General features: G+C 70.4%; 111 protein-coding genes, 2 tRNA genes, 1 other RNA gene and 2 pseudogenes (2 of these 116 only partly in view). 76 read left to right on the top strand and 40 right to left on the bottom strand.

What is annotated here, in order from left to right:
* Positions 1 to 2,255: the 3' portion of a BTAD domain-containing putative transcriptional regulator gene (locus tag ACMCNK_RS20375; RefSeq protein WP_412737987.1), read on the top strand. Its footprint begins 121 nt before the window's first position; the window shows 2,255 of its 2,376 coding nt (coding positions 122-2,376); the start codon falls outside the window, past its left edge; it ends in the stop codon at positions 2,253 to 2,255.
* Here the strand turns inward: ACMCNK_RS20375 and ACMCNK_RS20370 are convergent.
* Together ACMCNK_RS20370 and ACMCNK_RS20365 are read right to left on the bottom strand one after the other, a co-directional pair.
* A complete protein-coding gene (locus ACMCNK_RS20370; protein ID WP_412737986.1) occupies positions 2,236 to 3,303 on the bottom strand; it encodes an NBR1-Ig-like domain-containing protein in 1,068 nt (355 codons plus the stop codon). The genes ACMCNK_RS20375 and ACMCNK_RS20370 overlap by 20 nt on opposite strands.
* A 178-nt stretch (positions 3,304 to 3,481) precedes the next feature.
* Positions 3,482 to 5,074, bottom strand: coding sequence for a diguanylate cyclase (locus ACMCNK_RS20365; protein ID WP_412737985.1), 1,593 nt, complete (start codon positions 5,072 to 5,074; stop codon positions 3,482 to 3,484).
* A gap of 296 nt (positions 5,075 to 5,370) precedes the next feature.
* Between ACMCNK_RS20365 and ACMCNK_RS20360 the strand changes: the two genes are divergently transcribed.
* The 3 genes from ACMCNK_RS20360 (at position 5,371) to ACMCNK_RS20350 (ending at position 8,646) form a co-directional block, all read left to right on the top strand.
* Positions 5,371 to 6,006, top strand: coding sequence for a maleylpyruvate isomerase family mycothiol-dependent enzyme (locus ACMCNK_RS20360; protein WP_412737984.1), 636 nt, complete (start codon positions 5,371 to 5,373; stop codon positions 6,004 to 6,006).
* A 134-nt stretch (positions 6,007 to 6,140) separates the two neighbouring features.
* A complete protein-coding gene (locus ACMCNK_RS20355; RefSeq protein WP_412737983.1) occupies positions 6,141 to 7,718 on the top strand; it encodes a diguanylate cyclase in 1,578 nt (525 codons plus the stop codon).
* Between the two features lie 88 nt (positions 7,719 to 7,806).
* Entirely contained in the window at positions 7,807 to 8,646 is an 840-nt protein-coding gene (locus tag ACMCNK_RS20350) for a phosphoribosylaminoimidazolesuccinocarboxamide synthase (RefSeq protein WP_412737982.1), read from the top strand.
* Here the strand turns inward: ACMCNK_RS20350 and ACMCNK_RS20345 are convergent.
* Genes ACMCNK_RS20345 through ACMCNK_RS20335 form a run of 3 tightly spaced genes read right to left on the bottom strand, consistent with a single transcriptional unit; the run spans position 8,624 to position 10,418 of the window.
* Positions 8,624 to 9,925 (bottom strand): FxsB family cyclophane-forming radical SAM/SPASM peptide maturase, encoded by a 1,302-nt coding sequence (locus tag ACMCNK_RS20345; protein WP_412737981.1) that lies wholly within the window; start codon positions 9,923 to 9,925, stop codon positions 8,624 to 8,626. The two genes, ACMCNK_RS20350 and ACMCNK_RS20345, sit on opposite strands and share 23 nt — an antisense overlap.
* Positions 9,926 to 9,927: 2 nt before the next feature.
* Entirely contained in the window at positions 9,928 to 10,134 is a 207-nt protein-coding gene (locus tag ACMCNK_RS20340; RefSeq protein WP_412737980.1) for a hypothetical protein, read from the bottom strand.
* Positions 10,131 to 10,418: a hypothetical protein gene (locus ACMCNK_RS20335; protein WP_412737979.1), complete on the bottom strand. Its 288-nt coding sequence runs from the start codon at positions 10,416 to 10,418 to the stop codon at positions 10,131 to 10,133. The genes ACMCNK_RS20340 and ACMCNK_RS20335 overlap by 4 nt, the downstream gene beginning before the upstream one ends.
* 242 nt (positions 10,419 to 10,660) lie before the next feature.
* On the opposite strand from ACMCNK_RS20335, the gene ACMCNK_RS20330 reads away from it, so the two are divergent.
* A complete protein-coding gene (locus ACMCNK_RS20330; protein WP_412737978.1) occupies positions 10,661 to 11,548 on the top strand; it encodes a helix-turn-helix domain-containing protein in 888 nt (295 codons plus the stop codon).
* A 32-nt stretch (positions 11,549 to 11,580) separates the two neighbouring features.
* Here ACMCNK_RS20330 and ACMCNK_RS20325 read toward each other — a convergent pair whose 3' ends face one another.
* Positions 11,581 to 11,817 carry a DUF397 domain-containing protein gene (locus ACMCNK_RS20325; RefSeq protein ID WP_412737977.1) on the bottom strand — a complete coding sequence of 79 codons (237 nt, stop codon included), beginning with the start codon at positions 11,815 to 11,817 and terminating at the stop codon, positions 11,581 to 11,583.
* Positions 11,818 to 12,081: 264 nt separating this feature from the next.
* Between ACMCNK_RS20325 and ACMCNK_RS20320 the strand changes: the two genes are divergently transcribed.
* Complete coding sequence (locus ACMCNK_RS20320; protein ID WP_412737976.1) at positions 12,082 to 12,342, top strand: hypothetical protein; 261 nt, start codon at positions 12,082 to 12,084, stop codon at positions 12,340 to 12,342.
* Between the two features lie 55 nt (positions 12,343 to 12,397).
* A complete protein-coding gene (locus ACMCNK_RS20315) occupies positions 12,398 to 12,694 on the top strand; it encodes a hypothetical protein (RefSeq protein ID WP_412737975.1) in 297 nt (98 codons plus the stop codon).
* Between the two features lie 74 nt (positions 12,695 to 12,768).
* On the opposite strand, the gene ACMCNK_RS20310 is transcribed toward ACMCNK_RS20315, so the two are convergent.
* Both ACMCNK_RS20310 and ACMCNK_RS20305 read right to left on the bottom strand, forming a co-directional pair.
* Positions 12,769 to 13,545 carry an SAM-dependent methyltransferase gene (locus tag ACMCNK_RS20310; RefSeq protein ID WP_412740930.1) on the bottom strand — a complete coding sequence of 259 codons (777 nt, stop codon included), beginning with the start codon at positions 13,543 to 13,545 and terminating at the stop codon, positions 12,769 to 12,771.
* A gap of 279 nt (positions 13,546 to 13,824) precedes the next feature.
* A complete protein-coding gene (locus ACMCNK_RS20305) occupies positions 13,825 to 15,426 on the bottom strand; it encodes a diguanylate cyclase (protein WP_412737974.1) in 1,602 nt (533 codons plus the stop codon).
* A 183-nt stretch (positions 15,427 to 15,609) separates the two neighbouring features.
* Here ACMCNK_RS20305 and ACMCNK_RS20300 point away from each other — a divergent pair, with 183 nt between their 5' ends.
* Complete coding sequence (locus ACMCNK_RS20300) at positions 15,610 to 16,281, top strand: TetR/AcrR family transcriptional regulator (protein WP_412737973.1); 672 nt, start codon at positions 15,610 to 15,612, stop codon at positions 16,279 to 16,281.
* Between the two features lie 104 nt (positions 16,282 to 16,385).
* Complete coding sequence (locus tag ACMCNK_RS20295; RefSeq protein WP_412737972.1) at positions 16,386 to 17,813, top strand: MFS transporter; 1,428 nt, start codon at positions 16,386 to 16,388, stop codon at positions 17,811 to 17,813.
* A gap of 93 nt (positions 17,814 to 17,906) precedes the next feature.
* Here the strand turns inward: ACMCNK_RS20295 and ACMCNK_RS20290 are convergent, their stop codons facing one another.
* Complete coding sequence (locus tag ACMCNK_RS20290; RefSeq protein WP_412737971.1) at positions 17,907 to 19,361, bottom strand: cellulose binding domain-containing protein; 1,455 nt, start codon at positions 19,359 to 19,361, stop codon at positions 17,907 to 17,909.
* Positions 19,362 to 19,642: 281 nt separating this feature from the next.
* On the opposite strand from ACMCNK_RS20290, the gene ACMCNK_RS20285 reads away from it, so the two are divergent.
* Complete coding sequence (locus ACMCNK_RS20285; protein ID WP_412737970.1) at positions 19,643 to 20,401, top strand: dienelactone hydrolase family protein; 759 nt, start codon at positions 19,643 to 19,645, stop codon at positions 20,399 to 20,401.
* Between the two features lie 10 nt (positions 20,402 to 20,411).
* On the opposite strand, the gene ACMCNK_RS20280 is transcribed toward ACMCNK_RS20285, so the two are convergent.
* Positions 20,412 to 20,849 (bottom strand): VOC family protein, encoded by a 438-nt coding sequence (locus ACMCNK_RS20280; protein ID WP_412737969.1) that lies wholly within the window; start codon positions 20,847 to 20,849, stop codon positions 20,412 to 20,414.
* A gap of 32 nt (positions 20,850 to 20,881) precedes the next feature.
* Positions 20,882 to 22,558, bottom strand: coding sequence for a non-hydrolyzing UDP-N-acetylglucosamine 2-epimerase (gene wecB, locus ACMCNK_RS20275; RefSeq protein WP_412737968.1), 1,677 nt, complete (start codon positions 22,556 to 22,558; stop codon positions 20,882 to 20,884).
* 370 nt (positions 22,559 to 22,928) lie between these two features.
* On the opposite strand from wecB, the gene ACMCNK_RS20270 reads away from it, so the two are divergent.
* Positions 22,929 to 23,504 (top strand): hypothetical protein, encoded by a 576-nt coding sequence (locus ACMCNK_RS20270; RefSeq protein WP_412737967.1) that lies wholly within the window; start codon positions 22,929 to 22,931, stop codon positions 23,502 to 23,504.
* A gap of 53 nt (positions 23,505 to 23,557) precedes the next feature.
* On the top strand, positions 23,558 to 24,202 hold the full coding sequence (gene nfi, locus ACMCNK_RS20265) for a deoxyribonuclease V (protein WP_412740929.1): 645 nt from the start codon (positions 23,558 to 23,560) through the stop codon (positions 24,200 to 24,202).
* Between the two features lie 20 nt (positions 24,203 to 24,222).
* Here nfi and ACMCNK_RS20260 read toward each other — a convergent pair whose 3' ends face one another.
* The 8 genes from ACMCNK_RS20260 to ACMCNK_RS20225 all read right to left on the bottom strand — a co-directional run bounded on the left by ACMCNK_RS20260 (position 24,223) and on the right by ACMCNK_RS20225 (position 33,715).
* On the bottom strand, positions 24,223 to 24,735 hold the full coding sequence (locus ACMCNK_RS20260) for a hypothetical protein (protein ID WP_412737966.1): 513 nt from the start codon (positions 24,733 to 24,735) through the stop codon (positions 24,223 to 24,225).
* 93 nt (positions 24,736 to 24,828) lie between these two features.
* On the bottom strand, positions 24,829 to 25,455 hold the full coding sequence (locus ACMCNK_RS20255) for a GTP-binding protein (RefSeq protein ID WP_412737965.1): 627 nt from the start codon (positions 25,453 to 25,455) through the stop codon (positions 24,829 to 24,831).
* Positions 25,436 to 25,906, bottom strand: coding sequence for a DUF742 domain-containing protein (locus ACMCNK_RS20250; RefSeq protein ID WP_412737964.1), 471 nt, complete (start codon positions 25,904 to 25,906; stop codon positions 25,436 to 25,438). The genes ACMCNK_RS20255 and ACMCNK_RS20250 overlap by 20 nt, the downstream gene beginning before the upstream one ends.
* Positions 25,903 to 26,373 carry a roadblock/LC7 domain-containing protein gene (locus ACMCNK_RS20245; protein ID WP_412737963.1) on the bottom strand — a complete coding sequence of 157 codons (471 nt, stop codon included), beginning with the start codon at positions 26,371 to 26,373 and terminating at the stop codon, positions 25,903 to 25,905. Before ACMCNK_RS20245 ends, ACMCNK_RS20250 begins: the two co-directional genes overlap by 4 nt.
* Positions 26,370 to 29,276: a nitrate- and nitrite sensing domain-containing protein gene (locus ACMCNK_RS20240; protein ID WP_412737962.1), complete on the bottom strand. Its 2,907-nt coding sequence runs from the start codon at positions 29,274 to 29,276 to the stop codon at positions 26,370 to 26,372. The genes ACMCNK_RS20245 and ACMCNK_RS20240 overlap by 4 nt, the downstream gene beginning before the upstream one ends.
* Complete coding sequence (locus ACMCNK_RS20235; RefSeq protein ID WP_412737961.1) at positions 29,263 to 30,327, bottom strand: hypothetical protein; 1,065 nt, start codon at positions 30,325 to 30,327, stop codon at positions 29,263 to 29,265. The genes ACMCNK_RS20240 and ACMCNK_RS20235 overlap by 14 nt, the downstream gene beginning before the upstream one ends.
* Positions 30,328 to 30,940: 613 nt before the next feature.
* On the bottom strand, positions 30,941 to 32,611 hold the full coding sequence (locus tag ACMCNK_RS20230; protein WP_412737960.1) for a DUF885 domain-containing protein: 1,671 nt from the start codon (positions 32,609 to 32,611) through the stop codon (positions 30,941 to 30,943).
* Positions 32,612 to 32,650: 39 nt separating this feature from the next.
* A complete protein-coding gene (locus ACMCNK_RS20225) occupies positions 32,651 to 33,715 on the bottom strand; it encodes a PHP domain-containing protein (protein WP_412737959.1) in 1,065 nt (354 codons plus the stop codon).
* Positions 33,716 to 33,770: 55 nt separating this feature from the next.
* Here ACMCNK_RS20225 and mtnA point away from each other — a divergent pair, with 55 nt between their 5' ends.
* Complete coding sequence (gene mtnA, locus ACMCNK_RS20220; RefSeq protein ID WP_412737958.1) at positions 33,771 to 34,811, top strand: S-methyl-5-thioribose-1-phosphate isomerase; 1,041 nt, start codon at positions 33,771 to 33,773, stop codon at positions 34,809 to 34,811.
* 15 nt (positions 34,812 to 34,826) lie between these two features.
* Here the strand turns inward: mtnA and ACMCNK_RS20215 are convergent, their stop codons facing one another.
* Both ACMCNK_RS20215 and ACMCNK_RS20210 read right to left on the bottom strand, forming a co-directional pair.
* Positions 34,827 to 35,399 carry a DinB family protein gene (locus tag ACMCNK_RS20215; RefSeq protein WP_412737957.1) on the bottom strand — a complete coding sequence of 191 codons (573 nt, stop codon included), beginning with the start codon at positions 35,397 to 35,399 and terminating at the stop codon, positions 34,827 to 34,829.
* 67 nt (positions 35,400 to 35,466) lie between these two features.
* On the bottom strand, positions 35,467 to 36,453 hold the full coding sequence (locus ACMCNK_RS20210; protein WP_412737956.1) for a prephenate dehydrogenase: 987 nt from the start codon (positions 36,451 to 36,453) through the stop codon (positions 35,467 to 35,469).
* Positions 36,454 to 36,606: 153 nt separating this feature from the next.
* On the opposite strand from ACMCNK_RS20210, the gene ACMCNK_RS20205 reads away from it, so the two are divergent.
* Positions 36,607 to 37,755, top strand: a complete 1,149-nt coding sequence (locus ACMCNK_RS20205; protein ID WP_412737955.1) for a PQQ-binding-like beta-propeller repeat protein — start codon at positions 36,607 to 36,609, stop codon at positions 37,753 to 37,755.
* Positions 37,756 to 37,810: 55 nt separating this feature from the next.
* On the opposite strand, the gene ACMCNK_RS20200 is transcribed toward ACMCNK_RS20205, so the two are convergent.
* Positions 37,811 to 38,578, bottom strand: a complete 768-nt coding sequence (locus ACMCNK_RS20200; protein WP_412737954.1) for a M23 family metallopeptidase — start codon at positions 38,576 to 38,578, stop codon at positions 37,811 to 37,813.
* Positions 38,579 to 38,665: 87 nt separating this feature from the next.
* Between ACMCNK_RS20200 and ACMCNK_RS20195 the strand changes: the two genes are divergently transcribed.
* From ACMCNK_RS20195 to ACMCNK_RS20180, 4 genes are all read left to right on the top strand, one after another.
* The gene (locus ACMCNK_RS20195) at positions 38,666 to 39,037 is read left to right on the top strand and encodes a hypothetical protein (RefSeq protein WP_412737953.1); all 372 of its coding nucleotides are present in this window, start codon (positions 38,666 to 38,668) and stop codon (positions 39,035 to 39,037) included.
* A gap of 64 nt (positions 39,038 to 39,101) precedes the next feature.
* Positions 39,102 to 39,305 carry a hypothetical protein gene (locus tag ACMCNK_RS20190; RefSeq protein ID WP_412737952.1) on the top strand — a complete coding sequence of 68 codons (204 nt, stop codon included), beginning with the start codon at positions 39,102 to 39,104 and terminating at the stop codon, positions 39,303 to 39,305.
* An 89-nt stretch (positions 39,306 to 39,394) separates the two neighbouring features.
* Complete coding sequence (locus tag ACMCNK_RS20185; RefSeq protein ID WP_412737951.1) at positions 39,395 to 39,913, top strand: tRNA adenosine deaminase-associated protein; 519 nt, start codon at positions 39,395 to 39,397, stop codon at positions 39,911 to 39,913.
* Positions 39,910 to 40,365 carry a nucleoside deaminase gene (locus ACMCNK_RS20180; RefSeq protein ID WP_412737950.1) on the top strand — a complete coding sequence of 152 codons (456 nt, stop codon included), beginning with the start codon at positions 39,910 to 39,912 and terminating at the stop codon, positions 40,363 to 40,365. Before ACMCNK_RS20185 ends, ACMCNK_RS20180 begins: the two co-directional genes overlap by 4 nt.
* A gap of 17 nt (positions 40,366 to 40,382) precedes the next feature.
* On the opposite strand, the gene deoD is transcribed toward ACMCNK_RS20180, so the two are convergent.
* Positions 40,383 to 41,099 carry a purine-nucleoside phosphorylase gene (gene deoD, locus ACMCNK_RS20175; RefSeq protein WP_412737949.1) on the bottom strand — a complete coding sequence of 239 codons (717 nt, stop codon included), beginning with the start codon at positions 41,097 to 41,099 and terminating at the stop codon, positions 40,383 to 40,385.
* A gap of 121 nt (positions 41,100 to 41,220) precedes the next feature.
* On the opposite strand from deoD, the gene ACMCNK_RS20170 reads away from it, so the two are divergent.
* The 6 genes from ACMCNK_RS20170 (at position 41,221) to ACMCNK_RS20145 (ending at position 46,532) form a co-directional block, all read left to right on the top strand.
* A tRNA-Ser gene (locus ACMCNK_RS20170) sits at positions 41,221 to 41,310 on the top strand.
* A 539-nt stretch (positions 41,311 to 41,849) separates the two neighbouring features.
* Positions 41,850 to 42,164, top strand: coding sequence for a putative quinol monooxygenase (locus ACMCNK_RS20165; RefSeq protein WP_412737948.1), 315 nt, complete (start codon positions 41,850 to 41,852; stop codon positions 42,162 to 42,164).
* Positions 42,165 to 42,329: 165 nt separating this feature from the next.
* Entirely contained in the window at positions 42,330 to 44,696 is a 2,367-nt protein-coding gene (locus tag ACMCNK_RS20160) for a hypothetical protein (protein WP_412737947.1), read from the top strand.
* 450 nt (positions 44,697 to 45,146) lie between these two features.
* A complete protein-coding gene (locus ACMCNK_RS20155; protein WP_412737946.1) occupies positions 45,147 to 45,356 on the top strand; it encodes a hypothetical protein in 210 nt (69 codons plus the stop codon).
* Between the two features lie 236 nt (positions 45,357 to 45,592).
* Positions 45,593 to 45,922 carry an STAS domain-containing protein gene (locus tag ACMCNK_RS20150; protein ID WP_412737945.1) on the top strand — a complete coding sequence of 110 codons (330 nt, stop codon included), beginning with the start codon at positions 45,593 to 45,595 and terminating at the stop codon, positions 45,920 to 45,922.
* A 409-nt stretch (positions 45,923 to 46,331) separates the two neighbouring features.
* Positions 46,332 to 46,532 carry a hypothetical protein gene (locus ACMCNK_RS20145; protein ID WP_412737944.1) on the top strand — a complete coding sequence of 67 codons (201 nt, stop codon included), beginning with the start codon at positions 46,332 to 46,334 and terminating at the stop codon, positions 46,530 to 46,532.
* A gap of 96 nt (positions 46,533 to 46,628) precedes the next feature.
* Here ACMCNK_RS20145 and ACMCNK_RS20140 read toward each other — a convergent pair whose 3' ends face one another.
* The gene (locus tag ACMCNK_RS20140; RefSeq protein WP_412737943.1) at positions 46,629 to 47,558 is read right to left on the bottom strand and encodes an endonuclease/exonuclease/phosphatase family protein; all 930 of its coding nucleotides are present in this window, start codon (positions 47,556 to 47,558) and stop codon (positions 46,629 to 46,631) included.
* 198 nt (positions 47,559 to 47,756) lie between these two features.
* Positions 47,757 to 47,841: transfer RNA gene (locus ACMCNK_RS20135), tRNA-Ser, on the bottom strand.
* An 80-nt stretch (positions 47,842 to 47,921) separates the two neighbouring features.
* Here ACMCNK_RS20135 and ffs point away from each other — a divergent pair.
* The 11 genes from ffs (at position 47,922) to ACMCNK_RS20080 (ending at position 59,753) form a co-directional block, all read left to right on the top strand.
* Positions 47,922 to 48,018: signal recognition particle sRNA small type (ffs, locus tag ACMCNK_RS20130), an RNA gene on the top strand.
* Positions 48,019 to 48,135: 117 nt separating this feature from the next.
* The gene (locus ACMCNK_RS20125; protein ID WP_412737942.1) at positions 48,136 to 50,958 is read left to right on the top strand and encodes a DNA polymerase III subunit gamma and tau; all 2,823 of its coding nucleotides are present in this window, start codon (positions 48,136 to 48,138) and stop codon (positions 50,956 to 50,958) included.
* Positions 50,959 to 51,075: 117 nt separating this feature from the next.
* A complete protein-coding gene (locus tag ACMCNK_RS20120) occupies positions 51,076 to 51,477 on the top strand; it encodes a DUF2752 domain-containing protein (protein ID WP_412737941.1) in 402 nt (133 codons plus the stop codon).
* 37 nt (positions 51,478 to 51,514) lie between these two features.
* Entirely contained in the window at positions 51,515 to 52,288 is a 774-nt protein-coding gene (locus tag ACMCNK_RS20115; RefSeq protein ID WP_412737940.1) for an RDD family protein, read from the top strand.
* A gap of 97 nt (positions 52,289 to 52,385) precedes the next feature.
* Positions 52,386 to 52,694 carry a YbaB/EbfC family nucleoid-associated protein gene (locus ACMCNK_RS20110; RefSeq protein WP_412740928.1) on the top strand — a complete coding sequence of 103 codons (309 nt, stop codon included), beginning with the start codon at positions 52,386 to 52,388 and terminating at the stop codon, positions 52,692 to 52,694.
* Between the two features lie 4 nt (positions 52,695 to 52,698).
* Positions 52,699 to 53,292 carry a recombination mediator RecR gene (gene recR / locus ACMCNK_RS20105; protein WP_412737939.1) on the top strand — a complete coding sequence of 198 codons (594 nt, stop codon included), beginning with the start codon at positions 52,699 to 52,701 and terminating at the stop codon, positions 53,290 to 53,292.
* A gap of 356 nt (positions 53,293 to 53,648) precedes the next feature.
* Positions 53,649 to 54,644, top strand: a complete 996-nt coding sequence (locus tag ACMCNK_RS20100; RefSeq protein WP_412737938.1) for an ABC transporter permease — start codon at positions 53,649 to 53,651, stop codon at positions 54,642 to 54,644.
* A gap of 126 nt (positions 54,645 to 54,770) precedes the next feature.
* Positions 54,771 to 56,507 carry an ABC transporter substrate-binding protein gene (locus tag ACMCNK_RS20095; protein ID WP_412737937.1) on the top strand — a complete coding sequence of 579 codons (1,737 nt, stop codon included), beginning with the start codon at positions 54,771 to 54,773 and terminating at the stop codon, positions 56,505 to 56,507.
* Positions 56,508 to 56,626: 119 nt separating this feature from the next.
* A complete protein-coding gene (locus ACMCNK_RS20090) occupies positions 56,627 to 57,628 on the top strand; it encodes an ABC transporter permease (protein ID WP_412737936.1) in 1,002 nt (333 codons plus the stop codon).
* Between the two features lie 14 nt (positions 57,629 to 57,642).
* On the top strand, positions 57,643 to 58,698 hold the full coding sequence (locus tag ACMCNK_RS20085) for an ABC transporter ATP-binding protein (protein ID WP_412737935.1): 1,056 nt from the start codon (positions 57,643 to 57,645) through the stop codon (positions 58,696 to 58,698).
* Between the two features lie 17 nt (positions 58,699 to 58,715).
* Complete coding sequence (locus tag ACMCNK_RS20080; RefSeq protein ID WP_412737934.1) at positions 58,716 to 59,753, top strand: ABC transporter ATP-binding protein; 1,038 nt, start codon at positions 58,716 to 58,718, stop codon at positions 59,751 to 59,753.
* Between the two features lie 64 nt (positions 59,754 to 59,817).
* On the opposite strand, the gene ACMCNK_RS20075 is transcribed toward ACMCNK_RS20080, so the two are convergent.
* From ACMCNK_RS20075 to ACMCNK_RS20060, 4 genes are all read right to left on the bottom strand, one after another.
* Positions 59,818 to 60,135: a hypothetical protein gene (locus tag ACMCNK_RS20075; protein ID WP_412737933.1), complete on the bottom strand. Its 318-nt coding sequence runs from the start codon at positions 60,133 to 60,135 to the stop codon at positions 59,818 to 59,820.
* Positions 60,135 to 60,806 (bottom strand): HNH endonuclease family protein, encoded by a 672-nt coding sequence (locus ACMCNK_RS20070; protein ID WP_412737932.1) that lies wholly within the window; start codon positions 60,804 to 60,806, stop codon positions 60,135 to 60,137. Before ACMCNK_RS20070 ends, ACMCNK_RS20075 begins: the two co-directional genes overlap by 1 nt.
* Positions 60,807 to 60,975: 169 nt before the next feature.
* Complete coding sequence (gene leuA / locus ACMCNK_RS20065) at positions 60,976 to 62,715, bottom strand: 2-isopropylmalate synthase (protein WP_412737931.1); 1,740 nt, start codon at positions 62,713 to 62,715, stop codon at positions 60,976 to 60,978.
* Between the two features lie 216 nt (positions 62,716 to 62,931).
* The gene (locus tag ACMCNK_RS20060) at positions 62,932 to 63,696 is read right to left on the bottom strand and encodes a hypothetical protein (RefSeq protein WP_412737930.1); all 765 of its coding nucleotides are present in this window, start codon (positions 63,694 to 63,696) and stop codon (positions 62,932 to 62,934) included.
* A 235-nt stretch (positions 63,697 to 63,931) separates the two neighbouring features.
* On the opposite strand from ACMCNK_RS20060, the gene ACMCNK_RS20055 reads away from it, so the two are divergent.
* Together ACMCNK_RS20055 and ACMCNK_RS20050 are read left to right on the top strand one after the other, a co-directional pair.
* Positions 63,932 to 65,197: an aspartate kinase gene (locus ACMCNK_RS20055; RefSeq protein ID WP_412737929.1), complete on the top strand. Its 1,266-nt coding sequence runs from the start codon at positions 63,932 to 63,934 to the stop codon at positions 65,195 to 65,197.
* Between the two features lie 24 nt (positions 65,198 to 65,221).
* Positions 65,222 to 66,283 carry an aspartate-semialdehyde dehydrogenase gene (locus tag ACMCNK_RS20050; protein WP_412740927.1) on the top strand — a complete coding sequence of 354 codons (1,062 nt, stop codon included), beginning with the start codon at positions 65,222 to 65,224 and terminating at the stop codon, positions 66,281 to 66,283.
* Between the two features lie 142 nt (positions 66,284 to 66,425).
* Here the strand turns inward: ACMCNK_RS20050 and ACMCNK_RS20045 are convergent, their stop codons facing one another.
* The gene (locus tag ACMCNK_RS20045) at positions 66,426 to 66,722 is read right to left on the bottom strand and encodes a hypothetical protein (protein ID WP_412737928.1); all 297 of its coding nucleotides are present in this window, start codon (positions 66,720 to 66,722) and stop codon (positions 66,426 to 66,428) included.
* A gap of 152 nt (positions 66,723 to 66,874) precedes the next feature.
* On the opposite strand from ACMCNK_RS20045, the gene pyrE reads away from it, so the two are divergent.
* Positions 66,875 to 67,402: an orotate phosphoribosyltransferase gene (pyrE, locus tag ACMCNK_RS20040; RefSeq protein WP_412737927.1), complete on the top strand. Its 528-nt coding sequence runs from the start codon at positions 66,875 to 66,877 to the stop codon at positions 67,400 to 67,402.
* Positions 67,403 to 67,439: 37 nt separating this feature from the next.
* On the opposite strand, the gene ACMCNK_RS20035 is transcribed toward pyrE, so the two are convergent.
* A complete protein-coding gene (locus ACMCNK_RS20035; protein ID WP_412737926.1) occupies positions 67,440 to 67,784 on the bottom strand; it encodes an STAS domain-containing protein in 345 nt (114 codons plus the stop codon).
* A gap of 219 nt (positions 67,785 to 68,003) precedes the next feature.
* Between ACMCNK_RS20035 and ACMCNK_RS20030 the strand changes: the two genes are divergently transcribed.
* The 3 genes from ACMCNK_RS20030 (at position 68,004) to ACMCNK_RS20020 (ending at position 71,532) form a co-directional block, all read left to right on the top strand.
* Complete coding sequence (locus ACMCNK_RS20030; protein ID WP_412737925.1) at positions 68,004 to 68,786, top strand: PH domain-containing protein; 783 nt, start codon at positions 68,004 to 68,006, stop codon at positions 68,784 to 68,786.
* A 97-nt stretch (positions 68,787 to 68,883) separates the two neighbouring features.
* Complete coding sequence (locus tag ACMCNK_RS20025; RefSeq protein ID WP_412737924.1) at positions 68,884 to 70,503, top strand: methyl-accepting chemotaxis protein; 1,620 nt, start codon at positions 68,884 to 68,886, stop codon at positions 70,501 to 70,503.
* Positions 70,504 to 70,560: 57 nt separating this feature from the next.
* Positions 70,561 to 71,532: an AraC family transcriptional regulator gene (locus ACMCNK_RS20020; RefSeq protein WP_412737923.1), complete on the top strand. Its 972-nt coding sequence runs from the start codon at positions 70,561 to 70,563 to the stop codon at positions 71,530 to 71,532.
* 17 nt (positions 71,533 to 71,549) lie between these two features.
* On the opposite strand, the gene ACMCNK_RS20015 is transcribed toward ACMCNK_RS20020, so the two are convergent.
* Positions 71,550 to 73,151: a diguanylate cyclase gene (locus tag ACMCNK_RS20015; RefSeq protein WP_412737922.1), complete on the bottom strand. Its 1,602-nt coding sequence runs from the start codon at positions 73,149 to 73,151 to the stop codon at positions 71,550 to 71,552.
* Between the two features lie 514 nt (positions 73,152 to 73,665).
* Between ACMCNK_RS20015 and ACMCNK_RS20010 the strand changes: the two genes are divergently transcribed.
* The 22 genes from ACMCNK_RS20010 to fabI all read left to right on the top strand — a co-directional run bounded on the left by ACMCNK_RS20010 (position 73,666) and on the right by fabI (position 92,415).
* Positions 73,666 to 75,093 carry a hypothetical protein gene (locus ACMCNK_RS20010; protein ID WP_412737921.1) on the top strand — a complete coding sequence of 476 codons (1,428 nt, stop codon included), beginning with the start codon at positions 73,666 to 73,668 and terminating at the stop codon, positions 75,091 to 75,093.
* A 40-nt stretch (positions 75,094 to 75,133) separates the two neighbouring features.
* The gene (locus ACMCNK_RS20005; RefSeq protein ID WP_412737920.1) at positions 75,134 to 75,949 is read left to right on the top strand and encodes an AfsA-related hotdog domain-containing protein; all 816 of its coding nucleotides are present in this window, start codon (positions 75,134 to 75,136) and stop codon (positions 75,947 to 75,949) included.
* Positions 75,949 to 76,773, top strand: coding sequence for a carboxymuconolactone decarboxylase family protein (locus ACMCNK_RS20000; RefSeq protein ID WP_412737919.1), 825 nt, complete (start codon positions 75,949 to 75,951; stop codon positions 76,771 to 76,773). Before ACMCNK_RS20005 ends, ACMCNK_RS20000 begins: the two co-directional genes overlap by 1 nt.
* A 5-nt stretch (positions 76,774 to 76,778) precedes the next feature.
* Positions 76,779 to 77,498: an HAD family hydrolase gene (locus ACMCNK_RS19995; protein WP_412737918.1), complete on the top strand. Its 720-nt coding sequence runs from the start codon at positions 76,779 to 76,781 to the stop codon at positions 77,496 to 77,498.
* Positions 77,495 to 78,496, top strand: coding sequence for a zinc-dependent alcohol dehydrogenase family protein (locus ACMCNK_RS19990; protein WP_412737917.1), 1,002 nt, complete (start codon positions 77,495 to 77,497; stop codon positions 78,494 to 78,496). Before ACMCNK_RS19995 ends, ACMCNK_RS19990 begins: the two co-directional genes overlap by 4 nt.
* Before the next feature lie 414 nt (positions 78,497 to 78,910).
* Positions 78,911 to 79,756 (top strand): helix-turn-helix transcriptional regulator, encoded by an 846-nt coding sequence (locus ACMCNK_RS19985; protein ID WP_412737916.1) that lies wholly within the window; start codon positions 78,911 to 78,913, stop codon positions 79,754 to 79,756.
* Positions 79,757 to 79,909: 153 nt separating this feature from the next.
* Entirely contained in the window at positions 79,910 to 80,863 is a 954-nt protein-coding gene (locus tag ACMCNK_RS19980; protein ID WP_412737915.1) for a phosphotriesterase, read from the top strand.
* A complete protein-coding gene (locus tag ACMCNK_RS19975; protein WP_412737914.1) occupies positions 80,860 to 81,201 on the top strand; it encodes a cupin domain-containing protein in 342 nt (113 codons plus the stop codon). The genes ACMCNK_RS19980 and ACMCNK_RS19975 overlap by 4 nt, the downstream gene beginning before the upstream one ends.
* Positions 81,198 to 82,025 carry an SDR family NAD(P)-dependent oxidoreductase gene (locus tag ACMCNK_RS19970; protein WP_412737913.1) on the top strand — a complete coding sequence of 276 codons (828 nt, stop codon included), beginning with the start codon at positions 81,198 to 81,200 and terminating at the stop codon, positions 82,023 to 82,025. Before ACMCNK_RS19975 ends, ACMCNK_RS19970 begins: the two co-directional genes overlap by 4 nt.
* Before the next feature lie 210 nt (positions 82,026 to 82,235).
* Positions 82,236 to 83,753, top strand: a complete 1,518-nt coding sequence (locus tag ACMCNK_RS19965; protein ID WP_412737912.1) for an FAD-dependent monooxygenase — start codon at positions 82,236 to 82,238, stop codon at positions 83,751 to 83,753.
* A complete protein-coding gene (locus ACMCNK_RS19960; RefSeq protein WP_412737911.1) occupies positions 83,750 to 84,751 on the top strand; it encodes an aldo/keto reductase in 1,002 nt (333 codons plus the stop codon). Before ACMCNK_RS19965 ends, ACMCNK_RS19960 begins: the two co-directional genes overlap by 4 nt.
* A 3-nt stretch (positions 84,752 to 84,754) precedes the next feature.
* Positions 84,755 to 85,336: a histidine phosphatase family protein gene (locus tag ACMCNK_RS19955; protein WP_412737910.1), complete on the top strand. Its 582-nt coding sequence runs from the start codon at positions 84,755 to 84,757 to the stop codon at positions 85,334 to 85,336.
* 4 nt (positions 85,337 to 85,340) lie between these two features.
* Positions 85,341 to 85,715 carry a 3-hydroxyacyl-ACP dehydratase FabZ family protein gene (locus tag ACMCNK_RS19950; RefSeq protein WP_412737909.1) on the top strand — a complete coding sequence of 125 codons (375 nt, stop codon included), beginning with the start codon at positions 85,341 to 85,343 and terminating at the stop codon, positions 85,713 to 85,715.
* Positions 85,712 to 86,215 (top strand): beta-hydroxyacyl-ACP dehydratase, encoded by a 504-nt coding sequence (locus ACMCNK_RS19945; RefSeq protein WP_412737908.1) that lies wholly within the window; start codon positions 85,712 to 85,714, stop codon positions 86,213 to 86,215. Before ACMCNK_RS19950 ends, ACMCNK_RS19945 begins: the two co-directional genes overlap by 4 nt.
* Positions 86,216 to 86,307: 92 nt before the next feature.
* The gene (locus tag ACMCNK_RS19940) at positions 86,308 to 86,787 is read left to right on the top strand and encodes a nuclear transport factor 2 family protein (RefSeq protein WP_412737907.1); all 480 of its coding nucleotides are present in this window, start codon (positions 86,308 to 86,310) and stop codon (positions 86,785 to 86,787) included.
* Positions 86,784 to 87,755, top strand: a complete 972-nt coding sequence (locus tag ACMCNK_RS19935; RefSeq protein ID WP_412737906.1) for an AfsA-related hotdog domain-containing protein — start codon at positions 86,784 to 86,786, stop codon at positions 87,753 to 87,755. Before ACMCNK_RS19940 ends, ACMCNK_RS19935 begins: the two co-directional genes overlap by 4 nt.
* Complete coding sequence (locus ACMCNK_RS19930; RefSeq protein WP_412737905.1) at positions 87,752 to 88,399, top strand: HAD family hydrolase; 648 nt, start codon at positions 87,752 to 87,754, stop codon at positions 88,397 to 88,399. The genes ACMCNK_RS19935 and ACMCNK_RS19930 overlap by 4 nt, the downstream gene beginning before the upstream one ends.
* Positions 88,396 to 89,394: a beta-ketoacyl-ACP synthase III gene (locus ACMCNK_RS19925; protein WP_412737904.1), complete on the top strand. Its 999-nt coding sequence runs from the start codon at positions 88,396 to 88,398 to the stop codon at positions 89,392 to 89,394. The genes ACMCNK_RS19930 and ACMCNK_RS19925 overlap by 4 nt, the downstream gene beginning before the upstream one ends.
* Positions 89,395 to 89,426: 32 nt before the next feature.
* Positions 89,427 to 89,681: an acyl carrier protein gene (locus ACMCNK_RS19920; RefSeq protein WP_412737903.1), complete on the top strand. Its 255-nt coding sequence runs from the start codon at positions 89,427 to 89,429 to the stop codon at positions 89,679 to 89,681.
* On the top strand, positions 89,681 to 90,907 hold the full coding sequence (locus ACMCNK_RS19915) for a beta-ketoacyl-[acyl-carrier-protein] synthase family protein (RefSeq protein WP_412737902.1): 1,227 nt from the start codon (positions 89,681 to 89,683) through the stop codon (positions 90,905 to 90,907). The genes ACMCNK_RS19920 and ACMCNK_RS19915 overlap by 1 nt, the downstream gene beginning before the upstream one ends.
* A 27-nt stretch (positions 90,908 to 90,934) precedes the next feature.
* Positions 90,935 to 91,639 carry a 3-oxoacyl-ACP reductase FabG gene (fabG, locus tag ACMCNK_RS19910; RefSeq protein WP_412737901.1) on the top strand — a complete coding sequence of 235 codons (705 nt, stop codon included), beginning with the start codon at positions 90,935 to 90,937 and terminating at the stop codon, positions 91,637 to 91,639.
* A gap of 2 nt (positions 91,640 to 91,641) precedes the next feature.
* Positions 91,642 to 92,415, top strand: a complete 774-nt coding sequence (gene fabI / locus ACMCNK_RS19905; RefSeq protein WP_412740926.1) for an enoyl-ACP reductase FabI — start codon at positions 91,642 to 91,644, stop codon at positions 92,413 to 92,415.
* On the opposite strand, the gene ACMCNK_RS19900 is transcribed toward fabI, so the two are convergent.
* Positions 92,353 to 92,976, bottom strand: a complete 624-nt coding sequence (locus ACMCNK_RS19900) for a TetR/AcrR family transcriptional regulator (protein ID WP_412737900.1) — start codon at positions 92,974 to 92,976, stop codon at positions 92,353 to 92,355. The genes fabI and ACMCNK_RS19900 overlap by 63 nt on opposite strands.
* A gap of 120 nt (positions 92,977 to 93,096) precedes the next feature.
* Here ACMCNK_RS19900 and ACMCNK_RS19895 point away from each other — a divergent pair, with 120 nt between their 5' ends.
* Together ACMCNK_RS19895 and ACMCNK_RS19890 are read left to right on the top strand one after the other, a co-directional pair.
* The gene (locus ACMCNK_RS19895) at positions 93,097 to 94,299 is read left to right on the top strand and encodes an MFS transporter (protein ID WP_412737899.1); all 1,203 of its coding nucleotides are present in this window, start codon (positions 93,097 to 93,099) and stop codon (positions 94,297 to 94,299) included.
* Positions 94,296 to 94,670, top strand: a complete 375-nt coding sequence (locus ACMCNK_RS19890; protein WP_412737898.1) for a nuclear transport factor 2 family protein — start codon at positions 94,296 to 94,298, stop codon at positions 94,668 to 94,670. Before ACMCNK_RS19895 ends, ACMCNK_RS19890 begins: the two co-directional genes overlap by 4 nt.
* Before the next feature lie 55 nt (positions 94,671 to 94,725).
* Here the strand turns inward: ACMCNK_RS19890 and ACMCNK_RS19885 are convergent, their stop codons facing one another.
* Together ACMCNK_RS19885 and ACMCNK_RS19880 are read right to left on the bottom strand one after the other, a co-directional pair.
* Positions 94,726 to 95,718: a hypothetical protein gene (locus tag ACMCNK_RS19885; RefSeq protein WP_412737897.1), complete on the bottom strand. Its 993-nt coding sequence runs from the start codon at positions 95,716 to 95,718 to the stop codon at positions 94,726 to 94,728.
* Positions 95,715 to 96,380 carry an RNA polymerase sigma factor gene (locus ACMCNK_RS19880; protein WP_412737896.1) on the bottom strand — a complete coding sequence of 222 codons (666 nt, stop codon included), beginning with the start codon at positions 96,378 to 96,380 and terminating at the stop codon, positions 95,715 to 95,717. Before ACMCNK_RS19880 ends, ACMCNK_RS19885 begins: the two co-directional genes overlap by 4 nt.
* A gap of 202 nt (positions 96,381 to 96,582) precedes the next feature.
* Between ACMCNK_RS19880 and ACMCNK_RS19875 the strand changes: the two genes are divergently transcribed.
* From ACMCNK_RS19875 to ACMCNK_RS19865, 3 genes are all read left to right on the top strand, one after another.
* Positions 96,583 to 98,565 carry a protein kinase domain-containing protein gene (locus tag ACMCNK_RS19875; RefSeq protein WP_412737895.1) on the top strand — a complete coding sequence of 661 codons (1,983 nt, stop codon included), beginning with the start codon at positions 96,583 to 96,585 and terminating at the stop codon, positions 98,563 to 98,565.
* Between the two features lie 131 nt (positions 98,566 to 98,696).
* Positions 98,697 to 99,266, top strand: coding sequence for a hypothetical protein (locus tag ACMCNK_RS19870; RefSeq protein ID WP_412737894.1), 570 nt, complete (start codon positions 98,697 to 98,699; stop codon positions 99,264 to 99,266).
* 148 nt (positions 99,267 to 99,414) lie between these two features.
* Positions 99,415 to 99,918, top strand: coding sequence for an NUDIX domain-containing protein (locus tag ACMCNK_RS19865; protein WP_412737893.1), 504 nt, complete (start codon positions 99,415 to 99,417; stop codon positions 99,916 to 99,918).
* Positions 99,919 to 100,024: 106 nt separating this feature from the next.
* On the opposite strand, the gene ACMCNK_RS19860 is transcribed toward ACMCNK_RS19865, so the two are convergent.
* Genes ACMCNK_RS19860 through ACMCNK_RS19850 form a run of 3 tightly spaced genes read right to left on the bottom strand, consistent with a single transcriptional unit; the run spans position 100,025 to position 103,116 of the window.
* Positions 100,025 to 100,951 carry an IS3 family transposase gene (locus ACMCNK_RS19860; RefSeq protein WP_412737892.1) on the bottom strand — a complete coding sequence of 309 codons (927 nt, stop codon included), beginning with the start codon at positions 100,949 to 100,951 and terminating at the stop codon, positions 100,025 to 100,027.
* Positions 100,948 to 101,259 carry a transposase gene (locus ACMCNK_RS19855; protein ID WP_412737891.1) on the bottom strand — a complete coding sequence of 104 codons (312 nt, stop codon included), beginning with the start codon at positions 101,257 to 101,259 and terminating at the stop codon, positions 100,948 to 100,950. Before ACMCNK_RS19855 ends, ACMCNK_RS19860 begins: the two co-directional genes overlap by 4 nt.
* 33 nt (positions 101,260 to 101,292) lie before the next feature.
* On the bottom strand, positions 101,293 to 103,116 hold the full coding sequence (locus ACMCNK_RS19850) for a calcium-binding protein (protein WP_412737890.1): 1,824 nt from the start codon (positions 103,114 to 103,116) through the stop codon (positions 101,293 to 101,295).
* A gap of 288 nt (positions 103,117 to 103,404) precedes the next feature.
* On the opposite strand from ACMCNK_RS19850, the gene ACMCNK_RS19845 reads away from it, so the two are divergent.
* From ACMCNK_RS19845 to ACMCNK_RS19830, 4 genes and pseudogenes are all read left to right on the top strand, one after another.
* Positions 103,405 to 104,328, top strand: coding sequence for a transposase family protein (locus ACMCNK_RS19845; RefSeq protein WP_412737889.1), 924 nt, complete (start codon positions 103,405 to 103,407; stop codon positions 104,326 to 104,328).
* 518 nt (positions 104,329 to 104,846) lie between these two features.
* A pseudogene (locus ACMCNK_RS19840) lies at positions 104,847 to 105,134 on the top strand (transposase family protein); the annotation flags it as partial.
* 53 nt (positions 105,135 to 105,187) lie between these two features.
* A pseudogene (locus ACMCNK_RS19835) lies at positions 105,188 to 105,571 on the top strand (ISAs1 family transposase); the annotation flags it as partial.
* On the top strand, positions 105,547 to 106,014 hold the full coding sequence (locus ACMCNK_RS19830) for a transposase (RefSeq protein WP_412737888.1): 468 nt from the start codon (positions 105,547 to 105,549) through the stop codon (positions 106,012 to 106,014). The pseudogene ACMCNK_RS19835 and the gene ACMCNK_RS19830, both read left to right, overlap by 25 nt.
* Here the strand turns inward: ACMCNK_RS19830 and ACMCNK_RS19825 are convergent.
* Positions 106,011 to 106,898, bottom strand: a complete 888-nt coding sequence (locus ACMCNK_RS19825; protein ID WP_412737887.1) for an FkbM family methyltransferase — start codon at positions 106,896 to 106,898, stop codon at positions 106,011 to 106,013. The genes ACMCNK_RS19830 and ACMCNK_RS19825 overlap by 4 nt on opposite strands.
* Before the next feature lie 254 nt (positions 106,899 to 107,152).
* Here ACMCNK_RS19825 and ACMCNK_RS19820 point away from each other — a divergent pair, with 254 nt between their 5' ends.
* The 4 genes from ACMCNK_RS19820 to ACMCNK_RS19805 are packed head-to-tail and all read left to right on the top strand — an operon-like array spanning position 107,153 to position 111,136.
* The gene (locus ACMCNK_RS19820; protein WP_412737886.1) at positions 107,153 to 108,388 is read left to right on the top strand and encodes an arylsulfotransferase family protein; all 1,236 of its coding nucleotides are present in this window, start codon (positions 107,153 to 107,155) and stop codon (positions 108,386 to 108,388) included.
* Between the two features lie 32 nt (positions 108,389 to 108,420).
* A complete protein-coding gene (locus ACMCNK_RS19815) occupies positions 108,421 to 109,545 on the top strand; it encodes a glycosyltransferase (RefSeq protein ID WP_412737885.1) in 1,125 nt (374 codons plus the stop codon).
* A gap of 35 nt (positions 109,546 to 109,580) precedes the next feature.
* Positions 109,581 to 110,234, top strand: a complete 654-nt coding sequence (locus tag ACMCNK_RS19810) for a hypothetical protein (protein WP_412737884.1) — start codon at positions 109,581 to 109,583, stop codon at positions 110,232 to 110,234.
* Complete coding sequence (locus ACMCNK_RS19805; protein WP_412737883.1) at positions 110,228 to 111,136, top strand: glycosyltransferase family 2 protein; 909 nt, start codon at positions 110,228 to 110,230, stop codon at positions 111,134 to 111,136. Before ACMCNK_RS19810 ends, ACMCNK_RS19805 begins: the two co-directional genes overlap by 7 nt.
* 24 nt (positions 111,137 to 111,160) lie before the next feature.
* Here ACMCNK_RS19805 and ACMCNK_RS19800 read toward each other — a convergent pair whose 3' ends face one another.
* Positions 111,161 to 111,959: the 3' portion of an alpha/beta fold hydrolase gene (locus tag ACMCNK_RS19800; protein ID WP_412737882.1), read on the bottom strand. Its footprint extends 254 nt past the window's final position; the window shows 799 of its 1,053 coding nt (coding positions 255-1,053); the start codon falls outside the window, past its right edge — the gene reads right to left on this strand; the stop codon is at positions 111,161 to 111,163.

The raw sequence follows: 111,959 nt of genomic DNA, 5'->3' as shown, positions 1-111,959 counted from the left end.
CCGCACGCTCGGGCGACCCGGACGCCACCACCGTGCTCACGTACGCGGACGCCGGTGACTGGGAGAGCGCGGCCGCGGCCGCCGGCCGGGTCGCGTCGAGGTCGGGGCCGCTGACCCCGGCCGAAGCCTGGCCCACGGTGATGGTGCTCTACCTGCAGGGCGACGTGGCGGCCGCCGAGGCGGTGCTCGCCCGTGCCGGTGTGGACGGTGCGATCGCCCACCCGGCGACGGCGGACGGTGCGACCGCCGACCTGGCGACGGTGGACGGTGCGCCCGCCGACCTGGTGGGCTCTATGACCGCCGACCTGGCGACGGCGGACGGTCTGACCGGCGCGACGGCCGCCGACGGTGCGTTCGCCGACCGGGCGGCGGCGGACGATGAGGGCGCCGATTCGGCGAAGGTGGCCGTTCACGACGCGGCCGGCGCGGACGCCGACCGGGCGCTGCTCGCCGCGTGGGAGGCGAGTATCGCGTGGGCCCAGGGCAACGCCGCCGACTGCCGCCGCGCCGCCACGCGGGCATTCCGGCTGGCCCATGCCGCGGGCGATCCGCGCGCCCTGGCGGCGGCCCATACCGTGCGCGCCCTGCTTGCCGCGGCCGTGGACGACCGGCGCGCCAAGGACCGGCACGGCGCTCTCGCTCTCGCCGCGGCGGAGCGCTCGGGCGACCGTACGTTGCAGCTGCGGGTACGGGTGAACCGCGCCTCCCAGCGTCTGGAGGAGGGCGACCTCGCCGGTGCGCGGCGGGAACTCGACGCCGCCGCAGCCCTGGTGGCGCGCCCCGGTCCCGCACCTCACCCGGCGATAGCGGGCCTGGCGCTGCACAATCACGCCGACCTGGACCTGCGGGCCGGGCGGCTGACCGTCGCACGGGACGGGTTCCGGGCGGCTGCCGCGCGGTTGCAGCGGGCCGGGGCGGCCACCGTGGCATACCCCCTCACCGGGCTCGGGCAGATTCACGAATTGCGCGGCGACCTGCACCAGGCCAGGGCGGCGTACGAGGAAGCGGCGCTGGTGGCCGACGGGGGTGGCCTCGCCACCGCCCTCGGCCCGGCGCTGTGCGGCCTCGCCCGGGTCCTCGGCGCGATCGGCGACCCGGTGGCAGGACATGCCGCGGCTCGCGCACTCGCGGTCGCGACCGGGCCGACCCGGGCGGAGGCGTACGCCGCGGCGGGCTGGGCAGCCGCGGCCACGGACGAGGCAGCCGCGCAGGTCCACGCGGACAACGCGATCATGTTCGCCCGGACGGCGCGTAACCCGGCGGCGCTGGCGGACGCGCTCGAACTGGCCGCCACGATCGCGGCGCCCGGCGGGGCCGAGCCGCTGCTGGCCGATGCGGCCCGCGTGTACGCCGACATCGGCGACGTGGTGGGCGCGGCCCGGGTGGCGCTCGCGCAGGCCCGTGCCGGGCTGGGCCGCCGGCCGGCTGCCGACCGGGTCCTCGCGGAGCACCGGCTGCGGATGCTCGGGGCGGACCCGTTCGCGGGGACTCGTTCGCTGGCCCGGTCCGCGGGTACGGACCCGGTGTGCGTACGGATGCTCGGGTCGTTCGCGGTAGTGCGGTCCGGGGAAGAGGTTCCCGCGACGGTGTGGCAGAGCCGTAAGGCGCGGGATCTGCTCAAACTCATCGTCGCGCGACGGGGCCGGCCGTCCAGCCGGGAGGCGCTGGGCGAGGCGTTGTGGCCGGGCGCGGACAACGTCGCCAACCGGTTGTCGATCGCGCTGTCGGTGCTGCGGACCGTCCTCGACCCGGATCGGACCGTCTCGCCCGGTCATTACGTGGTCGCCAGCCCGGCCGGGGTCGCGTACGACCCGCGGACGTTGTGTGTCGATGTGGACGTGTTTCTTCAGCTTGCGGCGGCGGGGCTGGGGGGCGCGGCGGATGCCGAGGCGCGGCTGCTGCTGGCCGCGGCGGCCGCGGCGTACACCGGGGATGTGCTGGACGACGAGCCGGATCTCGCCGTGGCCGGGCCGCTGCGCGAGGAGGCGCGGGCGGCGTACCTTGCCGTGATGCGCACGCTGGGTGCGTTGTGCGCCCGGGCCGGTGACACCGACGGCGCGGTGCGGGCCTGGTTGCGGGTGCTGGAGCGGGATCCGTACGAAGAGGACACTGCCATGCGGATGGTCGAGGCGCTGGTCGCGGGCGGGCGCCACGGCGAAGCGGCCCGGCACCACCGCCGCTACGCCGAGCGGATGCGTGAGCTCGGGGTCGTGCCCCGCGACTTCCCGGTCGGCCCTACTCAGGGTCGATGTTGACCAGGAAGAACACCGGCCGCCGGCTGGGGAAGAACATCCGCCCGCTGGCGTCCACCATCTTCCACCCCACCCAGCACACGCCCGGCTTCCTCGGTGCCTTCACGTGGACGCTGATGTGGACCTGCTCGCCCGGCAGCGTGTCACCGATCGGCACGCGCTGCGGGTAGCGGCATTCGGTGCCGTCGTCCTTGCCGGGCGGGTCCTTGGGGACCAGGTAGCGACCGTGCCATCCGACCGTGCCGGTGTTGGCGATCGCCCACACCTTGGTGAACTCCTGGTTCACCTTGTAGTGGTCCCCGTCCTGGACGGTGATGTCGCCGACGAACTTGCTCGCGTCGCCGGGAATCAGGGGCTTCGACGGGTCGGCGGACACCGGAACGGTCGGCGTCGTCGCGGACGTGCCGGCCGAGTCACCCGCGGCCACCGCGGGCGGATTGTGCCCGGAGCCCACCACCTGGACCAGAGCCACCGCGCTCAGCACCACCAGGACCGTGGCGGCGGCCCACAGGATCGAGCGACGATCCTGGCTGAGACCACCCGCGCGTGGCGACCGTGTGGCTGCCGGTCTTCCCGCGGTCGGCCCGGTCGGGGCCGGCTCCTTTTCGGCCGGAGCCAGAACGGCCGGTTTCGCTGCGGCCGGTGACGAGGCGACGTCCATTGTGGTCGTAGGTGCAGGCTCGCCCGCCTCGACTGCCGGTGGATCGACGGCGCCGGCGGGCGAGTCGCTGGAGCCAGGGACATCCGTGGTCGTCGACCGGGAGGGGTCCGGCGGGGTGCCGGTGGCACGTTGTGCACGTTCCCATCGGCCGCGCCACTCCGTTTCGTTGCCGCCGCACGCCCGGACGAACTCTCGGGTCGTCTCCCACGACGGGAAACGGTGCCCCGCGGCGGCCTCGTGCAACGTGGTGTGGGAGATGCGGCCGGAGCGCCCGGCCATCACCCGGAACGACGGTCGTCCGGCGCGGTCGCGCAGGTCCCGTAGTTGCTCGGCGAGCGGTCCGACCTGGCCCACACCGTCCGCCGCAACTGGGCTGACCTCGCGATTCATCCGTCTTTCCCCCAGCCAGACGCGTGCGGACAGTTGTCCGAACGCGTCAGAGGCTACCGAACGACACCCCGGGATTCGCATCGTGGTCGCGCCAATCCACCGGGGCGCAGGTGCGTCACGGCATCGAAGGTGGTCCACCCGCCGAACCGCTCACTCCCGCCGCGGGGCGCCGTCGCGGCTACGCGGCGAGGCGGTCGCGGCCGGCGCGTTTGGCCGCGTAGAGCTGGCTGTCGGCGGCGGCGAACAGTTCGTCGCTCGTCATGCCGGGCAGCAGCGGGGCGAGACCCATGCTGACCGTGACCCGCAGCCCCAGCGCGATCTTGTGCCAGTCGTGGTCCCTGATCCCGGTGCGCATCCGGGCGGCGATCCGGGTGGCGGTCGCCATGTCGGTCGCCAGGAACACCCCGAACTCGTCGCCGCCGAAGCGGGCGGGCAGGTCGGACGCGCGGCACTCGCTGCGCAGGGTGTGTCCGATCTCGCGGAGGACGGCATCGCCGATGGCGTGCGAGAACGTGTCGTTGATCTGCTTGAAGTTGTCCACATCGACCAACAGCAGGCACAGCGGGTCGTTGACCGTACGCGCATCCGCGGTCAGCGTCGCCATGCGCCGGTCGAATCCGCGCCGGTTCGCCAGCCGGGTCAGCGGATCGGTCTGCGCCGCGGTGTCCGCGGTCTTGTGGTCGGCTTCGAGCTGCACCCGCCGGCGGGCCTGGCGCAGCATCGCGACTCGGTCCAGCCGCAGCCGCCAGAGCTGCTCGGCGTGTGCCCGTACCGCGGCGAGCAGGTGCCGGGTGGCCATGCTCGGCTCGGACTCCGCGGCGACCAGGGCCAGCTCGAACTGGAAGATCAGGCGGTGCCGGGCCGCGCCCGCGAGTGCGCACAACTGCTCGGCCGCGATCAGCTCCCGGGCCGCCTTGTCGTACTTGCCCATGCTGCTCAACGCCAGCCCGTACGCGAGGTGGGCCAGCCGGGCATCGAAGTGCCGCCCGTCGGCGTGCAGGTCCGGGATCACCGACACGGCCAGTTCGCGGGCTTCCGCGGCGGCCCCGGTCTTGGCCAGGCCGCAGGCCAGCAACGCACCCAGCATCGCCTGGTCGGAGCCGAGCTGCGAGTCGGGGTCGGCGTCCGGGTCCAGCCACGGCCGGGTCAGCGCGATCACGTCGCGGAACCGGACCTCGGCCTCCTCGCGGCGGCCCACATGGTCCAGGCGCAGGCCCCACTCCAGCAGCGCCTCGGCGCGTTGCAGGTCGCGGATGACCCGCCGCATGTGGTCCGTGATCTCCGAGCGCGGCTCGGCGGTGGTGGCCTGGTCGGCCAGCTCGTACAGTTCGGCCCAGCGGGACGCCTCCGCGACCGACGACATGGCGGCGAAGTACCAGGCGTCGCGCGGGCAGCTCTCCAGCGTGGTCATGGCGGCGGCGAGCTGGTGCAGGCCCTCTTCCAGGCGGCCCATGCGGGACAGCACGTCCGCCATGTCGGCGCTGGCCTTCGCCCGGCCGACCCGGGAGACGGCGCGGCGCAGCAGGTCCCACGACATGGCCTCGGCCTCGGCGTAGCGGCCCAGCTCGGTCAGCGCGTACGAGTGGGACTGGACCACCGCGCGGGCGGTCTCCCAGTCACCGAAGAGCTCCGCGATCCACAGGTACGCGCCGGCGCGTTCGAGGACTTCCTCGTAGTGGCCCTCGCCGTACAGCCGGCGCAGGATGCTGCCCAGGTCTCGCAGCGTCCCGACCTGCTCGATGCGTACGGGAAGCGCAGAGTTCGACTCCATGCCTCCTCCTTCGCCCGGCGTTGGGAGCGCTGTCATCACGTGTTTACACCTCGGCCGGGGCCGGGGTCGCATTAGCCGATTGGGGCGCAATGACGCCTTCGACACGTCGAATGAGGCCCGACCGACGGCCTCGTGACCCCGGTCGGCGCGTCCGTGGCCCAGGTGCGCAACGGCGCGCCGTGACCAGGCATTTCCCGGGTCGGCCGGACCGTCCTGGATAGCATCGGCGGCGAACTCGATCGCGATGATGCCCACCGGCCGCGCGGGCACCTACCGCGGCGCGGAGGGAGCGGGCGATGGACACCTGGCAGATGATCCGGGCGGAGCGGCAGTCCCTGGTCGACGCTCTGGCCGGCCTGCCGGTTCCGGCGTGGGAGCAGCCGTCGTTGTGCGCCGGGTGGACCGTACGCGACGTCGTGGCGCATGTGATCGCCACGGCCTCGATGACGCCGCCGCGCTTCTTCGCGAAGATGATCGGCAGCGGCTTCCGGTTCGACGCGATGGTGGCCAAGGAGATCGCCGCGGTGATCTCGGGCCGGTCCGACGCGGAACTCGTCGACATGCTGAGTACCCGCGTCGATGCGCGCACCGCGCCGCCCGGCCCGGCGCTCTCGTGGCTGGGCGAGACGATCGTGCACGGCGAGGACGTGTTCCGTGCCCTCGGCGGCTACCGCGAACACCCGGCGCCGCACCTGATCGCGGTCGCCGACTTCTACCGGGGCAGTGATCTGCTGATCGGCGCCAAGAGCCGGATCGCCGGGGTCACCCTCACCGCCAGTGACGCGCAGTGGCGGTACGGCAGCGGACCGGAGGTCACCGGGCCGCTGGTCGCTCTGGTCATGGCAATGACCGGACGTACGGTCGCGCTCGACGATCTCGCCGGGGACGGCGTCGCCGTGCTGCGGGAACGGACCGCCACGCACCCGCGGTAGCGTGACCAAGGACACGTTTAAGCCCCGCCACTGTGCGCGTGACTGCCTAAGTACGTACCCCATGGCAGCCGACTGGACAGGCGTCATGGATACGTAGCGTCAAGTCCCGAGCACTGATCGTGAATGAGGTGGGCATGGAGTCGAGCTCTGCGCTGCCCGTCCCGGTCTCACACGCGGGACCGCTGGTCGCCATGGGCAACTTCACCCACATGCTGTACGCGCAGGGCCGCTACGACGAGGCGCTCGATCGTGCCGAGCAGGACGAGTGGGTCGCCGCGGCGCTCGGCGACCGCGACACCGCCCGCGTCATTCTGCAGACCCGCGTGTACGTGCTCACCGAGCTCGGCAGGTACGCCGAGGCCGAAACGCTGGGGCGGGAACTGCTGCGCCGGGCCGTCTCCCGCGCCGCCCGGGCGAAGGCCAGCGCCGACCTCGCCGACGTCCTGGTGCGGATGGGCCGCCTCGAAGAGGGCCTGCACCTGATCGCCTGGGCCATGGCCGCCCTGGAGGCCTGCCCGCGCGACTGGCGGTACTTCTCCTCCATGTCCTCGGTCGCCGAGCCGGCCCGCTGGGCCGAGCTGTACGAGCTGGCCGAGCAGGCGTCCGTCGCCGACCGGCGGTTGCTCGACACCGACCGCAACCGCCGCGTCATCCTGGACACCCAGCGCGCCGAGTCGCTGCTGGAGTGGGGCCTGCGGCTGGAACACGTGGGCCGCCTGGAGGAAGCCGGCGTCCGGTACCGAGACGTGATCGCGCTGACCCGGCCGTGGGATGCGCCCGATGCCGAGGCCGAGCTGTCCGACCAGGCCATGGTCCATGCGTTGCTGGCTTGCGCCCTGGCCAAGACGGGCGCGTTCGACGAGGCCCGGGGCAAGGCGGTGCAGGCGATCGAGGCGTTGCACGCCACCGGCCGCCGCTTCGATGCCCGGCTCGCCCACCTGGCGTACGGGCTGGCGTTGCGCAGCACCGGCGAGTACGCCGAGGCCGCCCGCGAGCTGACCGCCGCCGAGCAGTTGTGCGCGCTGGCCGGTGCCCCGCGGCACCGCCTGATCTTCCAGTTCGAGCTGGGCCTGGTTGCGGCGGAAGCCTCGCCCAGCCCCGCCACCGCGAATCTGGTCTCGGCGCTGCGCGCCCACGCCGAGCAGCTCTGGCGGCTGCGTCTGGACCGGGTGGCGATGCTGCGCCAGGCCCGCCGCCGGGTGCAGCTCGAAGCCGACCACGCCTCCGCGGACGCCGCGGCGCAGACCGACCCGCTCACCGGGCTGGCGAACCGGCGCGGATTCGACCGGTGGATGGAGGAGGTCAGCACCGAGCAGGGCGCCGAGCAGATGTGCCTGCTGCTGGTCGACCTGGACAACTTCAAGCAGGTCAACGACGGGTTCTCGCACGCGGTCGGCGATACCGTGCTGCGCGAGGTCGGGCACATCCTGCGTACGGAGTGCCGCGCCTGCGACCTGCCCGCCCGTTTCGGCGGCGACGAGTTCGGGGTCTTCCTGGCGACCGACATGGCGACCGCCACCCGGATCGCCGCCCGGATGCGGACCGTGATCCGCGAGTTCGACTGGCACAAGGTGGCGCTGGGCCTGCGGGTCACGGTCAGCATGGGCCTGGCTTCGCTGCTGCCCGGCATGACCGGCGACGAGTTGTTCGCCGCCGCCGACGGCCAGCTCTACGCCGCCAAACGCGCCGGGCGCGACCGCCTCGCCGCGTAGCGCACCGCCGAACCCCTGACGCCCGCTCTGGCCTTCGTCGCAGGTCGGATACCGTGTGCGCAGGCGGACGCGCGGCGGAGGGAAGCACGTGGAGCTACTGCACTCGGGCAAGGTCAGGGACGTGTACGCCGACGGTGACGACCTGCTGCTCGTCGCGTCGGACCGGGTCTCGATCTACGACGTCGTGCTGCCCACGCCGATCCCCGACAAGGGCAAGATCCTCACCCAGCTCTCGCTGTGGTGGTTCGAGCAGCTCGCCGACGTCGCCCCGCACCACATCGTCTCCGCGACGGACGTCCCGGCGCAGTGGGCCGGGCGGGCGGTGCGCTGCGAGCGGCTGAAGATGGTCATGGTCGAGTGCATCGCGCGCGGCTACCTCGCAGGTTCCGGCCTCAAAGCGTACGAGAAGGACAGCGCGATCTGCGGCGTCGCGCTGCCGCCCGGCCTGTTCGAGGGCTCCCGGCTGGCCGAGCCGATCTTCACGCCCACGACGAAGGTGGCGCCCGGCGAGGGGCACGACGAGTTCATCACGTACGCCGACGTGGAGTCGCAGGTCGGCGCGGACGTCGCCGCGGAGCTGCGGCGGATCACGCTGGAGGTGTACCGGCGCGGGTCGGCGATCGCCGCGGAACGGGGCATCCTCATCGCGGACACGAAGATCGAGCTGGGCTTCTCCCGCGACGGGACGCTGACGCTCGGCGACGAGCTGCTCACGCCGGACTCCTCGCGGTTCTGGGCTGCCGCCGAGTGGCAGCCCGGCAGCGCACCGCGCTACCTGGACAAGCAGTTCCTGCGCGACTGGTCGGCGGGCCTGACCGGGTGGGATCGCACCGCTCCGGGCCCGGAGATCCCCGACGAGGTGGTCGAGGCGACCCGCAACCGCTACATCGAGGTCTACGAGCGACTCACCGGCGACCGCTGGCACTGACCCGCCCGTCCGTGCCGGTCCCGTCCACATCGGCGGTCCCGTCCACATCGGACGGTTTCCGGAGGCGGGCCAGGTCGGCCGCCAGCCGGGTCCGTACGTGGGTGATCAGCCGGGTCAGATCCGCGCAGTACACGGACGGGTTGTGGAAGCCCTCGACTGCCCGGTACCGGTGTGCGTAGTGGCCCGCCCCGCACACCGGGTGCAGCGGGCACCGGCGGCACGCGTCACCCAACGCGGCCGCCCCGATCTGGCGCGCGACGACGCCCGGATGCTCCAGCGCCGCATCGAACGTGTCGCCCAGCACGGACAGCCCGGTCGAGGCCGCGCCCTCGTACGCCGATTTCAGTGAGTCGACCTGCTCGATCGCGCCGTCGGACTCGACCACGGCCACCGTCACCGGGCTGAGCCCGATCTGGTCCGACCGGCTGCCCGCCCCCAGGAGCAGGCCGATGAGCTGGTCGAACAGGCGCACGGACGGCTCGCGGCGACCGTCGTCGTACCACCGGTCGAAGACGGCGACGAGCCAGTCGCCGTACGGCGCCGGACCCGCGCCCGGTGGGTGGGCGGGCGGGTGCGCCCAGTTCGCGTGCGGCAGCAGGAAGTCGATCGCGGGCGGTTCGTGCCGCAGCAACGCCTCGTACGTCCCGACCGGGTCGGTCGCCGGGTCGATCGTGCACAGCAGACCCGCGTACGCGGCGCGGTGGCGTGGCTCGCGGAGCAGCGCGAGCGCTCGCGCGGCCGCCGTGTGGCTGCCCGTACCGTTGCGGTGCCTGCGGTGCCGGTCGTGGTCGGCCGCGGTGCCGTCGATGCTGACCCCGATCCGGATCCCGTGCCCGGCCAGCGCGCGCACGGCGCTCTCGTCGAGCAGCACCCCGTTGGTCTGCAGGCCGATCCGTGCCGTGCAGTGGCCGGGCAGCCGGGCCCGCAGGTCGTCGACCAGGGTGAGGAGGTCGCGCGGCCCGGCCAGCAGCGGCTCGCCGCCATGCAGTGACACCGAGATCCTCGGCAGCCGGTGGCGCCGGACATGGTCCGCGATCCGTGCGACGGTCGCGCGCCGGACCGCGGCGGGCATCACCGCGGGCCGGCCACGCCAGCTCTGATCGGCCAGCTCGTAGACGTAGCAGTAGTCGCAGGCGAGATTGCAGCGCTGGTGCACCTTGAGCACGAAGTCGCGCAACGGCACCGGCCGCCACCCACCGGCCCGCAGCGCGCCGACGTCGAGCAGCTGATGCGGCCAGCGCGGCGGTGCGGGGCTGCCCGGCACAGGCGTGGCGGACACGGTCACCGGGCGGGCGCTTGGTCGTGCGGACCGGCCGGTGCGGGCCGGAGTGCTGGCGGCGCGGCCGGATCGGCGCAGGTGACGCAGGCGAGCGGGTCGCCGCAGCCCGGGCACCGGGTGTCGGCGCGGCGCAGGTGCCACCCCAGCGCGACGCCGCCCAGCAGGCTGATCAGCCCGGCGACGGCGGCGACCACGATGGCTCCGATCATGCGTACGGCCGGCGAAGTGCCAGGCCTGCGGGGGAGCGCCGGTCCAGCGCCGGGTCCTCCTCGGCCCGGGGCGACACGTACGGCGCAGTGAAGGTGTCCACACCGGTGCCGGGCCGGCTGGTCGGGCGGTAGGTGACCGTGACGGCGTACCGCGACGCCGCCTCGATGATCCCGGCTCGCCAGCCGTCCCGGTAGACCCAGACCGGGTCGGCCTTGTGGTAGCTGTCCGCCGGGGCCACGTCGGCCGGGTCGCGTTCCGGCGGCGCGATGGTCGGGGTGGACATCGAGATGCCTCCTCGTCGGACCGAAACGGCGAAACATTCAACACGTTGCGTCAGCGAGCGGATACACGGCTGTCAGATATCATGCTCGGGATCACATGCGTTCGCAAGGCACTCTGCACGTGCATCAGGCATGTGCTTCGGGGCGTACGAACAGGTCGTTCGGTTTCATGCGACCGCGATCACACCTTTAGGATGCGGAGGGACTGCGATCGGGCAGCCCGGGATCGGTGACGAGGAGTCAGGTGAGCGCAGGTCGGGAGGAGGCGCCGCAGAGCGGGCCCACCGTGCTGCGCATCCTGCTGGGCGCGCAGCTGCGGCGCCTGCGCGAAGGCCGGGGCATCAGCCGCGAGGACGCCGGGTACGAGATCCGCGCTTCGGGTTCCAAGATCAGCCGGATGGAGCTCGGCCGCGTCAGCTTCAAGGAGCGCGACGTCGCCGACCTGCTCACGATGTACGGGGTCACGGACACCAAGGAGCGCGACGCGCTGCTCGGCCTGGCCCGGCAGGCGAACAACCCGGGTTGGTGGCACCACTACAGCGACGTCCTGCCGAACTGGTTCCAGGCCTACCTCGGTCTCGAGGCGGCGGCTTCGCTGATCCGGACGTACGAGATCCAGTTCGTCCCCGGTCTGCTGCAGACCCCCGAGTATGCCCGCGCGGTCATCCTGCTCGGGCACGCGGGCGCGTCGACCGCGGAGATCGACCGCCGGGTGGCGTTGCGCAACCAGCGCCAGCAGATCCTCACCCGGTCCAATCCGCCGCAACTGTGGGCGGTGATCGACGAGGCGGTGCTGCGCCGGCCGATCGGTGGGGTCGAGGTGATGCGCCGGCAGATCGAGGCGCTCATCGAGGCGTCCAAACTGTCCAGTGTGCGGCTGCAGATCCTGCCGTTCCACGCGGGCGGGCACGCCGCCGCGGGTGGCCCGTTCGCGATCCTGCGTTTCCCGGAGCCGGAGCTACCGGACGTGGTCTACGTCGAGCAGCTCACCAGCGGGATCTACCTGGACAAGCGCGACGACGTCGACCACTACGCCATGGCCATGGAGCGGGTCTGTATAGACGCGGAACCGCCCGGCCACACCCCGGAGATCCTCGGCAAGCTGCTGCACGAGGTCGGCCGGATCGGGTAGGCCGGGCGGCTCGAGACGCGGTGTCGGCCCGCTCAGGCGAGCAGGTTGTCGAAGTCGCCGTCGCGGACGCCGAGGATGAACGCCTCGATCTCGGCCGCGGTGTAGATCAGTGCCGGGCCGTGCGGGTCGCGGGAGTTGCGGACCGCGACGCCGCCGTCGGGCAGTGCGGCGCACTCGACGCAGTTGCCGCTCGGGTTGCTGCGCCCGCTCTTCTGCCACGTCACGCCGTTCAGCTGTCCCGCGGGCATGCCGTTGACGATGCGCTTCATTCAAAGCTCCCTAGGTCTGTCTCCGATCGGCGGTCGACCGGCCGTCGTGCCATCCCGCACGCTTGCCGACCATCCTGCCGTGCAAATGCACGTGCATCTGGCCTTGCGTCAGAACAGGATTGTGAGCATGATAACGCACGTACGACAACGAGGGGATGTCACTTACGGTGACATCTTCGAGTGACGGGCCGGTCGCGGACATCGACGCCTGCGACCTTCACGCGAGGCTCCCTGGCGGGGGCGTCCCAGCGGAGGAGTGCTGCCATGTCGATACCCAACATCGGCCCCGAGCTCCCCGACCCCGGCGGCCATGAGGCCGCTGAGACGCAGCGGAGGGGAAACGCTTCGCTCATCTACCGCGTCGAGCCGGCCACGGACGAGGTCCGAGCCGCATCGACGCGGGCCAGCGTGGTGACTCACCGGTTCGGCGGGGTGCGCTATGCCCTCTGCCGCCCGGGCGGCCGCCGCGCGCCGGCGGCGGGCAGGGTGGCCCCGGCCGACGGCGGTGAGTCCGACGAGGGCTGACGAGCCGGTCCGATGTGTCCGGCGCCGGCGTTTCGGGATCGCGCCGGCGCGGACGATGCGGACACGTTCAGCCCCGATCATCCGGGGCGGGCGGCTGCAGGCCACGGTGCCATCGTGGCCGGTGCACGTCTTCGCCGAGACGGACTACTGCTACGGGCAGGGGCCGCTGACCCTCAAGGTGGATCGGGTCGAGTGGGCCAAGCCGGTGCCCCACGACGGGGACACCTGGCTTGAGGTCGAGGGGGTCGTCATCGACCCGGCGGGCCGGGAGGGCGCGCGCCGGCAGGTGCTGGTGCGCGCCCTGCGACTGCCGGCGCCGCCCGCCCGCAAGCGGCCACGGCTGCGGCCATGAGGCCCCGGTCGGGCAGTCCGGTCCCCCCGTACCAGGCTGCCCGACCGGCACGTGGGCGGCCGCGGCAGGCCGTGTCAGGGTTTGCGGGCCACTCCGGCCCAGTAGTACGCCGCCTCGGGGCGCTCGACGGGGGAGTCCGGGCGCCACGCGGACACCGGCACCACGCCGGGCTCCAGCAGCTCCCAGTCGCCGAAGAAGCGCTGCACCTCGTCGCGCGTACGGGCGACCAGCGTCATGCCCGCCCCGGTCGCCGCGTCCACGGCGCGGCTCACCTCACCGGGGTTGAAGTCCGCCGTCGGGTGGGTGATCGCCAGGCAACTGCCCGAGGGCAGTGCGTCGCGCAGCTCGGCGACCTTGCCCCACGGGTCATCGGCGTCCGCGAGCAGCATGAGGATCGCGATCAGCGTGAGGCCGACCGGCTGCGTCAGGTCCAGAGTGTCAGCCAGCAGATGGTCGCCGAGGATCGCCCCCGGGTCGCGGATGTCGGCCGAGATGTACTCACTGCGGCCCTCGGCGGAGCTGATCATGAGTGCGCGGGCATGCACCAGCACGATCGGATCATTGTCCACATACACCACCCGGGTCTCCGGGGCGATCTCCTGAGCGATCTCGTGCAGGTTGGGCCGGGTCGGGATGCCGGTGCCGATGTCCAGGAACTGCCGGATGCCCTCCTTCGCGACCAGGTCGCGGGCGGCGCGGTGGACGAATTTGCGGTTTTCCCCGGCCATGTACCGCAGATCCGGGATCGCCTGGATCATGGCCTCGCCGACCGCGCGGTCGACCGCGAAGTTGTCCTTGCCGCCGAGCCAGTAGTCGTAGATGCGAGCCGAGTGGGGCACGTTGATATTCACCCCCGGAGGTGCGACCTCAGTCCCCGCGGGAACGTCTCTGCCCTGCTGCACGCCCGCCTCCTGATCCCGGCCGGGCCCGCCCGGCCGGTGCCGGCGGGCCTGCCCGAAGGGGTGATCTCATCGCGACGATCTCTGTCCATGACGTGGCCGCACGCTCCCGACGCCGGGAGCCATCGGCCACTGTGGTCAGACTAGCGGGCTTCGCGGACGAAATTCAGCCCCGTCGCTCGATCGACTATCCCCCGAGACCGGGGCGAGACGGACCATCCGGGTACGGAGTCAGGCGGCGCTGCGGTCGCGGTACGAGCGGGTACGCCCCTCCCGCGCCATGCCCGACACGACACGGTCGCGCCCGCCACGCTTGGCGACGTACAGGTTGCGGTCCGCCGTGGACAGCATGGAGGACTGGTTGAGGTCCGGCACCTCGTGCGCACCGGCCACGCCGATGCTCACGGTCACGGGCAGCTCACCGGTGATGTTCCACCAGCTGTACGCGCGGATGACCATCCGGATGCGGTCGAGCTGCTCCGTGGCGGCCGGGACCGGAGTCTTCGGCAGCACCAGCAGGAACTCCTCGCCGCCCAGCCGGGCGACGAACCCGTCCGGTACGGCGGCGGCCAGTTCCGTCTCCAGCAGCTTCGCGACCTGGACGAGTACCTGGTCGCCGACGTCGTGGGAGAGCTGGTCGTTGATCCGCTTGAAATGGTCGAGGTCGACGATGGCCACGGTCAGGTCCGCGTCGGCGGTGATCAGGGCGGGCATCTCTTCGTCGATGTAGCGGCGGTTGCGCAGGCCGGTCAGCGGGTCGCGGCGGGCCTGCTCGCGGAAGCGTTCGGCCTCCTCGCGCGCCTCGGCGGTCTCGAACATGGCCTGCCGGGTCTGGGCCTGCGCCTCCCGCTGGCGGGAGCGGAGCCGTTCGTGCGCGGCGTAGAACATCTTGTGCATCGCGAACGCCTCGGCGAACTGGCCGCGCGCGGCGCACAGCTCGGCCTGTTCCTGATGGACGCGGACCATCACCTCGTGCAGCTCCCGCTCGACGCAGAGCGCGCGGGACTCGTCGAGGCTCGCCTGGGCCCGGTCCATGGCACCCGCGCCGCGCTGCGCCCGGGCCATGGTGAGCAGGTATTCGGCAAGGTCGTCGGCGTCCTCGAGGAGACCCGTGTTGTGCCGGGCGATGCAGACCCGCATCGTTTCCTCGGCGTCGGCGTATTCGCCGTTCTCGATCTGGATCGCGCCGATCGTGTCCAACGTCGCGGGGTCCAGTTCGAAGTCGTGCCGGTCGGCGTGGTCCTTCAGCCGCTGGACGACCTCCTGGGCGCGCGGGAAGTCGCCGACGAAGAACTCGGTGTAGGCCCAGTTGTTGAGGACGCTGGTCAGCACCTCCCACTGGCGCAGGTCCCGGGCCAGTTCCTCGGCCTGGTGGTAGCGCGGCCGGGCCGCGTCCATCGCGCCGTTGATGCCCAGCGCGTCGGCCAGCTTGGCGCGGTGCCACACCTGCATGTGCGCGGTGGCGGTGTCGTCGAGCAGTTCGACCGAGCTCAGCGAATGTTCCAGGCACTTGGCGAAGTCGCCGAGCAGCCGGTGGATGTTCGCCCAGATCAGGTGGGTGCGGGCCTGCAGCCGGCGGTCGTCGTGGGCCATCGCCCACTCGTAGCTGTCGTAGATCTGCCGCGCGGCACCGGCGACGTCGCCGGTGCGCATGAGCATGTTCGTACGGCACAGGCGGGCACGCGCGACGAGAGTGTCGTCGCCCAGCTCGGCGGCCTGGCGTTCGAGGTCCGTGGAAAGGGCGAGGTCGGCCTCGGCGTTCCAGAGGATGCAGTCCTCGATCGCCAGCAGCGCAGCCGACAGCTGCTCGGCACAGATTGCGCTGCCCTTCACCGGCCACCTCCTTCCGTCCACCCGTTTCATCGGCCCGCGGTGGCCCGGCTGAAGGCAATCCGGATGACCTTTACCGGTACGGGCCGCGGGCACGTTCCGCAATCGTGCGCTATCCCTGCGTGACTTTCCGCGTGGGCCGGGCGTGATCCCCGTCTCCCCGGATGTACGCCGTACAGTGGGCGGATGGCCAACCGACGTACGGGGACCCGGCCTCGTCTGAGCCGGGACGCGATCGTGGCGAGTGCCGTGTCCCTGGCTGACACGGAGGGCCTCGACGCGGTGACGATCCGTCGGCTCGCCCAGGAGCACGGCGTCACGCCGATGGCCATGTACTGGCATTTCAACGACAAGGACGCGCTGCTCGACGGCATCGCCGAGTATCTGATCGATGCGGTGAAACTGCCGGAGCCGGGCGCCGGCACCTGGGACGAGCAGCTGCGTCAGGTCCTGGAGGCGTTCCTGGCCGCGATCCGGCCGCATCCCGGGGTGGCCGGCCTCTCGCTACGGCGGATCTTCGCGGCGGAGTCGGGCCTGGCCCTCGCGGAGCACGCGTTGTCGCTGCTGGAGGCGGGCGGGTTCGCCCCGGCCCGGGCCGCCCAGGTGGGGCGGTATCTGCTCTGTGCGGTGATCACCCTGGTCACGTCGGACCCGAATCCGCAGTGCGGGGCCGACGTCGAGGCCCGCGAGGAGATCCTGCGGCACAAGCGGGCGGCGCTCGAAGTGCTGTCCCCCACGCGGTATCCCCGTGTCGTGGCCGCGGCGCCGTCGCTGGTCGGCTGCGACGACCCGGACGAATACTTCGCTCTCAACATCGATCTGCTGGTCCAGGGCACCCGCGGCGTTCCGCGGAGCTGACCAGGTACACCTCACGTTTCGGCAGGGACTTGACTCTCCTGTACGTCGTACATATACGGTGTACACGTACGCCGCATAGGGCGGCGGTGCTGACGGAGGTAGACGTGAGACGCAGTCCATGGTCGGCGCTGGTGGTGCTGGCGCTGGCCCAGTTCATGGTGGTGCTCGACGTGACGATCGTGAACGTCGCACTGCCCGACATCCAGCAGGACCTCGGATTCTCACCGTCGGGGCTGCAGTGGGTCATCAGCGCGTACACGCTGATCTTCGGGGGTTTCCTGCTGCTCGGTGGCCGCGCCGCCGACCTGCTCGGCCGGCGGCGGGTGTTCGTCGCGGGCCTGCTGCTGTTCGGTGTCACGTCGCTCGTGGCAGGCCTGGCCGCCACGCCCGAACAACTCATCGTCATGCGCGCCGTGCAGGGCCTCGGGGGTGCCCTGCTGTCGCCGGCGGCGTTCGCCATCCTCACCGTGACGTTCGCCCACGGCCGGGACCGCAACATCGCGATGGGCATCTGGGGTGGCCTCGCCGGCCTCGGCGGAACCCTCGGCGTGATCGCGGGCGGCCTGCTCGTCGACCAGTTCAGCTGGCGGTGGGTCTTCCTGGTGAACGTCCCGATCGCGATCGCGCTGGCCGCGCTGGCGCCGGTGTTCGTCGCCGAGTCCCGCGTGCGCCCGGCGGGCCGCCGTACGTTCGACCTGGCCGGCGCCGTGCTCGGCACCGGCGGGCTGCTCGCGGTCGTGCTCGGGGTCATCCGGGCCGAGCCGCTGGGCTGGGGCTCCGCCGAGGTGATCGCGCTGCTGGGCGGCGGGCTCGCGCTGCTGGCGCTGTTCCTGCGCGTCGAGGCCCGATCCGCCGCGCCGCTCGTGCCGCTGCACCTGTTCCGCTCCCGCGGCCTGCGTACGTCGGTCCTGGCCCTGGCTCTGAACGGCGCCGGATTCCTGGCGATGTTCTTCCTGACGGCGATCTTCCTGCAGCAGGTCCGCGGCCTGACCGCGCTGGAGACCGGGCTGGCGTTCCTGCCCATGGGCATCGCCGCCATCGTCAGCGCCGTGGTTGCTTCCCAGCTGGTCACCCGTTTCGGCACCAAGCCGGTGCAGTTCGGCGGCACCGTGCTCAGCGTCGTCGGCCTGCTGCTGCTGAGCCGTGCGGACGCCACCGGGTCGTATGTCACGCAGTTGCTGCCCGGCCTGGTCCTGTTCGGGATCGGCATCATCGCGACCGGCACCCCGGCGATGATCGCGGCGGTCGCCGGCGTCCGCCCGGACGAGGCAGGCGCGGCCTCCGGCGTGGTCAACTCGGGCTACCAGGTCGGCGGCGCGATCGGGCTGGCGGTCATCACCACGCTGGCCACCTCGCACGTCGAGGGACTGCTGGCCGCCGGGACGAACCCGCAGGACGCGCTGGTCTCGGGCTTCGAACGAGGGCTGCTCGGCGCGGCACTGTTCGCGGCGGTGAACATCCTGACCGCCCTGGGCGCGCCACGCGTGCGGCCGACCGCGGACCAGATCGCCGAGGCGGCCGTCGCCGCCTGAACAAGGTCCGGCGAAGGGGCAGAAGACACGGCGCGGCGCCGGGAAGGGGGCATTCCCGGCGCCGCGCGTGGGGTGAAGCGTTTGTTGCGGATCTCAGCCGGTGAAGCCGGCGAAGATCTTGCTGAACTCGTTCGGGCTCTGCGCCACGTTGGTGCACTGGAACAGCGCGCCGTTGCAGGCGTTGCGGTCGCGGTTGAGCTCCCAGAAGGAGACGAACCCGACGTGGTTGGCGTTCGCGAACGCGACCACGTCGCGGGCGTCGCTCTGGGTGAAGGTGCCCTGGTCGTCGTTCTTGCCGAGCATCGGGGTGACGCCGACCATCTTGAACGCCGCCGCGTCGCTGTTGCCGTAGATCGACTTGATCTGGTCCTTCGTGGACTTCACGGCCTGGATCGCCAGGTCGCCGTAGTCCTGCCCGGCGCGGCCGTAGTCCATCGCCATGATGTTGACCAGGTCGACGTCGACGCCCGCGTTCTTGGCCGACTTCACCACGTTGAGGCCGTCCGCGGTGAGGCCCTCCGGCAGCACCGGCAGGGTGAGCGAGATCTTCAGGCCCGGGTTAGCCTTCTGCAGTGCGGCCAGCGCGGTCGAGCGACGGTCGATCGTGGTCTTGTCGGCGACCGCGGCGCCCTCGATGTCCATGTCGATGAACTTCAGGTTGTACGCCGAGACGACCGCCTGGTACTCGGCCTGCAGCGCCTTGACGTCCGTGCACGCCTGGGCGAGCTCGATGCCGGTCGCACCACCGAAGGAGACCTTCACGTCGCCGCCGGCCTTGCGCACCGCGTCGATCTGGTCACCGAACTGCTTGGTCCGCGGGTCGAAGGCGTTGAACCAGCTCGCCTTACACCCGACGCTGGTCACGAACGCCAGCGAGAACGACTTCACGTTGCCGGCGCCGAGCGCTGCCAGGCTGTTGTTGTTGAGCAGGCCCATGTCCACGTACGGGGCGACCTTCACGTTACCGCCTCCACCCTGGGCCGGGGGCGGCGTGGTGGCGGGCGGGGCCGTGGTGGCCGGCGGCTTCGTGGCCGTCGGTGCCGTGGTGGTCGGCGCGGCCGTGGTCGGCTTGGGTGCCGGCGTGGTGGTGGTCGGCTTCGGGGCCGGAGCGGTCGTCTGCGTGCCGCCGCCGCCCGAGCACGCGGAGCCGTTGATGGTGCAGCCGGTCGGCGCGCCGCTGCCCGCGACGACGAACCCGAACTCCACCGTCCCGCCGGCCGGGATCGTGGCGTTGTAGGCCTTGTTCGTGGCCGTCGAGGAGGCGCCCGAGGTGGTGATCGCGGTGTCCCAGAACGTGCCGAGCTTGGCCGACGACGGCAGTGCGAAGTTGAGCTGCCAGCCCGTCACGGCCGCCGAGCCGGCGTTCTTGATCGTGTAGCGGGCCTGGTAGCCCGTACCCCAATCCGAGTCGGTCTTGAAGGTGGCGGTCAGCTTGCCGGCTGTCGGGGTGGCCGGGTTGGTGGCCGCGACCGCCGCGCCGACGCCACCGCCGACGGCCAGCAGGGCCGCTCCGACGTAGATGGTCAGACGTAGCCGGTTGCGGGGCATCGAAGACTCCTATCGCGGGTGGTGGTGACAGGCGTCGATTCTGGTCCCCGGCGGTATTGGTAAGGATTGTGTGCAGCTTAAGTTTGACTCAAAGTCCGCAGCGTGACGGCGGGTGCGCGGGTTGTTGCGAGCCGTTCTCGTGTTCCCTGTGCGTTGTCCACGCCGGACCGGGGTGATCGATGGCCCGCGGGCGCCGCTCGCACGTCATGTCCGGCATGTCTCACCTGCCGGGTGTACGTTTCGCCATGATCAGTTGAATTCGCCCGGCAGGGGGGCCGCAGATGCGCAAGGTCATGGTGGAGATCGCCACCGAGGACGGGGCCGCCGACGCCTACCTCGCGCGCCCGGACGGTATCGGGCCGTGGCCGGGCGTGCTCATCTACCAGGACGCGTTCGGGCTGCGCCCCCGGCTCTTCGAGATGGCCGACCGGATCGCCGCGCGGGGTTACGTGGTCCTCGCACCGAACCTGCTCTACCGCGCCGGGCGCGCGCCGCTGTTCGACCTGTCGGGGCTGTCCGACCCAGAGCAGCGCGGCCGGATCTTCGAGCAGGTCAAGCCGTTGATCATGAAACTGGACGACGAGACCATCACCCGCGACACCCGGGCGTACCTCGACTTCCTCGGCGTGCAGGAGGGCGTTGCGCCGGGCCGGGTGGCGATTGTCGGGTACTGCATGGGCGGCACCAACGCGGTCCGCGCGGCGTCGGCGTTCCCCGATCGCATCGGTGCGCTCGCCAGCTTCCACGGTGGGCGGCTGGCCACCGACGCGCCGGACAGCCCGCACCGGCTCGCCGGGCGGATCAGGGCCGAGGCGTACTTCGCGCACGCCGACCAGGACCCGTCGATGAACGCGGAGCAGATCGAGGCGCTGGAACGGGCGCTCGACGCCGCGGGGGTGCGCTACCGATCCGAGATCTACCCCGGGGCGCAGCACGGGTTCACCATGGCCGACACGGCCGCCTACCAGGCAGAAGGCGAGCGCCGGCACTGGGAGAACCTGTTCGCACTGCTCGACCGGGCACCAATCGGCCCGCGATGATCACCCACGCTCAGGACACGCAGAACTCGTTGCCCTCGGGGTCGGCCATGGTGATCCAGGAATGCGGGCCCTGCCGGCCCCGGTGCAGGAACGTGGCGCCCCGCGCCAGCAGCCGCTCGTGCTCGGCCTCGGACTGCTCCGGGCCCACCCGCACGTCGAGGTGGACGCGGTTCTTCACCGACTTGGACTCCGGAACGCGCTGAAACAGCACCCGCCGCGGGCGGCCGCCGGGCGGTGCCTCGGGATGCAGGATCGCCGCGCCGTCACGCCACACCAGCACCCCCTTGTGCGTGGTGGTGTCGGCCTCGGTGGCGAAGCCCTTGGCGACGATGTCCTTGATGAAGGCCTCGTCGGACGGCTCCACCTGCCAGCCCAGCGTCTCGGCCCACCAGTCGGCCAGCGGGTGCGGGTCGGCGCAGTCGATGACCACCTGAAAGTCGTATGCCATGCCCCGCACGCTAACCGGGGCCACCGACAGTTTCAGCGCGGTTCGCCGTCCAGCAGTCCGGGGAAGTACCGGTTCAGCCCGACGACGTCGAACACCTGGCGTACCTCGGTGACCTGGCCGTCCGCCAGCGTCAGGAACTCGGCGAAGCGGACCGTGCCGAACATGGTCGCGCAGTCGTAGACGTGGGTGGCCGCGGCGCCCGTGCACACCCGGGAGACGACCGTGACCTCGGTGGCGAAGACGGCGATCCAATGCAGCGTCTGCACCAGTTCCTCGTCGTCCACGGGCAGGTCGAGATTCCACTCGACCTCCACGTCCGGGGCGAGCAGCCGGCGCATCGCGTGCCGGTCGCCGTCGATCCACGACTGTGCGTAGCCGCGGGCGACGTCCTCCTCCGCGTGCCCGCAAGCCACGGCGGCCACCTGAGGGATGGGTGCCGCCGGGCGACCCGCCGGATGAGATTCGAGCCATCGGGGGCGGACCGGCGCCGGACCGTGGCCGAGCGTCGACGGCCGGGCCTCCGGTGCGGGCTCGGAGGCCGTGGGGAGGCCCAGCAGGGCGGCGGTGGCCTCGGCGGTGCGGCGGGCGGCCAGCCCATCACCGTACGGGTTGCCGACGGTGGCCATCGAGTCCCGGCGTACCCGGCTGTCGAGCAGGCGGGAAGCCTCCATGACGATCCGGCCGGTGTCCGTGCCGACCAGCCGGGCACACCCCGCTTCCAACGACTCGACCCGCTCCGTGGCATCGCGCAGCACGAGCGCGGGCACGCCGAACGACGGCGCCTGTTCCAGGATGCTTCCCGAGTCGGTCAGCACCAGGTACGCCTCGGCGAGCAGGCGGGACCGGTCCGCGTACGACAGCGGACGGGTGACGGTGATCCGTTCGACGCCGTGCAGCGCCGCGTCGACCTGGGCCCGTACGGTCGGGTCAGGGTCGCTGGGCAGCACGACCTCGATGTCGGGGCAGCGGGCGGCCAGGATCCGCACCGCGGCGAGGACCCGGTCCAGTGCGTGCCCCCGCGATTCGTGGCGGTGGACGCTCACGAAGACGAGACGTCGGTCGCCCGACGCGGCTCGGGCCGCCGCCAGCTCCGGATTCTCGAACGGCCGCTCCTGGCCGGCGACCGCGAGCGCCGCGTCCACCGCGGTGTTTCCGGTGACCAGTACGTTGCCGGGGGCGATGTTCTCGTCCAGCAGGTTCATCGCGGCCAGTGGCGTCGGCGCGAGGTGCAGTTCGGCGAGTTGCGCGATGAGGCGGCGGTCCGCTTCCTCGGGGAACAGCGCGTCGAGGTCGGCGGCGCGCAGCCCGGCCTGCAGGTGCACGACCGGGATGCGCCGCTGCGCCGCGGCCAACGCCCCGGCCAGGCTGGTGGTGGTCGCGCCCTGCACGATGACGGCGGCCGGGCGGCGATCGGCCCACAGGTCGTCGAGCTGCCGCACCAGCCGGGTGAGCGGCTCGGTCCACAGCCCGTCGGGCTGCCGGACCGGCTCGGGTTCCGGCGCGGCCTGGATCTCGGGGCCGACGGGCAGGCTGACGTCCACCCCGAGGCCGAAGGCGCCTAGAGTCTGCGCGACCGTCGGGGGGTGGTGACCCGCGGCGACCAGGACCGGGGTCAGGAGCCCGGCGTCGCGCACGGCGGTGGCCACCGGGGCGAGCCGGACGGCCTCGGTCTGGGTGCCGCCGACGAGATGCACCTCAGGCAGCGACATCGTGCCCTCTTTCCGGGGCGGCGGGGGAGAGATTCAGGCGGCCTGCCCGAGGGCCCCGCTGCCCATCACGGTTCGTGACGGCCCTCGACGGGGCCAAGCTGCGGTCATTGATGTACGGACCGTAGGCTGCTACTCAGCGTCAAACAAGTGTGGTTACCCGACTGCTGGCACGGACGCGCCATTCGGCCCATCCCAGACCCCTCAGGCGCGACGGTACGCCAGGAATCGGGTAAGCCGGACCTTTCTCTCTGTCATTACTCGGGGCATCAACGTGACGATCCGTAGTCCCCGCCGCCCAAAAATGTCGGACTGATCATGAGTGCGTAGCGTGGTATGTCCCGGACTGCGCGGGGTGGGTACGCTCTGCCCCGTGCTAGGGGGACGAATGGACAAGCGGCTGCAGGGCTCGGCGGGTCAGGCCGGCGGCGGATTCCGGCTGCCGGGCGGCCGGCGGTCCTGGCTGATCGGCGGCGGCACCGCGGTCGTCCTAGTCGCCGGCGTGCTGACCTGGGTGATGTGGCCCGACGAGCGGCCCGCGCCGCGCCCCCGGGAGTACACCGGAGCCACCGCCTGTCTGCTGGCTCCCGCGGGCGGGATCGCGGACAAGCAGGCCGCGCCGGTGTGGGCAGGCATGCAACAGGCTTCGCTCGCCACTCACGGCAAGGTGCAGTACCTGTCGGTCGACGGGCCGCAGACCGGCGAGAACGCGGCCACATACCTGGCGACCCTGATCAGCGGCAAGTGCGATGTGGTGCTCACGGTGGGCAAGGCGCCGAATGCCGCGGTGGACGCCTCTGCCAAGGCCAATCAGAACGTCCAATTTGTTCTGATCGGATCGGGCAGAACCCAACCCAACGTGTCCGTCATCGCCGACCCGCAGTCCGCACAGATCACCGAACGCGTACGCGCCACGGTCGCCGACGCCCTGGTGGCGGACGCCGACTGACCAAGGAGGGCTGGTCAGCTGTGAACGAAGGCGGCCTCGTTGTTCCTGCGCCGATGACGATTGCTGAAGCGCAGCAGGTTCAGCATGACCTCCGGCTGCGGGTGGATCTGACGACCAGGCTGACGGCGCCGGCGGGGACCGTCGCCGGAGTCGATGTCTCGTACGAATCCGGCACGCGTCGAGTGGCAGCGGCTGCCGTGCTGCTCTCCCTGCCCGACCTTGAGGTGGTGGAGTCCGCGCTCGCCTTTGGTGAGGTGAATTTCCCTTACGTCCCAGGACTCCTGGCGTTCCGTGAGATCCCCTTCATCCTGGACGCCCTTGGGCGATTGACGAGGCGGCCCGACGTGTTGATCTGCGACGGGTACGGAGTCGCGCATCCGATGAGGTTCGGGCTGGCCTGCCATGTGGGGGTATTGACGGATATTCCTACGTTCGGGGTTGCAAAGACTGCCTTCACGTCGACATTTGCTGACCCGGATGACCCCAGGGGTTCCTGGTCACCTCTGGTCGACGACGGCGAAACGGTGGGCCGTGCCCTGCGTACCCAGACCGCGGTGAAACCCGTATTCGTGTCCGTCGGGCATCGGATCGGCCTCGACGAGGCATCCGAACTGACGCTCGGTCTCGCTCCGAAGTATCGGATTCCCGAGGTGATTCGGCAGGCCGATCATCTCTCCCGCCAAGCGCTGCGAAAGTAGGTGTCCGCCCAGTCGCGCCGTCAGTCGAGCGGTGAATCGCGCAGCAGAGTGGGATTGTCCCGGATCAGGGCGGCGAGACGCTTCGCGGCCTGTTCGGTCTCTTCCGGCTTCACCTTCAGCGGGACAGGCTCCGGCATCGGCTGCGGTGCCGGCTCAGCCCTGGGGGTCCCGTACTCCTGGGGTGTGGCGGCGGCCCAGCCGCCGTCCGGCCGGGATCCGGGCGCCGGCTCGTCGATCGGCTCACCGACCGCGATGTCGAAGTCGGGTGACGCCGCCTCGGCGGCCCGGGTGGCCACAGTGTGATCCGCGCTGACCTGGACGACCCCGTCCTCGACCGCGAAGTGCAGCAGCACCGGGTCGCCGGCGCCCTCCACGCCCACGGTCACCGCGAGTGCCGGATTGCGGCCCACGACCGCGGCGATCGCCTCGACCAGCTCCGTCACCGCGGGCGGAGTCGCCTCCCCCGCGGCGCGGCGGCGCAGCTCATCGCGGCGCGCCAGCTTGTCCAGCGCGTCGTCCAGTCCGCCCCGCATGCCCCTGTCCTCCCGTCAGGTTGTCGCCTTGTACAACTCTGCACGCTCAACCACCGCGGTGGAACCCGGTCGGGCCGAACGTCCGGCGCAACCTTACGTCGACTTCATTTTCAGGGCTCGATCGAGGGCACGATCAAGCACCACGAGAAGGGCATCCCGGACGGAGCCGCGGAAGCGTGCATCGAAGGACAGAACGGGAACTTCTTCCGGTACGGCGAGCGCCCAGCGCACCTCGTCGAGGCTGTAGCTGAGCTGTCCGTTGAACGTGTTGACCCCGACCACGAACGGCATCCCGGCCCGCTCGAAGTAGTCCACCGCCGGGTAGCAGTCGTCGATCCGGTTCGTGTCGACCACGACGAGCGCGCCCAGGGCGCCGCGGATCAGGTCGTCCCACATGAACGCGAAGCGCGACTGGCCGGGCGTGCCGAACAGGTACAGCTTCAGCGTGTCGTCGATCGTCACGCACCCGAAGTCCATGGCGACCGTGGTGCTGGTCTTCGCGGTCTCCGGGTTCGGGTTGTCGACGCCGACCGACTCCATGGTCATCTCGGCCTCGGTGCGCAGCGGCGCGATCTCGGAGATGGCGCCCACGGTCGTCGTTTTGCCGACGCCGAAGCCGCCGGCAATGACGATCTTGACGGGTACGGGCGCGGCGCCCGGCTTGCGCCCGCTCGGCACGCTGGCGGTACCGACGACGCGGTCAGAGGGCTCGAAGTCCACGGATCACTCGCATGATGGTTTCGGGGTTGGGGAACTCGTCGTCGAGCACGTGGACGTCCAGGTAGCCGGCCGCGTGCAGGTCGCTGACAAGGATGCGGGTCACGCCCAGGTGCAGCCGCAGCCGCGCGGAGATCTCCGCGACGGACAGCGACTCCTGGCAGAGGCCGACGATGGCCCGCTGCTCGGGGGAGAGCCGTTCGGGCACCACTCCGGGGCGGAGGGTGACCTGCGTTTCCATCCCGATGGCGGGGTCGGCTGCGGACACCCGCCCCGAAGTGATGACGAACGGCCGCAATGCGGTCGTCTGCTCACCCGGTGGGGTGGCCGGGGCCGGGGCCGGTGCGAAGTACTCGTCCGCCGGCCGCTGGTGTGGGGCGCCCGACTGCAGGAACGGCCGAACCCCGGTTGCCACGCGGGGTACCGGGTCGTCGGAGCCGGGCGCGGTCGTCATTGCTGGACGGCGTTCTTCAATTCGGCGATGAGACGGGGGCTGAGCGCACCGCCGGCGCGGGTGGCGAACAGCGTCATCTCGTACGCGAGGGTGCCGAGGTTCGCGCTGCGGTCGGCGACGACACCGAGCACCGAACCCGCGCTGATGGCGGTGACGAGCAGGTACCCGTCGGCCATGTCGATGATGACCCGGTTCAGGCTGCCCAGCGCGTACCAGCTGGCGGCGCCGCCGGCGAGGCTGGTCAGGCCGGAGACGACCGCGGCGAGCCGTTCCGCGTTCGGCCGGTCCTTGATGTTCGACATGGCCATGAGCAGGCCGTCCGAGGAGACGGCGATGGCTTCGCGGACCCCCGCGGTCCCGGAGGTGAAGGAGTCCAGCAGCCAGTTGAACGTCTTCGCCTCGGCGCTCAGGTGCGCGTGCGCGAAGTCGCGTCCGTTGCCGGTATCCGTGGAGTAGGGGGAAGTCATCGCGGTTGTCCCTCGTGTTGTGGCTGGGTTGCATTCAGTGCGGATGAGACGCCGTGCTCGAACTGTTCGATCAGAGCCCGGGCAGCCTCGGGGTCGAGAGGCTGGACCGGTGACGCCGTTGGGGTCTGGTTCCGCGGGCCGGTGTCCGGCAGCGAGGCACCGGGCACGCGCCGGGCGAGCGGCGGATGGCCGGTCGAGGCGGGCGCCGGGGGCGGCGGATCGGCCTGCGGCATCGGCCGGCTGAACGTCGGCGCGGCGACGTCGCTCTGGGGGGCGGGCCCGCCGAACGTCGGCGGGATGTCGGCCTGCGGCGTGGGCCGGCTCAGCGGCGGTGCGGCGACGTCGGCCTCGATCGCGTCCCACTGGGCGCGGGACACGCCGGCCTCGAACGCCGCGAACGCATCCCGGGCTGCAAGCGCATCGTCCGAGGTGGGCGGCGCGCTGCGGGGCGCGGGTCCGGTTTCGGTCGGCATGTGCGTGCCGGGGACCCGGCGGCGCAGCGGAGCGGATCCGCCGGCGCGCGGGTGGTCCGGGATCGGGTCCGGGCTCGGCGGTGCGGCACTCGGGGCGGGTGCCTGCGGCGGTCCGGCCAGCGCGTACGGCGACGGGCCGCCGAAGCCGGACGACGACGGACCCGCCAGGGCCTGCGGCGCCGGCAGTTCCGGCTGGCGCTGCATCGGCAGCACCATCTCCGTCTGGGCGGGCTGGACGAGCCGGCCCTCCAGCTCGGGCAGCGTGGCGGGATGGCGACCCGCGATCGGGACACCCATGTCGTACGAGCGCCGCGGCTGCACGTCGGGCACGGGCTCAGCGTCGTACACGGTGTCGTCGGCGTACGGACTGGCCTCGATTGCGGCCGGCCCGGCCATGACGGCGAACGCGTTCCAGGTCAGCGACGCCTCGAGGGTCTGTGTGGCCCGGTCCAGCACCTTCGGGTCGAAGGGCTGGGTGCTGCCCGGCGCGTGCCGGGCGGAGGCACCTGCGATCAGCGGCGACAGCTCCGTGGTCTGATGGCCGACCGACGCGTGGATCGGGGCGGCCGGAACCGCCTCCGCGTGCGCGATCAGGTGCTCGGGCTGCAGGTCCAGCCACGCCGTGACACCGCCGTTGGGCGTCTCGGTGAGGGTCACCTCGATGCCGTGCCGACGGGCGAGTCGGCCGACCACGAACAGGCCGAGCACCTCGGTGGGGGCGAGGTCGAGACGTTCGCGGCGGGTCAGCCGCGCGTTCTCCTCGGTCATGCGCTCCGGGGACAGACCCAGGCCGTGGTCGATGATGGCCAGCCGCGCGCCGCCGCGCAGTTCGGTCGCGGTGGCGGTGACCCGCGTGTGCGGCGGTGAGAAGGACGTCGAGTTCTCCATCAGCTCGGCCAGCATCAGGGTCAGGTCGGCCACGAGCGACGGCACGACCACGATCTCCTCGGGCACTTCGAGGTCGACGCGGGTGTAGTCCTCGATCTCACCGAGGGCCAGCCGGACGACGTCGGACAGGGCCAGCGGGGCCATGTGTTCGTCGGCGCCGGCGCCACCGGACAGCACGACCAGCGAGCTCGCGTTCCGGCGCAGACGGCTGGACAGGTGGTCGAGCCGGTACAGCTCGCGCAGGCGCTCGCTGTCGGCTTCGCGCCGCTCCAGGCTGTCGATCAGCGCGAGCTGGCGGCCCACCAGGTTCTGCGTACGGCGGCCGACGTGGCCGAACATCTGCGCCACGTTGCGGCGGCCGACCGCCTGCCGTTCGACCAGCCGCGCCGCGGTGGTCTGCACCCGGTCGAACGCGCGGGCCAGGTCGCCGATCTCGTCGCGGCCCGCCACGTCCACCTCGTCGAGATGGATGGACCGGACGTGGTCGGTGTCGTCGTCGGCGACGCGGAGCAGTTCGGCCTCGGCCTCGCGGGCGACCCGCTCGGCCGATGCGGTCAGGTGGCTCAGCGGCCGGGCAACCGCGCGGGCCATGAGGATGCTCAGGCCCACCACCAGCACCAGCATGATCAGCGAGCCGCCACCGACGGAGTACGCGGTCCGGATCGCGTCCTGACGCGTACTGGTCACCGCGGTGGTCACGTCGGCCGCGATCCGCTTCTCCAGGAAGCCACCGACGACGGCGATGGAGCGCAGCGACGGGAACAGGCTCTTGATGTTGAGTGACTTGGCCGCGGTGAGCGGGTCCGTGGTGCCGTACTGGAAGAACACCGGGCCCAGGCGGGTGACGAATGCTTCACGGGCGCCGATGTACAGCTTGTACTGCGCGGGCGTGAAGTACGGCTGGGAGCCCGCGAAGACCTGCTGCAGCTGGACGAACGCCACGGCGAACTTGCCGAGCGCCGGCTGCTGCTGGGTGATCACCGCCGCGGTCAGGTAGCCGGCGATCTGGCTGATCAGTTCGTCCGTACGCAGCGCCTGGTCCAGCGCGAAGACCTGGCGGCCGGTCGCCGTGGTCAGGTCCGCCTTCTGCGTCAGCGCGAGCTGCTGGAAGACCGCCTGGATGACGGTCGTGTACTCGGAGACGATCACGTCCGGCTGGATCGCCCGGTTGCGGACGTTGAGCCGGGTGTTGTCGAGCTTCGACAGGTTCGCGATGGCGCGCCGCAGCCCGGGCGAGAGCGTCCGGCCCAGGCGGTGCAGCTGCTGCACCCGGTCCTTCGCCTTGGCGGTCTGCACGGACAGCTCGGGCAGCGGGACGAGCCCGAAGAAGTAGCCCACCGACAGCAGGCGCTCCTCCTGCAGCTCCTGCACGGCGGTGCCGACGTCCGTGGCGAGGGCGACCACGTCGGCGGTCTGCTGCGCGTCGCCGGCCACGTTGATGCGGTCCGCGATGATGGGCACGCTGAGCCCGACGACGCCGAGCAGCGGTACGAGGATGAGCAGGGCCAGCTTGCCCCGCATACGCAGGCTACCGAAGAACACCGGACCGCTCCCGCTGCGTCGGGGCGTCGCCATAGGCCGGCGCCTGGTTCAGGTAGCTGTAGCCCTGCTCCGGTGCGGAACGGCCCGCGCCGCGTGCGGTGTCCGTACCGATCGGGGCGGGGGTGCCGGCGCGCCGGCCGCGGCGGCCGGTGAGCTGGAAGACGCTGGCCACGAGGGTGAGCAGCAGCAGTGCGCCGCCGGCGGTCAGGATGCCGGCGTTGCGCAGGTCGGCGGCGTCGAGCCGGTCGTCCAGCAGGTTGGTGGTCTCCCGGGCGACGACCCCGGAGAGGCCGGACAGGGAGCTCTGCAGTTGCGCCTGCGCGGTCGCCATCGTGGCCGGGTTCGGCGCCCCGCCGGGGTTCGCGCCGCGGGTCAGGGCCTCGACTCCGCGCCGGAACTGGTCGAGCGTGGTCACCAGGTTGCCGCTGAGTGTCTTGCTGTTGGTGTTGTCGACCGCGGCCTGCAGGTTGTCCGTGAGGTTGTCGACGGCGGCGTTGACGAACTCCACCGACGCCCCGAACTGCGGGCTGAGCAGCGCCTTACGGGCGGGGTCGGCCGCGGCGACGAGCAGCGCCAGGTCGCCCATGCGGCTCACCTGCACGACCGTGTTGGGCAGGTCGAGCGCGAGGGCGTGCTGCAGGTGCGACACGTCGTTGTCCGGGTCGCGCAGCAGGCCGGACTCGTTCTGTACGGCCGTGTACAGCGCCAGGGCGAGGTCGCTGACCTCGACGTGGGCCTGGTAGATCGCTTCGGCGTCGCCCTTGACGGTCTTGAACTTGCCGATCTTGTCGCGCAGGGCCGTCCAGCGTTCCCGGGTGCCGAGCTCTGCGCCGAGGCGCGCGTCCACCGCGGAGACGTTGGTCACGGCGGTGGTCAGGGAGCCGGGCGGGGCCGCCACGCCCTGCAGGGCGGACGACTCGGCCTCGGCGAGGCCGCTGACCAGTGGTGCCAGGGCGGCCAGGTACTCGACACCCTGGCGTTCCCGCTGGGTGTTGTCCCGCCGGTCCTGGTTGTCGTTCCAGACCCACGCGAACAGGCAGCCCGCAGGCACCAGTATCAAAACCGTCAAAACAGCCGCCACGACGGATCGCATGTGGGAGGGCCGGTGATTCACCGTGACTGACATTGCCTTCGTCCTTCGCCAAGCTGACGCCGGCGACCGTGTGATGGCTACTTTCCGTAGCCGTACGGGCGCACCGATCCGGGTGAATCTATCCGAGAAACAATCATGAGGCCCCTTTCCAAGGGTCAGAGTTGAGTCGTCTGATCGGGGGATACGCCGCGGGCACCGGGTGCCTGTAGCGGACCACCGGCACGGCCGAAGGGTGTGAAGGTGCTGGATACGGGCGGGGTGTGCCAGCACGGGACAGAGCTGGGAGAAATACGTCCGACAATGCGCAGGGATTCCAATGTGGAGTAGAGTATTTCGGTCGTCCATAGTTACCGTTAGGTAGCCCGGCCGATACGCTCAGTAGCGAGATTGCCCTGCGTGTGCGGATGATTACCGGATTCCCCCTCGCGTTCTCCCGAATTGTGGGACGAACGGTGAGACGGGACCCGTGGACGAACCCGCGTCGACCGGCCGGGGTGGCCCCACGGCCCGGAAGACGGGACAGGCCCGGCCCGGGACGCGTGTCCGAGCCGGGCCCGTCAGGAAGACCCCGTCAGATCCGGGCGAGCGCCCGGCGGAACGGGTCCAGACCCAGCGAGCCGAGATTCAGCGCATCCCGGTGGAAGGCACGCAGGTCGAAATCGGCGCCCTTGCGGGCCTTCGCCTCGTCCCGGGCCTGCATCCAGATCCGCTCGCCCACCTTGTACGACGGCGCCTGCCCGGGCCAGCCCAGGTAACGCTTCCACTCGAAGCGGAGCACCTCGTCCTCCATCCGGCAGTGCGCGCGCAGGAACTCCCAGCCCAGCTCCGGCGTCCAGCGCTCGCCGGGGTGGAAGCCGAACGGGTTGTCCCGCGGGATCTCCAGCTCCAGGTGCATGCCGATGTCCACGATGACCCGGGTGGCGCGCAACGCCTGGCCGTCCAGCATGCCGAGCCGGTCGCCCGGGTCGGCGAGATACCCCAGTTCGTCCATCAGGCGCTCCGCGTACAGGGCCCAGCCCTCGCCGTGGCCGGAACACCAGCACAGCAGGCGCCGCCACCGGTTGAGCAGCTCGGCGCGTACCTGTGTCTGGGCGACCTGCAGGTGATGTCCGGGCACGCCCTCGTGGTAGACCGTCGTCACCTCACGCCAGGTGGAGAACTCCGTCATGCCCTCCGGCACGGCCCACCACATCCGGCCCGGGCGGCTGAAGTCCTCGCTCGGCCCGGTGTAGTAGATGGCCCCGTCGCTGGTCGGGGCGAGGCAGCACTCGATGCGCCGGACCTGCTCCGGGATGTCGAAATGGGTGCCGTGCAGCTCGGAGATCGCCTTGTCCGCCAGTGCCTGCATCCAGTCGCGGAACGCTTCCTTGCCCGGGATGCGGCGCGCCGGGTCGGCGTCGAGCTTCGTGACGGCGTCGTCGATGCTCGCCCCGGGGCCGGCGATCTCCGCCGACACCGCCCGCATCTCCTGCTCCAGCCGGTGCAGTTCCTCGAAACCCCAGGCGTACGTCTCGTGCTGGTCCACCTTGGCGCCGAGGAAGTACTGCGACGCCCGCTCGTACCGCTCCTGGCCGGCGGCCTCGCGGTCCCGCCCGTGCGACGCCAGATCCCGGCGTAGGAACTCGGCGAAGCCCGCGGTCGCCGCGGTCGCCGCCGCCGCGTTGCGCTGCAGCTCGGCATCCAGCGCGCCGGTCGCGGACAACCGGCCCGCCAGGCCGTGGAAGAAGTCGTCGCGGTCCGGGTCGGTCCACGTGTCGATCTGGTCGGCCACCGCGAGCATCTGGGCGCGCGCGCTGACGTTGCCCCTGGCGACCTCCTCCAGCAGGGTGCGCTGATACTGCTCCACCGCACCGGGCACCTCGCCCAGGCGGGCCGCGATGTTGGCGACCGCCTCCTCGCCCTCGGTCGGCATGAGGTCGAAGACCTGGCGGATGCTGTGGATGCCGCTCGAGATGACGCTCAGGTCGCTGGTGGTGTCGCCGGCGTCGTACCGGGTCAGATCGAGCCCGAGGCGCTCCTGCATGGCCTCCTTCGCGACCGCCTCCGCCTCGGACGCGGGCGCGAGTGGCTCCAGCTCGGCGAGCGTGCGCCGGGTGAGGTCGGCGACCGCCGCATACCCGTCGGGGGAGAAGTCGTCGAGGCGGTCGTCCTGGCCGGCGATGCCGGCCCAGGTCGAGCCGATCGGGTTGAGCGGCGCCCATGCGGCGACGTAACGGTTGGCGAGGTCATCAATCTGTCCCACGCCGCCGACCCTACGGGACGGTAGCGACCGAGCGCCTCCTCAATCGCCGCCGTGTCCCGCTGTCCAGGCGAGCAACGTTTCCGCGGGCCACGTGTTGACCACCCGGTCGGTGGGCACCGCGCACAGGGCCGCCCGTTCGCATCCGACATGCAGCCAGTCGAGCTGGCCGGGCGCGTGCGCGTCCGTGTCGATCGTGAACAGGCAACCCGCTTCCACCGCCACCCGCAGCATCCGCTTCGGCGGATCGAGCCGGTCCGGCCGTGAATTGATCTCCACGGCCTTGCCGTGCTCGACGCACGCGGACAACACCTTGTCGAGGTCGAAGTCGCTGGGCGGGCGGGTCCGCCCCGCCCGGTGACCCCGGTCGCCCGCACCGGCCGCGGCCACCTTGCGGCCGGTCATGTGCCCGAGTACGTCCAGATGCGGGTTCGCGATCGCGGTGAGCATCCGATGCGTCATCCGCGACGCGTCGTCACGCAGGCCGCTGTGCACCGAGCCGACCACGACGTCGAGCCGGGCCAGCAACTCGACCTCCTGATCGAGGGAGCCGTCCGCCAGGATGTCGACCTCGATTCCGGTCAGGATCCGGAAACCGTCCGGCAGCGCCTCGTTGAGCGCGGCCACGTGGTCGAGCTGACGGCGCAGCCGCTGCGGGGTCAGGCCGCGGGCCACGGTGAGGCGGGGCGAGTGATCCGTGAGCACCATGTACTCGTGTCCCAGTTCGACCGCCGCCAGCGCCATCTCCTCGATCGGGGAGCCGCCGTCGGACCAGTCGGAATGGACGTGACAGTCGCCCCGCAGCGCCGCACGCAGTGCCGCCGCCGCGTCCGGCAGGTCGGTGCCCTCGGTCGCGGTCAGCCGGCGCAGGTAGACCGGCTCCTCGCCGGACAGCGACTCGGCGACGCAGCGTGCGGTCACGTCGCCGACCCCGGACAGCTCGGAGAGCGTGCCGGCCTCCACCCGGGCCTGCACCTCGTCACCGGACAGCGCGGCGACGGTTGTGGCCGCGGACCGGAACGCGCGCACCCGGTACGTGGCCTCGTTGGCCCGTTCCAGCAGGAACGCGATCCGGCGCAGATCGGCAACGGGATCGCGGGCGCTCATTCGACCCACGCTAGTGCACGCGGGGCGTACCGGGCGGCCCGCTAGCGTTGCCGCCATGCGAACGATCGACTGGGTTACCGACCCCGACCGGCCGGGGCGCGAGGGCCGGATCGAACTCATCGACCAGACGGCGCTGCCGGGCGAGCTGCGGGTGCTGCGGATCGCCGCGGTGACCGACCTCGTCGCGGCCATCCGGTCGCTGGCGGTGCGCGGGGCGCCCGCACTGGGGGTGGCCGGGGCGTTCGGGGTCGCGCTGGCCGCGCGGCAGTTCGCGGACGACCCGGCCGGGCTGGCGGCGGCCGTTCACGAGATCGAGACCGCTCGCCCCACCGCGGTCAACCTGGCCCGCGGCACCCGGCGGGCCGCGGAGCTGCTGTCCTCCGGCCCGGACGCGGTGCTGCGCGAGGCGTACGCCGTACGGGACGAGGAGATCGCGTCGTCCGAGGCGATGGCGCTGCGCGGCGCGGACCTGATCAGCGAACTGTGCGGACCGCGCCCGCGCCTGCTGACCCACTGCAACACCGGCGGCCTCTGCACGGTCACCGTCGGCACGGCGCTGGGGGTGATCGGCGAGCTGCACCGGCGCGGGGCGCTGGCCGGGGTGATCGCCAGCGAGACCCGCCCGCTGCTGCAGGGGGCGCGGCTCACCGCGTGGGAACTGACGCAGTGGGGCGTCGACTTCCGTGTCGCGGTCGACTCGGCGGGCCCGTTCCTCATGGCGCGTGGCGAGGTCCAGGCGGTGATCCTGGGCGCGGACCGGATCTGCGCGAACGGCGACGTCATCAACAAGATCGGGACGTACGCCCACGCGCTCGGCGCGCACCGGGCCGGATTGCCGTTCGTCGTCGTGGCACCGGAGTCCACGGTGGATCTGGACACCCTCGACGGCGCCGCGGTGGAGATCGAGGACCGGGGCGCAGCCGAGGTGACCGCACTGTCCTCGCCCGTGAATCCGGCCGCCTCCGTGAATCCGGCCGCCTCCGTGGGCCCGGCTGCCGCGGTGAACCCGGCCTTCGACGTCACACCGCACGACCTGGTCACCGCGATCGTCACGGAGCGGCGAGTGATCCGCCTGGACCGCGGCGAGAAGCCGTAGGCCACGGACGCATGATCAGGAGGGCGGCTGCCAGGGCTTGAGCCACTTCGTCTCGGGCCAGCCCTCGGCCGCCGCCATCAACGGGTACGCGGTGGCGCCGTCGACGCTCTCCCGCACGATGTCGGCGTGCCCGGCGTGCCGCGCAGTCTCCTGGATCAGGTGCAGCAGCACCCACCGCATGGTGAACGTGTCGAGATCCTTGCGGTTCCACGGCACCGAGCGGTCGACCGGCACGGAGTAGTCGAGGTCCCCGATCTCCCGCACGGTCTGCTCGGTGTGCGCGGCGGCCCGGTCGTAACGGGCGAACACGTCGTCGATCGTCTCGCCGTCGGCGAGCTGAAAATCCGCCGCATACTGCTGGAAGTCCATCGGGCGCGGCTCCTTGCGCATCGTGGCGAGCCAGCCCTCCTCGGTGGAGGCGCAATGCTTGACGAGGCCGCCCACGGTCAGCGTGCTCGCGCTGGGGGCGGCACGCAGCTGCTCGTCCGTGAGGCCGAACGCGGTGAGTTTCAGGACGTAGCGCATCTGGGCGAGATACGCGAGCAGGCCCTCCTGCTCCGTGGTGATCGGACCGACCTGACCGGGCATGTCACGACTCCTTCGGCTCGGCGCCGCGGTCGACTCCGGGTCGACCCGTTGTTCGGCGCGGTCCAGCCTAGGTGCGACCCCCGACAGTTTCCGGCCGTACGGCGTGCACCACCCGGCGCCCGTCGTCCACCCCGGTCACCCAGCCCCCGGCGCGGCCGAGATCCAGCAGCGCGTCGACCTGCCAGGGCAGCTCGACCGCCGTACCGGCGGCCGCCGGCCAGGCCGCGCGGGCGGCGCTGGACGGGGCGAGCAGCGGGCGCAGCGCGCCGGTGGGGTCCGGCCCGTCGAGGGCCGCCCGCAGGTCGGTCAGGGTCTTGAGGACGCCGTCGAGCGCGGGACCGACAGCGGCGGCGTTGCCCCCGCACATGGCCGCGATGAGTTCCGGCCGGGTCGCCGCCACGCGGGTGCCGTCCCGGAACGAGCCGGCGGCCAGCGCCGCGGCGAGCGGATCGTCCGCGACCGCGGTGGTGAGCGCCGCGGCCAGCAGGTGTGGCACGTGGCTGGCGGCGGCGACCGCCCGGTCGTGCTCCGCGGCGGTGGCCGGCACCGCACGGGCGCCCAGGCTCGTGACGAGCCGGGCCATGGCGAGCCAGCCGGGCAGCGCGGTCTCCTGCGGTTCGAGGCAGAGCACCCAGGCGCAGCCCGCGAACAGGCCCGGGTCGGCGGCGGCGAAGCCGGAGGTCTCCTTGCCGGCCATGGGATGTCCGCCGACGTAGGCCGGGACGCGCAGGTGCTGCCGGACCAGCTCTCGGACCGGTCCCTTGACCGAGGTCACGTCCGTGACCATGCCGTCGAACCCGGCCAGCTCAGCCAGGACGCCGGGCAGGGCGGGCAACGGCACCGCGAGCACGATCAGCTCGGCCTGCCCGACCACGTCCCGCAGCCGGCCCGCCACCTGCCAGCGCGCCTGCTGCGGAGCCCGTGCCGCGGCGGTACGCGCCGTGCCGCGGGTGGCCGGGTCGGCGTCGAAGCCGAGCACGCGGTGCCCGGCGGCGGCCAGCGCCTGCGCCAGCGACCCGCCGATGAGCCCGAGCCCGATCACCGCGACGTCCACGCGGGTGACTCTCCCACATCGGCGGATGGGTAGGCCGTACGGCCAGGGGCGCATCCACCGAAATCAGTGCCGGATTAATCCGTTTCGTCACTACCTAACCCCGATCCATCCAATCGTACATATAGGCGAGAATCATCCGGTTACGGTGTGTGGGTGACTTACAGGGACAAATTTCTCAGACGGCTGGCCGCGGTCGCGGCGGTCGGCGCAGTCCTCGCGGTCGCGGGGACCCCGGCCGAGGCGATCTCCTCCGATTCCGATCCCGTACCCAGCTTCAACGGGACGGTGTGGGCTCTGGCCTACTCGGGCAACACGCTCTACGTCGGCGGGGACTTCACCGCCGCGGTGGTCAGGGGCAAGACGATCACCCGTAACCGCCTCGCCGCGGTGAACGCCTCCACCGGCGCGCTCCTGTCGTGGGCGCCGGCCGCCAACGGCCGGGTCAAGGCCATCGCGGTGAGCGGGTCCAGCGTCTACGTCGCCGGCAACTTCAGCACGATCAGCGGGCAGAAGCGGGACAGCCTCGCCCGGATCGACGGCTCCAGTGGCGCGGTGTCGTCCACGTTCAAACACAGCATCAGCGGATCCCCGTACGCGGCCGCGGCCGCCAACGGCCGGCTCTACCTGGGCGGCACGTTCAGTGCGGTCGACGGGCAGTCGCGCGGGCGGCTCGCCGCGTTCAACCTGACCACCGGCGCCCTCGACGCCGGATGGCGGCCCAACGTCGACGACCAGGTCGAGGCGATCACCGCGGCGGGCACCCGGGTCTATGTGGGCGGCCGGTTCCACCGGGTCAACGGCGCCACCGGGTACGACCGGCTGGTCGCGCTCGACCCGACCAGCGCGAGCATCGTGACCGGGTTCAGGCCGCACCCGCCGGTCATCACGTACGGGATCGCGGTCAGCTCGACCGGAGTCTTCACCGCACACGGCGGGCAGGGCGGGACGGTGAACGCGTACACCACCAGCGGCGCGAAACGCTGGACCGCCACGTTCGACGGCGACGGGCAGGCCGTCGTGCTCCTGGGCGGCGCGGTCTACGTCGGCGGCCACTTCGACCACGCCTGCCGGACCTCGCGCACCGGGCCCCAGGGAACGTGTCTGGACGGCTCGATGGACCGGATCAAGCTGGCCGCGCTGTCCCCGTCCGACGGTCACCTGCTGGCCTGGACCGCGAACGCCAACGGCATCGAAGGGGTGCTCACCATGGCGGGCAGCGCCGGCCTCGGCGCGCTCGCCGCCGGCGGCGCCTTCACCACGATCAACGGGGCCAACCAGAAGCGCCTCGCGCAGTTCGGCTGACCTGAGCTTTCCTGGCGGGGCCGCATCCCCGGGCGAGGATGCGGCCCCCTACACGTCAGGCCGAGCAGTGGTGCTTCTTGTTCCAGGCCGTGACAGCGGCGACCGGGCTCTTCTGGCCCTTCTTGCGCCACGAGGTGAGGTACGTGGCAGGCCACACCACCCCGCGCCGGACCTTCCAGTCGCCCTTGCCGGCGCACGGCGGCGAGATGCCGTAGTGCAGGTGGCAGACCCCGCTGGAATTGCCCGTCTTGCCGACCTTGCCGAGCTGCTGGCCCGCCTTGACGCGCACCCCCGCGCGGATGCCCGGCAGCACCGAGCTCAGGTGCGAGCCGTAGTAGCGCACGCCGTCGTCGCCGCGGATCGACACGAACAGGCCGCCGTTGTACGGGCCGTCGGGGGAGCCCTTCACGTACCGGTCCTTGAGGCTGATCTCCAGCACGACGCCGCTGGTCGTGGCGACGACCGGCTTGCCGCAGGCCGCGAAGATGTCCGTCGCCGGGTACTTCGCATGGGTCGGGTGGAACGCCACGTTCGACGCGGAGACCGGGAAGACGTACTTGGCCTTCGCCGCCGTGGTGACCTTCGCCGTCGTGGTGGCAGCCGGCTTCGGGGTCGCCGAGGGGGTCGGCGCCGGGCTCGTCGACGGCACCGGATTCGTGGTGACGTCCGCGACGGGGCTCGGCTCAGCCGCCGTCGCGGTGGCCACGGTCGTCGGCTCGACGGCGGCCGGGGCCGCGACGGCCGACCCTCCGACTCCTCCGCCGGAGCCGCATGCGGCGAGTGACAACACGGTGACCAGGGCAAACGTACGGCGTACAAGCATCGCGACATGGTGCCAGACGATCTCTCGCGCCGCTGACCCGTGACTGCTGGCTAGGCTGGTGGAAGTGCCGGAGTGGAGGAGGTGATCATGGCCGAACGGCAGGGCCCCTGGCCCGTACCGGCGGCGCAGTCGCATCCCTCAGGGCTGTTTCCGGGGCTGCCGCCACGGCCGGTCTACCGCGAGCCGCATCCCGTCGCCGCCGGGCCGGTGCTGGCCGGGATCGGCGCGACCGTGCTCTGGTTCGTACTGTTCGGCAGCCTCAGCCGTGACCTGCTCACCTACGCCTGGTGGACCGTGCTCGCCGCGGTCTCGGCCTGGGCCGTCGCCGCCGCGCTCACCGTGCTCGGTGACCGGGGCGTGGCCGTGGGCGTCGCCGTGACCAGCGGGTTCGGACTGTCCATCGCATCGATCTTCGTCGCCGCACGGTGGATCACCACGGGCGACTGGCCGATGTGGTGAGCCTGGCACCGGCGAGCGGCCATCTGACCGGACGTGCACCCACTGTGGCTCTGCGTACTCTCCCTTGACGAACGTCGCCCCGGTCGGCAACCTCGGCTTCATGGCCCACGTACCGCAGCGGCTCGACCCTGATCGTCGCCGTCGCCGGCTCGAACTGTTGGCCGCTCTCGCCGACGCCAAGACGGCACGTGAGAGCGCCCGGCCGGAGCGTCTGCGGGGGGCGCGACTGCGCGACCTGATCGCAGTCCGACGCCGCCTCCCGAACTGAGTTGTTCACCATTCGGGGCGTGGCGCCGTTGCCACGCCGCCGTTGCCGCTACCGTCAGGCGCTGAAGACGAAGTCGCGTGGGGGGAAACGTGTCGACTTTTGCTGCCGCCGTCGCCCGGGGCAAGAACGGTTGGATGGCGTCGGAGCTGGAACTGTCCGGCCTCGCCGACATCGACGAGGTGGCGGACCGCCTGCGTGACGTCGAACCCGACGCCCCGCTGGCGCTGCTGTTCGTCGAGGCCGACGACGAGTATCTGGTGATTCTGCGCCTGGACGAGGGGGAGGATCTGCGGGTGTTCGGGTCCGACTCGGCCTTTGCCGAGGAGTCCCGGATCGGGGCGCTGCTGCTCGGCGACATCGAGGCTCCGGCGTTGGAGATCGACGAGCTGGCCGCGCCCGCCCCGAGCGACGACGACGCCGAGAAGCCCGCGGTCGATCCCGACGCGGATCCGGTGGGCGACGCCGAGCTCTTCTCCGACCTGGGCATCAGCGCGCACAACCTGCTGTCGCTGTGCGGCCTGGAGGGCATGCTGCCCGCTGACGTGACCGCCGAGATCTGCCAGCGGCTGGGCTGCGGCGACGAGGTCGAGGAACTCCGCGAGGCGTGAGTCTTGCTCCTCGTCCGGAGCACGCGGCGTGGATGAGCCGTGCTCTTGAGGTGGCGGCCGCGTCCGGGGCGGACGTACCCGTCGGCGCCGTGGTCTACGACGCCGACGGGCGGGAGCTGGCCGCCGCGGGCAACGAACGTGAGGCGACCGGCGACCCCACCGCGCACGCCGAGATCCTCGCGCTGCGCCGGGCGGCGGCCCGGGGCGGCGAATGGCGCCTGGACGGCTGCACGCTGGTCGTCACGCTGGAGCCCTGCACGATGTGCGCCGGCGCGCTCGTGCTGGCCCGGGTGTCCACCCTGGTCTTCGGCGCCTGGGAGCCGAAGACGGGCGCGGTGGGCTCGCTCTGGGACGTCGTGCGCGACCGCCGCCTCAACCACCGCCCCGACGTGTACGCCGGGGTGCTGGAGCAGGAGTGCGGCGCGTTGATGCGCGACTTCTTCCGGCCCTGAGCCCGTCCGGTCGCGGGTCAGGCGGCCCCGGCGATCGCGGTGTCCAGTCCGATCTGCACCATGTCGGCGAAGCCCTGCTCGCGCTCCGCGGTGGTCATCCGCTCCTCGCGCGTGATGTGGTCGCTGACCGTCAGGATGGTGAGCGCGCGGGCGCCGTACCGGGCTGCGGTGGTGTAGATCGCCGCGGACTCCATCTCCACGGCGAGGACGCCGTACAACGCGAGCTTGTCGTACAGGTCCGGGCGGTCGGAATAGAACGCGTCCGCCGCCATGATCGGGCCCACCCGCAGCGGCACGCCGCGACCCTCGGCCACCTCCGCGGCCGTACGCAGCAACCCGAAGTCGGCGACCGGGGCGTAGTCGACCAGCCCGTCGAACCGGACCCGGTTCATGTTCGAGTCCGTGGCCGACCCGATCGCGGCGACGACGTCACCGAGCTTCAGGCTGTCGACGATCGCTCCGCAGGACCCGATCCGAATCACGGAGCGCACCCCGTACTCGGTGATCAGCTCGTGGGTGTAGATCGACGCCGACGGCATCCCCATGCCGGTGCCCTGGACCGACACGGGCACCCCCCGCCACGTCCCGGTGAAGCCCAGCATCCCGCGGACCTGCGTGTAGCAGACCGGGTCCTTCAGGTACGTCTCGGCGATCCACTTCGCCCGCATCGGATCCCCGGGGAGCAGGACCCGCTCAACGATGTCGCCCGGCTGCGCGCCGATGTGCACACTCATGCCCTTGATCCTGCCAGGCGGCGGCGCGGCCGCTGGGGCTGGCCACCGGAACTGCCGAGGTCACGGCGCACCGGGGCGACCCGGCGGCGCAGTGGGCGGGGGGTCGGGTAACCTACTTCGCGGTGGTGTGTCCGAGCGGCCTAAGGAGCACGCCTCGAAAGCGTGTGAGGGTGCAAGCCCTCCAAGGGTTCAAATCCCTTCACCACCGCCACTGAACAGGTGAAACGCCCGGCATGCTGCCGGGCGTTTCACCGTCTCAAGATCAATCGTCTCAGTTTCCGTCTCAGTTCATCGCCGTACGGGCGCACCGGCCGCGCCGTCGTCGTCCCCCTCCGGGTCGTCCGACGGCGCCCACAGCAGCCCGTGGACGCGCCGGGCAACCTTACGAGCGTAGGGTCGACTGATTCCGGCAAGCCAGATCGTCAACGACCCGTCACCGTGTGAACTGAGTGCCTCCGTCATGGCAACCGCAGCCGCCAGACAGGCGGACGCCCGTCTCAGTTGTCGTCTCGTTCGTCCTCGTTCAGAGGAGTTCGGGGGCACCCGTCTGGCGCCTTCCGCCGCAGGTCATGAACGGACATAGACTGTGCCGTACGGGGGGTGGCAGACCTCGAAAGCGTGTGAGGGTGCAAGCCCTCCAAGGGTTCAAATCCCTTCACCACCGCCATCAGCAGGGCCGACGCCCGGTGACTCCCCGTGAGTTGCCGGGCGTCTCTGCGTTCGGTGCCGGTCTGGGAGGGGTGCTGTGTGGTGAGCGGCGGATTCGGTCTCGTCGTGCGGTTCGGGCTGCGCGATCCGGAGGCTGCGGCGGGCTTCGATGCGCTGGTGGCGCGCACCCTCCCGGAGATCGAACGGCACGAGCCAGGCACCCTGGCGTACATCGTGCATTCCGTGCCGGGCGAGCCCCTGGCTCGGGTCTTCTACGAGCTGTACGCCGACCGCGCCGCCTTTGACGCTCACGAGCAGCAGCCACACGTGACCCACTTCCTGACGGAACGTGAGCAGTTTCTGAGCGACGTGGAGGTCACCTTCCTACAGGCCGTGACCGGCAAAGGCGGGCTTTAGGGCTCCTGACGCTCGATGTGAAACAACTCACAACACGATACGTGTTGAGCACGATTTGACTCTCAGTCACCTCGGCACTGTCTTTTCGGCCGAGGTCCGGCGCGTAGGCGACTCGTACGGTTGCACCCGATTCGCACCCCACCCGCAATCGTGACCGGAGCCTCGATGCAGTCGTTCCATCCCTCCCGCGCACGCCGCGCCGCGGCCATGATCGCCGCCGCGGCGGCCGTGCCGACCGCCCTGACCGCGATGGCCCACCCCGCCGTCGCCGCGGACGGTGACGCCCCGGCCTACACCCTGGCCTCGACCGTGAGCCCGGCCCCGCTGCGCGCCGAGGAGTGCGCCGCCGACCCCGCCTGTGTGCTGGCCCCGGCCCCGCGCGGCGGCGTCGCCGACGACTATGCCGCGCTGAAGCAGGCCGTCGACACCGCCGCTACGCGCGTGCGGGCGGCCGTCGTGGCCGCCGACGGTACGGTCGTCACCCCGCCGACCACGTCGACCGTGCTGCTCGCCCCCGGCACCTACCGCCTCACCAACGGCCTGAAGTTGCCCCCGAACGTGAACCTGCGCGGCGCCGGCATCGCCACCACCAGCCTGGTCCTGGACCCGACGGTGAACTGGAAGAACTTCAACTACGGCTTCCTGGTGCGGCACAACGACAAGAAGGAGGCCGGCAGCGCGAACCTGGTCTCCGACCTGACCGTGAACGGCAACTGCCGTACCGGCGCGGGTGCCCCGGTGCCCGCCGACCTGCCGGGCCGTCCGGGCGAGGCCTGCGACTTCCGCGCGACGACCAGCGACAACACCGGCGGCGGGATCTCGGTCGGCGACCGCTGGACCGTACGCCAGGTGCGCTTCACCAACTTCGAGTACTTCAAGCTGTGGATCAACGGCATGAACGGCGTACGCATCGTCGACAACCGGTTCGACAACTGGGGCGGTGCGGAGTCCGACGGCGAGGACAACATCGGTGGTGGCGGCCGCAACGACGACACCGTCATCGAACGCAACCAGTTCGATGCGACGATCCGCGGCAACAGCTTCGACTTCACCAACGCGATCCGCACCACGGTGCGCGACAACATCGTGCACACCCGCCCCGCGGTGGCGGCGGCCCGCCACGAGCGCGAGTACGGAAACATGTACTTCGAGGGCGTCCAGGCCCCGACCGCGACCGGCAACACCCTCGAAGGTGCGCACATCTCGCTCACCTCGAACGCCAACTACGCGCACAGCGGGTCGAACAAGGACATCACCAACCCGCGCGACGCAGTGATCACCGGCAACCGCATCCTCGACTCCGCGAGCATCGGCGTGCTGGTCCGCTACGACGACTACAACGACGCCGACACCACCGCCGGGACGTTCGGCGGCTGGAACGACGCGAGCACCGACCCGGCCGACCACGTCGTGCGGGTCGGCGGCAACAACGTGATCCGGGACAACGTCATCGAGCGGCCCGCCCTGTCCGGCGTCATCGTCTTCGGCATGGCGCGGGACAAGGACGCCGCGGACACCATCGTCGGCAACCGCATCGTGAACGCCGGCTTCGGCGGCGCCACCACGTACAACACCGGCGGCGGCTGGTTCGACACCGCGGGCATCGGCCTCGGCGTCGGCCGCGGCGACTCCGTGTACGGCAACACGATCGTCGACGACCAGGCCCGCCCCACCACGTGGTACGGCGTCCAGCTCGGCGCCCGCAAGACCACGACCGCCCCGACCGACACGGTGCTCACCGGCCCGGCCGGCGCCGGCAACGACATCAGCGGCATCATCGCGGCGCCGGTCCGCAACGGCACCATCGCGCCCGAGGCTCCCGGCAACGCCGTGGCCGGCCCGAACGGCCTGACCTGGGACGAGTCGTACGCGACCGGGAACCCGATCGCCGGCTACCGCGTGTATCGGGACGGGGCGCAGGTCGCGGACCTGCCCGTGGGCAGCGAGACGATTCCGGGCAACCTTCTCGACGCCGACGCGGCGAGCCTCGAATCGGCCGCGGCCGGCACCGCCGGTTGGACCGTGGGCACCGCGTGCAAGGTGACCCGTACGGATGCTGCCGGTGCCGTGGGCGGGGCCTCGCTCGCGCTGACCGCCACGGGCAGCGGGCAGATCAGCACGTACAGCCGCAAGCTGGCGGCCACGGCCGGGACGACGTACACGTCGGTCGCGTCCTTCCAGGGCGGCAGCGGCACCACCGGGCGCAGGGTCCGGGCGGGGCTGGCGTTCATCGACGGCACGGGCAAGATCAGTCGCCTGGCCAGCGCGAACACGGCCACGGTGGACTCGACGACCGGCTGGATGACCAGCTCGTACTCGGCCGTCGCGCCGGCCGGGACGGTGTCGGTTCAGTCGTTCCTGATGGTCGAGAACGCGGTGGCCGGCGAGGTACACCTGCTCGACCGCCTCGGCCTGGTCACGGGTACGGCCACCGAGCAGTGGACGGACCCGGCGGGCACGGCCGGTCAGTACCAGCTCGTCGCGTACCGCGCCGACGGCGGCGAGAACTCGGCGGTCGTCACGATCCCCTGATCGCGCGCCTGACGGGTCCATCCTGACGGGACGGACTCAAGAACGCCTCACGCCCGGCTCCGGAGACAGGTAGTTTCTCCGGAGCCGGGCGTCGGCGTTGGGGGAGTCCCAGCAGATTCGTCGTTGATCACGCTCTGTGCGAATTCTTCCCCGCCCGGGCGGGGCCCCGCCGGGGCAGGCGGGCCTCCCATGGCCGTCCAATCATGATCAAAATTGCTGATCACATGCGGTGCGGACGACGGCACCGTTGCGGCGCCCGAGAGTCGATCTCCGCCACCTGCTCCGATTACAGAGAGTGCATGATGAGTGAACTGCCCTCACATACCGCTCACGCGCAAGGCGTACCGGCCAAAACCACCGGATCGGACAACCCAGCTCCAGCCTGGCAGCGAGCAATTTTCACAAATTTGCCTGGTCACAGCCGTCGATGTCTCCCCTAGGGTTGACCAGGTGAGAGTTGAGCAGCACTGGTGGAATGGCGACAGCCGGCTTGCGCGCCGGGATGTCTACGTCCGCACCGACGGCGAGCTCTGGGAGGTCGAAGCCCAGATGGGTGGCCCCACCGGAAAGTCGAAGGTGCAGCAGTGTCCAGGACGGGCCTCGGCCTTGATCCTGGCCGACGCGTGGCGTGGTCCACGCTGGAAGTGGCGCCAGCTTTAAGGGCGCCCATCATCCGGCTGCGCCGCACGTGCGCCAACCTCCGGCACAGCCGTACGTCATCGGGCCGGACCCCAAGCGGGGTCCGGCCCGATTGCATTGTCCCAGCGGACCGCGTTCGCTCGTGCCACACGTCGCCCGCACGGGGAACGGACCGGCTGTGCGCCGATGGAATCCCGATCGGGCCTAGCCTCGGAGCTCAGAGAACCGGGACGAAAGTGACTTTCATGCAGGCCACAGTGACTGATCATCGTTCTGACGTCGCCGTGCTCCGCCTGACCGGCGAGCTCGACGCCGACACCGCCCCCACCCTGCGCGCCAAGCTCGCTGAGCTGCTCGAGCGGCCGGTTCCCCGGATCGTCGTGGACCTCACCGACCTCAAGTTCTGCGATTCGATCGGCCTCAGCGCCTTCATCATCAGCAAGGAGGTGATCGCGGCGCGCGGCGGCTGGATGAGTTTCGCCGGGGCTAATCCGTTCCTGGTCCGGCTCATGGAGACCGTGGGCCTGAGCCGGTACTTCGCGATGTTTCCCGAGGTCGAGGACGCCATCGCGGCCGGTCAGCTCTAGCGCGCTGCCACCCGGCGAGCTCGTCAATCTGGAACCTTCCAGGTTCTGGACGAATGCCCCCTGACGGAGAAATCCGTACCGGTCGCTCCGAGGTGGTCGGTGGGTTTCGCTGGCGAACCAAGGGGAGAGCAATGATGCGTACGACGTAACGGCTGGCCGCGGCAGCTGCGGTCGTGGCGGCCACCGCCGCGGTGACCGTCGGTACGACCGCCACGGCCGCTCAGGGCGCAACGGTGCACGGCTGCCCGTCCGGCTGGGCCTGCGTCTAACTTCACGCCGATCAAGTCGGTCGCGCTCGTACCGTCGCTTTAGGCCGCGCCGCCGCGGGGTCGGGCCTGCGCGGGTGTGACCACCTCAGCCTTGCCGCAATCGCGCTCCGGTCCGGCGCATGATCCGTATGGTGGCTGTCATGGACGAGCCGCGGCGTGGACGGGTTGCGGTGCGGCGGGTGGGCGGAGACATGGCGCTGCTCATCGGCTTCGCGATCACGGTTCTCGGCGTCAGCGCCAACGATCTTCCTGCCCGGAGCTACTTCCTGGCCGGGTTCCTCGTCCTGCTGGGCATCGGGCTGCGGCTGGAGGCGGCGATCATCGAGCGCTCCAGCAGGTGAGGCGGCACCGAACCGAGGCACGACGCGCTGAGGGCCGGTCCCGACGGACCGGCCCTCAGCATGTGGCCCGCTCAACGAGCGGAGCGAGCGCGTACCTCAGGAGTTGGCGCGGACGGTGACCGTACCGATGACGATGTTGTGGTCCGAGCAGGCCTTGCCGCACTTGCTGGAAATGGCCAGCGAGTCGCCCTCGTAGCTGCCCTGAATACGGTTCTCCCGGGCGAAGATCAGGTCGATCTTCTTGGACTGGCCGCACAGCCCGTCGGTGTTGTCCGCCGTGCTGCCCTCGCCGTAGCCGGGGCAGCGGCCGTCGGTGTCGTCGAGCTCCCGGTAGGCGCCGGTGTTCTGGTCGTTGTTCGCGACGTTCAGGCTGGGCGCGTACCAGTCGTTGAGCCGCCCGTAGTTCGGCTGGGAGTTGAAGTCACCGGCGATCAGTACGGTGTCGCCGTCGGCCTCGAACGACTCCAGCCGCTGGCGCACCTCGGCCAGTTCCGTCTCGTTGATCTTCTTGCCGTTGATCACGTCGTTGGACGGCGTGATGTGGGTCGTGCAGAACCGGACCCGCGGGCCCTTCTCCAGGGTGGCGCAGAGCAGCTTGCGCGCCTCGGGCTTGCCGTCCGAGGACAGCGTGTAGCGGCCCGCCGGGCCGAGCGGGGCCTTGCTGAAGATGGCGAGCCCGAACGCTTCGCCCCCGCAGCCGTCCGAGCGGTGCGGTTCGAAGCGGGAGAAATTCTCGACGTCCTGCGGCCAGCCGGAGTTGCGCAGGTTGGCCTGCACCGCCTTGTACTGGCTCCAGCAGAGCTCGTTGAGGGCGGCGAAGTTCGCGCTGCGGTTGCGGATCGAATCCCCGATGACGTCGATCAGGCCGTCGGTGGCCGAACCCCGGTGGATCTTCCAGCCGGCCACGTTCCACGTCCACGCCGTGTAGGTCGCCGTTGCCGCCGCGTCGGCGGGCGCGGCGACGACCACCGCGGCCGATGCCAGCAGCAGCCCGAGCGCCCCGGCCACGATTGTTTTGATCCGCATGAATCCTCCCCGTTGGATGAGCGGAGGACATTCAACCATGATCAACGATGGCTCGGGGGCGTGGCCTGAGGTCCCCGGTAGCGATCCGCCCTGCCAGGGAGGTTTGCGAGCCCTCAACGGAGACGGAAAGTGAGACGGAAACGCTGAAGGCCGGTCCCGACGGGAACCGGCCTTGTGGCGTTTGGCCTGCTCAGAGAGCGGAGGATACGAGATTCGAACTCGTGAGGGTGTTAACCCAACACGCTTTCCAAGCGTGCGCCCTAGGCCTCTAGGCGAATCCTCCGTCGCACAGGATACAGAACCGGGCGGGCGCGCCGACGCCACCACCCTGGGTACCACCCCGAAGCGTTGGGTACGCTGGTGGACAGCCCCTCGTGCGGCGTGCATCTCGTGAACCTCCCCAGGGCCGGAAGGCAGCAAGGATAAGCGGGCTCTGACGGGTGCACGGGGGGTCTTTTCGTCTCCTGCGCCCCTCGCCCACGCCCGGCGGCGCGCGCCTCGGTCACCCCTGCGGGACGGCGTTTGGTGTTGTCACACCCTCGGCGGACAATGGCGCGGTCGAGAGGAGGCGGCAGGAGTGGCACTCGCGCTCTACCGCAAGTACCGGCCCCGCACCTTCGCCGAGGTCATCGGGCAGGAGCACGTCACCGAGCCGCTGTCGCAGGCGCTGCGCAGCGGCCGGTTGCACCATGCGTACCTGTTCTCCGGGCCGCGCGGGTGCGGCAAGACCTCCAGCGCGCGCATCCTCGCCCGCTCGCTGAACTGCGAGCAGGGCCCCACCCCGGAGCCGTGCGGCGTCTGTGCGTCCTGCCGGTCGCTGGCGAACGACGGCGCCGGCTCGATCGACGTGATCGAGATCGACGCGGCCAGCCACGGCGGTGTCGACGACGCCCGCGAGCTGCGGGAAAAGGCGTTCTTCGCCCCCGCCAGCAGCCGGTTCAAGATCTACGTGATCGACGAGGCGCACATGGTCTCGTCGGCCGGGTTCAACGCGCTGCTCAAGCTGGTCGAGGAGCCACCCGACTACGTCAAGTTCATCTTCGCCACCACCGAGCCGGAGAAGGTGCTCGGCACGATCCGCTCGCGGACCCACCACTACCCGTTCCGGCTGATCCCGCCGGCCGTGCTCCGGCCGTATCTGGCGCAGCTCTGCGAGGCCGAGGGTATCCAGGTGGAGCCGGCGGTCTTTCCGCTCGTCGTGCGCGCGGGCGGCGGCAGCGCGCGGGACACCCTGTCCGTGCTCGACCAGCTCATCGCGGGCGCCGGGCCGCAGGGCGTCACGTACGCGCGGGCGGTCGCTCTGCTGGGCGTCACGGACGGCGCTCTCATCGACGAGATGTGTGACGCGCTGGCGGCTGGGGACGGCGCCGCGGCGTATGCGACGATCGACCGGGTCGCCGAGGCCGGTCACGACCCGCGGCGCTTCGCCTCCGACCTGCTGGAACGCCTGCGCGACCTCATCGTGCTCCAGCAGGTGCCCGACGCGGTGTCCAAGGGCCTGATCGACGGCCCGGCCGACCAGCTCGAAGCGATGGGCGGGCAGGCCGGCAGGCTGGGCCCGGCGACGCTGTCGCGCTGCGCGGACATCGTGCACAACGGGCTCGTCGAGATGCGCGGCACCACCGCGCCACGGCTGCTGCTGGAGCTGGTCACGGCCCGGATGCTGCTGCCGGGCGCCGACGACTCGACCGGTGCCCTGCTGCAGCGGCTCGAGCGCATGGAACGCCGCATCACCCTGGGTGGCGATGCCGACCCCGTCCCGCCGACCGTGCGATCCGTCGCCGCGGCGCTGGACGATCGCCCTGCCGACGCGGCGCCGGATGATCGCCCTGGCGGCTCAGCACGCGATGACCGCCCCGCCGCGTCGACGCCGGTGGGGCCACCTGCCGCCGAGACGGGCGCGGGTTCCGGGCTGTCGGCCGCGCGGGCGGCCGCGGCAGCCGCGGGGCGCCGAGCCGGCGTGGCCCCGGGCAAGACCCCCCAGGTAGCCCGCGCAGCGGCCGACGCGCAGCTGGCCCCGGCCGAGGCGCCCCCGCCGGCCAGTCAGGCCGAGGAAACCGGCCACTCCGAAACGACCGGGCGATCCGAGACGACCGGCCAGCCTGTGCCGGGTGGCCAGCCCGTGCCGAGCGAGGAGCCAGTGGCGAGCGAGGAGCCAGTGGCGGCCGGTGGACCTGCGGCGCCGGGGTGGGCCGGGACCGACGGACCCGCAAACGGCGCTGCGGATTCGGCCGGAACGCCGGGACCGGAGCGTGCGGTGGGCGAGGTTGCCACGGCTCCCGTGGCGGACGGTCCGTCGGAGCCGTCCGCTGTGGTGGCGGACGCCGCAGCGACATCCGGGCTGCTCTCCGTGGAAGCGGTCCGTGAGGCGTGGCCCGAGATCATGACGATGGTCGGGCGGAAGAGCAAGAAGATCGCCGCGCTGGCCCAGGGGGCCAACGTTCGCGACCTCGACGGCCGGACGGTCGTGCTGACGTTCCGGTTTCCCGCCCACGCAAAGATGGTGGCCGCCGACCCGACGCTGATCTCCGACGCCTTGCACGAATCGCTCGGCGGGCAGTGGCAGGTCCGGTGCGACGTGGCCGGCGAGGCGGGTGGTGCCGCACTGGGCTCGGTGCCCGGTGCGTCCCGGCGCCCCGTGCCGAGCCAGGGGGGCGCCCGGCCGTCATCGCCCGAAGGCAGCCGGCCGCAGCAGGGCGGGGCCACCGACACGGGCGGTAAGCCGGATTCGGCACCCGCCCGGCGGCGCGAGTCGTCGCCCCGCCCGGCGCCGAGCGACGACGGCGACGACTGGCCGGAGCCGGCCCGACCAGGCGGGTCCGCGGCGCCGCCCGCGCCGCCGCCGAGCGCGGCCGAAGACCCCGGGGCCAGCAGACCCACGGGTCCTGGACCCGACGCGAGTGGCGGTCAGAACGCCGAGACCGCCGCGCCCGGCAAACCTGGCACGAGCGGTCTCCCGTCCGGCAAACCTGGCACGAGCGGGCCTCTGCCCGGCAAGCCTGGCGCGGGCGCCACTCCGTCCGGTGGACCTGGCGCGGGTCTTCCGCACGGCGGTGACCCGGCCGCGCCGCCGAAGAGCCGCGCCCCCGGCCGCACCCCCTCCGGTGGGCTCGCCGCCGCGCGGGCCGCCGCCGCGAACGCGGCGAAGTCCGGTGGCGCCCGTGTGGCGGCCGCCGCGGCGACCGGGACCTGGTCGGACGGGTCCCCCGCGGAGGAGCCGCCGTACGACCCTGAGTACGACGGCCCGGTCCGCGGCGCCCCGGCGTACGAGGGGTTCGACCCGGGCGACGAGCCGCTGGACGACGTGATCGACGAGAAGACGGCGCGGGAGAGCAGCGAGCAGCAGGCCATGCGGCTTCTGCAGGAGGCGTTCGGCGCGGAGAAGATCGGCGAGGTCTGACCGGGTAGTCCACGTCCGGGTTACGGTATGTCCGATCAGCGTGGTTATTCCACCAGGTGTGCCCTGGCTCGTGAGGGGCCACCACCGGCGACCGTCCGACCCGACATCCGGAGCGACGTGCGGCGTACCTTCTCGGTCCCCGAGCGGATCGGCGGTTTCGGGCTTGCCGTGGCCGCGGCCGCTCTGGCGTGGCCCGCCCTGAACGGGCACACCGGTGCGACGCTGCCGTGTCCACTGCGGGCCCTGACCGGCATCCCCTGCCCGGCGTGCGGGCTGACCACGGCGGCGGTGGTTCTGGTCCGCGGTGATGTCGGCGCGGCGCTCGCCGCCAATCCGGCGATCATGGCGCTCGCCGCCGCGGCGGTCGCCGTCGTCCCGTTGGTGTCGCTGCGGGCGCTCGGGGTGCTGCCGCCGCCCCGCCCCTGGGCCGCAGGGCGCCGACGCCGCCTGGGCGCGCTGGTCGGCGCGCTCTCCGTCGTGAGCTGGTTGTTCCAACTGCACCGCCTCGGTGTGGGCTGAGTCGCGCCGGCAGGGCGCGCGTCAGGAAGAGGAGCGCATGTCGTATCCGCCGCAGGACCCGTACCAGGAACAGCCGGAGGATCCATACGGCCGGCCCGGCCAGAATCCGTACGGCCAGCCGGGCCAGCCGCCTCCCGCCCAGCCCGGGTACGGCCAACCTGGATACGGCCAACCTGAGTACGGCCAGCCGGGGTACGGCCAGCCCGGGTACGGCCAGCCGGGACACGGCCAGCCCGGCTACGGCCAACCCGGGTATGGCCAGCCGGGGCACGGCCAGCCACCCGGCCCGACGCCATACGGCCAGCCCGGCCAGACGCCATACGGCCAGTCCCCGTACGGCCAGCCCGGATACGGCCAGCAGCCGGGGTACGGACAACCCGGGTACGACAGTCCCTCGGCCTCCGCGTACGCGAGCTGGCTGCAGCGTGTCGGGGCGTACATCATCGACGCCCTGGTGCAGCTCCCGTTCTCGATCCTCGGCATCGTGTTCGGCCAGAGCACCGACGCGAACGGGTTCCCGCACTACAACGCGATGTACTTCGTGTTCGCACTGCTCGGCCTCGCGGTCTTCGGCTACAACCGCTGGTACCTGCAGGGCACCACCGGTCAGAGCTGGGGCAAGAAGGCTCTCGGTCTGCGTCTGCTGGGTGAGTTCACCGGTCAGCCGATCGGCGGTGGCATGGCGTTCGTGCGCGATCTGGCGCACATCCTGGACGCGCTCCCGTGCTACGTCGGCTTCCTGTGGCCGATCTGGGATGCCAAGAAGCAGACGTTCGCCGACAAGGTCGTCAAGACGTTGGTGATCCGCTGACCTGCCGCAGGTGATCCGATGCTGTCGCCCACTACGCTGAGCGGGCGAAATCCGACGAGTCGAGGAGCCGACCGTGCGTCCTGGTGGACAGCCGAACATGCAGCAGATCATGAAGCAGGCCCAGAAGATGCAGCAGCAGGTCGCGCAGGCGCAGGCCGAGCTGGCGGCGGCCGAGCTGACGGGCAGCGCGGGCGGTGGCTTGGTGACCGTGACGGTGACCGGGCTGGGCGAGTTCAAGGCGGTCAAGATCGACCCCAAGGCGGTCGACCCGGACGACATCGAGACGCTGGAGGACCTGATCCTCGCGGCCCTGCACAACGCGGCCGAGGCGCAGCGCGAGCTGACCGAGAAGAAGATGGGTCCGGCCACGGGCGGCCTGGGCGGCCTCGGCCTGCCGGGGTTCTGATTCCGTGTACGAGGGCGCCATCCAGGACCTGATCGACGAGCTGGGGCGGCTGCCGGGCGTGGGCCCGAAGAGCGCCCAGCGCATCGCCTTCCACATCCTGTCCGCCGATCCGGCCGACGTGAACCGGCTGGCCACCGCGCTGCGCAAGGTCAAGGAGCTGGTCCGGTTCTGTACGACCTGCTTCAACGTGGCCGAGTCGGAGCAGTGCCGGGTGTGCCGCGACCCGCGGCGTACCAATGAGGTGCTGTGCGTGGTCGAGGAGCCCAAGGACGTGGTGGCGATCGAGCGTACGGGCGAGTTCCGGGGGCGCTACCACGTGCTGGGCGGGGCGATCAATCCGTTGGAGGGGATCGGTCCGGACAATCTGCGCATTCGGGAGCTGCTGGTGCGGCTGGGCACGGGCGAGGTCAAGGAGCTGATCCTGGCGACCGACCCGAACACCGAGGGGGAGGCCACGGCGACGTACCTGGCGCTGATGGTCAAGCCGATGGGCATCGCGGTGACGCGGCTCGCCAGCGGTCTCCCGGTGGGTGGTGACCTTGAGTACGCGGACGAGATCACGCTCGGTCGCGCGTTCGAGGGTCGCCGCGCAGTCTGAGATTCCTCCCCGTTACGTCCATTTCGCTTCCTACCAGGCCTTCTCCGCGATACCGTCCGTTTGGAGCGCGTGGAGGTCACAATGGCGTCACGGTGGAGACACGGAACACACCGTGTGGACCATGCAGCCTTGACCCCGGCCAAGCTGTAGGTGAATGTTCCTAGCGATGGCGGCACACCCGCCGTCGAGTGCCTTCGAGTTCCGGCCGGACCTGGTCCGGGAGTCGAGGGTCGGCACTCGAGGCTTGCGATAACCGATCGGTTGCCGGGCGCTGCGGGAGCCATCGCATCCGATCGGCGACGTAGCCGGCGGGGGCTGTGGTCCGGGCATCGGCGGCCGGGGAAGGACCGGCGTAGATGTCGATCGGCCCAGAAGCGACCACCGAGCAGTTAATGCCCTCGGATGGCGCTGCGCGGGAGCCTGGCGAGAAGGCCATCGCGGGCCGTTCCCTGAAGCAGATCGCCTGGCGCCGGCTCAAGAAGGACAAGGTCGCGATGGCCGGCGGCGTCGTGGTCGTCTTCCTGACCTTCATCGCGGTGATCGCGCCGCTGCTGACCCGGTGGTTCGGCCACCCGATCGACGAGTTCCACATCGACAAGATCGACCCGACGTTCGGTACGCCGATCGGCGGTTGGGGCGGCGTCAGCAAGGACTTCCTTCTGGGCGTGGAGCCCACGTCGGGTCGCGACGTGTTCAGCCGAGTCGTGTACGGCGCGCAGACCTCCCTGTCGGTGGCCTTCCTCTCCGCCTTCTTCTCGACGCTGCTGGGCGTACTGTTCGGCCTGTCCGCGGGTTACCTCGGCGGCTGGGTCGATTCCGCGATCAGCCGGGTGATGGACTTCCTGCTCGCGTTCCCCCAGCTGCTGTTCGCGATCGCGCTGGTCTCGGTGCTGCCGGACACGATGTTCGGCCTGGGCGACCGCTGGTCGCGGGTCGGCATCCTGGTGCTGGTCATCGGCTTCTTCGGCTGGCCGTACATCGGCCGCATCGTCCGCGGGCAGACGCTGTCGCTGCGTGAACGCGAGTTCGTCGAGGCGTCCAAGAGTCTCGGGGCCCGTTCGCCGCGGATCCTGTTCCGCGAGCTGCTGCCCAACCTGGCGGCGCCGATCCTCGTCTACACGACGCTGATCATCCCCACGAACATCCTCACCGAGGCGGCGTTGAGCTTCCTCGGCGTCGGTATCCCGCCGCCGTGGCCCTCCTGGGGCGGCATGCTGTCGGACGCGATCGCGACGTATCAGTCCGACCCGATGTACATGATCGTTCCGGGCGTGATGATCTTCCTTACCGTGCTGGCCTTCAACCTCTTCGGTGATGGCCTGCGCGATGCGCTCGACCCGAAGGCCCGGTGACACCGCCGGCCCGGTGACCACCGGGCCGACGGGCATCGCACGATCCGCGGCGCCCGCAAGGTTCCGCTGTTCAAGGAGGTAGGAGAACAGGTGGCTAGTAAGGCGAGGGTGGTGGCGGTAGCAGGCGTGGCCGTCGCTGTGGGTCTCACCACCGCCGCGTGCGGTGGCGGGTCCAGCAGCAAGAGCGGCAACACCAACACCACCGGCAAGGGCACATACAATGCGGCCACGACCTCGGTCGTGAACCCCAGCACCGCAAAGGGCGGCACGCTCGAACTCTGGAGCGCGCAGGACGCCGACTCGTGGGACCCGGTCCGTGGTTACTACGCGTTCGTGTGGGACCTCAACCGTCTCTACACCCGCAAGCTCGTGGACTACGCGGGCGCGGTCGGCAAGGACGGCCTGAAGCTCCAGCCCGACCTCGCCACGGCGGAGCCGGAGATCAGCGCGGACAAGAAGACCTACACGTTCAAGCTCAAGTCGGGCATCAAGTTCGACGACGGCACGCCGATCACCTCCAAGGACATCAAGTACGGTGTCGAGCGCGTCTTCGCGCAGGACGTCGTCCCCGGTGGCCCGGTGTACCTGATCGACCTGCTGGACCCGAAGCACGAGTACAAGGGCCCGTACAAGGACACCGACCCGAACAAGCTGGGCCTGAAGGCCGTCGAGACTCCCGATGACTCGACGATCGTCTTCCACCTGGCCAAGCAGTTCGCGGACTTCCCGTACCTGCTGGCCATGCCGGGCTCCGGCCCGGTGCCGCAGAAGCGGGACACCGGCGCGCAGTACGGCAAGAAGCCGGCCGCCTCCGGGCCGTACATGTTCCAGTCGTACGAACCGGGCAAGAGCGTCAAGTGGGTCCGCAACCCCAACTGGGACCCGTCGACCGACACGATCCGCAAGGCGCTGCCGGACGCGATCAACCTGACGATCACGACCAACGCCGATGACCTGGACAGCCGTCTGATCGCCGGCACCGCGGACATCGACGTCGGCCAGACCGGTGTGCAGGCCGCGGCCCGCGCGAAGATCCTGCAGGACCCGAACCTGCGGGCGAACGCGGACACCCCGATCACCGGCTTCATCCGGTACGCCGCGATGTCGCAGAAGGTCGCGCCGTTCGACAACGTCGAGTGCCGCAAGGCGGTCATGTACGCGTCCGACCCGACCGCGCTGCAGGCTGCTCGTGGTGGCCCGGTGGCCGGCGGCGACATCGGCACGAACATGCTGCCTCCGAACATCGGTGGCTCGGACCCGTCGTACGACCCGTACGGCCGGGCGCAGGGCAAGCCGCAGGTGGACAAGGCGAAGGCCGCCCTCCAGGCGTGTGGCAAGCCGACCGGGTTCGACACCACGATCGCGGTCCGCAACAACAAGCCGGCCGAGATCAAGACCGCTGAGGCGCTGCAGGCGTCGCTCAAGGTGGTCGGCATCAACGCCAAGATCGACCAGTACGACGGTGCCCAGATCGCGTCCGTGGTCGGCTCGCCCGACAACGTGCACAAGAAGGGCTACGGCATCATGATCGCCGGCTGGGGTGCCGACTGGCCCTCCGGCACGGGTTACCTGCAGGCGCTCGTCGACGGCCGGTTCATCCTGCCGAACGGCAACTTCAACCTGCCGGAGATCAACGACCCGACGATCAACGGTCTGTTCGACCAGGCCGCCGCAGAGACCGACCTGACCAAGGCGTACGGGCTGTACAGCCAGATCAACACCAAGGTCATGGAAGGCGCGTACTACCTGCCGTTCGTCTTCGACAAGGCGCTGAACTACCGCAACCCGCGCCTGACGAACGTCTACGTCCACGACGCCTTCGGCATGGTGGACTTCCAGGCGCTCGGCGTCAGCGGCAAGTAGGCAACATCCCCGCCCGCACGCACGTGCCGGGAAGAACGAAGGGCAGGTGAAGGCCGCCCGCGGTGGGCGGGCGTCGGTCCCACAAGGATCGGCGCCCGCTCACTGTTCGGCCGAACGTCGTGTTGGCATACATCATTCGGCGCGTGATCAACGCAATCCTCACGTTGCTCGTGGTCACGCTGGTGACCTTCGGAATCTTCTTCATGGTTCCGAAGATCACGGGAAGCGATCCGGCACTTCTCTACATCGGCAAGACCGCCGACAAGGTCTCCGTGGAGGGCATCCGGACCAAGCTCGGCCTGGGCGACCCGGTGATCGTGCAGTACGGGAAGTTCCTCAAGGGACTCGTTGCGGGCCGCGACTACGCAAACGGCCCGGACGTCACGCACTGCCCGGCACCCTGCATGGGCTACTCGTTCAAGACCGACCAGGAAGTCACCCCGCTGTTGCTCAGCGACCTGCCGGTCACCATCTCGCTGGCCATCGGCGCCGCCGTCATCTGGCTGATCATGGGCGTCGGTGCCGGGGTCATCTCGGCCTTGCGAAAAGGCAGCCTGCTGGACAGAGCGGTGATGTCGACCGCGCTGGCAGGCGTCTCGATGCCGATCTACTTCACGGCGCTGCTCTCCTCGGCGATCTTCGTGTACTGGCTGGAGTGGCTACCCAACCCCTCCTACACACCGTTCACGGAGAATCCGGCGCAGTGGGCGGCCGGACTGATCCTGCCGTGGGTCACCCTGGCGTTCCTGTTCGCCGCCACGTACGCCCGGCTCACCCGCGCGAACATGCTGGAGACCCTGGGCGAGGACTACATCCGTACCGCCCGGGCGAAGGGCCTGCGGGAGCGCTCGGTGATCAGTAAGCACGCGCTGCGCTCCGGCCTCACCCCGATCATCACGATCTTCGGTCTGGACCTGGGTGCGCTGCTCGGCGGCGCCATCCTCACCGAGACCGCGTTCAACCTGCACGGCATCGGCCTGCAGGCGCTCGCTGCGATCAAGGGCAACGACCTGCCGATCATCATCGGCGTCACGCTGATCGCCGCGTTCTTCATCGTCACCATCAACCTCATCGTGGACCTGCTCTACGGCGTCATCGACCCGCGCGTGCGGCTGGGCTGAGAGAGAGGGACCACATGTCGAACTACTCGTTGCCCGGTGCCGCCGGCCCGGCTCGCCCGTACCTCGAGGTCAAGGACCTGACGGTCCGCTTCGAGACCGACGACGGCATCGTGCAGGCCGTGTCGGAGTCGTCGTTCTCCGTGGAACGCGGTAGGACGCTCGGCATCGTCGGCGAGTCCGGCTCCGGTAAGAGCGTCACCTCGCTGGCGATCCTCGGCCTGCACCGCACCCGCAGCAACGCCAAGGTCGCCGGTGAGATCTGGTTGGACAACCAGGAGCTCGTCACCGCTACCGACGAGCAGGTGCGTGGCCTGCGCGGCGGCAAGATGTCGATGATCTTCCAGGACCCGCTGAGCGCGATGCACCCGTACTTCACGGTCGGGTCGCAGATCGTCGAGGCGTACCGGGTGCACCACCCCAAGGCCAGCAAGAAGGAGGCGCGTACCCGCGCCATCGACATGCTGGCCCGGGTCGGCATCCCGCAGCCCGAACGGCGCTTCAACGACTACGCGCACCAGTTCTCCGGCGGTATGCGCCAGCGCGCGATGATCGCGATGGCGCTGGTCAACGACCCGTCGCTGCTGATCGCGGACGAGCCGACCACCGCGCTGGACGTGACCGTGCAGGCGCAGATCCTCGACCTCATCCGGGACCTGCAGGCGGAGTTCGGTTCCGCGGTCATCATGATCACCCACGACCTCGGCGTCGTGGCCGAGCTCGCCGACGACGTCATCGTCATGTACGGCGGGAAGATCATCGAGCGCGGCGCGGCCCACGCCGTCTTCGAGCAGCCGCAGCACCCGTACACGTGGGGTTTGCTGGGGTCGATGCCCCGTCTCGACCGTGATCTGCGGGAGCGGCTGAACCCGGTCAAGGGCACGCCGCCGAGCCTGATCAACCTGCCCTCGGGGTGCGCGTTCCACCCGCGCTGCCCGTATGCCGGGCTGAACGGCGACCGGTCGTTCACCGAGGTGCCGGTGCTGCGCGGCGGTCACCACGCGGCCGCGTGCCACCTGTCGCCGGAGCAACGCTGGGAGATCTTCCAGCGCGACGTGGCACCCAACCTGTGAGCGGGAGTGACAAGACGATGAGCGAGAACCTGCTCGAAGTGACGGGCCTGCAGAAGCACTTCCCGATCACGAAGGGTCTCTTCAAGCGCCAGGTGGGCGCGGTGCGCGCGGTCGACGGCATCGACCTGGCCGTCCGCGCCGGCGAGACGCTGGGCGTGGTCGGCGAGTCCGGGTGCGGCAAGTCCACGGCGGGCCGGCTGTTCACCCGGATCCTGGAGCCGACCGGCGGCAAGATCATCTTCGAGGGCAAGGACATCACGCACCTGTCCACGATGGCGATGCGCCCGCACCGCCGGGACGTTCAGATGATCTTCCAGGACCCGTACTCGTCGCTGAACCCGCGGCACACGGTCGGGTCGATCATCTCGGCCCCGCTGCAGATCCAGAAGATCCCCACCCCGCAGGGCACCAAGAAGGCCGTGCAGGAGCTGCTCGAACTCGTCGGACTCAACCCGGAGCACTACAACCGGTACCCGCACGAGTTCTCCGGCGGCCAGCGCCAGCGCATCGGCATCGCCCGCGCGCTCGCGCTGCGGCCCAAGCTCATCGTCGCGGACGAGCCCGTCTCCGCCCTGGACGTGTCGATCCAGGCGCAGGTCGTCAACCTGCTCGACGACCTGCAGAGCGAGTTCGACCTCACGTACGTCTTCATCGCGCACGACCTGTCCGTGGTGCGGCACATCTCCGACCGCGTCGCGGTCATGTACCTGGGCAAGGTCGTGGAGATCGCCGAGCGCGACTCCCTGTACGCGAGCCCGCGGCACCCGTACACCGTCGCCCTGATGTCGGCCGTGCCGGTGCCCGACCCGGCCCGCCGCGACCGCGCCCAGCGCAACCGTGTGCTGCTGACCGGCGACGTGCCGAGCCCGATCAACCCGCCGTCCGGCTGCCGGTTCCGTACCCGCTGCTGGAAGGCACAGGAGATCTGCGCGACCGAGGAGCCGCCGCTGGTGCCTCGTGCGGGTGACCCGGCGTCGCACCAGACGGCGTGCCACTTCCCGGTGGTCGAGGGCGAGGCGGTGCAGGGCCGCAGCCCGGCGGGCGCCTCCGCCTGACGAACGCCGAGCCCGCCTCCCGCGCACGTGGGGGGCGGGCTCGCGCATGTCGGGCGGGAGTCGCTCAGCCCTCGGGCCGGTGGAGCAGGCCGAGCGCGATCGCGTGCACCGCATCGAGGTCCGCCGGGTCGCTCAGTCGCGTCCGGCCGCCGGTGATCACGTACCACTCGTCGGCGTCCTTGTACTGCACGTGCAGGGTGACCTCGCTGCCGGACAGTTCGGTGCGCAGCGTCAGCTCGCCGGTGACGACGCCGACCTCGTCGGTCATCACGCCACCGGGCCCGGCGGTGAAGTCGGCGGTCCGGCTGGCCGGGACGGTGCCCGGGGCCGGGGTTGCCGGCCCAGCCGCGGTGGCGGGGGCCGGTTCGGAGGTGTCAGACATCAGCAGGTCTCCAGCATGTCGGCGAGGGCGGCCTTCTCGGCCGAGGTGACGGTCAGCTTCCAGTGAGTCTTCACCGCTACCCAATCCTGCGCGTACTCGCACCAGTGTTCCCGGGCCGGGGGTTTCCAGGTCGACGGGTCCTGGTCGCCCTTGGCGCGGTTGGAGCCCTGCGACACCGCGACCAGCTGAGGGTCGTCCAGGTCGTTGGCGAACTGCTCTCGCTGCGGCGTGGTCCATGCGGACGCGCCGGACCGCCACGCGTTGGCCAACGGTACGACGTGGTCGATGTCGACCAGCGTGGGCGAGTCGATCGCCTTGCCGTCGTACACACTGGTCCAGGCGCCGCCCACGACGTTGCACCCGGACATCTTGACCTTGGAGCCGTCCCGCTTGAGCACGGAATCGCGGACGTCGCAGTTCGCACCGGTCCGCTGCCAGTGCGGGAACTTGGCCCGGCTGTAGCCGCGCATCGAGCCCGGCGCGGCCACGGCCAGCCCGGCGAGCTGCTGCGTCGCGGCTTTGGCCGTACCCGTGGCGTGGGTGTTCGGCGCGGTACCGCCGGCGGGTGAACCGCCGGAGGTGCCGGTGCAGCCGCCCGCCGCGGCGAGCACGAGCGCGAGGGCGGCGGCGCCGCGGACAAAGATTCGGGGGGTCGTGACCGGGGTAGACACACCGCCATCGTATGAGCGCTACGCCCGCATGGCCGGACCTGTCACCCGCCGTCCGGATCGTCCGGCGCGTCGCCCGAACGGGACCTTGACGCGTCCCCGGAACCCCGTCCGGCAACGATCCCCGGCGGACGGTCCAGCCGATGTTCCCGGCTGGACGTCCGGTGTGTGCTCAGCGGACCCGATTGACCGCGCTGGTCAGGGCCTTGATCGAGGCGGTGACGATGTTCGCGTCGAGGCCGACGCCCCACACCGTCGTGTCGCCGACCTCGCACTCGACGTACGCGGCGGCCTGGGCATCGCCGCCGGACGACAGCGCGTGCTCGTGGTAATCCAGGACGCGTACCTGCACGTCGAGCGGCTTGAGCGCCTGCACGTACGCATCGATCGGGCCGTTGCCGACGCCCAGCAGTGCCCGGCGCACGCCGCGGTGCACGACCTCCGCGTCGACCTCGACCTTGCCGTCCACGCTGGACGTCGAGTAGCGCTGCAACCCGATCACGCCGAACTGCTGATGGTCGACCAGGTACTCGGCCGCGAAGATGTCCCACATCTGCTGCGGCGAGACCTCGCCGCCCTCGGCGTCGGTGACCTGCTGGATGACCCCGGAGAACTCGATCTGCAGGCGCCGCGGCAGGTCGAGCTTGTGCTCCTCCTTCATGATGTACGCCACGCCGCCCTTGCCGGACTGCGAGTTCACCCGGATGACCGCCTCGTACGTGCGGCCCACGTCCTTCGGGTCGATCGGCAGGTACGGCACGCCCCACTCGAACGCGTCCACGTCCTTGCCCGCCTCGGCGGCGTCGGCCTGCAGCGCGACGAAGCCCTTCTTGATGGCGTCCTGGTGCGAACCGGAGAACGATGTGTAGACCAGATCCCCCACGTACGGGTGGCGCTCGTGCACGGGGAGCTGGTTGCAGTACTCGACGGCCCGCTTGATCTCGTCGATGTCCGAGAAGTCGATCATCGGGTCGATGCCCTGGGCGAACATGTTCAGCCCCAGCGTCACCAGGTCCACGTTGCCGGTGCGCTCGCCGTTGCCGAACAGGCAGCCCTCGATCCGGTCCGCGCCGGCCAGCAGGCCCAGCTCGGCGGCGGCCACGCCGGTACCCCGGTCGTTGTGCGGGTGCAGGCTGAGCACCAGGCTGTCGCGCCGGGGCAGGTGGCGGTGCATCCACTCGATCGAGTCGGCGTACACGTTGGGGGTGGCCATCTCGACCGTGGCCGGCAGGTTGATGATCAGCGGCCGGGCCGGGGTGGGGTCGATGACGTCGATGACCTTCGAGCAGACCTCCAGCGCGTAGTCGAGCTCCGTGCCGGTGTACGACTCGGGGGAGTACTCGTAGAAGATCTGCGTGTCCGGGGTGTAGATCTCCGCGTACTTCTGGCACAGCCGCGCGCCGCTCGTCGCGATGTCCGTGATCCCGTCCTTGTCCAGGCCGAACACCACGCGCCGCTGCAGAATCGACGTCGAGTTGTAGAAGTGCACGATGGCCCGCTTGGCGCCGCGCAGCGCGTCGAACGTACGGTCGATCAGGTGCTCGCGGCACTGGACCAGGACCTGGATGGTCACGTCGTCCGGGATCAGGTCCTGCTCGATGAGCTGGCGGACGAAGTCGTAGTCGGTCTGGCTGGCGGCCGGGAAGCCGACCTCGATCTCCTTGTAGCCCATCTGCACCAGCAGCTGGAACATGCGCCGCTTGCGCTCGGGTGACATCGGGTCGATCAGGGCCTGGTTGCCGTCGCGCAGGTCGACCGCGCACCAGCGGGGCGCCGCCTCGATCCGCCGGCCGGGCCAACGCCGGTCGGGCAGGTCGATCGCGAACTGATTCAGGTACGGCCGGTAGCGGTGGACCGGCATCGCGCTCGGGCGTTGCCGAGCGATCGGATCATCGGACACGTCGGAAGACATGGGTGGTGTGCTCCTCAGGTCAGCGGGTGCGGTCAGGTGAGGGTGGTGCGTGCCACGGACCGACCGGCGCGCGTCAACTCCGCGACGAGGTGCCGGCCAGGGATGGGGCCTCGTCGCGGCAGCGAAGAAGGAGCGCGTACCACATGTCGCAGATGACCCTACGTGATCAATTCGGTCATCGCTAACTCTACGCCCGGATCGTGGGACCTCCGGGCGTCACTCGGCGGGGGACGCCACGTCGGAGGGGAGCATGCTCGGCGGCGGCGGGGGCGCGGCCATTCCCATCGGGTCGCCCGCGCTGACCGGACCGGGCAGGTCGACCCGCGGCGGTGGGGGCGCCACCGAGCTCGCCAGGCTGATCTGGCCGTAGTCCAGGCGGGCGGCCGTGAGCTGCCCGTCGTCGGCGTAGCAGTAGATGCCCACGTCGAACGTGGCGCTCAGCGACGCCGAGATGGTGTCGACCGCGTAGCACCGGCCCCGGGCGCCCGGCAACGGCTGGGCCGGGGTCACCGACAGTGCGGCCCGCCGGTCCGTGAAGACGCTCAGCCACTGCCGGAAGGCTCGTTGCACCTTCGGGTCGTACGGGCCGGGGATCGGGTCGCCCGGGTTCGCCACCCGTACGCAGGAGGCGACCACCGGCTGGGTCGGTGACGGCAGCGAGCACTGGTACACCCCGGCGGCGGTCTGCACGATCGACACGTCCGCGGTGCCGCCGAGCGCACCGCCGGGGATGTCGACCCGCCAACTGCCGTCACCCGCCACGGTGACCGTGACGTTGCGAGGGTCCTGGCCGGGCGCGGTGTACCGGTACACCGCGGTGTACCGGCGGTCCTGCGCCAGGGCGGCGCGCGCCGCGAGGTCGGCTCGCGCGGCACCGGGGTCGGTGGCCGGGGCCGCGGACGACGGGATGCTGGCCGGAGGCGTCGCCGGGGCCGCATCGCCGCAGGCAGAGGCCCCGGTGGCGAGCAGGGCGGCGGTCAACGCGGACAAACCGTATCGAACAACGGGGGCGGGACGCACCGCGACATTCTCGCCCCTGTGTGCCGTAACCCCGGCCGTACGGGCGGAACCGGCCCCGGCGTGTCGTACCGACGGCCGGATTCTGGGATCGCCTGTCGAAGCGTGGGACGGCCGCGGCTAGGCTGGTCCGGACCTGATTGGCGCCGCCGTCCCCCGGCGGCGCCGGCACATAGGCCGCTGGAGGGAGTCGTTCGCCGTGGCGCTGGTGGTGCAGAAGTACGGCGGTTCCTCCGTCGGGGACGCCGAGCGCATCAAGCGCGTGGCCGAGCGGATCGTGGACGCCCGCAAGGCCGGCCACGACGTGGTCGTCGTCGTGTCCGCCATGGGTGACACCACGGACAACCTGCTCGACCTCGCGAACCAGATCAGCCCTCTGCCCCCCGGCCGGGAACTGGACATGCTGCTCACCGCGGGTGAGCGCATCTCGATGGCCCTGCTCGCGATGGCGATCCACAACCTGGGGTACGAGGCCCGTTCGTACACGGGCTCGCAGGCCGGGGTGCTGACCACCTCGGTGCACGGCCGGGCCCGGATCATCGACGTCACCCCGGGGCGGCTGCGGACCGCGCTGGACGAGGGCGCGATCGCGATCGTCGCCGGCTTCCAGGGCGTCAGCCAGGACACCAAGGACATCACCACGCTCGGCCGGGGCGGCTCGGACACCACCGCGGTGGCGCTCGCCGCGGCGCTGCACGCGGACGTCTGCGAGATCTACACCGACGTGGACGGCGTCTTCACCGCCGACCCGCGCATTGTCCCGAACGCCCGGCACATCAACAAGATCACCTACGAGGAGATGCTGGAGCTCGCCGCGGGCGGGGCGAAGGTCCTGATGTTGCGGTGCGTCGAGTACGCCCGCCGGTTCGGGGTGCCGATCCACGTACGCTCGTCCTACTCCAGCAAGCCAGGCACGTTGGTCACCGGATCGATGGAGGATCCTTCCGTGGAACAGGCGCTCATCACCGGTGTGGCACACGACCGCAGCGAAGCGAAGATCACGATCGTCGGGGTGCCCGACGAGCCGGGCGCGGCGGGCCGCATCTTCAACACCGTGGCCAACGCGGAGATCAACATCGACATGATCGTGCAGAACGTGTCGACCGAGGGCACCGGCCGTACGGATATCTCCTTCACGCTGCCCAAGGCGGACGGCCCGGGCGCGATGGCCGCGCTGAACAAGATCCAGGATCAGATCAAGTTCAAGAGCCTGCTCTTCGACGACCACGTGGGCAAGGTGTCACTGATCGGCGCGGGCATGCGCTCGCACCCGGGTGTCGCCGCCACGTTCTTCGCGTGCATCGGCGAGGCCGGGGTGAACATCGAGATGATCTCTACCTCCGAGATCCGGGTCTCCGTCGTCTGCCGCGACACCGACCTCGACACCGCGGTGCGTGCCGTCCACGAGCAGTTCGAGCTGGGCGGCGACGAGCAGGCGGTGGTCTACGCCGGCACCGGCCGGTAAGCCCGTCATGGCAATGGTGCGCTGATCGTGGCGGCGCCCACTCTCGCGGTCGTCGGAGCCACCGGCTCCGTCGGCACGGTCATGCTCGAACTGCTCAGCTCGCGCCGCAACGTCTGGGGCGAGATCCGGCTCATCGCGTCCGCGGGTTCCGCCGGAAAGCAGCTCTCCTGCCGGGGCGAGACCCTGGTCGTGCAGGAGCTGAGCGCGGAGGCGTTCGACGGGGTCGACGTGGCCATGTTCGACGTGCCCGACGAGGTGTCCCAGCAGTGGGCGCCGGTCGCGGTGTCCCGCGGTGCGATCGTGGTGGACAACTCGTCCGCGTTCCGGATGGAACCCGACGTCCCGCTCGTCGTGCCCGAGGTGAACCGCGACGCGCTGCGGTACCGCCCGCGCGGCATCGTGGCGAACGCCAACTGCACCACCATGGCGATGATCATGGCGATCGCCCCGCTGCACCACGAGTACGGCCTGCGCGAGCTCGTGCTGGCGTCGTACCAGGCGGTGTCCGGGGCGGGGCAGATCGGCGTGGACGTCCTGCACGACCAGCTCAGCAAGGTGGCGGGGGACCGGGCCCTCGGGTCGCGGCCCGGCAACGTGCGCCAGGCGGTCGGTGACGACCTCGGCCCCTTCCCGGCGCCGCTGGCGCTCAACGTGGTCCCGTGGTCCGGGTCGTTGGCCGAGTGGGGCTGGTCATCCGAGGAACTCAAGATGCGCAACGAGTCCCGCAAGATCCTCGGCCTGCCCGACCTGAAGGTGTCCGCCACCTGCGTACGGGTGCCCGTGGTGACGGGTCACTCGATCGCGGTGCACGCCGTGTTCGCGGCGGAACTCGACGCGGAGGGCGCCCGGGAGGTGCTGCGGCACGCCCCCGGCGTGATCGTGGTCGACGACCCTGAGGCGGGCGAGTTCCCGATGCCGATCGACGCGGTGGGCACCGACCCGTCCTGGGTGGGGCGGATCCGCCGGGCGATCGACGACCCCCGCGCACTCGACCTGTTCGTCACGGGCGACAACATGCGCAAGGGTGCCGCGCTGAACACGGTCCAGATCGCCGAGCTGGTGGCCGCGGATCTCGCGCGGGACTGAGACGTACCCGCCGGACTGGTGGCTGAGCTGCGGAACTGGCGCCGGGCGCTGGGGGCTGACGCGGGCGCCGCGGGGCTGACGCGGGCGCTGTGGGCGACCGGGCCTGCGGGCGACCGGGCGCTGCGGGACCGGCGCCGGGGCCTCAGAGGGCGAGCTGCGGGCGGGCCGGGACGCCGACGACGGCCGGCCCGACGCTGCGTGGCGGGAGCTGGTGCGGCACCGGGTGGGGCAGCACGAGCGATTCGAGGGGCGGGGCGACGGCGGGGCGGCTGTTGAGCTGGATCAGCCGGGCCGCGCGGGCCAGTGAGCCGGTCTCGCCGTCCCGGAAGCCGTCGCGGTAGCCCTTCTCGTACCGTTCGCCGCGACCCAGTGCACGGCCGAGCGCGAAACACGACGACCCGGCGAGGGCGATGACGAACAGCAACGCGAAGGGGGTCACGACACTCCTCTCAGGGCCTCATCGTCTATGGGTCGCAAATTACTCTAAACAGGACAAGGTGCAAGGGCGCTTCGGAGCAAGTACGCCTTCGGGTGACCGTCCAGCGGCCCCGGCTGCACCCCCACCCGCCCTGCCTGTCAGGCTGTCACCTTGTGACCGACACCGACCTTGCCCGGCAGGTACGCGACGTCAGCCGGTTGACCGGCGAATTCCTCCTGCGCTCCGGCCGGACCGCCACGGAATACTTCGACAAGTATCAGTTCGAGGCCGACCCCGAGCTGCTCGACCGTCTCGCTGAACGCCTCGCCGTCCTCATCCCCGAGGGCACCGAGGTGATCGCCGGCCTCGAGATGGGCGGCATCGCCGTGGTCACCGCGCTCGGCCGCCACGCCAAGCTGCCGTGCGCGTTCGTCCGCAAGCAGGCCAAGGCGTACGGCACCGCCCGGCTGGCCGAGGGTGCCGAGGTCGCGGGCCGGCGGGTCCTGGTCGTCGAGGACGTCGTCACCTCCGGTGGCCAGGTGGTGATCTCCACCGAGGAGCTGCGCAAGCTGGGCGCCCACGTCGACCACGCGGTGTGCGTCATCGACCGCCAGGAAGGCGGAGTCGAAGCCCTCGCCCAGGCCGGCATCACGCTGCGCGCCCTGCTCACCCGCGCGGACCTCGAAGCTGCAGCCGCCTGACGCCGACTCCGGACGCCGCCCGCGTGGGTCCGGTCGCCTAGCGGCGGGCCTGCACGGGCGGGCTGGTGACGTCGAGCAGATCGATCACGCCGACGACGCCCAGCACCTGGTGGACGATCCCCTGGCTGTTCACCACGCGGAACGTGCACCCGTGGCGAGCCGCCGCGACCTGCCCCTCCAGCAGCGCCCGGACCCCGGCCGCGGCGAGCAGCGACACGTGCCGCAGGTCGATGACGAGCCCGGTCACCCCACTCTCGCCGGCGGCGGTGGCGATGACCGCGGCGAGCGTCGCGCTGACGTCGCTGTCGACCTCCCCGCGGACCGCGAGCCGGGCGACCCCGTCACCGTCGTCGTGCGTATGCACTTCAAACGGGCTCGTCATCCCGCTGCCTCCCGATCAGCCCACCTCGACAACCGCGCGGAGAGCTCCATCCTGCCCCAGTGACCACCGTGCGTCCCGGAGTCGTCACCCAGACGTGGGACATGGACGCCTGCTCTCGTGGTCGGTCCGAGGTTCGGGGCCGGGCGTGGCCCGGGTGGCATAGATCCATGGCCAACCAGCCACTGACCTGCGACGCCGTCCCCTCGTACGTTCTTGCGGGTGATCGCTGCCCTCCTCGACGCCGCCGCGCGGCACCGGCGCGCGGTCGTGATCGGGGGTGTGGTCGCGGCCGTCGCCCTCGCCTGGATGACGGTGTCGGCGCCGCGCCGGATCTGGATCGCTGCCCTCGCCTGGCTCGTCGTGGTACTGCTCCAGGTGGTGACGGACCGCCGTGAACGGCCGGCCCGGTTCGTGGTGCGCCCTGAGCGCCGGACGTTCAGCCCACCCGCGTACGGTGCCCCGGCCCTGCGGGTGGTCGCGCAGCTGCTCTGGCTAGGATCCTTCGTTCACCAGCTGCAAGAGCCCGGCGCCCTGCCGTGGGGGATCGGCATCGGCGGTATGTCCGTGGTCGTGGTGGGGTCGCACCTATGGCACGCATGGGACGGTCATGAAGTGGTGCTGAACCCCGAGGGACTACACCACCGGCGATTGTTCGGCACCTTGTTCGTGCCGTGGACCGCGGTCGCCGCCGCCCGCCTCACCAGCCGCCGGGCGCGACCGCCCGTGACCTCGGTCGTGCCGCCCGGCGCCTTCCACCCGGCCGAGGACGTCCGCGACCGCGACCGCCCGGCCGCCGTACGGCTCCGCTACGCCCAGCCGGGCCTGGTACTCCGCCGCGGCGTGATCCGCGACCGCGGGAGGCTCGACCTCGAGGAGATCGACCCCGGCTACCTGGCCGAGGTGATCAACTTCTACGTGGCGCACCCCGGGCACCGGGCCGGCATCGGCACGGTGGAGGGGCACCGGACTCTGCAGCAGGCGCTCGGCCGAAGCGGGGCATAGCCGCTGCGACGACCGCCTCATTTGGTCATGAACAGGGTGCCCGTGCCGATTGAGCTGGGTGACACCTGTTCTTTATCCCCCGGTGAGGTCTTGGCTCATGACTGCCGTCGCCCAGAAGCCCGCTAAGCGCCCCGGCGCGTTGACGCGCTGGATCCTCAACCGGCCCATGTACACCAAGATCCTTATGGTCGTGGTGGTGCTGGCCGTGGTCGGCGGCGGCGTCGGGATCTTCGCGATCGTGCAGATGGCGCGGCTGAGCGGGATGGCGCAGGACCTGTACGCGAACAGTGTGGTGCCGAGCCAGCAGCTCGGGAAGATCGCGGTGGACATCGGCGACATGCGCTCGATCGTGCTGAATCACGCGCTGTCCGAGACCAACGGCGCGATGACCCAGTACGAGCAGGCGATGAAGGCCGGCGACATCACGTTCAACAAGGACGTGGCCACGTACCGGAAGTCGACCGTCGACAGTGCCAAGCTCGACCTGCTGGTGGCGGCGTGGCAGCGGTACCGCACGGTGCGCGACACCGACTTCATCCCGGCCAGCCGCAACCAGCTCGACGTCGGCCAGATCCGCGACAAGTCCCTCACTCCCGTCGCCGACGCGGCCATGGCCCAGTTCAACCAGCTCATCGCGGAGGAGAACGCCGCCGCGACCGCGGCCGCCGCGGAGGCACACGCCCGGTACGCCACCGCGCGGACCATCACGGTCGCGATCCTCGTGGTCGGCATGGCGCTGGCAGGCGTCTTCGGCATGCTCGTGGCCCGTGGCGTGGCCCGTCGGGTACGCGGGTTGTCGGCGGTGATCCGGTCGATTGCGGATGGTGATTTGACGGTGAAGGCGGATGTGGATGCGGGTGATGAGATCGGTGTGATGGCGGGGGAGTTGGATCGGGCTGCGGGGACGTTGCGGGCGACGATTGGGCGGATCGGGGGGAGTTCGCGGAGTTTGGCGGGGTCGGCGCAGCAGATGGCGTCGGTGAGTGCGCAGATGGCGATGGATGCGGAGTCGGCGAGTTCGCGGGCGGAGTTGGTGTCGGCGGCGGCGGTGCAGGTGTCGGCGAATGTGGACACGGTGGCGGTGGCGGCGGAGGAGATGACGGCGTCGATCCGGGAGATTGCGGGTAGTGCGACGGATGCGGCGGGGATTGCGCGGGGTGCGGTGGGTGTGGCTGCGGCGGCGAATGCGACGGTGGCGAAGTTGGGGGTGTCGTCGGGTGAGGTGGGCAAGATTGTGAAGGTGATTACGTCGATTGCGGAGCAGACGAATTTGTTGGCGTTGAACGCGACGATTGAGGCGGCGCGGGCGGGTGAGGCGGGTAAGGGTTTCGCGGTGGTGGCGTCGGAGGTGAAGGATTTGGCGCAGGAGACGGCGAAGGCGACGGAGGAGATTTCGTCGCGTATTGCGGCGATTCAGTCGGATACGGGTGCGGCGGTGGCGGCGATCGGGGAGATTGCTGCGGTGATTGAGCGGATCAATTCGTATTCGGACACGATTGCGTCGGCGGTGGAGGAGCAGACGGCGACGACGAGTGAGATCGGTCGGAATGTGGCGCAGGCTGCGGTGGGGACGTCGTCGATTACGGAGACGATTGCTGGGGTGGCGGAGGTGGCGCAGAGTACGACGGTGGGGGTGTCGGAGGCGAATCGTACGGCGGAGGAGCTGTCGCGTCTGGCGGGTGAGTTGCACACCCTGGTCGGCCAGTTCACCGTGTGACCCCGGCCCCGCTCCGGCGCCCTGGTTTGCCGCTGCCCCGGGGCCGATAATCGGCGGATGCAGCCGGCGTCCACTGTAGTGTTCGACTCCTTCGAGGCGTCGGACGTGGATGAGGCCCGGGCGAAGATCCAAAAAGCGCTGCTGCCGCTCTCCATCGCGGCGCTGTCCGACCAGCGGCCGTACCGGTGCCGGTACGAGCAGCTCAGCTTCGGCCCGCTGCGCGTCAACCGGGCGTTCCACAACGTCGCGATGCGGGTCGCCGTGCCCGACCTGCGGGGGTACACCGTCGGATTCGCCGGGTTCGGGCAGTTGCGCTCGCATCACCGCGGGACCGAGGTCACCATCAGTACGGCCACCGCAGCGGTGTTCCAGCCGGGGGGCGACATCCTCGCCCACGCATCCGACGCCTCCCTGACGTACACGGTGATGGTCGACCCGCCCGCCTTGGAGGCGAACCTGTCGGCGCTCCTGGGCCGAGCTCTCACCGGGCCGATCAAGCTCGGCCCCAGCATGGACCTGACCGACGCGGCGGGGCGCAGCTGGGCGCGACTCGTGCACACCCTCACCGCGGAGATCACCAATCCGGACGGCCTGGCCGCGCACCCGCTGGTGATGCAGCCGCTGGTCGACGCGGTGATGCGCGGGCTACTGATGTCCGCCGACCACCCCGAGCGGGAGGCACTGCACCGGCCGGCCTCGGCGCACCGGTCCGCGCCGGTACGCCGCGCCATCGATGCGATCCACGCCGATCCGGCCCAGCCGTTCACCCTGAGCACCCTGGCCGGCAATGCCGGAGTCAGCGTCCGGACCCTGCAGCAGGGGTTCAGCGACCAGGTGGGCACGTCGCCGATGGGCTATCTCCGGCAGGTCCGGCTGGCCTGCGCCCATGACGAGCTGCGTACGGCCGACCCGGCCCAGACCGGCGTGGCCGCGGTCGCGCACCGGTGGGGGTTCGCCCACCTGGGCCGCTTCGCGGCCTACTACCGCGCGGTGTACGGGTGCGTACCGTCGGACACCCTGCACCGCTGACCCGCAACGTCAGCGGATCAGGCGGCGTCGAGGTCGCGGTAGGTGCGCTTGTGGGCTTCGCGGGCCTTGCCGGATACCACCCGGTCACGTCCGGCTCGCTTGGCGATGTACAGGTTCCGGTCCGCTGTGGACAGCAGGGCCGGCTGGCTGAGATCCGGTGCCTCGTGCACGCCGGCCACGCCGATGCTGATCGTGACGGGCAGCGCGCCGGTGATCTGCGGCCAGGCGTACGAGCGGACGGCCTGCCGGATGCCGTCGAGCCGTTCGGTCGCGGCGGCCACCGCGGTGCGCGGCAGGACCATCAGGAACTCCTCGCCGCCCAGCCGGGCCGCGAACCCGTCCGGTACGGCGACGGCCAGTTCCGTCTCCAGCAGCTTCGCGACCTGGACGAGTACCTGGTCGCCGACGTCGTGGGAGAGCTGGTCGTTGATCCGCTTGAAGTAGTCGAGGTCGACGATGGCGACCGTGAGGTCGGGATCGGCGGCGATCAGGCCGGGCAGTTCCTCGTCGACGTACCGGCGGTTGCGCAGGCCGGTCAGCGGGTCGCGGCGGGCCTGCTCGCGGAAGCGTTCGGCCTCCTCGCGCGCCTCGGCGGTCTCGAAGATGGCCTGCCGGGCCTGGGCGTGCGCCTCGCGCTGCTTCGAGCGCAGGCTCTCGTGGGCGGCGTGGAACGTCTTGTACATCTCGAACGCCTCCGCGTGCTCCCCGCGGGCGGAGTGCAGCTCGGCCTGCTCCTGGTACACGCGGACCAGAACCTCGTGCAGATCACGCTCGGTGCACAGCGTCCGGGAGGCGTTCAGGTTCTCCTGGGCCTGGTCGGTGGAGCCGAGGCCACGCTGGGCCCGGGCCAGGGTGAGGAAGTAGTCGGCGAGGTCGTCGGCGGCGTCGCACTGCCCGGCGTCGTGCAGGGCGATGCACGTCAGCATCGTCTGCTCGGCCTCCGCGTACTGGCCGTTCCCGATCTGGATCGCGCCGATCGTGTCCAGCGCGGTGGGGTCCAGGTCGATGCCGTGTGCGGCGGCGTGCTCCTGCAGGCGGCCGGCTACCTCCCGGGCGAGGGCGAACTCGCCGGCGGCGAGCTCGGCGTACGCCCAGTTGTTGAGCAGGATCGCCAGCCGCTGCGGCATGCCCAGCTCGCGGGCCAGTTCCTCGGCCTGGCGGTAACGCGGGCGGGCCGCGTCCATCGCGCCGCTGATGGAGAGCGCGTCGGCCAGCTTGGTGCGGTGCCACACCTGCATGAACGGGGTGGCGGTCTCGTCGAGCAGTTCGACGGCGCTCAGGGTGTGTTCGAGGTTCTTGGCCAGGTCGCCGAACAGCCGCTCGACGTTCGCGCAGGCCAGGTGGGACCGGGACTGCAACCGGCGGTCGCCGTGCGCGATGGCCCACTCGTGGATCTCGTAGACCTGCCGGGCGGCCGGGGCGATGTCGCCGGTGCGCATGAGCAGGTTGGCCCGGCACAGGCGGGCACGCGCGACGAGCAACTCGTCGCCCAGCCCCTCGGCCTGCCGTTCGAGCTCCACCGCCGCGGCCAGGCCCGTCTCGAAGTCCCACACGATGGAGTCTTCGATCTCCAGCAGGGCCGCAGACAGCCGGTCGGCGCTGATCGCGCTGCGATTCAAGGTTCACCCCCAGTCCGTTCGCTTCCCCATCGGCGAAGGCCGGACGTGCTGTAGGAGTTGACCCCGGTAGGGACGGCGAGAGATCGGACACTCTGCCCGAGTACGGCGGTAGGATCATCTTCAGACATCGTTGTCGGCAGTGTCCCCTCGATGCCCCGATGACACGGATCACATAGTTTTGACAGTCTTGCGCGAGCCGCGATATTGTTTTCCGTCGAAGTGTCCCATCCGTAGTGATCTCATCCTCCCAGGTCCTCGAATATCACCTCGCATTCTGAGTCGGCGCCCGGCCCCGGAACCGTGATTGTCGGGCACTTCCCAGAAATCGGCGGACCGCGGTCGAAATAGAAACGTCATGCCAATCGGTGCAGGTAGTGGCCTCAACGAAGACGTTGTGCCTTCGCCGATCGGCTGCTCCTTCCAAAGCGCCTCACGAAGAGCTCACTCCAATTTGATCAGGTGGAATCGTTTTGACACTCTGGTCGCACCGGCACCCGGAATTGTTGGATGAACGATGAGCCGGCAGGCGAAGCCGGGGAGTAAGGCCTACCGTGCGCAACTGCGCGATCGACTGAGCGCACTGGGATTTCCTGCCGAGGAGATCGCGGCCCGGGTCGCGGAGCACCTGATCGCGGAATGCCGGATCCGACCCCGCACCGCATGGCGATCGGCGCGCGAGATGTCGCTCGACCTGGCCGCGCAGAGGTACAACTCGGTGAACGGCGGCCTGCGTGCGGGGATGCGGGGCTCGCGGATCTGGGAGTACGAGCAGTGGCCCGACCGGGGTGTCCGGCCCACGCTGGCGGCGCTGCGCATCCTGGCTCAGGTGTACGGCACCACCTGGAAGGCCCTTCTCGATCTGTCCGATCTGGACCGGCTGCCCCCCGACGACCTCGCCGCATATCACGGAATGACCGGGGAGGCGCCGCCACCACCGCCGGCTGCGGACACGGCACGCCCGGCACCCGACGGCGAGCCCCTGACGCCGCTCGCCGAGGCGCTCGCGCTGACCGCGACGAACGTCGACAACGCCCAGCTGGACGACCTCTGGTCAGACCTGAACTATCTGGGCAACGCGTACGTCGGCACCCTGCCGGTGTCCATCCTCCGCCAGCTCTCCGTGATCCGGGAGCGGGCGGTGACGCTGTTGAAGGGACGCCAGCGGCCCAAACAGACCAAAGAGTTGTACCTGTTGAGTGCGAAGTCCAGCGCGATGATGGCGTGGATCAGCGCCGACCTGGGCAACTACGGCGCCGCGCAGGAGCTCAACTCCGCCGCGTGGCTCTACGGCCAGTACGCCGACGACTTCCTCGCCCGTCGTTGGGTCCGCACCACCCAGTCCCGTGTGGAGTACTGGGCAGGGAACGGCGCGGAATCGGCGCGGCTGGCCCGGGACGGGCTGGGATACCGCGTCGGCAAGCGCATCACCGACGCGCCGCTCATCCTGGCGGAGGCCCGGGGGTGGGCGAGCATCCAGGCCGAGCGCCAGACCCTGGATGCCGTCGAGCGTTGGGCGCGTATCGAGGACGCGGATTCGACGGACACCTGCGAGGACCGGTTCTTCAACATCAGCAAGGACCGGCGGCACTACATGGCCGGGACGTCGCTGCTTTCCGTGGGCCAGGCCGGCCGGGGACTGGCGGAGTTGCAGAACGCCCGGCAGGCGTACGACGGGATGCCGGTCGAACACCGATGGGAGGCGATGGAACCGATGATCATGATCGACACGGGACGGGCTCATCTGCGGCTCGGCGAACTCGACGCCGCAGCCGACGACCTCGCCCCGTTCGTGTCGGCGGATCTCGGCCCGCAGCCGGACATGGTCAGAGCAATGCTGAAGGTCCTGACCAGGGAGCTCGACGCGCCACGCTGGCGCGGTTCGACGATCGCACACGGCCTGGCCGATGCGCTGCTGGGTGTGCAGAAGTCGATTCCACAGTGATGTGGGGTCGCACGACAAACGGGGGAAGAAGTTGCTTCGCATGCAGATCGAAAAGTCATCGGGCGTGACGCGACCGGCCGTGCCGCCCCCGCGGACGCCGCGTACGGACGGCTCATCCCGGCACCTCATCGTGGTGGCGGACCGATTCGCGTCCTTCGCCGACGGCGCGCAGGTGTACACGGTGTCGGAGCTCTTGACGGCGCTGCGTGCCGGTGCCGCGACCGAGCCCGGGTGGCAGTGTGTCGTCCACACCGGGCAGGGGGTCGATCGTGCGGACCGGGACGCGCTCGGATCCGCCGGAGCGATTGTGCAGGCCGACTCGGTGCTGCCGGACGAGGCGGCGGTGCCACCGGGCGTGGTGCACAAGAACCGACCGGAGAACGTGCTGCTCTCCGCGCTCACCAATTCGTCTTCGGCGCATTGTACGGCCGCGTTGAGAATCCACCGGGACAACGAATTCGTCCTGGATCACCAGACCGCACGTCATGTGCCTGGAATGGTGGTCATCGAAGCGATGCGCCAGATCTGCATCGCGCAGTTCGAAACCGCGTACCGGCCCGAACTGGCGCAGGTCGAATACCTCGGCATATGGCGGCGAATGAATCTGAGTTTCGAGGGCTTCCTCTTCGCTCTGCCCGCGACCGTGGACTCCGAAATTGTCGAGGCCGATCTGCGGAAGGAAACCAATCTGCGCTTCCGCGCGGTCACCTCGGTGTGGCAGTACGGCGACCTCGTGGCGTCAGCCGAAATCGACTACTCCATGGTCCGGCAGGATCGGATCGGTCTTCTGGAAAGTCGTCGGGCGGCGCGCGCCGCGGCTTCGCAATTGCATGGGCAACCGAAAGGAGAGGTGTGATGGTCGACATTCGTGGGGCGGGCGTCGAATCCGATTTCGACCGGGGCTTGAGCCTGATCCAAAAGCTGGGAGGGGTGGAGCGTCCCGCGGTGCTCGACCTGTTCGCCAGCGTGGAGGCGGGCGCCTTCGGCGAAGAATGCGTCGGCTTCATCTACGGCAACGTGTACCACCGGCCGGGGCTGACCCTGCAGGCCCGCCAGCTGGCCACCGTCGGGGCGCTCACCGCCCTCGGGTACGCGTCCCAGCAACTGAAGTTCCACGCCACGGCCGCGCTGAACGTGGGATGCAGCCGGCAACAGATCGTCGAGGCGATCATCCAAGTCAGCTCGTTCGCCGGTTTCCCGGCAACGCTGAACGCCCTCGCCGCGGTGCGGGAGGCGTTCGGCGGCGTCGAGAGCACGCCGGACCCGTCGGAGTCCGACGAGCACGCGCAGCCGTCCGACGGCCGGGACCGGTACGAACGCGGCCTGGCCTTCCTGGAGCAGGTGGACGGGGAAGCGGGCCGGAAGGTCCTGGACTCGCTGCAGGACATCGCGCCGGACCTGGCCCGGTACATCGTCGAGTTCACGTTCGGCGAGATCTACCCCCGGCCGTACCTGGGTCTGAAGGATCGCGAGATCGTCACGGTCGCGGCGTGCACGGCGCTGGGTTCGGCACTTCCTCAGCTCAAGGTGCACGTCCACGGTCTGCTCAACGTCGGCGGCACCCGGCAGGAGGTCGTCGAGACGCTGCTGCACGTGGCGTTCTACTGCGGTTTCCCGGCCGCGCTCAACGCGATCGGCGTGGCCCGCGAGGTGTTCGCGGAGCGGGGCACGATCGAGTGACGGCGTTGCGCAAGATCCGCCTGGTGGCGGTCGACTGCGACGGCGTACTCATCGACGACACGTACCTGGCCGTACTCGAACGGTTTGTCACCAGGCGCGGGGGCGTCTACGACGAGCAGGCCGAGCGGACGATCGTCGGCCTGCAGGACGTGGTCGTGGCGGACCTCGTTGCGCGGTTGTGCGGGCTCGACCAGCCGGTCGCCGACACGCTGGCGGAGATCTGGGCGGAGCGTGCGGAGTACCTTCGCGAGCACCCCATCCGGGTCAGCGACGGGGCCCCTGAGTTCCTGGCGTCGCTGCAGAAGCTCGACGTCCGGGTGGTCTGTTACGGAGGGCGCACGCGCGAACACACATTCGACAGGTACTTGGGGCACCTTGTTGAGCTTTTCGATCCCGCGGTTCCATATGTGAGTGTCAACGAGCACCGACCGGGCATCGAGTGGATCGTCCGGGAGGTCATCGGCTGCGAGTTCGACGAGGCAGTGTTCATCGACGACGTGAGCCGGGTCGCCGAGGCGGCCCGGCGGCACGGGACGGGATTCATCGGCGTACCCGCCGGACCCGCGCACGGCCGCCAACGCCGCTTCCTCCGGGAGGCCGGTGTGCGGCACGTCGTCGGTTCCGTCGGCGAGATCACTCCCGAGCTCCTGTCGCGCGTCGACGACGAACTCGCCGCAGCGCAGCACTGGAGACCGTTCCCGTCGCAAGGCTTGGAGCAACCATGAAGTACTTCTGTCTGCCGGAGCCCGGCGCCGGGCTGATCCAGCGGCAGGGCGACGTCCCGCAGCCCGGTCCCGAGGAGATCCTGGTCCGCATGCGCGGATGGTCGGTCAACTTCCGGGACCTGATGATCGCGGCAGGCCACTATCCGCGGGCGTTGAAGGCCGACGTGGTGGCGCTGTCCGACGGGGCGGGCGAGGTCGTGCAGGTCGGCGCGGACGTCGTCCGCTGGTCGCCGGGCGACCGCGTGGTCGGGATGTACTTTCCCCGGTGGACATCGGGTCCCGGCACCCCCGACAAGACCGCCGACGATCTCGGCGGGTCGGTCGACGGCGTGCTCGCCGAGTACGTCACGTTCCACGAGGACGCCGTGGCAGCCGTGCCGGCGCACCTCGACTTCGCCGAGGCCGCGACACTGCCCAGTGCCGGGGTCACCGCGTGGCGCGCGGTCGTCGAGGAAGGTCGCCTGACGCCCGGCCAGAGCGTGCTCACCCTCGGCAGCGGCGGAGTCTCCGTGTTCGCGGTGCAGTTCGCTGCGCTCGGCGGTGCCGGGGTCATCGCCACGTCCAGCTCCGACGAGAAGCTCGACCGGCTCGGCGCCGTGGGCGCCACCGATCTCATCAACTACGAGAAGACCCCCGAGTGGGGGGTGGCGGCCGCCGAGCGGGCGTCGGGCGGGGTGGACCACGTGGTCGATGTCGGCGGCTCGGGCACGCTCGGCCAGTCGATGATCGCGGCCCGCGTGGGCGGCCACATCAGCGTCATCGGGGTGCTGGCCCACGGGGCCGGTGTGGACCCGCTGCTGGTGCTCGCGAAGCAACTCACCCTGCGCGGCATCACCAACGCCAGCCGGGACACCTTCGAGGACATGACGCGGGCGGTCGGACGCCACGGCCTGCGCCCGGTGATCGACAAGCGGTTCGCGTTCGACGACGTCGTCGCGGCGTTCGGGTATCTGCAGTCCCGAGCTCACGTCGGCAAGGTGGTGCTGGAGGCGGACTGAGCGCGGAAACCCCGGCGACTGGGTTGATCTGCTCGGTCGAGTTGGGTAAGAAATGCCCGCACCCCCGTATCTGTGCTGCTCAGCGGCGCTGCCTCGCCCGGAGATTGTCAGGTCGTGGCAGGGATGGTGACGTCCGCTCCGGACGGCGATAGTGGTATCAGCCGGGCCGTCGACGAGGCGGGACGCGCTTGCCGTACGGGGGCTGAGGCGGGCTTCGCGTAGTGCGACCCGCCTCCGCGGTACGCACGCCGTCTCGTGAGTCGGCCACCCGGCGAATTCTCGGCCGGTCGTCCGAGCGCACTCGCAATCGGACGATCGGCCGTCGGGGGAACGGAGGGATCCGGCCGGGCCCCCGAAGCTGATTCGACGGATTAGCGGGGGCTCATGGAAACAGAAGAACGTCGTCGTCGGGAATTGGCAGCCTTTCTCCGGAGCCGGCGCAACAGGCTCGATCCGACCAGCGCCGGGGTCCGGCACACGTACGGTCGCCGGCGTACGCCCGGCCTGCGCCGCGAAGAACTGTCGGCGCTGGCCGGCGTCAGCGTCACCTGGTACACGTGGCTGGAACAGGGCCGCCGGATCCGCGTGTCCCGTCAGGTGCTCGCGAGCATCGCGGACGCACTGCGCCTGGACCACACCGAAACGGCGCACCTGTTCCGGCTGGCAGGAGAGCTGCCGCCGGCGTCGGACCGGGCCCGGCGGCCCGACCGGGTTTCCCCGCAGTACCTGATGCTGCTGGAGCACCTGGATCCGCTGCCGGCACTGATCGTGAACTCGCGCCTCGACATCCTCGCGTGGAACCAAGGTTTCTGCGCGCTCTTCCCGCCGTTCGAGTCGCTGCCCGAGGAGCAGCGCAACAGCCTGCTGCTCACGTTCCATCCGGAACTGCGGGAGTACTTCCCGAATTGGGAGACGAAGGCGGCGCGGATGGTGGCGATGTTCCGTACGCATGCGGCGGACCGGCTGGTGCAGCCCGAATTCACCGAGCTGGTCGACGGGCTGCGCCGGGCGAGCCCGGAATTCCGCGCGTTCTGGGAGCAGCGGGAACTGGTGCCGTCGATCCCCTCGGCGGCGACGATCACGCACCCGATCCTGGGCCCGCTCGAACTGACCCAGGTGAAGATGGAGGTCGCCGACACGCACGACACGCTCATGGTCTACCAGTTCCCGCCCGGCACTCCGCTCGCGGACCGATTCGCCGAGCTGGTCGCGCAGCGCGCCCGAGACGAACAGCCCCTGCTGGTCAGCGGGGTGCAATGAGCACCAGCCAGAAACCTCGACGACGCTGAAACGCCGCGACAGACTTCCCAACGAGCCCTGACGGGGCGGATTCGCAAAGGCGGAGTGATGGATTCTGTGGCGTTGCCCCCCTCGGGCGTGCCGACGGTGCGTGGCGAGGTCCCATCCGGAGAGTTGGGCCCGACCCTCGCACACGAGCACCTGTTCGTGCTGAGCCAGGAGTTCCAGCACAACTATCCGTTCCTGTGGGACCGTGAGCGCGGCGTCGCCGAGGCCGCCGCGCAACTGGAACGGGCCTACGACGCCGGGCTGCGGACCGTCGTGGACATGACGGTCATCGGTCAAGGGCGTGACATCGAGCTGGTCCGCGCGGTCGCGGACCGGACGCGGATGAACATCGTGGTCGCCACGGGCGTCTACACGATCGACGGGATACCGCCGTTCGCGCGGTTCCGCGGGCCGGGCTGCCTGGTCGAGGCGCCCGACCCGCTCATCGACCTGCTGACCGCGGACATCACGGACGGCATCGCGGGCAGCGGGATACGCGCGGGTGTGGTCAAGTTCGCGTGCGAACGCACCCCGCCCGACGACAGCGCACGCCGGATGGCGTCTGCGGTCGCGGAGGTCCACCGGCGCACCGGGGTCGCCGTGGTGGTCCACTGTGATCCCTTCGAGGGCAACGGGCTCGAACTGGTCGCCCTGCTGACCGGCGAGGGTGTCGCATCCGACCGGGTGGTCGTCGCGCACGCCGGCGATTCCGGCGACCTCGACACGCTTCGCGCCCTGGCCGACACCGGCTGCCTGCTCGGCTTCGACCGGTACGGGATGACCGCCCTGGCACCGGACGACCAGCGCAACCGGATGCTGGCCGCCCTCGTCCGCGCCGGTCACGGACACCAGATCCTCGTCTCCCAGGACCACGCGTCCCACATCGACTACCTGACCACGGAGCAACGCCGTGAGCTGTTCCCCGACTGGAGCTACACACACCTGGTGGAACGCGTGTTCCCGCAGTTGCTGCGCGAGCCCGGCGTGGATGAGTCGACGCTGACGATGCTGCTCGAGGACAACCCGCGGCGGCTGCTGACCGCCGGGCGGGTGCCCGCGCCTCTGGAGGTGGGAGCGTGAGCGAGATCAGGGAGCCCTGGCAGGACCTGGGGACCGAACTCGTCGTGGACGAACCGTACGTGAAGTGCTGGGTCGAGACCGTGCCTCCCGGCGAACGCCGCCCCACCCACACCCACCGGCATCCGTGGGTGACGGTGGTGCTGTCCGGCGCATCCGGCGAATCCCGCGACGAGCACGACAACGTCATCAAGCAGGTGACGCTGGAGACCGGTCAGATCGTCCTCAACGGACCGGACCGTCTGCCCATGCGCCACTACGTACACAACACCTCGGACCGGACCCTCGTCATGGTCGCGATCGAACTGCGCGACGCGGGTCGGGAAGGACAACAGTCATGACCGCAGTATCGACGGCCCTGGTGACCGGAGCCACGTCCGGCCTGGGACGCGGCCTGGCCAAGGAACTGTCCGGCCGGGGCTGGACCGTGCTGGTCCACGGCCGCGACGAGCGCCGGTGCGCAGCGGTGGTCGAGGAACTGCGCGCCACCGGCGGTCAGGCCCAGGCGTACGTCGCGGACCTCGCCGAGCTGCGGCAGGTCGCCGAGCTGGCGAACCGGGTCGCGGCCGACCACCCCGGCCTCGGCCTGCTCATCAACAACGCGGGCGTGGGCTCCGGAGGGCACCGCGACGGGCGGCAGGTCAGCGCGGACGGGTACGAGCTGCGCCTCGCGGTCAACTACCTGGCGCCGGTCCTGCTGACCCGGCTCCTGCACGGCCAGCTGCGGGCGGCGGCGCCGTCGCAGGTGCTCAACATCGGCTCCGTCGGCCAGAGCGAGATCGATTTCGCCGACCCGCAGTTCACCCGCCGGTACGACGGGATGGAGGCGTACACCCGCAGCAAGTTCGCGCTCGCCGCGTTCACGTTCGCCACGGCCGCGCAGTACGAGCCGGACGGCATCACGGTGAACTGCTCCCATCCGGCCAACTACATGGACACCGCGATGGTCCGCGAGGCCGGGGTCTCGCCGTGGACCACGGTGGCGGCCGGATGCCGGGCGGCGCTGTACGCACTCGATCAGGGCGCCGGGGAGACCGGGGTGTTCTACAACGAGCGGCATGCCGGCCGGGCGCACCGGCGCGCGTACGACGCCGGGCTGCAACGGCAATTGCTGGCCCTGACCGACGAGCTCATCGGGACGGCGCGGGGCGTGGACATTTCCTGATGCGGCCGTGACGGGACCCGACACCGTCGCCGCACAAAACGCGGCTGCCCCGCCACCGGCGGTGGTCGGCCGCGTTTTGTCGTGCCCATTTTCCGGCCCTGGTGGCGAATATCCTGGTGCAGACAGCACCACGCCGTGATCCCGTTTCTCGGTCACCATTGGGTGGGCGCCGCGGGCGCCTCGAAAGCTGATCCAACGGGGGAATCACACATGCGTGCTGCGGGTGAGGTGTTGGTCGTCGGCGCTGGTCCGACAGGTCTCGCGGCGGCGGTGGAGCTGCTCCGGCGCGACGTCGCCGTGCGGATCGTGGACCGGTCGACCCGGCGGAACCCGCATTCCAAAGCGATCGTCCTGTGGCCCCGCGCACTCGACGTGTTCGCCCGTCTGGGAGCAGCCGACCGCATTCGTGAAATGGCGGTGCCGATCACCGCGGCCAATTACTATTCCGGGCGCCGGCGGGTGGCCCGCATCAATTTCCGGCAGCTCGCCGGAAGCCGCTGGAGCACCCCGCTGTCCCTGCCGCAGAACGACACCGAGCAGGTGCTGCGCGACGTCCTCGACGAGGTGGGCGGGGCCGTCGAATACGGCCATCGGCTGGTCGGCATCACCCAGGACGCGAGCGGAGCGCTCGCCCGGTTCGCCGCGCCCGACGACGAACCCCGGGAACACCGGTCGGACTGGGCGCTCGGGTGCGACGGTGCACACAGCACGGTCCGTACCAGCCTGGGGGTGGGCTTCACCGGCAGCGCGTACGAGCAGGCGTACGTGCTCGCCGACGGGTACTGGGACACGCCGCTGCTGCACGAGGAGTCCTACTACTTCATGGGCCCGACCGGGGTCCTGGTCGTGGTGGGGCTGCCCGGCGGCAAGGTGCGGGTCTTCGGCAGCGCCCCGGCCGACGCGGCGGGCGAATCCGCGGAGGAGACCGTGCGCCGGATCGCCGCCGAGCGGTCCCCGGTCCCGCTGCGCCTGGCCGAATCGGCGGGCAGCGGCACGTTCCAGATTCAGCGCCGGATCGCCGACCGGTTCCGCAACGGCCGGGTGCTGCTGGCCGGCGACGCCGCCCACGTCCACAGCCCCGCGGGCGGCCAGGGGCTGAACACCAGCGTCCAGGACGCGTACGAGGCGGCGTGGCGGCTCGCCGACGTGATCCACGGCCGCCTTCCCGACCACGAGCTCGACCAGTGGGAACGCGAACGGCGGCACGTGGCGCAGTTCGTCGTTCGCGACACCGACCGGCAGACCCGGCTGTGGACGCAAGGCGGCTGGCAGCGGCACCTGCGCAACGTCGCGCTGCGCACCGCACAGGCCACCGGCGCCCTGGATCGGCTCGCTCCGCCCCGGCTCGCCCAGCTCAGTCTCGCGTACCCCGCATCCGGCGGTGGCCTCGGCCGCCTCGTTCCCGGCACCCGGGTGCCCGACGTGCGGCTGCCCATCGGCGGCCGCCTGCACGACCTGCTGAGCACGGGCGGCCGGACGCTCCTGCTCACCGAAGATGCCGAGCACCGTTTCGATCGCGCCTGGGCGGCACGTCACGGCGTACACGTCGTCCCGGTCGACCGGGCGCTGGCCCGCGTCCTGGGCCTGCGCGGCCGCGGCGCGGTGCTGGTCCGCCCGGACGCCGTGGTCGCCGTGGCCGGCCGGTTCACCGATTCCACCCTGGTTTCCCGCATCGAACGGGCGCTGCCGCCCGTCGCGACCCACCCCGACCTCAAGGAGAGCGCGTGAGCATCTCGACCGAAAAGCAGCTCGGCCGCACCACGCTGGGCGGCCGCCTGGAAACCTCCGCGATCGGTCTCGGCTGCATGGGCATGGCCGAGTTCTACGGCGACCGCGACGAGGCCGAGTCGATCCGTACCATCCATGCGGCCATCGACCTCGGCATGGATTTCCTCGACACCGCCGACATGTACGGTTCCGGCCTCAGCGAGGAGATCGTCGGCCGGGGACTCGCGGGCGGGCGGCGCGAGCGGGTGGTGCTGGCCACCAAGTGCGGTCTGATCCGTACGGCCGACGGCGTGCGGGTGGACGGCAGCCCCGCCCACATCCGCGAGGCGATCGACGCCAGCCTCCAGCGCCTCGGCACCGACCACGTGGACCTGTACTACCTGCACCGGGTCGACCCCGAGGTGCCGGTGGAGGACTCGGTCGGCACGATGGCCGAGCTGGTGACCGCCGGGAAGGTACGCCACCTCGGACTGTCCGAGGTCGGCTCGCAGACCATCCGCCGCGCCCACGGCGTGCACCCGATCACCGCGGTCCAGACCGAGTACTCGCTGGCCAGCCGCGGCCCGGAGCGCAGCATCCTGCCCACGGTCCGGGAACTGGGCATCGGCTTCGTCGCGTACAGCCCGTTCAGCCGGGGGCTGCTGTCCGGCGAGATCAGCGGCGAGGCGGACCTGAAGGCCGACGACATGCGCCGGCTGCTGCCCCGGTTCGGTGCCGACAACCTGCCCCGCAACGCTGCGCTGGTGGCCGCGCTGGGTGAGATCGCGGCCGCCCGCGATTGCACCGTGGCGCAGCTCGCGCTGGCCTGGCTGGTGGCGCAGGGCGTGGTGCCGATCCCCGGCGCGAACCGGCGCGCCCACATGACCGACAACGTGGGTGCGGGTGCGGTGCGGCTCACCGACGAGGAACTGGGCCGGATCGACGAGATCGCCCCCGCGGGTGCCTTCCAGGGGGCGCGTTTCCCGGAGCACCTGCTCAAGATGGTGCAGGAGGACTGAGGCGTGGCGGTCGACATCATCTACGAGACGCACTGCGTCACCGCGGACAACGCCGCGGGCGTCATCAGCGGCTGGGGTGACCCCGAGCTGTCGGAGGAGGGCCGCCGCGGCGCCGCCGAGCTCGGTGCCCGGCGCCGCGACGCCGGAGCCGCGGCGGTGTATACCTCCGACTTCCGTCGCGCGGTGCAGACCGCCCGGATCGCGTTCGCGGACACCGGCACGCCGGTGCGCACCGACCGGCGGCTGCGCGAGTGCAACTACGGCGACCTCAACGGGTGCACCGTCGCGCAGCTCGACGCCGCCCGGCCCGGCCACGTCGACGTGCCGTTCCCGGGCGGCGGCCAGAGCTTCCGGCAGGTGCTGGAAGCGACCGCGGAGTTCCTCGACGAGCTGGCCGAGCAGCACGACGGGGGACTGGTGGTCGTCATCGCCCACTCGGCCAACAAATGGGCGCTCGATTGCCTGCTCGACGGCGCGGTTCTGGAGGAGCTGGTGGCCCGGCCGTTCGTGTGGCGCGACGGCTGGCGGTACCGGCTCGATGCGGCGCAGTGGCGGGCGGCTGCGGCGGCCCGGAACCGGGGGTGAGCCGGTGCCGCCGTGCTCGCCCGTGGACGGTGTGCTGCCGGTGCTCGACGGCGGCCGCAACTGCACGGTCGTCGTCGATCCCGGCGAACCGGTGCTGCAGGGCCACTACCCGGGGTCTCCGATCTTCCCCGGTGTGTGCCTGATCGAGTACGCCCACCGAGGCGCGCTGTCGGCTGCCCCCGCGAAGCTGCGGGCCCTGCGGCTCGTGGAGATCGAATCGGCCCGGTTCCTGCGCCCGGTCCGCCCCGGAGACGCGGTGCTGATCGAGATCAGCGGCGAGCAGCAGGACGCCGACTGGCGCTGCCGGGTGACGTTGAGTACGGCGAACCGCCCCGCCGCCCGGATCAGGCTCCGCTACCGCAGCGGGGACCAGCCGTGATCGGGATCGGCGAACTCAAGCGGATCCTGCCGCACCGCTACCCGATGCTGCTGGTCGACCGCATCGTCGCGCTCGAGCCAGGCCGAAGGGTGACCGCGCTGAAGGCGGTGACCGTCAACGAGCCCTGGTACCGCGCGTTGCCGGACGACGCCCGCGACGAGGACCACGACTATCCGCCGGTACTGCTCGTCGAGTCCTGGTGCCAGGCGGCGGCCGTTCTCGCGTCGGGTGACCGGGCTGACCCGGGCGGGCTGCCGCTGGTCGCCCAGGTGACCGGCGTCGGATTCGGTGCCCCGGTGCGCCCCGGCGACGTGCTGGAACACCGGGCCCGGGTGGTGCAGCTGCAGTCCGACGCGTTGGTCGTGGCGGGCTGGTCGCGGGTCGGCGACGAGGTGGTCCTGACGGTGAGCACCGCGATCGTGGTCCGCCGCCCGGTGGACGCGCTCGAGCCTGGTAGTCGCCCTACCCGCATCGAAAACACCGTTGCCAGTTCTCACTAGTTGCCGTGAGTCGAATCGGGCACGCTTTTCCCGGGGCCGTCAGGTCGCCGACGAAATGCGATTCCACGGCCGAACAAACGGGGAGTTCAACCGTGACCATCACCGATGACAGCATCCGGTCCAAGGCGGCGAACGTCGCTTTGGTACGCCGGTTCTTCGCCTGTTTCGCCGAGCGTGATCTTGTGCCGCTGAGCACCGAGATCCTTGCCCCCGACGTGGTCTGGCACGTGCCCGGCCGACACCCGCTGGCCGGTACGCACCACGGCCCGGAGCAGGTCGTCGCGTTCTTCACCGAGCTGGCACGCTCCGGTTTCCAGGCCGAGATCCTCTTCCTGCAGGCCGACGAACACCGGGTGGTGGAGGTGCACCGCGGCTGGTCCGGCCGGCAGGACGGCACCGACATCGACCTGACCTGGGTGCTGGTGTTCGACGTCGAGAACGGGCGGGTCGTGCAGGCCCGCAATTTCGTCTCCGACCAGGCTGCTGCCGACACGTTCTTCTCCGCCGCATATCAGCTTGCCCCGTTGCCTGCGCGGCTCGCCGTGGCTCATTCCGGAAAGGGATTGCGATGAGTGTGCTGGATTCGGTACGGGCCGACAACGCATTGTCCTTCGACCGGGGCGTCGCGCGCCGGTACGTGCACCGCTGGGCGGTCAGTGAGGTGTTCCTGACCGACCTGCGGGTGCTCGACGACCGGACGTCCTGGCTGGCGGCGATGCTGCCGACCGCGCACGCCTACTACGGCGACCACACCGGCCCCGGCGGGCTGGTCGACAGCATGGCTGTCATGGAGTGCGCCCGGCAGGCCGCCACCTATCTCGCCCACGAGGGGCTCGGCGTGCCGCTGGACAGCGCGTTCCTGGTGGCGAGCTGGGGTCTGCGGCTGACCGGGGAGGCCTGGCCGTACCTCGGGTCGCGGCCCGGCCGCCTCAGCATCGAGGCGACCGTGGACCGTACGGTGCGCCGCGGCGTCGTCCGGGGCGCGGAGTTCGAGATGCGGCTGTGGCTCGACGGACGCGCGCTGGCCACCGTGGACATCGACGCCCGGTACACGCCCGCCGCGGAGGCCGAACTGGTTCGCCGGTACCGGCGGGCGAGCGCACCGCCGTTCTCCGACTCGTTGCCCGCCGTGCCGCCGGGCCGGCCGGTCGCGCCCGCCGCCGTCCACCGGAGCGACCCGGCCAACGTGGTGCTGTTCGACGTCGCGACGGCCGAGGACCGCACCACCGCCCGGATCGGCACCCGGCCCACCCATCGCGGCTTCTACGACCATCCGCAGGACCACTACACGGCGATGATCCTCATGGAGGCGGCCCGCCAGATGGGCCTGCTGGTGACCGGTGGCGCCGACGGGCCGCCGCGCGCGGTGACGGCGTACGCCGCGCGTTTCCACCAGTTCGCCGAGCTGGACGCGCCGGTCGTCCTCGACGCCCCGACGCCGGCGGGCGCCGGGCCGACGGAGATCCCGGTCCTGGTACGCCAGGGCGACGACGTGGTCAGCGAGATCGTGGTCACCGTGGCGCCGGAGGCCACGCGATGACGGCCGTCCGTGCGGTCTGGACCGACTTCGGTGGCGTCCTGACCCCGCCGGTCGCGCAGACCCTGGAACGGTTCTGCGCGGACGCCCGGGTGCCCGTCGAGGAGTTCCAGCGGGCCATGCGTGCCGTCGCCCAGGACTGCGGGGTGGCGGACCCGATGGCGCCGCTGGACACCCCGTTGCTGGACCAGCGGGCCTGGGAGGTCCGGATGGAACGTGAACTCGCCGGTGCCGGTGTGCCCGCGGACCTGTCCGACTTCCCGCAGCGCTGGTTCGCCGACCGGGCGATCAACGACACCTGGGTCGCGACGCTGCGGCGCCTGCGTGCCGCCGGGGTCTTCGTGGGCCTGCTGTCGAACATGCCGCCCGCGTGGGACCGCTACTGGCGGGACATGGTGGCGCCGGAACTCTTCGCGGACCTGGTGCTGTCGTTCGAGGTCGGCGTACGCAAGCCCGAGCCGGCCATCTTCGCCGTCGCGGGCGACCGGGCGGCGGTGCCACCGCAGCAGTGCGTGCTGGTCGACGACCTGCCCGCGAACTGTGCCGCGGCCCGGTCCGCGGGCTGGCAGGCGGTGTGTTTCTCGGACACGACCACCGTGAACGCGGCGCTCGCCGAGCTGCTCGGTGACCCGGCGGTGGCCCGATGAGCCGTACCGCGGTGATGTGCGGCATCGGCGGCTGGGTCCCGCCGACCCTGGTCACGAACGCCGATCTGGCCGCCCGGCTCGACACGTCCGACGAGTGGATCACCACCCGTACGGGCATCCGCCAGCGGTATGTCGTCCCTCCCGGGATGTCCACGTCGGATCTCGCGGTGGAGGCGGGGCGCGCGGCGCTCAAGTCCGCCGACCTCGACTCGGCGGACGCGGTCATCGTCGCGACGACGACACCCGACCGTACGTGCCCGGCCACGGCGCCGACGGTGGCGAGCCGGCTCGGCCTCGCGGGGGTGGCGGCGTTCGACGTGGCGGCCGTGTGCACCGGCTTCCTGTACGCCCTGGCCACGGGCGCCGGCCTGGTGTCCACCGGGCAGGCCGACCGGGTACTGGTGATCGGGGCGGACGCGTTCTCCACCATCCTCGACCCCGGCGACCGGTCCACGGTGTCCGTCTTCGGTGACGGGGCGGGCGCGGTGGTGCTGCGCCCGGGGGAGGCGACCGAGCCGGGTGCGCTGGCCGGGTTCTGCCTCGGCAGTGACGGCTCGCTCGCCGATCTGATCACCGTCCGGGCGGGCGGCTCGGAACAACGCTCCGCCGGGGCGGCGTCGCCCGGCGACGAATTCTTCAGCATGCAGGGCCGCGAGGTGTTCGAACACGCGGTGTCGAAGATGGCCGTGGCCGCCCGTACCGCGGCCGAGCGCGCCGGCTGGCGGCTGGACGAGGTGGACCGGTTCGTGGCGCACCAGGCCAACGTCCGCATCCTGCGCGCGGTCGCCGACCAGCTCGACCTCGATCACAGCCGCCTGGTCGTCGACCTCGACCGGGTGGGCAACACGGCCGCCGCGTCCATCCCGCTCGCCCTCGATCACGCCAACGCCGACGGCACCCTGCGCCCCGGCGATCGGGTCGTCGCCGCCGCGTTCGGTGGGGGCGCCACCTGGGGGGCCACCACGTTCGTGTGGCCCCGGCTTCGTTCGATCTAGCACCCATTTCCGTACGAAAGGTGAAAGTCACCATGAGTGAGAACCTGACCATGCCGACGTTCGCGGCGATCGCGCAGCTCATCGGAGAGAAGTTCGAGGCCCCGCAGGCCGAGATCACCCCGGACACCGTCCTGGAGTCGATCGAGGTCGACTCCCTCGCCCTGATCGAGCTGACGCTACTGCTGCAGAAGCAGTTCGGGGTCACCATCCCGTCGGGCGACGTCACGCCGGACAACACCGTCGGCGAGCTGGCCGCCATCGTGGCGGCGGCCGAGAAGACGGCGTGATGGGTACCGCTCGGCCGGCCGTGGCGGTGACCGGAATCGGCCTGGTCACCGCGGCCGGCATCGGGGTCACGGCGAACTGGGAACGGGTCTGTTCCGGGGTGCCCACGGCCGCCACCGATCCGGAACTGGCCGGGCTTCCGGTCGCGTTCTCCTGCCGGGTTCCGGGCTTCGACGCCCGGGCCCTGCTGGGCCGCAACGCGGCCTGGCGCCTCGACCGGGTCAACCATCTCGCGCTCGTCGCCGCCCGAGAGGCGGTGGCCGACGCCGGGTGGGACACGGACGGTTGGGACGCGCCCCGCGTCGGCGTCGTGCTGGGCAACGCGCTGGGCGGTGCGGTCTCGTACGAGAACGCGCACACCGCCCTGCATACCGAGGGCCCGGACCGGGTGTCGCCGCTGGTCATGGTCAACTGGCCGATCAACATGATCTCCGGGTACCTGGCGATGCAGTTGACGGCGCTCGGGCCGAACCTCGTGGTGGCGACCGCCTGCGCGTCCGGGGTCACCGCCATCGGGGTCGCCCGGGACATGTTGCTGTCGGGTCAGTGCGACGTCGTGATCACCGGTGCGTCGGAAGCCCCGCTGGCCCGTACGCCCATGGCGGCGTACGCGATGATGGGCGCCCTGTCCCGGCGCTCGGACGACCCGGCCGCCGCGTCCCGGCCGTTCGACGCGGACCGCGACGGCTTCGTGGCCGCCGAGGGCGCGGCGATCCTCGTGCTGGAACGCGAGGACGACGCGCGGGCCCGCGGCGCCCGGATCCGGGCGAGGATCAGCGGGTACGGGTCGTCGGCAGACGGACACCACGCCTCCGCGCCCGACCCCGAGGGCAGGGGGGTCGAGCGGGCGCTGCGCGCCGCGCTGGACGACGCCGGTGTCGCGCCGTCCGACGTGGAGCACGTCAACGCGCACGGTACGTCGACGAAGCTGAACGACCTGACCGAATCCGCCGTGATCCGGCGCGTCCTCGGCAGCCCCGCGGTGACGTCCACCAAGGGGGTGACCGGCCACGCGCTGGGGGCGGCCGGAGCCATCGAGGTGGCGTACACCGTGCTCACCGTCGAGAACGGGGTGATCCCCCCGACCGCCAACCTGGAGAAGCTCGATCCCGAGATCGACCTCGACGTGGTCGCCGACCGTGCCCGCACCCGCCGGGTACGGGTGGCCACGAGTCATTCGCTCGGCTTCGGCGGTCAGAACGCGGTCGCGGTCGTCACTGCGCCCTGAATCCGTTTACGCAGAAAGGGTTTACCCGTGAGCCGATCAGTCTTCGTCACCGGCGCCAACCGGGGCATCGGGCTCGCCATCGCGAGGGCGTTCGCCAAGCAGGGCGACCGGGTCGCGGTGGGACATCGTGGACAGCGCCCCCCGGACGATCTGTTCGGGGTGCGCTGCGACGTGACCGACGCCGCGTCGCTCGATGACGCGTACGCACGGATCGAGGCTGAGCACGGGCCGGTCGAGGTGCTGGTGGCCAACGCCGGTGCGATGCGCGACAAGCTCGCCCTGACGATGTCCGAGGCCGACTTCACGGAGTTGCTGGACGTCAACCTCACGGGCGCGTTCCGGGTGGCACAGCGGGCCATCCCGGGCATGCTCACGAGCCGCTGGGGCCGGTTGATCTTCATCTCGTCGTTCTCGGGGATGATGGGGTCGCCGGGCCAGGCCAACTACGCCTCGTCCAAGACCGGCCTGCTGGGTCTGGCCCGTTCGCTGGCCCGGGAGCTGGGCACCCGCGGGATCACCGCAAACCTGGTCGCCCCCGGATTCATCGACACCGACATGGTGGCCGAGGTACGGCCGGCGCGGCGCACCGAGTACATCTCGATGACCGCGCTCGGCCGCCCCGGCACTCCGGAGGAGGTCGCCCACGTGGTGCGCTTCCTGGCCAGCGAGGACGCTTCGTACGTGACCGGCGCGATGGTGCCGGTCAGCGGCGGCCTGGGCATGGGGTGGTAGCCCTGCCGGGCGGCCTGCTCGACGGCAAGCGGCTGCTGATCACCGGGGTACTGGTGGAGAGTTCGATCGCCTTCCACGTGGCCCGGGTGGCTCAGGAGCAGGGCGCCTCGGTGGTCCTGACCTCGTACGGGCGGGCGATGCCGATCACCGAGGCGATCGCGCAGCGGCTGCCCGACCCGCCGCCGGTGTTGCGGCTGGACGTGACGGACGAGGCCGATCTGGCGACGCTCGCCGACCGGGTCGGTGAGCAGCTGGGCGGGCTGGACGGGATTCTGCACTCGGTGGCGTTCGCGCCCGCGACGGCGCTGGGCGGGGCGTTCCTCGACACGTCGTGGGAGGACGTGGCGACCGCGGTGCACGTGTCCGCGTACTCGCTCAAGGCTCTTGTCACCGCGTGCCTGCCGCTACTCGGTGCGGGCGCCTCCGTCGTCGGCCTGGACTACGACTCGGACGTCGCGTGGCCGGGCTATGACTGGATGGGCGTGTCCAAGTCGGCGCTGGGGTCGGTGACCCGGTATCTCGCGCTGTACCTCGGCCCGCGTGGGATCCGGGTGAACCTGGTGACCGCCGGGATGGTGCGGACCGTGGCGGCGCGGGCGGTGCCGGGCATCGACCGGCTGGAGGAGATGTGGCGCACGCGGCCGCCGCTGCCCTGGGACACCGGCGACCCGACCCCGATCGCGAAGGCGTGCGTCACCCTGCTGTCGGACTGGCTACCCGCCACCACCGGCGAGCGGCTGCATGTCGACGGCGGGCTGCACGCCGTGGTCACCTGAGGTCGCGGCGAGCGTCGCCACCGCGCCGGCGATCTGCGCCGCGTACCCGGGGCCGAGGTGGCTGCGGCCGAACAGCAGCCAGTACCACATCGGACCGAACACCAGGTCGACGAGGAAGTCGTCGTCGGCCCGGCGCACCTCGCCGCGGGCACGGGCGCGGTCCACGATGTCGCGGACCGCGCCGCGCCGCTTGTCGATGAGGCGCTCCCAGAGCAGCCGGGCGAACTCGTCGTCCTGCAGCGCCTCGGTGGCCAGTGCCCGGTTGAGCATCCCGCTGGCGCCCTGCTGCGCGTCGAACGTGGCGGACAGCAGGGCGTGCAGGTCGCCGTACAGGGTGCCGGTGTCGGGGTGCGGCAGCCGCTCGGCCGCGTACGTGGCAAGCGCGTCCAGGAAGACCTCGCCTTTGCTGCGGTAGCGCCGGTAGATGGTCTGTTTGGCGACGCCGCTGTGCGAGGCGATCCGCTCCATGGTCACGCCGCGGTAGCCGTACTGCTCGGACAGCTCGAACGTCGCCCGCATGATCGCGTCGTCGACGGCGGCACTGCGCGGGCGTCCGGTCATGGCGCCCACCCTATGTCGCCCAGCTTGATCTTGTCCGGCTTGATCATCACGCCTCCCCGATTGACATACGCACCGTCTCGTATCGATAATACATACGCAACGTCTCGTATTGGAGGACAGATGACGGGACGAAATCCCACGCCGGCGCTGCTCGCCCTGGCGCTCGGCTACTTCACGTTCGGCACCTCGTCGCTGGCGATCATCGGCCTGGGCACGTCGATGAGCCACGACCTGCACGTCAACGCAGCCCTCATCGGGTTGCAGGTGAGCGTCTTCGCGCTCACGTTCGCGGTGGCCGCCCCACTGGCCCCCGTCGTCCTGGGCCGCCTCGACCGGCGGCAGACCCTGCTCGTCGGCCTCGCCGTACTGGCCGTCGGTGGCGTGGCCAGCGCGCTCGCCCCGTCGTACGCGATGCTCACCGGCGCCCGCGTGATCGCCGGGCTCGGCGCCGCCACGTTCGCACCACAGGCGTCGGCCGCCGGATCGCTGATCGTCGACGAGGACAAGCGGCCACGGGCCCTCGCCACGGTGTTCGGCGGGATGACCGCGGCCGCCGTGCTCGGCGTCCCGCTCGCCACGTTCCTCGGTGACCTGGTCGGCTGGCGCTGGGCGCTGGCCGGGATCGCCCTGCTGACCGTGCTGGCGCTGGCGCTGGTGGCGGCACTGCTGCCACCGGTCGAGGCGGGCGTGCCGCCGACCGCCTCGGCGTACGGGCAGGTCGCCCGCACACCCGGCGCCGCCGTGATCGTCCTGACGACCATGTTCTTCATGGCCGCCCAGTTCACGGTGTACGGCGTGGCCGGGGCGTACATCACCGCCCGCTTCGGCGCGACCGCGTCGGAGGTCGCCCTCGTCCTGCTCGCGTTCGGCGTGCTCGGGGTGATCGGCAACGCCTCCGGTGTCCGGGTCATCGCCCGGCTCGGCGGCTCCGCGACGATCAGCCTCACGCTCGCGGGCCTCGGGCTGGCGTTCGCCGGTCTGATCGTCACGCCCGCGACGATCGCGGCGGCCATCGGCCTGTTCGCCTTCTGGGCGTTCTTCAGCCAGCTCTACCAAGCGCCACAACAAGCCCGGCTGGTCGCGCTGCTGCCCGAGCAACGCGCCATCGTGCTCGCCCTCAACGCCTCCACCATGTACGTCGGGGTGAGCGTGGGCGGCCTGCTGGGCGGCACCTTCCTGCCCGAGGTGGGAGCTCGATGGTTGCCCGCCATCGGCCTGATCCCCCTCGCCGCAGCCGTGATGACTCAGGCGGTGTCCGTGCGCAGCGTCGCGCGGCCCTCCGCCGAGACCGTACCCGCCGTTTCGACAAGGAGTGTCCGATGACCACCGCCAACACCCAGGTCGCCCGCGACTACATCGAGAACATCTGGAACAAGGGCAAGACCGAGGACGCCGCCAAGTACATCGCCGACGACCTCATCCAGCACAACCCGAACCTGGCCGACGGCCGCAAGCCGCTGGTCGAGTTCATCGACTCGACGCGCGGGCAGCTGCCCGGGCTCCGGTTCGACATCCGGCGTACCGCCGCCGAGGGTGACCTCGTGTTCGTGCACAGCCTGTTCCTTCCGGCGGCCGGGCAGCGGGGTCTCGCCGTCATCGACGTGTTCCGCATCCAGGACGGCGTGATCGCCGAGCACTGGGACCTCAACGAGGCGGTGCCGGAGACCACGGCGAGCGGCCGCGAGATCGTCTGAACCGCACCCCCGACGAACGGGTCCCGTGTTGCCGCACGGGACCCGTTCGTTTTCCTCATCGGGGCGTGTCGCCCACCTTGTCCACGATCCCCGCCCGGTTGCGGATCTCCAGATTCAGCACGTCGCCTTTCGTGAACCGTCGGTTTCCGTCGAGCGCCTCGGAGAGGTGGTTCTTCACGACCACCGAGCGCAAGCCGATCAACTGGTAGGTCTTCGGATCGAACAGGAAATCGTCCTTGATCCAGCCCTCGACGTTCAGAGTCACCGCGACCGCCGGGCGGCCGTCGAGGTTGACGGCATTCGCGTCGATCTTCACGCCGGGCTTGCGGGCGTACCAGCGGAAGACCGCGGCCTCGACGTCCGGCGGGAGGACCTCCTGCAGGATCATCATTCCCGGGTCGGCCCATTTGGACGTCATCGGCCGCGCGAGATACTGGTCGATCTTCTCCGGTGAGGTCAGCCCGGACAGCACGTCGTACCGCTGCACCACGAAGTGGGCGCTGCCGTTCACCACCTCGGTCTTTCCGCCGTTCTCCCGGTAGGCGCGGACCTCGCCGTCGATGCGTACCCACGACTCACTGTGCACGTCACGGGTCCTGCCCTTCACCAGCGCCACGTTCGGCACATCGTTCGCGTCGATGGTCTGCGTCCGCTGGATGTAGGCGAACTGGTCGGGCCGCGGCGTCACCCACGGCTTCAGCCCGACCGTGAACGCCGCGTTCTCCAGCACCTCGGCCGCCGCGGCCGGCTTGGCAAACGGCAGTTGCGGCAGCACCGGACGACTCGCGACGCCCGGCTTGCCGTCGTGGTGCCCGATGGTGCTCGGCGCGGCCGTGTTGACGTTCTCCACCGCCACGACACCCACGGAGGCGGCCGCCGCGGTCGTCACGGCCGCCGCGATCCGCAACGTCCACCGAGGGCGCCGGCGCGCCGCCGGGCCGGGACCGCTGATCCGGTCCAGCAGCGCCGCCCGGGCCCGGTCGTGCGCCTGCATCGCAGGGGCCTCGTCCGGCCCGAAAACATCCTGAAGTACGTCGAGCTCGTTCACTGCAGTGCCCTTCCCCCAAGCGCCGTACGCATGTCCTGGCGCGCGCGATGCAACCGTGACCGGACCGTGCCGGCCGGAATGTCGAGAGCCGCCGCCACCTCGGGCTGGCTGAGCCCAGCCCACGCGACCAGCAGCAGCACGTCGCGATCGGCCGTGGAAAGCCGGCCGAGCGCCTTCGCCAGCCGGCCCCGTGCCGTCGCGGCGTCGAGCCGCCCGGCGATCGCGTCCTCGTGGGCGCCGACCGGCTCGTCCGGCGACAGCTTGGCCAGCGTCTTGTACCGCTTCGACTCGGCTCGCCCCTGACGGGCGATCAGGTTCGACGCGATGCCGTACAACCAGGGCGCCGCGTCCGGGCGATTCGTGTCGTAGCCATCGATCCGGCTGAAAGCGACCAGGAACGTCTCCGACGCCACGTCCTCGGCCAGGTCACGGCCCAGCCGCCGGGCCGCGTACGCAAAGATCCGCCCGTAGTGCCGGTCGAAAACCGCCGCGAACTGCTCCGGCGACCGTCTGGCCTCGGCGATCTTCTCGGCGTCCGTGGGAAACGAGGCGTCGCTGCGCCCGCTCCCGGTGATCCGCGTCATGTCATCGCCGCGCGGTGCGGCGGTGATGGGCGCATCTCGGGCGTAGCGACCCACGTACACGTCTACGTCCGTCTCCATCGGCTGTCACCATCCTCTCCACCGCACTTCGCAGCTGGCCGCGAAAGTGTTCGCACTTTCTCGCGACAGGATCCTGGGCAGCCGCAACCGGATGGTCAACTGCGCCACAGTGCCTGCCCGGGGCATAGATCAGACCGACTACGGTGGCGTCGTGTCGACACCCCCGGGCCGCGATGGCGATGTACGTGATGCAACGAGTTCCGTGCTGATCGGCGCCCGCTATCGCTTGTTGCGCCGGATCGGCAGCGGCGGTATGGGTGTCGTCTGGCTCGCCCGCGACGAGGTGCTGCGCCGCCAGGTCGCGGTCAAGGAACTGCACCACAACCTCGGCGGCTCGGATCGGACCATCGCCGAGGGGCGGGAGCGCAGTCTGCGCGAGGCCCGTGCGACGGCGGCGCTGCACCACCCGAACATCGTCGCGGTGTACGACGTCGTCGAGCAGGACGACCGCCCGTGGATCGTCATGGAGTACGTGTCCGGCAGGTCCGTGAAGGAGATCGTGGTCGAGGACGGCCCGCTGCCGGTCGACCGTACGGTCCGCATCGGACTCCAGTTGCACGCGGCGCACGCTGCGGGCATCACGCACCGTGACGTCAAACCGGCGAACGTCCTGTTGACCGACGGGGACGTGGTCCGGCTGACCGACTTCGGGCTGGCGCTTCTGCCGGACGCCGAAGGGCTCACCGAGACCGGTGCGGTCATGGGCACCCCCGGATACCTGGCACCGGAGCAGGCCGCGGGACACACCCCGGGCCCGCCCGCCGACATGTTCGGGGTCGGCGCCACCCTCTACTTCGCGGTGGAAGGGGTCGGCCCGTTCGCCCGCGGCGACTACATGGCGATGCTCGGTGCGTACGCTCGGCACGACATCCGGCCACCGCAGCGGGCCGGTGACCTGGCGGCCGTCCTGATGCGGCTGCTTTCCGCGGACCCGGCGAAGCGCCCCGCCGTCGCCGCGGCCCGCGACCTGTTGACCGCGGGCGCGGTACGCCCGGCCAGGCCGTCGCGCCGCGTCCTGCTGGTCGGTGCCGCCGCGGCCGCGGCCGCCGGTGTGACCGCGGCCGCCACGCTGTGGACCGTTCCGGATCGCAAGCGGTCCGGCCGCTCCGCGGCGTCACCGGCGAAGTCCGGACCGGCGCGGGCGGCCGGCCTGGGACCGGCTGCGTGGCACGACGATGACATCAAGGACGTGACGATCGTCGGGTCGCTGGCCCTGGGTATCCGTCCCGGTGACCATGTGGTGGCCCTCGACGCGAAAACCGGCGTCCAGCGCTGGCGTGGGCCCGGCGGCATCTCGGACCTCAAGCAGGTCGGCAAGGGGATGATCGCCGCGATACTGATCACCTCCGGCGGCATGATCATCGACGGCGCGACCGGCGCGCGGAAGTCCAAGACGCCGGGCAGTGATCTCCGGGGTGGTGGTGACGGTGTGGCCGTCTTCCGCCTCGGGTCAGAGGACCTGACGGCATACGACTGCGCCACGAACAAGATCAAATGGCAGGTGCCGTTCGGCCCGGAGTTCGACGATCCGCACCTGTTCAGCTCCGCGGGGCTGTTCTGTGGCTGCGCGCGTGGCGTGCAACAGGACACGCAGACCTGGGACTTTCGCGGAATCAGCATCCAGACCGGAGCGACGATGTGGCTGGCACGGCCACAAGCGGTGGAGCAGGTCCACGGCTCGTGGGCCGACGACAGCCGCCTCTACGTCAACGTCACGCAGGGCGGCCGCGAAAACCTCTTGTGCATCGAAGCCCGCACGGGACGGCAGCTGTGGACCATCACACCGACGATGGGAACCAAGTCGGCAAAGATCGGGGTCAACGACCTTGTTCGTCTAGGAGACGTCGTCGTGATGGCCACCACGGGCTTCTGGGAGCCGTCGCTGAGCGCTGAAGGGCTCATTGCGGTGGCGGCGGACTCAGGTGCGGTGCGGTGGCGTCGCTCCCTGGTCAACCCGTCCGTCGCCGTGACCAGCGACGGTCGCCTGTTCGCCGCCTCCTACGACTCGACCTTGCACGAGCTCGATCCCGCCACCGGTGAGACAGCCTGGTCCGTCTCCACGCCACTGCCGGTGGACCATCTGTACGCCGTGCCCGGCATGATCCTGGCCACCAGCCGGTCCCGTACGACGGCGTACCCGCTGCTGGGAGCCTCGCCGCAGCCGAGCCCCTCCACCGGCAGGTAGGTGAACCGGGCAACGACGTCCGCGCCCGCGGCGCGGCCCTGCTGCCGGGGTGGCCCACCCTGGGGAAACCTTGTTGCGTCGATCATGACAATGGAAGCTGGCCCCCATTCGATGAGAGGCAGGTGAGTGGGATGCAGAAGATTCCAACGATCTTCGTCCGGGACGACAACGAGAGGCGGTTCGTCTCCACCGATCCGCATCCCGCTTGCGAATGGGTCTTCCGGGGGGAAGGCATTCCGACGCGCAAATACGACGGCACCTGCGTCATGTACGACGGCACGGCGTGGTGGGCACGTCGTGAGATCAAGACGGGTCGATCGGCTCCCGCCGGCTTCGTCCTCGTGGCAACCGACCCGGTCACGGGCAAGAGCGTCGGCTGGGAGCCGGTCGAGCAGTCGGGTTTCGCGAAGTTCCACGCCGAGGCCCTCACGGCCGGTGGCCCGGACTGGCGGCCCGGCACGTACGAGCTGGTCGGTCCCAGGATCAACCGCAACCCCGAGCGCAGTACGACGCACCGCCTGGTCGAACACGCCAGCGCGGAACGGCTGGATCTGCGCGAGCGCACCTTCGACGCCATCCGTGCTGCCACCCTGAAGGCCTACGCCGAAGACGGGAGCGAAGGCATCGTGTTCCATGCCGCCGATGGCCGCATGGCGAAGATCAAGGCCCGCGACTTCAGGCCCGACCCAACGGCGCGGTGATACCCGGGCCGGTCTTGCCACCCTGTCTGCCGTCCTCCCACCGTGGAGAAGCTCCGCCTGGGGTCGACGGCGGGCGGGGTGGCCCCCGGCCCGGTGCACCGAGTGAAACAGGTAGACGGGCCAGGGTGGTATCGGGCAGCATCGCGCGGTGCATACCGCAGCTGACGGGGTCGCCATCGACATCATCACGACGGGCGACCATTGGCAGTCCACCTGGTATCCGCCGTCGGAGGTCCCCACCGGCACTCCCCACGGATCGACAGGGGTGTGCGTGGTCGATGGTCAGGTCATCCTGGTCAGCCATGACCGGCGGTACTGGGAGTTTCCGGGCGGCCGACCCGAAGCCGGCGAGGACTGGGCCGACACCTTGGTCCGCGAGGTCAGCGAAGAAGCGTGCGCGACCGTGCTCGACTGTCGATTGCTGGGTTTCAGTCGTGGGGTGTGCCTGCGTGGGCCGGAGAAGGGTCTTGTCCTCGTGCGGGCGTTGTGGCGTGCCGAGGTCCGACTTGGCGAGTGGATGCCCGAGCACGAGATGGTCGAGCGCCGCCTCGTCAATGCGGAACGCACATGGGATGCGTTGTCCCTGACGGCCGGGTGGAAGCCGATCTACCGCCGAATCCTGGCCGAGGCTGGTATCCCAGCCGGTGAGTAGCTTCTGGTCTCATGCCAGGGGAGCCGCCGAAGCCGGGAACGGCGCCGCTGATCCCGTCATGCCGGCGGGGTCACCGTGAGCTTCCCCCGCTTTGATGGAGCGGTGGTTACCTGCCGCCGGCTGGGGCAGGGGTGATGATATCGGGCTCGCGGTGGTCGGCCTGCTGGGTGTGCCAGGTCGTCTCGTACTCGTCAGGGCTGAGGTAGCCGAGTTCTCGCTGGATGCGGCGGGTGTTGTACCAGGTATCGATGTAGGTGAACAGCGCGTTCTCGGCCTCGTCGCGGGTCCGCCAGCTCGTGCGGTAGACCAGTTCGACCTTCAGGGTGGACCAGAAGTTCTCCATCAGCGCGTTATCGAAGCTGTCACCGACCGAGCCCATCGAGGGCAGGATCCCGTTGTCTTGCAAGCGCTGCGCGAACCGGAACGACGTGTAGTTCGAACCCCTGTCGCTGTGGTGGATCAACTCACCATCGCGGACATCACGCGACCAGATCCCGTACTCCAGTGCGGCCAGGATCAGGTCGGTGTCGCAACGGTCGGAGGTCTTCCACCCCACGATCCGGCGGGAGAACACGTCCCGGACCGCGGCCAGCCAGAACACGCCCTCACCGCACGGGATCCGGGTCGCGTCGGCCACCCACAACCGGTTCGGGCCGGTCGCGGTGAAGTCCCGGTTCACCAAATCCGGCGCCGGCGTCGCCGCCGGGTCCTGCCGGGTCGAGCCGCCCCGCCAGCCGCGCCGCAGGAACGCACCCTGCCAGCCCTGGGCGGCCATCAACCGCTCGACACGTTTGCGGCCGACCCGGATCCCGTCGCGGCGTAGCTGCCGGTGCACTCGGTCCGCGCCGTAGGTGTGGCCGGACACTTCCCAGATCTCGTGGATGTTGCTGAGCAGGCCGAGGTCGACCAGGTCCCGGTCGCAGGGCCGTTCGGCCTGGCGGATCCACTGGTAGTAGGTCGACTCGCCGATGTTCAGGACCCGTAGCAGGAGCGCGACCGCGTACCGGTCACGGTGTTCGTCGATGAACCTCATGACCGTCGCCGGGTCGGGTCGAGCTCCGAGGCGAAATAGCTGCTGGCCGCGCGCAGGATCTCGTTGACCCGGCGCAGCTCGGCGACTTCCTGCCGCAGCCGCCGGTTCTCCTCGGCCATCTCCGTGCTCGGCCGGTCATGCCGTTCACCCGCGTCAGCCTCGGCCTGCCGGATCCAGTTCCGCAACGCTTCCGGATGCACACCGAGCTGCTCGGCCAGGCGCTTGATGACCGGTTTCGGGTCCGACTCGCGGTACAAGCGCACCGCACGCGCTCGCAGCTCGTCGGGATATTTCTTCGGTGCCGCCACAGATGCTTCCTCCCCATGGCCATCAGACCATGATCAAGAAGCTCCATGAAAGCGGGGGGAACTCACCGTGAGGGCTGGCGTGTTCGCGGGGTTCTCAACCGTGATTTCGTTGTTGGCGACATCCCGGGCCTCCAGGTAGAAGATGTGCCATTCGCCGCTCGGGGACGAGGCGGGCAGGGTCCCGGTGGTCTCCCAGATTCCGTCCTTGGCGGTGCCGGAGACGAGTCGGCGCGATGTGACCAGGGGGGCCTCGACCCCGCTCGAGTCCCGAACGAAGGCGCTGACGAATTTCACGCCCGAGCCACCGTCCGTGACCCGCATCTGCAGCCGCAGCGTCTGGTCGCGGCCGTTGTCGACGGTGGGGGTCACCCACCGGAGGCTGGACAAGTCGATGACCGGTGCTGTCGTGTCCGGCGGGGTGCCACCGCCAGTGCCGCCGCCGGGCTGGCCGGCGGGGACCACTCCGGTGAGGGTCACGGTGGAGCCTCCCACGATGTCCGCCCCGCTGTGGTATCCCACCTGATCCTGCACCTCGATGTGGCAGAGCCGGTATTCGCCCGGCATCATCCAGCGCGAGGACGTATAGACGTAGAACTTCCAGACGCCGTCAGTGGGCGTGCCGGAGACTAGGTTCGCGAACGGGAGCCGGATGCCGGAGGAGTTCGGGCCGCACAGCGTGGCAGCGCCGTCCGAGACGCCTGCACGGTCATCGGTGACGTGCGCCAACACACGCATCTCAGCCCCGGTTCGGTTGTCGATCGTCGGGGGCCCGTCCCACCGGACCGAGGCGGTATCCACCACGGGGGCCTGCGTGTCCGTGATTCCGGTCACCGTGAACGTCGGGAAGCCGCTGGGACCCTGCAGGGATGTCCGCCGGTTGGTGCGGTCACGCAGGTTGGCGCCTTCCACATGCCATTCGCCGACGGGTACTCCGGCCGGAAGGTCCACGGTGAACTGCATGATTCCGTCGTTGGGGGTACCGGAGACGATGTTGTGTCCGAGGCCCAGGAGAAAGAACCGTTGTTTGGGGCAGCAGCCTTCCGGGCCTCCGGAGACCGTGACGGAGCCGCCGGCGACACCGGAGCGGTCGTCCGTGACACGGACCTGAAAGACCAGTTCGTGCATGGCCGAGTTGTTGATCGTCGGCCTGAGCCACTTGGCCGTCTCGAGATGCATCACCGGCGCGCGCCGGTCATCACACGACGTCCGGTCCCGGGGGTCGGGCCGGCAGGAGTTGACGCCGGTTCCACCCTCCACGTGGTCCGTGCCGCTTCCTCCGTCGAGGTGGTCGTCGCCCTCCTCGCCGTCGATCGTGTCGTTGCCCGAGTTTCCGCCCGCGCTGTCGTTCCCGGCACCGGCATCGATGGTGTCGTTGCCGCCGCCGCCGGTGATCTTGTCGTTGCCGGCGCCCGCATCGATCCGGTCCTTGCCGTCGCCGCCCTTGACGTTGTCTCCGCCGGTACCTGCGTCGACCCGGTCGTTGCCGTTCCCGCCCGCGATCACGTCGTTGCCGTCACCGCCGTAGATCGTGTCGTTGCCGCCATCGCCCGCGATCACGTCGTTGCCGCCACCGCCGAAGATCACGTCGTTGCCGCCGCGGCCGCAGATGACGTCGCGGCCGCTGGTGCCGACCAGCCGGTCATTTCCGGACGTTCCCACGATGGTGCATTTCAGGCGGTGGCCGCTGATCGTCGTGCTCGGCGCCGCGGCCGCCGCCGGCTGCATGCCGTTCAGGGCGCCGACCAGGGTCATCGCCACGCCGGACGCCAGCAAGCCGGCGGCCCGCGACCAACCCGAGACCGGACGACCGGCACGGACCGAGCTACGCGAGCCACGCTGCTTTCGCGTTTCCGCCATGTACCTGCATCTCCCTGATCGCGGCGCCGGCGGCAAGACATGCCGGAGAACCTTGCAATTGTGCGTACGGTGATCGGCCGCTGCACCCACCGCGACGACACCGATGGGATCCATGTAGATATGCCGGACTTACCCGAATGGGGGAGGTTGGTGCGGTCGGAGGCGCCGGAAGGCGACGAGAGCTCGGCCGACGCCGAACAGCCAGATCACTTACGACGTGGTGCGCAGTAGAGCCCGTTGGCGTGGCGGCTTGACCGAGACATAGACGGCCGCGCAGATGTGTTGATTGTGTCGATCAATACCATCCGCGCGGCCTTCGCCCATTGTGCCTTCACCGGCCTCAGCCGCAACCACCTGGGCCTACTGCTGACCGATCTCTTACCCGCCTGGACCGCCGCACGAGAGGACCGGCTGCACGCCCGCCGCACCCGGACCAGGATCCGCAAGCCAGGAGCCGGCCGCCGACCCCGGCTGAGCTTCACCGACCGAGTCGTAATCACCCTGGTCCACCTACGCCTGGCGATCCCACACGCCGCCCTCGCCGTCGCATACGGCGTCGACCGGGCCACGGTGACCCGCGCCGTCACACAGATCCGCCCGCTGCTGGCCCGACGCGGATTCGCCACCCCCGCCGGGACGCGGCTGCACACCCTGGCCGACGTGTTCGCCTACGCCGCCGCCGAAGGCGTCACCCTGCGCATAGACGCCACCGAGATCCGGGTACGCCGCCCCCGGCAAGGGCGCCCAGGCCGCAAAGCGTTCGTGTCCGGCAAGCTCAAACAGAACACCATCAAGACCACCCTCGCCGCCGACCACCACGGCGCGATCCTGTGGTGCGGCGCGACTCGCCCCGGCCGCATGCACGACGTGACCACCGCCCGGGTCGAAGGCGTCGACGCACTGCTCGACGCCTACCCGAGCGTCAAGGTCCTGGTCGACGCCGGCTATCAAGGGCTGGCCCGCGACCACCACGACCAGGTGTCCGCGCCGCCGTTGAAGCTGCGACCCGGGGCACCGACCGAGCAGCAGGCCGCCTGGGAACACGACCGCAAACGCCAGTCCTCGCAGCGGATCGCGGTCGAACACGCCATCGCGGAGCTGAAATGGTGGCGCGTCTTGCAACGCTTCACCGGCCGCCGCGAGTTACTCCCCGAGACCATCAACGCCATCGCCGGCCTCGTCTCGGACAGGTCCGCCGGCCTCACCTGGTAACACGCCATCAACTACTGCGCACCAGGTCGTTAGAGCACGACGAAGGCCCAGGTGGGACGAGGTCTCACCGGGGCCTTACTTGCTGGTCGGGTGGCCGGATTTGAACCGGCGACCTCTTCTTGGGAACCATTCCGCTTATGGGGTTGTCGTTCGTTGTCGTGCGCTGGCGTTGAGCTGCACAAACGCGCTGAGGTGATGATCATCATTTGCCGCGCATAGTCAACGGCTGGCAGGAGTTTTCGGGGGGTAAGTGGGGGGAACCGCAGGCGTGCGATTATGTAGAACGCTGCAAACATGCAATGCCCGCCGCCTTGACCGTCCGGCGTTGGGATGGGTGAGTGCCGTGTGGTCAGCTTGGGTTTGGGTCAGCCCCGGTCCAGGGTCCCGGCAAAGTCGTGCGGATGTCCGACTTGAGTTGATCAGAGTGGAAGCGCCTTGGGTGGTGATAGCAAGACGGGCATGACCGGTTCAGAAGATCATCAAGGTTCCTACGCCATGCTGATCATCCGAAGTGAGTAATGCCCGCGCTGCCATCATCGCTGATCTCGTCCCTGTCCTGCGCACTGGCTTTGACCGTGCCGGAAACCGCTGGTGGGCTTCCTGCCGCGCTTGCCGAAGTGCCGGATCCTCGTTCCCGGCGCGGGGTGCGGCACCCGCTGACGGTGGTGGTGACCGCAGCGGTGTGCGCGGTGGTCGCCGGATACCGCTCGTACACCGCCATCGCGGAATGGGTCGCCGACGTGCCGGACGCAACCGTCCTGGCCGTGGGAATCGCCCCGGACCGGCGGCCCTCTGAAGCGATGATCCGCCGGCTTTTGCAGGCCCTGGATCCGGATCTGCTGACCGCGGCCATCGGCGTCTGGCTCGCCGGCCGCGCCTCGGCCGGCCCACCCGGTGGCCGCCGGGCGATGCTGTCGACGGCAAGTCGCTGCGCGGCTCACGCACTGCCGACACTGGCGCCCAGCACGTCCTCACAGCGTGCGATCAGAACACGAAAACGGTCCTGGCCAGCACCGACGGCGGCAACAAGACCAATGAGATCACCCGGTTCCGGCCGCTGCTTGACCAGATCGGCGACCTGCGCGGCGTGGTGGTCACAGCGGACGCGTTGCACTGCCAGCGTGACCACACCACGTACCTCGCCGAACGCGGCGCCAACTGGATCCTCACCGCGAAAGGTAACCAGCCCCACCTGCATATACAGCTCGCAGGACTACCGTGGCGGCAGGTCCCGGACGCCCACCGCGACGACGACCGCGGACACGGCCGCCGCGAGATCCGCACTCTGAAGATCCTGACCGTCTCTACCGGCATCGACTTCCGAACGCCGCCCAAGCCCTGCAGATCCGACGCCGCAGACGCCGCCTCGATCAGCCGAAACGCTTCACCACCGAGACCGTCTACGCCATCACCGACCTGCAAGTCCACCAGGCCAAACCCGTCCAACTCGCAGCCTGGATCCGCGGCCACTGGTCGATTGAGAACAGCATCCACTGGGCCCGCGACGTCACCTACGACGAAGACCGGTCCCAGATCCGTACCGGCACCGGCCCGCAAGTCATGGCCGCCTTGCGCAACGCCGCCATCGCAGCGCTACACGCCGCGGAAACTACCAACATCGCCGCCGCCAACCGCTACCACGCCCGCGATAGCAGCCGCCCGCTGGCACTTCTCGGCCTCATCTAACGACTTTGCCGGGGCCCTGGCCCCGGTCGGATCCGGCCGCCGTCTATTGCGCGCGACGCGAAGCGCGTCAACTCCCACCGGATCGGCGTCGGGGCCCGCAGGAGCGTATCGCGCACAAAGACGATGTTGTACTGGTGCAGATACTCGAAGTCTCGGGCCACTGGCACCAGCCCGAGGTCGTAGAGGAACGAGACAACGCTCTCGCGTAGCCAATGTCCCTCACCCCACCAGTTCATCTCCTCGACCTCAATGAAGACGACAGAGGTACGGGCGAGCAACTGCCGGGCGCCGTTCAAGACCATCCTGCATGCGCCCTCGACGTCGACCCAGATGGCCGCCCGGTCGAACGACGTGTCGGCGAAGAAGCCGTCCAGCGTGACACCCTCGACCGTGACCTCCTCGAAACCGCGCTGTTGGTCCCCTTCGCGCTGGCGCCTGAGGAGAGACGAGCGACCATTGGCCAACGGGTTGCCGGCGTCGTCGCGGAGCACGTTGAAGGTGACTGGGCCCGGCATATCGGTGAGCGCGTAACCGAGGTACTCGATTCCGGCGCTAACGTTCGACGGCGCGTACCGCACGTAGTTGTAGGGGTTGGCCTCGAAGGCGACCACCCGGGCCGCTGCCAACTCGGCCGTCGCGCGCTGACTCGCGGATGCTTCCTTTGCTCCCGCTTCGACGAACAGATCGACGCCCGCCAGGCTGGCGATCCGGAAGAACAGCTCCACTAAGGCGACGTTCGAAGCGACCCGATCCTCGCGGCGGTCAAGGTCGTACTTCGCCGCGGTGGCCAGCATCGATAGGTCATGGCTAAGCAGCACGCTGGCCTTGACCGCCTCGGCGTGCTCAGGCGCGCAGCCCGCCCCGGTGCCTTGAATGTCGGACACGCGCCGCCTTCCATCGATTTGCTTGGTACACCGGGGCGCCGTGACATGCGACCGGCAGGGTCGCCCTGGCCCCGCGACGACAACGCACGATAACGAACGAAGGCGGGTCGAGCGACTTTGGACCATCGGCCCGGCGCACGGCAAACCGCCTCGGGCGTGGACAGACGCACGGAACAGCGGTCCGGTAGGGTGCCTGCTTGCCGCACCATAGGGTGTCCTATCGGCATCGATAGCCATGGAGAGGTACCAGCGTCATGTCCGAGAAGCCCGCTCCGTCAGCGGCAGCGCACGCTCCGGATGGCTTTCTCTTCTCGCCGTCGTCGAGGTATCCCACGCCGGCTGCTTTCCTGGTGGACGGGGATGGCGGCATCATTCACTCGTGGACTCACGCGGCCGGGCAACCCGCGCCGGAGGACAACCCGCCGAGCTACCTTCGCGGTTGGAACCACGTAGAGGCGGATGCCGATGGCAATCTGTATGCGATTGTCCCGCTTAAGGCGCTTCTGAAACTCGCGCCGGACTCGTCGCTGGAGTGGTCGTGCGATGTCGCGGCTCATCACGATGTGGCGCTCGGCCCGACCGGCGATGTTCTCGTGCTGGCCGAGGAGCCCCGGCGTGTCACGGCCGGCGGTCGGGACCACGTCATCCTCGACAACCTCATTACCACTGTCCGTGCCGACGGAACGATCGGGTCACAACTCTCGATCTACGAGATCCTGCTCACGGATGCCGAGCTCTGTCGGGTCGTCGTTGCGGAAATCTTGCGGCGTGCCGCGGCCTTCCGGGCGAGCGGCTGGCCGTCGGATGAGCCCGGGACCTGTCCGGAGGATGTCCGGGAAACCGCCGCGATCCTCGCCACAGGTGAGCATAGCGGCGAGACCAGGCAGGCCCTGCGCCGCCTACGGGGCTTGCCCGGTTCCCCATGCGACGTTCTGCACACCAACACGCTGGAGATCCTCGACGCTCATCCCACCGGCCGGTGGCATCGCGGTGACGTGATGGTCTGCATGCGCGAACTCAACATCGTCGCCGTCATCGATCCAGTGGGCCGGCGGGTGCGGTGGTGGTGGGGCCGCGACGAGCTTTCCGGGCCGCATCAGCCCTCAGTGCTGAGCGACGGTCGGGTGCTCGTGTTCGACAATGGGGTGAGCCGGGGCAGCACCCGCCTGCTTATCATCGACCCGGTCACACGCGAGGTGACGTGGACGTGGGCGGCGACGCCCCCGGAGTCATTCTTCTGCCCGCTCGCCGGCGGCTGCGAAGAGCTTCCGAACGGCAACCTCCTGGTCACCGACTCCACCGCCGGACGGGCCTTCGAGGTGACGATGGCGGGGGCCATCGTGTGGCGGCTTGCGTTGCCGGCGGATCTGTTCGGAACGAAGCCGGGACGGGTCTCCATCTACCGGATGACGCACGTACCGGCGTCCGTCGTGGCGCGGCTGCAATCCAACTGGTCCGCCGGTGACGTACTGACGGGAGCCGTCGCGTGAAGATTTTCATGATTATGCGCAGCCAGGCTGGCGTGCCCGGCGGCGTCGGAGTGCCCGGCGGCCAGATCGGGATGGTTCAACTGGCCCGTTTCCTTGCGCGCGGCGGCAGCGAGGTCCGGTTGTTCGTAGGCGGCCCGCGAATGAAGTACCTGGATGGGCTCGACGGCGTCGAGCCGATCCACTTTCGTTGGCCGGAATGGCTGGACCGGTTACTTCGGCGCGGTCCGCGGCCTATCCGGGACATGGGCCGGCGCTGGCGCCGACGCCGGTGGCTTTCCACCGTTCGTCGCCTGCTCCGCGCGCACCCCGTCGACGTCATTCACGTCCAGGGCCTGGAAGATGCCGAAACGCTGATCTCCGCCATCGAAGGCCCGATCGTGGTGACGCACTGGGGGCGCGTACGCCGGTGGAGTTCAGACACCGACGACGGCCAGGCGGACAGCGCTCTGGCTCGGCGGCTGCGCCGTCTACGCCGCAACACTGAAATCGTCGCCATCGGGCAGGCGCAGGAGGCGGAGCTCGCGAGGGTGGGTCTGCCCGCGGTCGGCGTGATCCCACCGGGGATCGACCTCGACCACTTCACCCCGGGTGACAAGGCCGCCGCCCGTGACCACCTGGGCCTCGCCGGCGGGGGCGGAATCGTGCTCTACGTGGGCCGGCTCACGCCGGACAAAAACGTGGAGTCGCTCATCCGGGCATTTGAACTGCTCCGCGACCACCCGTCGCGGCCCCGCCTGCTCATTGTCGGCACCGGGTCGCTTAGGGAGAGCCTGCGGTCGCTGAGCCGGGATCTCGGCCTCGACGACATGGTGAGGTTCATCGACTTCGTGCCCCACCATGACCTGCCGCAGTACTTCCGCGCGTGCGACGTCACGGTTGTCCCGTCCGACGATCTGGAAACGTTCTGCATGGTGGGGTTGGAGGCGATCGCCTGCCGGGCCCCGCTGCTGGTCACGGAACACGTCCCCGAGATCACCACCCGGTTCCCGGCGGTTCCATGGGTGACCGCCCGGGACATACCCGCCATGTCGCGGGAAATCGCCCGCGCCCTCGACGGCGACGTCGCACCAGCCGATGCGGCCGGACTGGCCGAGTTCGGCTGGGACGCAATAGCGCTCAAGTACGTATCGCTGTATAAGTCGCTGGGCTCCCGCTGAATCCGCGACTGCTGGAATCAATAGGAAGGCACAGGGTGCACGCACAACAGGGACCGAATTCGGGTAACGGCCGCGGGCTTGAGCACGTGTACTGGATCGGCGGCGGGAGCGGCGCTGGTAAGTCGACCACTACCCGTGCACTGGCGGCTCGGTACGGCGCGCGAACCTACGTGACCGATGAGCTCATGACCGAGCACCAGAAGCGCACGAACGCGATCGAGAGTCCGTACCTCGCCAAATTCATGGCGATGGATATGGACGAGCGGTGGATGACGCGCACCCCCGCCGAGATGCTGGACACCTTCCACTGGTATCACGGCGAGGGCTTCGGTCTCATCATCGATGATCTTCGGGCGGTTCCGCGCGATGTCCCGACGATCGCCGAAGGATTTCGGCTTCTGCCCAACCTCGTCGAGCCGTTGCTGACGGTCCGCAGTCACGCCGTGTGGCTGTTGCCGACGCCGGAGTTCCGGCTGGCGGCGTTCGAGAGTCGCGGCTCGATGTGGACGATCGCCGGAAAGACCACCGATCCCGAGCGGGCGCTGGATAATCTGCTGACCAGGGACCACATGTTCACCGAACGGGTCCGTCGCGAGGCGCGCGAGCTCGATCTCAACGTCATCGAGGTCGATCCGAGCATGAGCGAAGAGGATCTCGCATCGGCCGTTGCGGAACTCTTCGGATGGTGACTCCCGAACTTAGTGTGATCATCCCCACGTTCGAACGTGAAGATCTGCTCGAAATGGCCGTGGGAAGCGTCGCAGCGCAGGAGGCGGTTGGCCCCGTCGAGGTGATCGTCGTCAACGACGGCCCGACGGCGCTCGACGCGCAACGCTACGCGTCGATGAACAACCGGGTCACTCTGAGGATTGTGGAGTACGGTCAGGGCGCGGGTCCGGCCGCCGCCCGGAATGTCGCGATCGACCGGGCCGAGGGCCGCTACATTGCGTTCCTCGACGATGACGACATCTTCCTGCCCCGGCACATCTCGGCCGGATGCGAGGTGCTCGACCGCGACGAGGCGGACTTCGTGTATCTCGGCGCCGCCGTGTCGGACAGCCGCTTGGCGCCGCCGGTGTGCCTCCCGGACGACGTTGCGGTGAAAGCCTATCCCTACGACTACAACGTCCTGCTCGTAGTGAACTACATCCACACCGGATCCGTGATCGTGCGTAACTTCCGGAACTCGGGCGTCCGGTTCGACGAGTCGCTGGAGGTGTGCGAAGACTGGGACCTGTGGCTGGCGCTGACAAGCACGCTGGGCTACAGGGTCTCGTTCGTCGACGAGTTGACCTCGGTGTATCACCAGATGCCGTCGGTTCGCGGGTTGGTAAGCGAGGCACAGTTGGCCTCGCCCACGCGGTTCGCCACGACGCGCGAACATGTGCATTCCAAATGGTTCTCGGACGACCCTCAGGTCCTGCACTACCGCGCGTGGATGACCGCGTTCGAGGACTACCGCTCCCAGCTCGTCGCCCGGGAGCGGCGGATGCCGAACCTGCTTTTCGACAATGTCCTCAAGTACGTTCACACCCGAATGGCGGCGAACGCTCCGGCAGATCTCGCCGACATCCCGCGGTTCTTCAGCTGACGTTCGGGTCGGTCGGATGGCGGTTCACCGGTCGGCTTCGCCGAGCGCTCGGGTAAGTGGAACACTGATCTGGTCGACATAGGGATGGTTGAGCATGTGTAGGTGTTCGGCATCGACATCGACCACCGAAATTTCGCCGGCGATACGGCGCCACCGCGACTGACCAATGTAGTCGCCGGCGGCCCGGGCGCGATAGACGGTGACAGGACCGGGATAGGCCGTCGGCCGGTATGCCGACTCCGCCGTGCGGTTTGCGATGCGCACCCGGAGCCACCGTTCGAGGTGCGTGGCATCGTAGTCGGGGGGCAGGGTGCCGGCAGCCACCCCAAGGCCCACGAGCCGGGTGATCTGGTCGCGGTGCGACAGTTCGGCCATCTCCGCGGCATCGACGTCGACGCGCAGGATGAACTGGGCGATCGTACGGATGGCGTTGGTCCGAATCACAGCGCCCGGCGGCGGGAGATCTTTGGTCGGGAACGGCGTATCGATCAGCCCGACGTGGCCGACATCTTCGCCGGCGAGGCGTAGCTGACGGGCTGCCTCGAAGGCGATCAGCCCACCCATCGAGTAGCCGACGAGATGCCACCGGCCGACGGTGACCTGTTGCCGGACGGCGGCGACACAGGTCGCCGCCATCGTCTCGATGTCCGTGGCGAGCGGGTCGTCGGATTCGATGCCGGGGGACTGGAGGCCCCACACGGTGTGATCATCGCCCAGCGCGTCGGCCAGCGGCTGGTAGCATAGGACCGTCCCCGGCAGCGGATGGAACGCGAACACCGGCGCGCCTCCGCCGCCGGCGCTCAACCGGATCACCGTATGGCTG

Source organism: Krasilnikovia sp. MM14-A1259, from assembly GCF_047159535.1.
Taxonomy (GTDB): domain Bacteria; phylum Actinomycetota; class Actinomycetes; order Mycobacteriales; family Micromonosporaceae; genus Actinoplanes.
Note: the sequence above shows the minus strand (reverse complement) of the source record. Positions and strands in the feature narration are given on the sequence as shown.

What these genes read in the sequence shown, in the direction of transcription:
- ACMCNK_RS20370 (WP_412737986.1), bottom strand. Translation starts at nt 3,303, where the DNA reads ATGAATCGCGAGGTCAGCCCAGTTGCGGCGGACGGTGTGGGCCAGGTC.
- ACMCNK_RS20365 (WP_412737985.1), bottom strand. Translation starts at nt 5,074, where the DNA reads ATGGAGTCGAACTCTGCGCTTCCCGTACGCATCGAGCAGGTCGGGACG.
- ACMCNK_RS20360 (WP_412737984.1), top strand. Translation starts at nt 5,371, where the DNA reads ATGGACACCTGGCAGATGATCCGGGCGGAGCGGCAGTCCCTGGTCGAC.
- ACMCNK_RS20355 (WP_412737983.1), top strand. Translation starts at nt 6,141, where the DNA reads ATGGAGTCGAGCTCTGCGCTGCCCGTCCCGGTCTCACACGCGGGACCG.
- ACMCNK_RS20340 (WP_412737980.1), bottom strand. Translation starts at nt 10,134, where the DNA reads ATGATCGGAGCCATCGTGGTCGCCGCCGTCGCCGGGCTGATCAGCCTG.
- ACMCNK_RS20335 (WP_412737979.1), bottom strand. Translation starts at nt 10,418, where the DNA reads ATGTCCACCCCGACCATCGCGCCGCCGGAACGCGACCCGGCCGACGTG.
- ACMCNK_RS20325 (WP_412737977.1), bottom strand. Translation starts at nt 11,817, where the DNA reads ATGAAGCGCATCGTCAACGGCATGCCCGCGGGACAGCTGAACGGCGTG.
- ACMCNK_RS20320 (WP_412737976.1), top strand. Translation starts at nt 12,082, where the DNA reads ATGTCGATACCCAACATCGGCCCCGAGCTCCCCGACCCCGGCGGCCAT.
- ACMCNK_RS20315 (WP_412737975.1), top strand. Translation starts at nt 12,398, where the DNA reads ATGCGGACACGTTCAGCCCCGATCATCCGGGGCGGGCGGCTGCAGGCC.
- ACMCNK_RS20300 (WP_412737973.1), top strand. Translation starts at nt 15,610, where the DNA reads ATGGCCAACCGACGTACGGGGACCCGGCCTCGTCTGAGCCGGGACGCG.
- ACMCNK_RS20290 (WP_412737971.1), bottom strand. Translation starts at nt 19,361, where the DNA reads ATGCCCCGCAACCGGCTACGTCTGACCATCTACGTCGGAGCGGCCCTG.
- ACMCNK_RS20285 (WP_412737970.1), top strand. Translation starts at nt 19,643, where the DNA reads ATGCGCAAGGTCATGGTGGAGATCGCCACCGAGGACGGGGCCGCCGAC.
- ACMCNK_RS20280 (WP_412737969.1), bottom strand. Translation starts at nt 20,849, where the DNA reads ATGGCATACGACTTTCAGGTGGTCATCGACTGCGCCGACCCGCACCCG.
- wecB (WP_412737968.1), bottom strand. Translation starts at nt 22,558, where the DNA reads ATGTCGCTGCCTGAGGTGCATCTCGTCGGCGGCACCCAGACCGAGGCC.
- nfi (WP_412740929.1), top strand. Translation starts at nt 23,558, where the DNA reads ATGACGATTGCTGAAGCGCAGCAGGTTCAGCATGACCTCCGGCTGCGG.
- ACMCNK_RS20260 (WP_412737966.1), bottom strand. Translation starts at nt 24,735, where the DNA reads ATGCGGGGCGGACTGGACGACGCGCTGGACAAGCTGGCGCGCCGCGAT.
- ACMCNK_RS20250 (WP_412737964.1), bottom strand. Translation starts at nt 25,906, where the DNA reads ATGACGACCGCGCCCGGCTCCGACGACCCGGTACCCCGCGTGGCAACC.
- ACMCNK_RS20245 (WP_412737963.1), bottom strand. Translation starts at nt 26,373, where the DNA reads ATGACTTCCCCCTACTCCACGGATACCGGCAACGGACGCGACTTCGCG.
- ACMCNK_RS20225 (WP_412737959.1), bottom strand. Translation starts at nt 33,715, where the DNA reads ATGAGCGCCCGCGATCCCGTTGCCGATCTGCGCCGGATCGCGTTCCTG.
- mtnA (WP_412737958.1), top strand. Translation starts at nt 33,771, where the DNA reads ATGCGAACGATCGACTGGGTTACCGACCCCGACCGGCCGGGGCGCGAG.
- ACMCNK_RS20215 (WP_412737957.1), bottom strand. Translation starts at nt 35,399, where the DNA reads ATGCCCGGTCAGGTCGGTCCGATCACCACGGAGCAGGAGGGCCTGCTC.
- ACMCNK_RS20200 (WP_412737954.1), bottom strand. Translation starts at nt 38,578, where the DNA reads ATGCTTGTACGCCGTACGTTTGCCCTGGTCACCGTGTTGTCACTCGCC.
- ACMCNK_RS20195 (WP_412737953.1), top strand. Translation starts at nt 38,666, where the DNA reads ATGGCCGAACGGCAGGGCCCCTGGCCCGTACCGGCGGCGCAGTCGCAT.
- deoD (WP_412737949.1), bottom strand. Translation starts at nt 41,099, where the DNA reads ATGAGTGTGCACATCGGCGCGCAGCCGGGCGACATCGTTGAGCGGGTC.
- ACMCNK_RS20160 (WP_412737947.1), top strand. Translation starts at nt 42,330, where the DNA reads ATGCAGTCGTTCCATCCCTCCCGCGCACGCCGCGCCGCGGCCATGATC.
- ACMCNK_RS20145 (WP_412737944.1), top strand. Translation starts at nt 46,332, where the DNA reads ATGGACGAGCCGCGGCGTGGACGGGTTGCGGTGCGGCGGGTGGGCGGA.
- ACMCNK_RS20140 (WP_412737943.1), bottom strand. Translation starts at nt 47,558, where the DNA reads ATGCGGATCAAAACAATCGTGGCCGGGGCGCTCGGGCTGCTGCTGGCA.
- ACMCNK_RS20115 (WP_412737940.1), top strand. Translation starts at nt 51,515, where the DNA reads ATGTCGTATCCGCCGCAGGACCCGTACCAGGAACAGCCGGAGGATCCA.
- ACMCNK_RS20110 (WP_412740928.1), top strand. Translation starts at nt 52,386, where the DNA reads ATGCAGCAGATCATGAAGCAGGCCCAGAAGATGCAGCAGCAGGTCGCG.
- ACMCNK_RS20100 (WP_412737938.1), top strand. Translation starts at nt 53,649, where the DNA reads ATGTCGATCGGCCCAGAAGCGACCACCGAGCAGTTAATGCCCTCGGAT.
- ACMCNK_RS20085 (WP_412737935.1), top strand. Translation starts at nt 57,643, where the DNA reads ATGTCGAACTACTCGTTGCCCGGTGCCGCCGGCCCGGCTCGCCCGTAC.
- ACMCNK_RS20080 (WP_412737934.1), top strand. Translation starts at nt 58,716, where the DNA reads ATGAGCGAGAACCTGCTCGAAGTGACGGGCCTGCAGAAGCACTTCCCG.
- ACMCNK_RS20075 (WP_412737933.1), bottom strand. Translation starts at nt 60,135, where the DNA reads ATGTCTGACACCTCCGAACCGGCCCCCGCCACCGCGGCTGGGCCGGCA.
- leuA (WP_412737931.1), bottom strand. Translation starts at nt 62,715, where the DNA reads ATGTCTTCCGACGTGTCCGATGATCCGATCGCTCGGCAACGCCCGAGC.
- ACMCNK_RS20035 (WP_412737926.1), bottom strand. Translation starts at nt 67,784, where the DNA reads ATGACGAGCCCGTTTGAAGTGCATACGCACGACGACGGTGACGGGGTC.
- ACMCNK_RS20025 (WP_412737924.1), top strand. Translation starts at nt 68,884, where the DNA reads ATGACTGCCGTCGCCCAGAAGCCCGCTAAGCGCCCCGGCGCGTTGACG.
- ACMCNK_RS20020 (WP_412737923.1), top strand. Translation starts at nt 70,561, where the DNA reads ATGCAGCCGGCGTCCACTGTAGTGTTCGACTCCTTCGAGGCGTCGGAC.
- ACMCNK_RS20010 (WP_412737921.1), top strand. Translation starts at nt 73,666, where the DNA reads ATGAGCCGGCAGGCGAAGCCGGGGAGTAAGGCCTACCGTGCGCAACTG.
- ACMCNK_RS20005 (WP_412737920.1), top strand. Translation starts at nt 75,134, where the DNA reads ATGCAGATCGAAAAGTCATCGGGCGTGACGCGACCGGCCGTGCCGCCC.
- ACMCNK_RS20000 (WP_412737919.1), top strand. Translation starts at nt 75,949, where the DNA reads ATGGTCGACATTCGTGGGGCGGGCGTCGAATCCGATTTCGACCGGGGC.
- ACMCNK_RS19990 (WP_412737917.1), top strand. Translation starts at nt 77,495, where the DNA reads ATGAAGTACTTCTGTCTGCCGGAGCCCGGCGCCGGGCTGATCCAGCGG.
- ACMCNK_RS19970 (WP_412737913.1), top strand. Translation starts at nt 81,198, where the DNA reads ATGACCGCAGTATCGACGGCCCTGGTGACCGGAGCCACGTCCGGCCTG.
- ACMCNK_RS19965 (WP_412737912.1), top strand. Translation starts at nt 82,236, where the DNA reads ATGCGTGCTGCGGGTGAGGTGTTGGTCGTCGGCGCTGGTCCGACAGGT.
- ACMCNK_RS19935 (WP_412737906.1), top strand. Translation starts at nt 86,784, where the DNA reads ATGAGTGTGCTGGATTCGGTACGGGCCGACAACGCATTGTCCTTCGAC.
- ACMCNK_RS19930 (WP_412737905.1), top strand. Translation starts at nt 87,752, where the DNA reads ATGACGGCCGTCCGTGCGGTCTGGACCGACTTCGGTGGCGTCCTGACC.
- ACMCNK_RS19925 (WP_412737904.1), top strand. Translation starts at nt 88,396, where the DNA reads ATGAGCCGTACCGCGGTGATGTGCGGCATCGGCGGCTGGGTCCCGCCG.
- ACMCNK_RS19920 (WP_412737903.1), top strand. Translation starts at nt 89,427, where the DNA reads ATGAGTGAGAACCTGACCATGCCGACGTTCGCGGCGATCGCGCAGCTC.
- ACMCNK_RS19915 (WP_412737902.1), top strand. Translation starts at nt 89,681, where the DNA reads ATGGGTACCGCTCGGCCGGCCGTGGCGGTGACCGGAATCGGCCTGGTC.
- ACMCNK_RS19900 (WP_412737900.1), bottom strand. Translation starts at nt 92,976, where the DNA reads ATGACCGGACGCCCGCGCAGTGCCGCCGTCGACGACGCGATCATGCGG.
- ACMCNK_RS19895 (WP_412737899.1), top strand. Translation starts at nt 93,097, where the DNA reads ATGACGGGACGAAATCCCACGCCGGCGCTGCTCGCCCTGGCGCTCGGC.
- ACMCNK_RS19890 (WP_412737898.1), top strand. Translation starts at nt 94,296, where the DNA reads ATGACCACCGCCAACACCCAGGTCGCCCGCGACTACATCGAGAACATC.
- ACMCNK_RS19880 (WP_412737896.1), bottom strand. Translation starts at nt 96,380, where the DNA reads ATGGAGACGGACGTAGACGTGTACGTGGGTCGCTACGCCCGAGATGCG.
- ACMCNK_RS19870 (WP_412737894.1), top strand. Translation starts at nt 98,697, where the DNA reads ATGCAGAAGATTCCAACGATCTTCGTCCGGGACGACAACGAGAGGCGG.
- ACMCNK_RS19860 (WP_412737892.1), bottom strand. Translation starts at nt 100,951, where the DNA reads ATGAGGTTCATCGACGAACACCGTGACCGGTACGCGGTCGCGCTCCTG.
- ACMCNK_RS19850 (WP_412737890.1), bottom strand. Translation starts at nt 103,116, where the DNA reads ATGGCGGAAACGCGAAAGCAGCGTGGCTCGCGTAGCTCGGTCCGTGCC.
- ACMCNK_RS19820 (WP_412737886.1), top strand. Translation starts at nt 107,153, where the DNA reads ATGTCCGAGAAGCCCGCTCCGTCAGCGGCAGCGCACGCTCCGGATGGC.
- ACMCNK_RS19805 (WP_412737883.1), top strand. Translation starts at nt 110,228, where the DNA reads ATGGTGACTCCCGAACTTAGTGTGATCATCCCCACGTTCGAACGTGAA.